The 84600-nt window shown below is 40.6% G+C and carries 74 protein-coding genes and 3 tRNA genes; 32 read left to right on the top strand and 45 right to left on the bottom strand.

Annotated elements, in window-relative coordinates; all coding sequences use genetic code 11:
- Positions 1 to 322: 322 nt before the first annotated feature.
- The 3 genes from LMH66_RS13810 to LMH66_RS13800 are packed head-to-tail and all read right to left on the bottom strand — an operon-like array spanning position 323 to position 4990.
- Positions 323 to 2380, bottom strand: a complete 2058-nt coding sequence (locus LMH66_RS13810) for an EAL domain-containing protein (RefSeq protein WP_229370692.1) — start codon at positions 2378 to 2380, stop codon at positions 323 to 325.
- 4 nt (positions 2381 to 2384) lie between these two features.
- On the bottom strand, positions 2385 to 2924 hold the full coding sequence (locus LMH66_RS13805) for a YfiR family protein (protein ID WP_102528135.1): 540 nt from the start codon (positions 2922 to 2924) through the stop codon (positions 2385 to 2387).
- An 8-nt stretch (positions 2925 to 2932) separates the two neighbouring features.
- The gene (locus LMH66_RS13800) at positions 2933 to 4990 is read right to left on the bottom strand and encodes a TonB-dependent receptor plug domain-containing protein (RefSeq protein WP_371996581.1); all 2058 of its coding nucleotides are present in this window, start codon (positions 4988 to 4990) and stop codon (positions 2933 to 2935) included.
- A gap of 1165 nt (positions 4991 to 6155) precedes the next feature.
- Here LMH66_RS13800 and LMH66_RS13795 point away from each other — a divergent pair.
- Positions 6156 to 7622: a carbon starvation protein A gene (locus LMH66_RS13795; protein ID WP_229370688.1), complete on the top strand. Its 1467-nt coding sequence runs from the start codon at positions 6156 to 6158 to the stop codon at positions 7620 to 7622.
- Positions 7623 to 8000: 378 nt separating this feature from the next.
- Here LMH66_RS13795 and LMH66_RS13790 read toward each other — a convergent pair whose 3' ends face one another.
- A complete protein-coding gene (locus LMH66_RS13790; RefSeq protein WP_229370687.1) occupies positions 8001 to 9917 on the bottom strand; it encodes a putative bifunctional diguanylate cyclase/phosphodiesterase in 1917 nt (638 codons plus the stop codon).
- Positions 9918 to 10375: 458 nt separating this feature from the next.
- Between LMH66_RS13790 and LMH66_RS13785 the strand changes: the two genes are divergently transcribed.
- Both LMH66_RS13785 and LMH66_RS13780 read left to right on the top strand, forming a co-directional pair.
- Positions 10376 to 11635 carry a sensor histidine kinase gene (locus LMH66_RS13785; RefSeq protein ID WP_229370686.1) on the top strand — a complete coding sequence of 420 codons (1260 nt, stop codon included), beginning with the start codon at positions 10376 to 10378 and terminating at the stop codon, positions 11633 to 11635.
- Complete coding sequence (locus tag LMH66_RS13780) at positions 11628 to 12176, top strand: response regulator transcription factor (RefSeq protein WP_229370685.1); 549 nt, start codon at positions 11628 to 11630, stop codon at positions 12174 to 12176. Before LMH66_RS13785 ends, LMH66_RS13780 begins: the two co-directional genes overlap by 8 nt.
- Positions 12177 to 12393: 217 nt before the next feature.
- Here the strand turns inward: LMH66_RS13780 and LMH66_RS13775 are convergent, their stop codons facing one another.
- Together LMH66_RS13775 and LMH66_RS13770 are read right to left on the bottom strand one after the other, a co-directional pair.
- The gene (locus LMH66_RS13775; protein ID WP_229370684.1) at positions 12394 to 14463 is read right to left on the bottom strand and encodes a TonB-dependent receptor; all 2070 of its coding nucleotides are present in this window, start codon (positions 14461 to 14463) and stop codon (positions 12394 to 12396) included.
- Positions 14464 to 14623: 160 nt separating this feature from the next.
- Complete coding sequence (locus tag LMH66_RS13770) at positions 14624 to 15538, bottom strand: LysR family transcriptional regulator (RefSeq protein WP_102528128.1); 915 nt, start codon at positions 15536 to 15538, stop codon at positions 14624 to 14626.
- 155 nt (positions 15539 to 15693) lie between these two features.
- Here LMH66_RS13770 and LMH66_RS13765 point away from each other — a divergent pair, with 155 nt between their 5' ends.
- From LMH66_RS13765 to LMH66_RS13750, 4 genes are all read left to right on the top strand, one after another.
- Complete coding sequence (locus LMH66_RS13765; RefSeq protein ID WP_229370682.1) at positions 15694 to 16131, top strand: PACE efflux transporter; 438 nt, start codon at positions 15694 to 15696, stop codon at positions 16129 to 16131.
- Positions 16132 to 16256: 125 nt separating this feature from the next.
- Positions 16257 to 17276 (top strand): M14 family zinc carboxypeptidase, encoded by a 1020-nt coding sequence (locus LMH66_RS13760; RefSeq protein WP_229370680.1) that lies wholly within the window; start codon positions 16257 to 16259, stop codon positions 17274 to 17276.
- A 50-nt stretch (positions 17277 to 17326) separates the two neighbouring features.
- A complete protein-coding gene (locus tag LMH66_RS13755) occupies positions 17327 to 18091 on the top strand; it encodes an alpha/beta fold hydrolase (protein WP_229370679.1) in 765 nt (254 codons plus the stop codon).
- A gap of 129 nt (positions 18092 to 18220) precedes the next feature.
- Complete coding sequence (locus LMH66_RS13750; protein WP_229370678.1) at positions 18221 to 18595, top strand: hypothetical protein; 375 nt, start codon at positions 18221 to 18223, stop codon at positions 18593 to 18595.
- A gap of 70 nt (positions 18596 to 18665) precedes the next feature.
- On the opposite strand, the gene LMH66_RS13745 is transcribed toward LMH66_RS13750, so the two are convergent.
- A complete protein-coding gene (locus tag LMH66_RS13745; protein ID WP_229370677.1) occupies positions 18666 to 19067 on the bottom strand; it encodes a thiol-disulfide oxidoreductase DCC family protein in 402 nt (133 codons plus the stop codon).
- Between the two features lie 40 nt (positions 19068 to 19107).
- A complete protein-coding gene (locus LMH66_RS13740; RefSeq protein WP_229370676.1) occupies positions 19108 to 20007 on the bottom strand; it encodes a LysR substrate-binding domain-containing protein in 900 nt (299 codons plus the stop codon).
- Between the two features lie 241 nt (positions 20008 to 20248).
- On the opposite strand from LMH66_RS13740, the gene LMH66_RS13735 reads away from it, so the two are divergent.
- Positions 20249 to 21211: a TDT family transporter gene (locus tag LMH66_RS13735; RefSeq protein ID WP_229370675.1), complete on the top strand. Its 963-nt coding sequence runs from the start codon at positions 20249 to 20251 to the stop codon at positions 21209 to 21211.
- A gap of 96 nt (positions 21212 to 21307) precedes the next feature.
- Here LMH66_RS13735 and LMH66_RS13730 read toward each other — a convergent pair whose 3' ends face one another.
- The 4 genes from LMH66_RS13730 to LMH66_RS13715 all read right to left on the bottom strand — a co-directional run bounded on the left by LMH66_RS13730 (position 21308) and on the right by LMH66_RS13715 (position 25706).
- On the bottom strand, positions 21308 to 23548 hold the full coding sequence (locus tag LMH66_RS13730) for a penicillin acylase family protein (RefSeq protein ID WP_324295179.1): 2241 nt from the start codon (positions 23546 to 23548) through the stop codon (positions 21308 to 21310).
- Between the two features lie 283 nt (positions 23549 to 23831).
- On the bottom strand, positions 23832 to 24521 hold the full coding sequence (locus LMH66_RS13725) for a DUF2057 domain-containing protein (RefSeq protein ID WP_229370672.1): 690 nt from the start codon (positions 24519 to 24521) through the stop codon (positions 23832 to 23834).
- 171 nt (positions 24522 to 24692) lie between these two features.
- The gene (locus LMH66_RS13720) at positions 24693 to 25355 is read right to left on the bottom strand and encodes a sulfotransferase family protein (protein ID WP_229370671.1); all 663 of its coding nucleotides are present in this window, start codon (positions 25353 to 25355) and stop codon (positions 24693 to 24695) included.
- Between the two features lie 72 nt (positions 25356 to 25427).
- Positions 25428 to 25706: a peptidylprolyl isomerase gene (locus LMH66_RS13715; RefSeq protein WP_102528118.1), complete on the bottom strand. Its 279-nt coding sequence runs from the start codon at positions 25704 to 25706 to the stop codon at positions 25428 to 25430.
- 232 nt (positions 25707 to 25938) lie between these two features.
- Between LMH66_RS13715 and LMH66_RS13710 the strand changes: the two genes are divergently transcribed.
- On the top strand, positions 25939 to 26565 hold the full coding sequence (locus LMH66_RS13710) for a DsbA family protein (RefSeq protein WP_229370670.1): 627 nt from the start codon (positions 25939 to 25941) through the stop codon (positions 26563 to 26565).
- A gap of 236 nt (positions 26566 to 26801) precedes the next feature.
- Here LMH66_RS13710 and LMH66_RS13705 read toward each other — a convergent pair whose 3' ends face one another.
- Positions 26802 to 27032, bottom strand: coding sequence for a hypothetical protein (locus LMH66_RS13705; RefSeq protein WP_229370669.1), 231 nt, complete (start codon positions 27030 to 27032; stop codon positions 26802 to 26804).
- 561 nt (positions 27033 to 27593) lie between these two features.
- A complete protein-coding gene (locus tag LMH66_RS13700) occupies positions 27594 to 28160 on the bottom strand; it encodes an SOS response-associated peptidase (protein WP_229370668.1) in 567 nt (188 codons plus the stop codon).
- 319 nt (positions 28161 to 28479) lie between these two features.
- On the opposite strand from LMH66_RS13700, the gene LMH66_RS13695 reads away from it, so the two are divergent.
- The gene (locus tag LMH66_RS13695) at positions 28480 to 30717 is read left to right on the top strand and encodes an acyl-CoA dehydrogenase (protein ID WP_229370667.1); all 2238 of its coding nucleotides are present in this window, start codon (positions 28480 to 28482) and stop codon (positions 30715 to 30717) included.
- A 263-nt stretch (positions 30718 to 30980) separates the two neighbouring features.
- A complete protein-coding gene (locus LMH66_RS13690) occupies positions 30981 to 31550 on the top strand; it encodes a hypothetical protein (protein WP_229370666.1) in 570 nt (189 codons plus the stop codon).
- 95 nt (positions 31551 to 31645) lie between these two features.
- On the opposite strand, the gene LMH66_RS13685 is transcribed toward LMH66_RS13690, so the two are convergent.
- Together LMH66_RS13685 and LMH66_RS13680 are read right to left on the bottom strand one after the other, a co-directional pair.
- Entirely contained in the window at positions 31646 to 31891 is a 246-nt protein-coding gene (locus tag LMH66_RS13685; protein ID WP_102528113.1) for a TM2 domain-containing protein, read from the bottom strand.
- Between the two features lie 14 nt (positions 31892 to 31905).
- Positions 31906 to 32208, bottom strand: a complete 303-nt coding sequence (locus tag LMH66_RS13680; protein ID WP_102528112.1) for an NINE protein — start codon at positions 32206 to 32208, stop codon at positions 31906 to 31908.
- 297 nt (positions 32209 to 32505) lie between these two features.
- Here LMH66_RS13680 and LMH66_RS13675 point away from each other — a divergent pair, with 297 nt between their 5' ends.
- Complete coding sequence (locus LMH66_RS13675) at positions 32506 to 33855, top strand: metal-dependent hydrolase family protein (RefSeq protein WP_229370665.1); 1350 nt, start codon at positions 32506 to 32508, stop codon at positions 33853 to 33855.
- A gap of 91 nt (positions 33856 to 33946) precedes the next feature.
- On the opposite strand, the gene LMH66_RS13670 is transcribed toward LMH66_RS13675, so the two are convergent.
- Together LMH66_RS13670 and LMH66_RS13665 are read right to left on the bottom strand one after the other, a co-directional pair.
- Positions 33947 to 35278 carry a sensor histidine kinase gene (locus tag LMH66_RS13670; RefSeq protein ID WP_229370663.1) on the bottom strand — a complete coding sequence of 444 codons (1332 nt, stop codon included), beginning with the start codon at positions 35276 to 35278 and terminating at the stop codon, positions 33947 to 33949.
- Between the two features lie 2 nt (positions 35279 to 35280).
- Entirely contained in the window at positions 35281 to 35955 is a 675-nt protein-coding gene (locus LMH66_RS13665; protein ID WP_229370661.1) for a response regulator transcription factor, read from the bottom strand.
- 169 nt (positions 35956 to 36124) lie between these two features.
- Between LMH66_RS13665 and LMH66_RS13660 the strand changes: the two genes are divergently transcribed.
- The 3 genes from LMH66_RS13660 to LMH66_RS13650 are packed head-to-tail and all read left to right on the top strand — an operon-like array spanning position 36125 to position 39290.
- Positions 36125 to 37342: a glycosyltransferase family 2 protein gene (locus tag LMH66_RS13660; RefSeq protein WP_229370659.1), complete on the top strand. Its 1218-nt coding sequence runs from the start codon at positions 36125 to 36127 to the stop codon at positions 37340 to 37342.
- Positions 37339 to 38811, top strand: a complete 1473-nt coding sequence (locus tag LMH66_RS13655; protein ID WP_229370658.1) for an ArnT family glycosyltransferase — start codon at positions 37339 to 37341, stop codon at positions 38809 to 38811. The genes LMH66_RS13660 and LMH66_RS13655 overlap by 4 nt, the downstream gene beginning before the upstream one ends.
- The gene (locus LMH66_RS13650) at positions 38811 to 39290 is read left to right on the top strand and encodes a GtrA family protein (RefSeq protein ID WP_229370657.1); all 480 of its coding nucleotides are present in this window, start codon (positions 38811 to 38813) and stop codon (positions 39288 to 39290) included. The genes LMH66_RS13655 and LMH66_RS13650 overlap by 1 nt, the downstream gene beginning before the upstream one ends.
- 85 nt (positions 39291 to 39375) lie before the next feature.
- On the opposite strand, the gene LMH66_RS13645 is transcribed toward LMH66_RS13650, so the two are convergent.
- The 6 genes from LMH66_RS13645 to LMH66_RS13620 all read right to left on the bottom strand — a co-directional run bounded on the left by LMH66_RS13645 (position 39376) and on the right by LMH66_RS13620 (position 49569).
- On the bottom strand, positions 39376 to 41631 hold the full coding sequence (locus LMH66_RS13645) for a cation:dicarboxylate symporter family transporter (RefSeq protein ID WP_229370656.1): 2256 nt from the start codon (positions 41629 to 41631) through the stop codon (positions 39376 to 39378).
- A 76-nt stretch (positions 41632 to 41707) separates the two neighbouring features.
- Positions 41708 to 42874 (bottom strand): N-acetyl-alpha-D-glucosaminyl L-malate synthase BshA, encoded by a 1167-nt coding sequence (gene bshA / locus LMH66_RS13640; RefSeq protein WP_229370655.1) that lies wholly within the window; start codon positions 42872 to 42874, stop codon positions 41708 to 41710.
- A gap of 363 nt (positions 42875 to 43237) precedes the next feature.
- On the bottom strand, positions 43238 to 45406 hold the full coding sequence (locus tag LMH66_RS13635) for a cation:dicarboxylate symporter family transporter (protein ID WP_229370654.1): 2169 nt from the start codon (positions 45404 to 45406) through the stop codon (positions 43238 to 43240).
- A gap of 337 nt (positions 45407 to 45743) precedes the next feature.
- Positions 45744 to 46676, bottom strand: coding sequence for a dihydroorotate oxidase (locus LMH66_RS13630; protein ID WP_102528108.1), 933 nt, complete (start codon positions 46674 to 46676; stop codon positions 45744 to 45746).
- Positions 46677 to 46926: 250 nt separating this feature from the next.
- The gene (locus LMH66_RS13625) at positions 46927 to 47658 is read right to left on the bottom strand and encodes an oxidative stress defense protein (protein ID WP_229370653.1); all 732 of its coding nucleotides are present in this window, start codon (positions 47656 to 47658) and stop codon (positions 46927 to 46929) included.
- Positions 47659 to 47913: 255 nt separating this feature from the next.
- Positions 47914 to 49569, bottom strand: coding sequence for an amidohydrolase (locus LMH66_RS13620; protein ID WP_229370651.1), 1656 nt, complete (start codon positions 49567 to 49569; stop codon positions 47914 to 47916).
- Positions 49570 to 49935: 366 nt separating this feature from the next.
- Here LMH66_RS13620 and LMH66_RS13615 point away from each other — a divergent pair, with 366 nt between their 5' ends.
- From LMH66_RS13615 to LMH66_RS13570, 10 genes are all read left to right on the top strand, one after another.
- Positions 49936 to 50793, top strand: coding sequence for a GGDEF domain-containing protein (locus tag LMH66_RS13615; RefSeq protein ID WP_102528105.1), 858 nt, complete (start codon positions 49936 to 49938; stop codon positions 50791 to 50793).
- Positions 50794 to 50917: 124 nt separating this feature from the next.
- The gene (locus LMH66_RS13610; protein WP_229370650.1) at positions 50918 to 51328 is read left to right on the top strand and encodes a TetR/AcrR family transcriptional regulator; all 411 of its coding nucleotides are present in this window, start codon (positions 50918 to 50920) and stop codon (positions 51326 to 51328) included.
- A gap of 337 nt (positions 51329 to 51665) precedes the next feature.
- Entirely contained in the window at positions 51666 to 53429 is a 1764-nt protein-coding gene (locus LMH66_RS13605) for a pepsin-like aspartyl protease (protein WP_229370649.1), read from the top strand.
- A 24-nt stretch (positions 53430 to 53453) separates the two neighbouring features.
- Complete coding sequence (locus tag LMH66_RS13600) at positions 53454 to 53951, top strand: GNAT family N-acetyltransferase (protein ID WP_229370648.1); 498 nt, start codon at positions 53454 to 53456, stop codon at positions 53949 to 53951.
- Between the two features lie 113 nt (positions 53952 to 54064).
- The gene (locus tag LMH66_RS13595; RefSeq protein WP_229370647.1) at positions 54065 to 54853 is read left to right on the top strand and encodes an SAM-dependent methyltransferase; all 789 of its coding nucleotides are present in this window, start codon (positions 54065 to 54067) and stop codon (positions 54851 to 54853) included.
- Between the two features lie 96 nt (positions 54854 to 54949).
- Positions 54950 to 55213, top strand: coding sequence for a hypothetical protein (locus LMH66_RS13590; protein WP_229370645.1), 264 nt, complete (start codon positions 54950 to 54952; stop codon positions 55211 to 55213).
- A 62-nt stretch (positions 55214 to 55275) separates the two neighbouring features.
- Positions 55276 to 57015, top strand: coding sequence for a GGDEF domain-containing protein (locus tag LMH66_RS13585; protein ID WP_229370643.1), 1740 nt, complete (start codon positions 55276 to 55278; stop codon positions 57013 to 57015).
- 174 nt (positions 57016 to 57189) lie between these two features.
- A complete protein-coding gene (locus tag LMH66_RS13580; RefSeq protein WP_229370642.1) occupies positions 57190 to 57534 on the top strand; it encodes a hypothetical protein in 345 nt (114 codons plus the stop codon).
- A gap of 182 nt (positions 57535 to 57716) precedes the next feature.
- Positions 57717 to 58184 (top strand): ribosomal protein S18-alanine N-acetyltransferase, encoded by a 468-nt coding sequence (gene rimI / locus LMH66_RS13575; RefSeq protein ID WP_420709424.1) that lies wholly within the window; start codon positions 57717 to 57719, stop codon positions 58182 to 58184.
- A gap of 143 nt (positions 58185 to 58327) precedes the next feature.
- Complete coding sequence (locus LMH66_RS13570) at positions 58328 to 58546, top strand: DUF6500 family protein (RefSeq protein ID WP_229370641.1); 219 nt, start codon at positions 58328 to 58330, stop codon at positions 58544 to 58546.
- 68 nt (positions 58547 to 58614) lie between these two features.
- Here LMH66_RS13570 and lipA read toward each other — a convergent pair whose 3' ends face one another.
- From lipA to leuS, 14 genes are all read right to left on the bottom strand, one after another.
- The gene (gene lipA / locus LMH66_RS13565; RefSeq protein WP_102528095.1) at positions 58615 to 59580 is read right to left on the bottom strand and encodes a lipoyl synthase; all 966 of its coding nucleotides are present in this window, start codon (positions 59578 to 59580) and stop codon (positions 58615 to 58617) included.
- 1 nt (position 59581) lies between these two features.
- Positions 59582 to 60232 carry a lipoyl(octanoyl) transferase LipB gene (gene lipB / locus LMH66_RS13560; RefSeq protein WP_102528141.1) on the bottom strand — a complete coding sequence of 217 codons (651 nt, stop codon included), beginning with the start codon at positions 60230 to 60232 and terminating at the stop codon, positions 59582 to 59584.
- 93 nt (positions 60233 to 60325) lie between these two features.
- A complete protein-coding gene (gene ybeD / locus LMH66_RS13555) occupies positions 60326 to 60592 on the bottom strand; it encodes a DUF493 family protein YbeD (RefSeq protein ID WP_102528094.1) in 267 nt (88 codons plus the stop codon).
- Positions 60593 to 60754: 162 nt separating this feature from the next.
- A complete protein-coding gene (locus tag LMH66_RS13550) occupies positions 60755 to 61933 on the bottom strand; it encodes a serine hydrolase (protein ID WP_102528093.1) in 1179 nt (392 codons plus the stop codon).
- Positions 61934 to 62186: 253 nt separating this feature from the next.
- Positions 62187 to 63002 carry a septal ring lytic transglycosylase RlpA family protein gene (locus LMH66_RS13545; RefSeq protein WP_229370697.1) on the bottom strand — a complete coding sequence of 272 codons (816 nt, stop codon included), beginning with the start codon at positions 63000 to 63002 and terminating at the stop codon, positions 62187 to 62189.
- A gap of 16 nt (positions 63003 to 63018) precedes the next feature.
- Complete coding sequence (mltB, locus tag LMH66_RS13540; RefSeq protein WP_229370640.1) at positions 63019 to 64029, bottom strand: lytic murein transglycosylase B; 1011 nt, start codon at positions 64027 to 64029, stop codon at positions 63019 to 63021.
- Positions 64030 to 64109: 80 nt separating this feature from the next.
- Entirely contained in the window at positions 64110 to 65222 is a 1113-nt protein-coding gene (rodA, locus tag LMH66_RS13535) for a rod shape-determining protein RodA (protein WP_229370639.1), read from the bottom strand.
- Positions 65219 to 67075 (bottom strand): penicillin-binding protein 2, encoded by a 1857-nt coding sequence (gene mrdA / locus LMH66_RS13530; protein WP_229370638.1) that lies wholly within the window; start codon positions 67073 to 67075, stop codon positions 65219 to 65221. The genes rodA and mrdA overlap by 4 nt, the downstream gene beginning before the upstream one ends.
- A 93-nt stretch (positions 67076 to 67168) precedes the next feature.
- Entirely contained in the window at positions 67169 to 67639 is a 471-nt protein-coding gene (rlmH, locus tag LMH66_RS13525; RefSeq protein WP_055025767.1) for a 23S rRNA (pseudouridine(1915)-N(3))-methyltransferase RlmH, read from the bottom strand.
- Positions 67639 to 67968: a ribosome silencing factor gene (gene rsfS, locus LMH66_RS13520; protein WP_102528089.1), complete on the bottom strand. Its 330-nt coding sequence runs from the start codon at positions 67966 to 67968 to the stop codon at positions 67639 to 67641. The genes rlmH and rsfS overlap by 1 nt, the downstream gene beginning before the upstream one ends.
- A gap of 99 nt (positions 67969 to 68067) precedes the next feature.
- Positions 68068 to 68739 (bottom strand): nicotinate (nicotinamide) nucleotide adenylyltransferase, encoded by a 672-nt coding sequence (nadD, locus tag LMH66_RS13515; RefSeq protein WP_420709425.1) that lies wholly within the window; start codon positions 68737 to 68739, stop codon positions 68068 to 68070.
- A gap of 35 nt (positions 68740 to 68774) precedes the next feature.
- The gene (holA, locus tag LMH66_RS13510; RefSeq protein ID WP_229370636.1) at positions 68775 to 69806 is read right to left on the bottom strand and encodes a DNA polymerase III subunit delta; all 1032 of its coding nucleotides are present in this window, start codon (positions 69804 to 69806) and stop codon (positions 68775 to 68777) included.
- Entirely contained in the window at positions 69806 to 70300 is a 495-nt protein-coding gene (gene lptE / locus LMH66_RS13505; protein ID WP_229370696.1) for an LPS assembly lipoprotein LptE, read from the bottom strand. Before lptE ends, holA begins: the two co-directional genes overlap by 1 nt.
- A 182-nt stretch (positions 70301 to 70482) precedes the next feature.
- Entirely contained in the window at positions 70483 to 73062 is a 2580-nt protein-coding gene (gene leuS / locus LMH66_RS13500) for a leucine--tRNA ligase (RefSeq protein ID WP_102528086.1), read from the bottom strand.
- Between the two features lie 120 nt (positions 73063 to 73182).
- On the opposite strand from leuS, the gene LMH66_RS13495 reads away from it, so the two are divergent.
- Positions 73183 to 73683, top strand: coding sequence for a zinc ribbon-containing protein (locus tag LMH66_RS13495; protein WP_153912813.1), 501 nt, complete (start codon positions 73183 to 73185; stop codon positions 73681 to 73683).
- A 45-nt stretch (positions 73684 to 73728) separates the two neighbouring features.
- Here LMH66_RS13495 and LMH66_RS13490 read toward each other — a convergent pair whose 3' ends face one another.
- The 7 genes from LMH66_RS13490 to LMH66_RS13460 form a co-directional block, all read right to left on the bottom strand.
- Positions 73729 to 74223: a prepilin-type N-terminal cleavage/methylation domain-containing protein gene (locus LMH66_RS13490; RefSeq protein ID WP_229370634.1), complete on the bottom strand. Its 495-nt coding sequence runs from the start codon at positions 74221 to 74223 to the stop codon at positions 73729 to 73731.
- Complete coding sequence (gene lnt, locus LMH66_RS13485) at positions 74220 to 75749, bottom strand: apolipoprotein N-acyltransferase (RefSeq protein WP_229370695.1); 1530 nt, start codon at positions 75747 to 75749, stop codon at positions 74220 to 74222. Before lnt ends, LMH66_RS13490 begins: the two co-directional genes overlap by 4 nt.
- 46 nt (positions 75750 to 75795) lie before the next feature.
- Positions 75796 to 76674 (bottom strand): CNNM family magnesium/cobalt transport protein CorC, encoded by an 879-nt coding sequence (gene corC / locus LMH66_RS13480; RefSeq protein ID WP_229370632.1) that lies wholly within the window; start codon positions 76672 to 76674, stop codon positions 75796 to 75798.
- A 50-nt stretch (positions 76675 to 76724) separates the two neighbouring features.
- On the bottom strand, positions 76725 to 77213 hold the full coding sequence (ybeY, locus tag LMH66_RS13475) for an rRNA maturation RNase YbeY (protein WP_102528081.1): 489 nt from the start codon (positions 77211 to 77213) through the stop codon (positions 76725 to 76727).
- Positions 77203 to 78294 carry a PhoH family protein gene (locus LMH66_RS13470; protein ID WP_229370631.1) on the bottom strand — a complete coding sequence of 364 codons (1092 nt, stop codon included), beginning with the start codon at positions 78292 to 78294 and terminating at the stop codon, positions 77203 to 77205. The genes ybeY and LMH66_RS13470 overlap by 11 nt, the downstream gene beginning before the upstream one ends.
- A 142-nt stretch (positions 78295 to 78436) precedes the next feature.
- Positions 78437 to 79864, bottom strand: a complete 1428-nt coding sequence (miaB, locus tag LMH66_RS13465; protein WP_102528079.1) for a tRNA (N6-isopentenyl adenosine(37)-C2)-methylthiotransferase MiaB — start codon at positions 79862 to 79864, stop codon at positions 78437 to 78439.
- Between the two features lie 93 nt (positions 79865 to 79957).
- Positions 79958 to 80638: a hypothetical protein gene (locus tag LMH66_RS13460; RefSeq protein ID WP_229370630.1), complete on the bottom strand. Its 681-nt coding sequence runs from the start codon at positions 80636 to 80638 to the stop codon at positions 79958 to 79960.
- 97 nt (positions 80639 to 80735) lie between these two features.
- Between LMH66_RS13460 and LMH66_RS13455 the strand changes: the two genes are divergently transcribed.
- The 6 genes from LMH66_RS13455 to LMH66_RS13430 all read left to right on the top strand — a co-directional run bounded on the left by LMH66_RS13455 (position 80736) and on the right by LMH66_RS13430 (position 84520).
- Positions 80736 to 81962 (top strand): FAD-dependent monooxygenase, encoded by a 1227-nt coding sequence (locus LMH66_RS13455; protein ID WP_229370629.1) that lies wholly within the window; start codon positions 80736 to 80738, stop codon positions 81960 to 81962.
- A gap of 148 nt (positions 81963 to 82110) precedes the next feature.
- Positions 82111 to 82698, top strand: a complete 588-nt coding sequence (gene pth / locus LMH66_RS13450; protein ID WP_102528076.1) for an aminoacyl-tRNA hydrolase — start codon at positions 82111 to 82113, stop codon at positions 82696 to 82698.
- A gap of 106 nt (positions 82699 to 82804) precedes the next feature.
- The gene (gene ychF / locus LMH66_RS13445; protein ID WP_102528075.1) at positions 82805 to 83896 is read left to right on the top strand and encodes a redox-regulated ATPase YchF; all 1092 of its coding nucleotides are present in this window, start codon (positions 82805 to 82807) and stop codon (positions 83894 to 83896) included.
- Positions 83897 to 84111: 215 nt separating this feature from the next.
- Positions 84112 to 84188, top strand: a tRNA-Met gene (locus LMH66_RS13440).
- Between the two features lie 120 nt (positions 84189 to 84308).
- A tRNA-Leu gene (locus LMH66_RS13435) sits at positions 84309 to 84393 on the top strand.
- 52 nt (positions 84394 to 84445) lie between these two features.
- Positions 84446 to 84520 (top strand) — tRNA-Gln (locus LMH66_RS13430).
- Positions 84521 to 84600 lie beyond the last annotated feature (80 nt).

Raw genomic sequence — 84600 nt, 5'->3', positions numbered from 1 at the left:
GCGTTAGCATTTTCGAATAAGGCCGAAGCAGTAATCAAACGAAGTCTAAAGCTGGATCAATCCCCGTTGAAAATATGCGCTTTTCAGCATTTTTCGTTGGGGCTGCGGGGTGTTCCAAGAGGGTATTGCAGTTGATACCCTCTTGGTCGGGTGTGGGTGGAAAACCCACGACTTTAATCCAAACGAAGTTTGGAAATATAGAAAGGAAATTTACGGTCTAACTCAGGTGTTAACTAAGCATCACGACTTTGTTTTTAAAGTAGCTAACAAATTTTGAGGCTGGAATGTGTTACACCTAAATCAGCCAAGCGAGCAACACGCCCTAATGACCTTTAGATTGTTTAGGTTCAATATTGCTTTGCAGGTATTGACGACAAAAGTCTGCTTTGGTTAGCGGTGTGGAAAACATAAAGCCTTGTAGGTAATCGCATGATAGCTGTTTAAGCAACAGCTGTTGGGCGTGAGATTCAATTCCTTCCGCAACAACTTGTACGCCGATATTATGGGCCATGGTAATAATTGCTTTTACTAATGCGACACTGCTTTCGTTAGTTGTGATATTGGTTATAAATGAACGATCGATTTTGATGATGTCGATATCAAGCTCTTGCAGATAAGCTAAAGATGAATAACCCACGCCAAAGTCATCAATGGCAACTTTAATTCCGTTGTTATTAAGTAGCTTTAATTGTTGCTTAATAGACGAGTCTGGTGTCATCAAAGTATTTTCTGTTACTTCAATTAAAAAAGCACCATGTGGTAGCTTTGACTTATTACAATCTAATATCCATTGATCGATCCACTTTCCAGAGCGATCTATTTCGGTTGGGGATGTATTTACACTAATTTGTATTACAGTGCCCTGTAATTGATAAAACTCAATTGCATCAGCAATAACTTGCTGACGAACCCAATTACCAATTTCCACTATAAGCCCGCTTTCTTCGGCAACTGGAATAAAGTCGTTAGGTTCAATTAAACCCCATTTAGGATGATTCCAGCGGATTAATGCTTCTACTTTCTTTAATTGGTTGCCGTCAATATTAACAATGGGTTGATAGAATAATTGGAACTGTTCAGACTTAATCGCTTGCCTTAATTCTTCTGTAAGGCGTCTTTTACCCAATGCTTGTTCTTCCATTGAAAAAGAGAAAAACTCGTAACGGTTACGTCCCTTACTTTTGGATAAATACATTGCTTGATCTGCGTGTTTGACCACATCTTCAATGGTCTTGCCTTCGCTAGGGAAGAAGGTTAAACCGATACTACTAGTAATATAAACTTGCTCATTTTTAATGGTAATCGGTTGCACTAAGCTGCTTTTAATGACCTCGGCAATTTCGCTGGCACGACGTTGATCATTAATGCCTTCAACGATTAAGGTAAATTCATCGCCACCTAAACGAGCCACTGTATCATGACCACGAACGCAGTTTTTCAGGCGTTTAGCGACCTGTTGTAACAACAAATCACCGTAATCATGACCAAGGGTGTCATTAATCTCTTTAAACCCGTCTAAATCAATAAATATAAGGGCGAAAATCATTCCTTCCGTATCTATCAATGATTGCAATTTTTCATAGAAATAACGTCTGTTCGGCAGGTCGGTCAAGCCATCTTGATAAGCGAATTGGTGTAATTTCTCATTTGCGCTTTCAAGCTCTTCGGTTCTACTTTTTACCTGGCTTTCTAAGCGCTTATCACGTTGCTCAATGGTTTCAAGCATGTCATTAAAGTGAGCGCTTAACTTGCCAACTTCATCATGAGATAACTCTTTGGCACGCAAACTATAGTCATTGGAGTCAGATACTCGTTCTGCAATAGTCGCTAAATGCAATATTGGGCTTAAAAAACGGCGCCGTAAGATGAGCGACAGTGAAAAACTGATCCCTAGGGCAAATATCAACAATATGATAATGAACTGGCCGTAGAATTTAACGCGAGTAGTGATATAACTTTCATCGGCTAAGATGTGAATTTGACCATACTCTTGTTCATCTAATGTCAGAGGGTTATTAATTTGGGTTACATTTATCGGTGGGTTTAAAATATTGTCTGGCTCACGGGGCGTTTTACTGACAAATGCCAGTACCTTGCCTTGGTTATCAGTAATTGTGACTGACACAATATCGCCGCGAAGTAGAATAGGCTCGATCAGTTCTTGTATTGCGTCTTGATCATCAAATAGAACTGCGGCTGTAATATTAGGAGATAGCATTTTAGCGATGGTTTGTAAGCCATCAACTTGCTCACGTTTTGCTGTGGTAAGTTCGTAGGCGCTGAATACAAAAGTAACGGTGATAATGGATGCAAAAGAGACCCCCATTAAAATCATGAGTAACTTTTTGCTGATGGTGTTCATCGAGAAGAATCTAGTCATGGCATCACCTATCCAGCACGCGACCAAGTCGCAGTACTTTTGAACTCATGGTGATACCAGATTGCTGTAATTGTTGCGGTGATATCTCGAACCTTACTTTACCACTGGCAATGAAAAAACGAATATGACCGCCAGCTTCAATGGTGCCTTTTGATTCGCCGACAATCATAGTGTTGGCTAAAGCTTTGGGGTGAACATTGTGCCAGTTGACCCATTGGATGAATGTTTCAGAGGTAATGAATAACAATTGGCAATGGTTAAATTGTTCTCCCTCAAATTGAATTTGTTTAATCAGAATAGGTTTGTCATCGACACTGCGCTGCTTAAGTGTTGATTGTGCGGTATCGACAAAAGCGGCGTCAGCGCTGCACAAATTAAAATATTCATCCTTGGTGGTATTATCTTGCCAATTTCCGTAGCGGGCGAAGTTATATAGGAAACCTGCTTTGAGTGCGTGTTCTTGCTCAGCCGCATTTGCATTCGGGCTACTGAGTAGCAAGAATGAGAATAGTAAAACCTGTAAAAACGAAGTGATATTGCGCATTAAGTTAATTAGAAGTTCGCCGTTACTTTGAACAATACACTTTCATCAATGTAATTGGGGATAGTGTATGTTTCTTGTCGATTTGCATATTCAAGATGACTACCTGCAAATAAATTTTTTCCAGTGACCGAGACAGCCCAGTCAGGAGTCAGTGCCCAGCTCCATGTTAAATCAAGCAAGGTGTAGTTTTCTGATTGATAAGCATCACTGTTTTCTACTCTTACCGAGGCAAAAATATTATGGTTATCAAATACGTGAATATCTGCTTTGGCAAAAATTTGTCGAGTTGTAGAGTCGCGTCCAATGGCTGGAAAAGTATTCTCAGGAAGATCATAATCGAAGGTGTTATAGCTATAACCTAGCTCAGCGTTAAACATTTCAGCAGGTACCCAAGACAACACAATATCGCCGCCTTGAGTGGTTACATCAGCGGTAGAAACGATATCAAATTGGATGGTTGTTTGAGTTAAGGCTTGTGAAGCCAGTTGTATTTGACCTGCTTGGAAAAGGGCTAGAACAGGTAAAAACTGCTCCATGTTAGGGTCAATATCAATAACAGCAACGTTTTCAGCTTCCGTATGATACACAGATACATCAATATTCCAGGCATCCTGCGATAAACGATAACCTAACTCATAGGATAAAGACGTTTCTGCTTCGACTTGATCATTGCCATTGAGATAGGTTTTTATGTGGTAATCGTCTATTGCCTCAATGCCTGTAGATAATGGCAGGACATCGCTAACTTTCTGACCATTAATGGCATAATTATCATTAAACTCAATAAGTGAGGGGATACGAACACTTTGGGATACTGATGTCCATAGTACTTGATTGTCTTCGGGTTTCCATAGCAACCTTGCTAAAGGCTGATACTCCCAATCAGTTAAGTCATTATGCTCAGCTCTGGTACCAATAACAAAATCAAGCTGTTCTGGAATAAGGGCAAATTGTGCCTGAACAAAGCCGCCGAATTGTTGTAAGTTATCGAAGTCTTTATCACTATGAAGAAATAAACTGTCTTCAAATGAAATCGTGCTATAGCGGTAATTTAATCCCCAATCGAGCTGTAAAGCTTGATAAATAAAGTTCATTTGATAATCAATATCAAAGGATTCAAATTCTTCTTGAAGGTAGGTTTGGGTACCTGATTGATCCAGCCACGATACTTGGATCATTTGATTTGCTGAGTCTGATATTCTATTTTCAAGTCGAGCCATTAATCGTGAGTCAGTGCGCTCTAGCTCACCAGAAAAGGTCACATTTTCATTAGTATCATCCACAACACCGCGATAGTTTTGTCCAAGTGTTGATTCCGTCATATCGCCTTGAATAAAACCAGACCAGTCATCATTGAGAGAAAAATCCAGTCGACCACCTAAGGAGTATTGCTCTGTGGTGTCATTGGGTTCAACAGTTAGGCCTTTTTTAGAAGCATTACCATCTTTCACGTGGCCATAAACACGGTAGCTTCCACTGCTGCCTATATCAGCACCATAGCGAATATTAGCATCAATATTAACTTGGCTACCGCTAGCTGCGTCCACAAACAGGCCGCGAGTATCAATGCTGTTTTTAGTAATAATATTGATCACGCCATTATTGGCATTACTGCTCCATAGTTGTCCACCCTGACCACGGATCACTTCGATGCGCTCAATATCATAAAGAGGCACGTTGAGGGTTTCCCAATATACTGCTGAAAACTGCGGGGTATAAAGACTTTGACCATCAATCATGACCAACATTTTACTGGAGAATCTTGAAGCGACTCCTCTAGCTGATATTGCCCATTGGTTGTTATCAAGTTGGCGAACGACGAGTCCTGGCACCATTTTTAAGGCTTCAGGAACAGAAGATGCACCCGAATGAGTAATGCGTTCTTTAGTGAGAACATAAATGGAACTGGCGGTATCGAAGGCTGATTGAGAACGTTTCATTGCAGAAGTCACTTGGACATCCATTGCCATTAAAGACTCTAAATCTAAATCTTCAAGTGAGTCAACCGCTTGAGCTATAGGAGAAGTAACTAATAGGACCAATAATAAGTTAATGTTTTTTTTCAATGTTTGCTCTCCGACAGTATAAATACGCATTTACTCAATACATCGCGCTTTGCCTTTGTTTTATATACAAGCTCACCATATTGACATTGCTGTTTGCGTTAATTCTTTTTATGCACCCTTGTGACGAAGAAGATAATTGGTTGCTTTATATTACTGTAACGCTATCGACTGTTTATCGAAGGTCTTGAAGTTCGCAAGTTAAGAACAAGAATGATAACCAGTTTTATTTGCTATTAAATGATTGATTAATCTAAAAGTTCTAATCAATAAATAACGTTACACCTGTTACGAGCGGGTTACAAGTAAGTGTATACTAAAGATTGAACTTGTGCGCTTTTTGCTGTTAATCAGCTTTAAAACCCCCTCTTAAATTATTTTTTAATAGTCTGATATTCAGGAAGTGTTGTTCTTTGCTGCTTGAAATATATTCGAGATAAAAACGGGTTAGGTGCAGCGATTGAATTGCTGCCTAGCAATCTAAGCTGCCAACACAGCCCTGAAAGATCAACACGCCCCCCAGTATGTAAGAAATATTTACTTGCTTGATTGGTTACGCCTATCAATCATTTTGAGCTGTGGTGAGGTTACGTGCTTAAATATATTCAAAGAAGTGTCTTATCGTTTTGTTGAGGTAAATGCTGCAGTGCTAGTGCTAGTGCTAGTGCTAGTGCTAGTGCTAGTGCTAGTGCTAGTTTTAGGTGATTTCATATGCATTGCCTTGTGAATTCAAGCTTAAACCCATAGTGGATATATAAATTCATTTAAAGTGATAACAAAGGGCATTCGTGTGAGAGAAATTAGAGCTTGCTCTAACTTTTTAATATTAATTAACAGGATTAAATGTTTGTATCAGCGGGCTAGAATTAACTGTTTTGCAAGAAATTTCTGTTAACAATGGCTGGCTTTTATTTTGTACCAAAACTCACCAAGTGACTCAATTCGCTGGGTAAAACCTGAATACTAGCGTAAGCCGCTCCTTTTTATCCTTTAATTGAAATATCGCATGGCAGAGGTGTTTACACCCCATCAACATCTCGCCTGCAGTAGTGCTTTGAGGCTGGCAACCCCTACTTTGGTATAATAGGCAGTTGCTTGACCAATGACACTAAGTGAATGACACTCAATGCTATTCAAATACCCTACCAAGTATGGATGACTATAAAAAATGTTAATTTTCTTTATTTGTATTGCGTTGTTAATCCTCGCTTACAAGTTCTACAGTCCTTTCGTAGAGCGTCAAGCAGGCATTGACCCAAACGCAAAAACACCACAAAAACGTTTTGAGGACGGTGTCGATTATGTCGAAGTTCATCCAGTTAAAGCGTATCTGATTCAATTCCTTAATGTTGCAGGTGTCGGTCCAATTTTTGGTCCAATTCTTGGTGCGTTATATGGCCCAATCGCATTAGTATGGATTGTGCTTGGTAATATTATTGGCGGTGCTGTTCACGATTACTTCTCTGGTGTGCTAAGTATCAAAGAAGATGGTAAAAGTTTGCCTGAAATCGCAGGTCACTATTTTAATATCTACTTTAAAGGCGTGATGCTGATTTTCACTGCGATGTTACTATTTTTCGTCGGTGTTGTTTTCATTATGAGTCCAGCAGGTCTTCTGAGTAATCTTGAATACTTTGAAGGGACCATTTTTGCTAATAACGTATTTTGGGTTGTATTAATCCTAGCTTACTACTTCTTAGCAACGTTATTGCCTATCGATAAAATCATTACCAAGCTTTATCCTATTTTTGGTTTATTGATGATTGTGATGACAACCTCTATCGCAGTTGCTTTATTAATTAGTGCGCCACAGTTACCAGAAGTTGGCGATATATTTGCTTACTTCGACCACAGCCATTACAACAATGATTTATTAGCGCCAAACCCTGATGGGCTACCTGTTTGGCCATTATTGTTTGTAACTATTACCTGTGGTGCAATTAGTGGTTTTCATTCTACTCAGGCGCCAATTATGGCGCGTTGTTTGACGAACGAGAAATACGTGCGCCCTGTGTACTACGGTGCAATGATGTCTGAAGGTATTGTGGCATGTGTATGGGCACTAGCGGGTATTGCTGCTTTCCCTGGTGGTTATGTTGAGCTGAAAAGTATTCTTGATGCTGGTGGTCCAGGCTTGGTCGTTAACCAAGTTGCCAGTACTTACCTAGGTGTTGCGGGTGGCATTATGGCGATTATCGCCGTAGCTATTTTCCCTATTACGTCAGGTGATACCGCTTTCCGTTCACTGCGTCTAACAATTATCGATGCGTTTAATATTCCTCAAAGCATGCGTAACCGTCTATTAGTTGCGATTCCAATTTTAATCATTGCTTACTTTATGACTAAAATTGATTTCTCTTTGATTTGGCGCTATTTCGCTTTCTCAAACATGCTGCTTTCAACCAGTGTTTTATGGTTAGCCACTAAGTACTTATTTGACCGTGGTACTTTCCATTGGATTGTAAGTTTGCCGGCGATTATTGGTACCTGTGTCACTGTGTCTTACATTATGACAGCAGGTATTGGTTTAGGCTTGCCTCAGTCGTTAAGTCAGCCTGTTGGTATCGCAACCGGTATTGTCTGCTTAATTGGGCTTATCATCGCCCATAACAAGCGAAAAGCTGTGACTCAATAAGCGTTAGCTATAATCAAAAAGGACTGCATTGGCAGTCCTTTTTTGTTGCTGATATTTACAACAAATAAAATCGAGATAAGAATGAACCGTTAGTCGCAATCAGCTGCAGTAAATCAGCTGCAGTTAGTTGTGAATCAATAAAAAGCGATTGAATCACTGATGAGTTAGAGATTAAGCAATACTCTTTAACGAGTGATTGCGCAGTCTGGGAATTGATTCGGCTTTTAGGGAACAACTTGGCGGACAAATGGGCTTGAACGGCAAAGGCCAGCAACTTACTACATTCTTGCCTATAAAGGATAATAATTTAAATTTAAGCATTGAGCATTGAGCATTGAGCATTGATTAAAGAGGCAGGGTGAGGTTGTCACCCATGTATCATGACTTAGACGGTGAGCAGACGCCTGTGCCTGTCAACGCAATATGATTTAAATTGTTCTTAATCACCTTATTGCCGACGTCATAGGAAGATTCAGGGCGGCTAATTAAATAACCTTGGACGCAGTGAATACCAAGGTTTTTGATCAATTCAAACTGCGAGGCAACTTCAACCCCTTCAGCCACGACTTTGAGGTTTAATGTTTTTCCTAAGCCGCTGATTGAATTTAATATCTTTTCGTACTTAGGGTTAATTGTGGCTTGGTCGATAAACAACTTATCAATTTTAATCACATCCACAGGTAAGTTAGCAAGGGTGGATAATGAGCTGAAACCCGTACCAAAATCATCAATGGCAATTAATACCCCTTCTTTACGTAGATTTTCCAAATCTTGAATAATCTTTTCGGAAGCATGGAAAAGGCAAGACTCAGTTATCTCAAGTAATAAGGCACTTGGTGGTAAACCTGTTTTAGTTAAGGTGTCCATAACCCAGTCATAAATAGGTAAGTACTTTAATTGTACGCCAGAGATATTGACTGACATTCTGACTTTGTTCATTCCTGCGTTATGCCAAGCTGACATTTGGCGACAGGCTTCAAATAGTATCCAATTTCCTAGTTCAATGATGAGGTTTGAGTCTTCGGCAATAGGAATAAATTCAGCGGGTGAAATAGGGCCTTCCACCGGGTGGTTCCAGCGTACCAGCGATTCGAAGTAATCAATGCTGCAATCGTCAACATTTACGATAGGTTGAAAAGACAAAGTGAAGTTTTGACTGGCTATTGCTAAGCGAATCTCTTCGAGCAGGTAATGATAACGGCGAATTTTACTGCCCATTTCAGGCGAGTAAACTCTGAAAATACCGCGGCCATCAGTCTTAGCACGGTACATTGCAACGTCGGCCATTTGTAATAATGCATTCGGATTTGAAGCGCTGTCTGGGTAGGTTGCAATACCAATACTGGCACCAATTTTAATCACTTTATTGCCAAGTACGAAATCGCGTTCAATTTCTTGTAAGACGTTTTTAGACACCTCTACGGCTCGCAAGTTATCTTCGATGTTGTCGATAAAAATAGAAAACTCATCACCACCCAAGCGAGATAAATTAAGTTCTAGGGCAAATGATTCGCTCAGTTTACTGAGTCCATTGTTACGCACAACGGTAGTGAGTCGTTCAGCCACCTGAATCAGTATTTCATCACCAAAACTATGTCCGAAAGAGTCATTAACTTGTTTGAAGCCATCTAAATCGATGAAGAGTAAGGCTTGTTTGCAACCTGTCTGTTCAGCTTTTTGCAGTTGCGATTCAAGGTGTTCTAAATAGGCATGACGATCAATCAGACCTGTCAGTTTATCTTGGTAAATGCTTAATTGAGTTTGAATGTTATGTTCTTTTACGTGCTTATTGAGCTCATTAAGGGCGATGCTGATCTGGGAGAGTGTATTAGCTTGCTTACCTTGAGGTAAATCGATATTAAAATTAGCGAGTAACTTATCGGTTTCACTACGAATAAAATCTAATGAAGCGCTATTCTTTTTTTGAGATTTTGATCTTATATAAAAAGGGATTGCGTAGGCGAGTAGCACCATGAGTAAAAGTGGGATATTACTGAACATGATCATTTCACTGAACACATCTTTTATTTTTATCACACTGAGGCTTGATTCAGCCCTATTTAATACAGCGAAATAATATTGCTCAGATTTTACAATATCGTTTTCAAGAAAAAGAAACTTTTCCCAGCTGGCATTGACGTTGACGACATCAGAATTATTTACATCGATTATTTTATGATGAAAGTTATTGCTATGAATAGCCTGTAAGCCCTGATTAAAACTAATTACAACTAACACGTACAACATCAAAAAGAAGCTGACAAAGGTAAAAATTAGTTTTGAAATTTTGGTCATAAAATATCTTAATGCATCGCTGTGATGTTACAACTAGGTTTAAACCTTGTTTCACCTGGTGCGAAATTATAAATCTAAATATCTACGAATACAATAATGGTAATATTAGTCATAAATATAAAGTCTAATAAATATAGATGGTTAAGTTATTTGTGTTACACCGTTGATACAACCTGATACATAACTTCATAACATATGTGCTGTTGTAATAGAGATTATTTGTTTTTACAAACCGAACTTAGTTACGCAAGGAACACTTAGTGAATGTTGAATTAATGTTGTATTTTAAGTTGTTCGCAGTGTAAATAGTTTTAAACTTGAAGTATGTTATTTAAGTTACAGTTTATACTTTTATCATTTTAGTTTTAAATAAGTGTTGGGTGTAGCGTTTTTCTAATAGAGTTCATGATTAAATGTATGACTCAAACTAAGAAAGTTGAAAAGGGCATTTCTCAACCATGTTGTCAAAAACAGGTCATATAGTAGGAAGTTTGAACAGCAATAAAGAGCAATTGGCATTCCTAAGGCTACTCAACCTGCTATTAAAACTCGGGTTGATTTTATTTGGTATAGAGTTATTCGATTTAACTCGTCCGCCCAATGAACTGAGTTATGTCTTGTTCCTTGAAGCTGTGTATGTGGCTTTTTGTTATCGCTATCGGTTTCAATGTATTAATACCCCATCTATTTTATTAATAACACTGATCGTTGATATTCTGTTTTGGTCTACTTGGCTTTTTTACACCGGTGGGGCAACTAACGCCTTTGTATCACTGCTGTTATTACCTGTCGCTATTGGTGCGGTAACACTTCCACGCTGGGCGCCGTGGATACTGACCTTTCTTTCGACCAGTTTATACACATTGATGATGTTGACTATGCCAGAAAATCGGATTCGTCATCATGGCATGGATATGAGTTCACACTACCTTGGTATGTGGTTTAACTTTGTTATTTCGGCCTTGGTACTCACGATTACGGTTGGTTATATTGCAAAGCGGGTGAGACAAAAAAATGCCCAACTAAGCTATTTACGTGAAGCGCAATTACGTCAAGAAAAACTGTTAGCTTTAGGCACCGTCTCTGCGCAAATGGCACACCAAATGGCGACGCCTTTATCCACCTTAAGGTTGCTAGTTGATGAACTTGTTGAAGATGGCACAGCAAAAGACATCGAGCCTGAAATGCAACAAGCTTTAACTCGATGCGAAACCACTTTAGCCGATTTAAGATTGGCCACCGAATCCATTCGTCAGCAAAAAGCTTACCCTCAAAAAGTCGATAAACTAGTGAGTAACTTACATGAGCAAGTGCAATTACTTATGCCTGAAACTGAGCTCACCATTGAAATCGATACTTTAGCTGCTTATCCCGCAGTGAATGCTGATACCAGCTTGTTGCCAGCGTTACTGGCCTTAATTGAAAATGGCGCGAGAGCCAGTTTAGAAAACATCCAAAAAGCGCAGGTGACTTTATCAGTGACTTCAGGTGATTCTGGACAATTATGTTTCAATATTCGTGATTTTGGCAAAGGCATGAATGCAAAAGAGTTGTCTGAACTGGGTAATAATGTGGTTACTAATCCAAAAGGCATGGGCATAGGTGTATTACTTAGTCATGCAAGTTTTGAACGTTTAGGTGGTCAATTAAGTTTGTCACGCCATAACCAAGGAGGCACTATCGCATCTGTGATGTTGCCAGCAAATTATGATGAATAAATTGTTAATCATTGAAGATGACTTAGCGCTGTCAGCAGCGTTAGCAAGGCGATTGACTAAGCAAGGGTTTGAATGCGCGCAGTGTAATGATGCTAGTGAAGGCTTATTAATGGCCAGACAGTTTAATCCTAGTCATATTTTATTGGATATGAAGATTGCTGAGCAAAATGGCCTTACGTTGATTAAGCCATTGAGGGGGTTATTGCCCAAGGTTAAGTTGGTACTGCTGACTGGTTATGCCAGCATCGCAACCGCAGTAGAGGCGATAAGGCTCGGTGCAGATAACTATTTAGCTAAACCTGTGGATACGCAAACCTTACTAAATGCATTGAATGTTGAACTTGAGGATGATGGACAAACTCAAGCTGATTTTACCGAGCAACCTATTAGTCCTAAAAGGTTAGAGTGGGAGCATATACAGCAGGTGCTCGCCAGTAATAATGGCAATGTGTCAGAAACCGCGAGGTTATTAGGTATGCACCGTCGCACGCTGCAACGTAAGTTACTTAAAAAACCGATAGCAGATAATCGTCCAGCCTAACTCGCGCCAAAACTCATATCTACGCTCTCATCCAACATTAAAGCCTCATTCAATGAGGCCTTAATGTTCATGATACCTTGAGTTAGTAGGAGCCTAACCTTAAGCTAATAACCCTAAGCTAATAACCCTAAGCTAATAACCCTAAGTTAATAAAACTGTGCTAATAACCCTAAGTTAATAACACTAAGCTAATTACACAGTGCTAATAACACTGTGCTTAAAAACGATACTCGCCCGTTACCCAAGCTTGTAGCCCGACACCAGGCATACGCTCGCCTGGCATTAAATCGCCTCCCATAACACGGTTATATCCCGCTAAGTGATCCTCATATTCAGTATCAAATAGATTATCTACACCCGCTTGAAGCCCCCAAGTATCAGCGTCATAGCCCACCGAAGCATTGAGCAAGCCATAGCCTGATGTCGTTTGCTCTAACTGGGTGCTTGAGACATTGTTTTGTGCACTGAATCCCACAGCTTCCATGCGTGCACGCCAGCCATTGTGCTGATAATTTATGCCTAGCAATATTTTAGGTGGCGCAATACGGTAGAGATTATCATCAATGTCTTTACGTTCGCCGCTGATGTAGTTCGCTAACATATCAAAAGAAAATTCATCATTGAGTTGATAATTGGCGTTGATATCTATGCCCATTAGGGCTGCATCAACGTTGGCAAATTGCATTGGGTTACTGTCGCCCATCATTGCCGCAGCCATAATCACCGCAGGATCAGTGGAAGGAATGCCTTGAATGTAATCATCAATTTGATGATAGAAAACCCGTGGACTAATCGTGAGTTTATCTGCGTGATAATCAGCACCAAGTTCAAACTGATAAGCGGTTTCTAATGCTAATGACACATCACCGACATAAGTGCGCCCATCAGCTAAACCACCCGTTGACTGCATGGGGACCCACAAATAGCGTTGCTGATAACTGGCAGGTGACTGCTTATGTGCAAAACCCATAATCCAACTAAGCTCAGGACTCACTTTATAACGGCCATTAATTACTGCATCAATGCCGGTTTCTGAATGCGCGCGATCGGCGTTATTAAACCTTTGCATCAACACATTAACTGCAGGCATTATCATCGCCATAGAGTGACTGACTTGCTCTGCATCGGATTGGTAATATTTAACCCGAGCTCCAAGCTCCCAATGCCAAGCATTAAAGGCCTGCTGCCACTGCACAAAGGCGCTATATTTATCATCACTGACGCCAGAAAAATTATCGACTAAAAACATTGGATTTTCAGGATTGGTAATCACAGAGTCATGTTCACTTAACTGGCTGTCTACTCCCCATTGCCATTGCTCGTTACTTATTGAAAAGTGGGCATCATAACTAGTGCTATCAGCGTTGTTGTAACGTGCGCCCATAGATGGCATTAAATTGCGTTCAGAAAAGTTATCCATACCATGACGGGCGTCGCTGTACGCCAGATGCCAGTTAATTTCCCAATCATTGAGTGTGTGTATACCATCGAATTGAACTCTATCAGTACGAATGAAATCAATGTCCATTGGTAATGCGGGTGTGCCTGCATCTGTGGTTTCACTATGCAGATAGTTAATGCCTATGGATTCATTTTGACGGGTATTATCTGCAAGGTTAAATCGATATTGACCGCCAAAAACTTGTTTGTCATAAGTGGTGGGTGAAATTTCATTGCCATTACCGGTTTCGCTATTGTCATTGCCGTGCATATCATCTGCAAAGACGAGAATACCGTGACTATCATTAGCGAGATTAGCTTTACCGCTAATGGCTGTGCGAGCACCATTGGTTTGATATTGGCCTGCTAGTTCCGCTGAGTTTTGCTCAAATTGAACCTGAGTTTGAATCACGTTTACACTGCCACCTAATGTATCAATACCCGATGATACAGGTGCAATACCACGATAAAGCTCAACTCGCTCAGTCATGCTAATACTGGCATAACTTAGCGGTGTATCCATGGCATTAGGCCCTGCGCTAGCAAGACTGGCACCATCAATTTTACTATTAACACGATCGCCAGACAGGCCACGATATTGAACCATACCGGTTAAAGGCCCATTAGCATTCACTGCAGCTCCTGGTAATGCGTTAACCGCTTGCGCAATATCAACAGTTGGCGAGATATCTTTGGGGTTAACAAGCATGATAGGCGTGGCCACTGAACCGCTGATGTTAATCACTTCAATGATCTCATCAGCTTGAGCGTGACAGTGGAAGAGGGTACTTAGCGCGGCAACAGGTAAAGCAGATAACAAAGAGTACACAGATAAATTTAGCTTCATATTATGTTTTTATTGAAGAATCGTATGTTAATGCTCTGTGTTATTTAGTGGTGACACAATTAGAATGTCCTAAACTGCGACAAGATGTCGCAGGGCCATTCAGCTTTATTCCATTTTAATGTAACCAACAGAAGTTTGGGTCAGTGCATTAATTAGCTCATTACTTTTTCATAATAAAAATGTTGTTGTCATTTTGGGTTTGCATATATTGCTCAATAATGGCCCTCGCTCGAAGAAATACAGGCCCAAGATGTAATCTTCGACTCGCTAAACAGTCAATTGTATTAATCCAACCATTGGGCTCGTATTCAACATCTAACTTGACGAGTTTGCCTTCCTCTATGGCTGGTGTAACCATTTCCTCAGGTAGAATCGACCAACCGACTCCTTGTTGAGTCAGTTCATTCATAAGATAATGACTATTGGCATGCCATCGCTGTGAGCTAATCCCATAACTAAACCACAGCTCTTGCCCTGTGTTGGCGCGAAGTACGACCTGCCTGTGCTGACGTAAATCAATGTCTTTAATACGGCGCATTTGGGTTAAAGGGTGACTCGGGGCAGCAAGTGTAATGAATCGAGTGTAACCAATGGTGCTGAAATCAACTTGATCTTGGATTTTCCCGTCTGCATAAACTATTCCCATATGAGCACTACCGTTACTGACGAGCTGGCCAATATCCAGTGTTGATTCTGCGATGATCTCGATATTAGTAATCGGGAACTCATCAGCCAATTTAGCTAATTGGCTCAGTAATGCAGGGCTGATTAAGCTTTCTTCGATAGCAATGATCAATTCGTGTTCATGTTGTAATTCCAAAGAGGCTATCTTTTGATCAAAATGCAGTTGTTGCAGCATGAGGGCTTTCACTGCTGGGAGTAAAGCTTCACCTTCTTTGGTCAGTGATGGCGTATTACCACTACGATCAAATAAGGTTTGATTAATACTCACTTCTAAATTGGAAATTGCTTGGCTAATGCCTGATTGCGCTCGCTGCAGTTTCCTTGCCGCTGCAGAGAAAGAACCGGTATCGCAAACAGTAATGAATATTTTTAGTTGCTCTAAGCTGTACATTCAATTATCGCCTTATTGTGTAGCATCGCTTCGGATCAGTCATATTAAGCTATCACTTTTAGTGATGGCTGTTAATTTTTGTTAGGTGAATATGCAGGTCATAATCCAACTCGATTTAATTCAGAATCCTATGTGTAAAGTAAGATGAGGTTGTTATGTCTACAGTAGAGCGCATATTTCATGCTGTGTTGTTTGAGTTTCTTGCCATTATTGGTTCAGTTATTGGTTTGATGATATTTACTGATTATGCGTTAGCCTCCCTTTCAGGAACTATGATAGCTATTGCGACAATAGCCATGGGATGGAATTTCATCTTTAATATTATTTTCGATAAGTTTTACACCGAACCTCGAGAGCAAAGAACTGTCATTCAGCGAATGATTTATATTGGTTTTTTCGAAGCAGGCTTATTAATGCTCACTATCCCCGTAATGGCTTATATTTTAGGGATTTCATTGATAGAGGCATTCTGGCTAGATATCAGTGTGACAGTTTTCATCACTATTTACGCCTATGTCTATAACTATGCATACGATCATATTCGTGTTCGTGTCATGCTTAATCGCAACAAGGTAGCGCTTGATACTCAATAATATCGAGCGCCTACGTAATATTTAGTCAATCAAAGCTGTGCTTGTTTATGTCATTAATCTGTCTCATTTGTGGGTTAGATTTATATCCTGGCCTAATCATGATTTGTTAGAAATGGACGAGGTGAATGGCAAAGTTTTCCTTCGAGCACAGTTTTGAAATTGATACTCTCAAAAGATTGATTGCTCAGTATCAAGGTCTATTTCGGCACCAGTCATTATTGGATTTACATTATCGCGGTGAACCATTATCTGTCACAGCTATTGAACTTGGTAAGCAAGATGCACCTTGCCCCACGGTGTTGTTTGTCGGTGGTGTACATGGGGTTGAGCGCATTGGTGCTCAAGTCGTATTAGCTTTTTTAGGCAGTTTGTTGAATCGTCTTTCTTGGGACAGCCATTTACAAGCATTACTAAAAGAAGTGCGTTTAGCATTTGTCCCCGTCGCAAATCCTGTGGGCTTTTTACAAGGCTCACGCAGCAATGGTAATTATGTTGACTTAATGCGTAATGCCCCTATTGATGCAGAAGAAAAAGTGACCTTTTTAGTGGGGGGGCATCGGCTCACTAACAAGTTGCCATGGTATCGGGGCAAGAAGGGGATGGAAGCTGAAACACAAGTTCTGGTGGATTATGTTCACCAATTGCAAGACTCAAGTACCAGTGTTATTGCCTTAGATGCTCATTCAGGTTTTGGTTTGTCAGACCATATTTGGTTTCCGTATGCCCATACGCGTAAACCCTTTGAAGCAATGGGCTATATTTATCACTTAAAGCAATTATTTGATCGCGGTTACCCACATCATGGTCATTACAAACTGGCCCCTCAAAGTCATTTTTATCAAACTCATGGTGATATTTGGGACTATCTTGCTCAAACAAACCCCAGTAATAACCCCTTTATTCCATTAACGCTTGAGATGGGCTCTTGGGCATGGGTAAAGAAGAACCCTCGGCAAATTTTTAATTTCTCTGGTTATTTTAATCCGCAAAAAACACATCGACACCATCGAATATTACGCCGACACGTGGTATTAATGCAGTTCTTAATTGAAGCGGCTTACGCTAATGTGCTTGAAAACATTAACCAAGCACAATTTGAGCGTTTACAAAATGACGCTGAGCGATACTGGGCTAAAAAGCCTTAAGCATCTTGATAGCAACAGCTTAATTCACAGGCGTAGAAAGGAGTATTCTGATGGCAACTTGGGTGTTATTACGTGGATTAATGCGAGATAGTCGTCATTGGTATGGTTTTGACGCTCAGCTGCGTGATGAAGGAATAGACGTATTAACCCCTGATGCAACTGGCAATGGGACTTTAGCTTCGAAGCCAAGTCATTTAACGATTGGTAATTACAGCGATGACATTTGGCAGCAAATTGATAAAGGGCTTAACGATAATCCAGAGTTTAGCCGAGAGTTAGTGATCATTGGCGTGTCGATGGGTGGCATGATTGCTCTAGAGATGGCCAGACAACGCCATAAACAAGTACGTCATGTGGTTTTGATTAACTCCAGTGCTGGTAACTTGTCACCTTGGTATCAGCGTTTTCAACTAAGACCACTAATCAGTTCTATTTGGCATCGACATAAAGCAGCAAATCTAAGCTTTATTGAGTCTTGTGTTCTCAATTACACCACTGTAACAAAAGCCCATGACGAAAGTGTTATTAGCGATTGGGGCAAAATGCGCAGTCAACTGCACACCAGTATAATCAATGGTGCGAGACAAATTTACGCCGCCGCACGTTATCAATGCACTTGGTTTGGTCATTGCCGTGTGAGCGTTATTGGAGCTAATCAAGACAAATTGGCGAACCCTAAATGCAGTAAAGCATTAGCGGAGTTTTATCATACCCCGTTACTGCAAGTGGAACAGTGCGGTCATGACGCTACACTTGACCACCCAGATCAAATAAGACAATTGATTCAAGAGACGATTTCTGAATCTGTATCATAGGTTTTGTTATCCAACATAATGCATATTCGCTTATCAACTCAATCATGCACTGGTCATGTGGGCTAGATAACGTTAAATTAATTTAGATTAGTTATAATCGAGTTTAATCAATGACGGGTGGAAGATGTTGTGCTGACACAAATTTTAGTGACGCTTTTAGTAATAGCCGGTGCTTTTGCGTATTTACGCAGTGGAAGAAGCAGTAAAGTGGCTCGCAGTGAGAAATACATTGCAGCTGATGCTTCACCATTTTTTAGCCGTATTGTTATTTACGCCATGATTGCAGTGTCAATGCTAGCGTCTGCAAGTTACTGGGGCTGGACTTGGTATGATGATAATACCGTTGTTGAGGTCACTATATCTTCTCCAATCGAAGCCATGTCGGCAAGCTACCAAGTACGTAAAAAAGACATTGAAGCCCAGCGAATTACCACTGTTGATGGTATTCAAATTCGTTTATCGAATCAGGAGCGAGTAACCGTTAAAGTCGCTGAAACTCAGTAAGCGATTTAACTTGGTTTACTTAGCTGAGATATAGTAGTTGAGATTTAGTCGCTTAGTATTAATAAAGCCACTATTTTAAAAATTTACTTTTCAGCTGAGGAGTAGGAAGCATACAAGTCTCTTTTTTTCCAAAGATACGGTAACGATTGTGAGCTAAAACACGGTAAAAGTAATTCCGAAACCCAGTGGGTAACACCTTAAATACCCTACATAAAAACCAAAGCCCTGACAGATCTTTAGTTATCTCTAACGCGGCATCACTTCTTAGTAAATACTTTCCCTCTTTTATTAAAATAAACGAATCAAATCCAATATTTTCCAATTGATACTCAGTCATTAACGCTCGCGCGGTTTCACTTTGCATTGGCGTAAAAGCAAACACATCTTTGTGGTCACGTTTAATGATGAAGTTGACTGCGCCATTGCATAGGTTACACACGCCATCAAAGATAATTATGTGTTGTGTCTTCATTTTCCCTAAGCACCCTGTTGTATGTGTTTCTCTATTGAATCTACTTTTGAGTATTTCCCCATTTCACACAAAACTCAATAAAATGCTTTAATAGCGGATTTTGGTATTTATCTTTGTGGATCAATATCCAAAACTCTCTTTGCATGTCTACAGGTACATTTATTTTACTTACTCGCAGGCTCTCTAAAGCATATTGCGCTGCAATATTAGATAAGCAACCAAACCCCAAGCCTGCAGCGACTGAATTAATCAGTGCTTCTGTAGTATTTAGCTCAACACTCGTATGCCAATTCCCTATATGAGGCGCCAGATTTTGCATAAAACAGTCCCTTGAGCCAGAACCTTGTTCCCTTAATACCCAGTGACTGTTATCTAATGAGCTTAACTCAATCATGCTTTTTGCTGCTAAAGGATGATTAGGCGAGCTAATCACACACATCTCATCTTGGCTAAAAGGGATGGCGATAATATCTGGGTGATGGTGCTCACCTTCAATCAGGGCAATGTCTAGCTCAAAATCCACCAGTTTTTGGCAGATATGTGCTGAGTTTGATACGAACAAACTTTGTGATTCATGGTGATATTGCTGCCTGAAAGCACTGAGTATTATGGGGGTTAAATGATTACCTACAGTGTCACTACTGCCAATACGCAGCTGCCCAGACATGACTTGCTTATCGTTAAACATCAGACTGATATCGCCAAGTCGGTTGATTAACTCATCGGCAAGCGGCAGCAGTTTATGACCCTCCTGATTGAGTATTAAACGATTATTCACTCGATCAAAGAGCGGATGTCCTAACTGCTTTTCAAGTTCAGCTAACCCCATGCTGACGGCAGCTTTTGAGAGACACAAATGTTCAGCCGCTGCGGTAAGAGTCTTATGTTGGGTGATCGCGCTAAAGACATTCAACTGTTTAAAAGAAATATGCGGGTTCATGGTTGTCTCATTTTAATTGGATCCGGATTGAGGCTTTTATTGAGGTTGGTATTGAGATTCGTATTGAGGGCCGTATTAGGTTAGTAATAACAAATACGTTCAATTTAAATTAACCCATGTTTTAAATTGTTGGATATATATAAACAAATAGCAAGCGTATTATGGCCTTAATTAAACAATTCCTCGCGGTTGATAGCGCAATATCAGGCTAAGCAATCGCAATAATTAGCTTGAGGTTATTATGATTCAGAAAGCAAAACTTAGGTTATTAATGGCGCCTACACCTATGGCAGGGCTGGCGTTAGGTATCGCAAGCCTAGGTTGGAGCTGGGAAAGTTTGGCCAATTTACATGGGGTAGGTCAATGGCTCAGTGCAGCGATAGCTAGCGTATTATTATTGGTACTGACGTTTAAATTTCTGGTCCATTCTCATACCTTAAAGCAAGATTTAGCACACCCTGTAGTGGGGAGTGTCGTGCCCACTTTTGCGATGGCAACCATGGTGGTGTCTAACTCGTTAGGCCAATTTTCAGCTATCGCTGGTGATGCATTATGGCTGTTAGGTTTAGTGCTCCATATTGTGTTTTTAGTCAGCTTCTTATATCACCGCGCTAAGGATTTTGAATTACATCACATGGTACCAAGTTGGTTTGTACCACCTGTTGGGATTATAGTTGCTGACGTTTCATTTTCAGGTAACCCTCAATTAGCTTTTTTAGCGCATCTCGCATTAGTGTTTGGTATGTTTGCTTACGCGATTATGTTACCAATGATGATTTATCGTCTTATGTTTACCCATGAAATTCCAGATGCTGCTAAACCGACACTGGCTATTCTTGCCGCACCAGCCAGTTTATCCTTGGCCGGTTACTTAACGGTTACTGCGGATCCTTCTCCAGTGATTATCGCGTTATTGTTCGGCATTGCAGTGTTAATGACCGCAATAATCTACCTGGCATTTTTTAAATTACTGCAATTACCATTTAGCCCAGGTTATGCCGCTTTCACGTTCCCTATGGTGATTGGCGCCACTGCGTTATTTAAAATGGTGACCTGGATGGAAAGCATTGGCATGGCAGATGAGTATGTTCAACAAGTCAGGTTACTGGCTGGTGTAGAGTTAACTATTGCCACAGTGGTCGTTGCATATGTGGCTTTTCGATATGCTCATTTCTACCAAGGTGAGGCAAAGGTTAGCGTTTAAAAAAACGTTTAAGGCAGGTGTAGCAAAGCCAATCAAAATGAGTCATTGGCTTTGCTGTCATTTACTTTAGCGCTTGTTGGTTTAGCGCCATTTGCTTTAATGACTATCCACGAAAGGGTTTATCACTAATTTATGTTCAATTTCAGTTGGTAATAAAGGCGTATGCTTTTGCTTGGCATATTGCTCATAACCATTGCGGTAATAGGGGGACAAGGGATGACCTGATTGACCGCCAGGTATCGACATAATGGCATCTTGCTCAGCCCCAGGTTGCACAATAAAGCGTTGTGAAGCGCCAAAAGATTTACCTTGTACAGCAGGCATAAAGCTATCACCAAAACCTTCAATTGTAGGCATATCTAGCCAACGACTTAATTGCGGCAATTGTTTCGAAAAGGGATGTTGAATGGTCAGTTGGTTGACCTTGCCCCAGCGTAAATCGGTTAGTTTTTTCTTTGGACTATGTTTTTTAAGTAAAGCTGCAGTGGAATCTTGATAAGCCGAGACAGCAAAGGATTGCCAATTAGTATGATTTTTAGGTAGCCATGTTGCTGGTTGCTGGTTCAATATTTGCCACATAGGTGTTTCTAAATAACGCTTGATAGCCGATAAGCCACTACTACGCTGTTTCAGCTCGGTTTCAATAGGGGCAAAGGTTTGATCGATTAACGCAGTTCTAAATTTTCTAACGAGGGTATAACCCACAGAGTCAGCACAGGCACACTCGCCCCAACTGGAAATGTGTTTTATATCTTCAGCAAATAACACAGGTTGCTCACTGAGCACCGAAAGTAAATATTGCTGCCAAGGCGCTAAAAATCGCGCTTCATTATCCAGTTGTAACTGATAAAAATCATCTTCAGTAAAGTTATTTTTAGCCAGTAATCGGTCGCGGATTTGCGCGGCGCGAGCGCCAAGAGCATAGCCGCCATCGCCATATCTTAATTGCGCTTCAGCAGATAAAACTCTTGAATTAGCAGTCCAGATACGATGATTGTCAGGATTAATCATTTCAGGCATTACCGCTTGTTGTTGCTGCCAATTATCTTGTTGATAACCATTAGTGGATTGGGCGGTATCGGAAGGATTATCACGTGCAGGAACTGCTCCTGCGATTTTCCAGCCGGCGTTCCCTTGAGCATCTGCTAACAGCATATTTTGCGCAGGAATGCCGATTTGTGTAGCCAACTCTGTTCCTTGCTCAACACTTTGTGCATTTTCTAAAGATAACAATGCCATGTTAACGGCATAATCAGTATGTCCGACCCAAGATAAGGCATAGTCGATACCGGCAACAGTTTTGACAGGGCCATATTTGGATACTTGAACGGTATAATTAACCTGGCCTTCGGGTAAATCAATGGGTTCGTACTCAAGTTCTATTTCAGTGTCTGAGCTGATCTCTATCCAATCTGCAGTATCGATATAACTGTTGGTAAAGCCCCAAGCTAACTTTCCGTTAGAGCCAACAACAATGGCGGGGGCGCCAGGCAGAGATACCCCTGTAATTTGCTTCATGTTATTTGATTTATCTGCATCTGAGCGATGAGTGTTAGGGTAGTTGAGTTGAGCGCGATACCAAATAATCGGCACAGCAAAAGATAAGTGCATATCATCAGATAACATGGCGCGGCCAGTACCTGTTAATTGGCTAGTCACTGCCCAGTTATTACTGCCCACTTCTACTGGCTCTTCAATATCTTGATTTATCGCGCTAATGAGAATTTGTTCTTCAAGTTGTGGAATACTGCCTTGGTAAAGCGTTATTTGGCTATTATCTAATGCTGCTTGATGATGACTAGGCTGGATTAAAAATGCGAGCATATCATTGCCAAAAGCTTGCTGTAATTGGGTTAATGCCATATCGCGTTTGATCGTGTTGCCTTGCAAATCTAGGTACATACTGTAAATCACTAACAAACTGTCTGTTTCATGCCACTCACGGGGAGATGAATTTGTTAAAAGATATTCAAATGACAATACAGTTTGGTCGGCAAGCGCTTGGTTAACGCCTTTTGTGTATGCCGTTAAGGAGGCTTTATCTTGCTCAGGAAGTTGTTCAAAAATATGTTGGGCACGTTTTCTAAGCTGATGAAAACGGCGACTCTTATCTAGGTCTAATGCAGCTTTACCGAAGATTTCAGAAAGTTCGCCCGCTGAGTTTCTACGCAGTAAATCCATTTGAAAAAAGCGGTCTTGGCTATGGGCGTAGCCGATGGCGTAAGAGGCATCAATTCGACTATTCGCCGTTATGATTGCTGTACCTAAGGTATCACGCTCAATGGTGACTGGTGCTGAAATATCTTCACTGATAATAGTGTTGGATAGACTTGGCATACTCAGCCTTAACACGCAGTATACGGCTAAAATAATGGCTGAAGAAAACAAAAGCAGCGAGGCAAGTGTGTATTTGGTTATCTTGGATTGTAAAACCTTATTAAGGCTGACTGACATGTTTAATTACCCATTGGAGTGACCTGCCTATCATAACCAAGGTTATTGAAATGTTAAAAGTAGTTTTTGAAGTTTTACAGATAAAAGCAAATAAAAATGAATCAGTTAGCTCTGCATCGCTGAGTTTGAGCTAACTGCACTTGTTTTGAGTTGGCTTAAATTAGGTTTATTGATTGATTTTGGCTTTAAATTTCGCCTTGGTGTCATCATTAGCTTTGTTATACCAGTAATCAAGCATTTCGCCGATTTCGGCTTGATCTTCAGCAATGGTTTTAGGTTTAACGGCAAGGTTTGGTGTGACAGGTTCAGCTGGATGATTGATAGGTGGAGCTGACGCCGCCGTTGCGGCAATAGGTACTACTGCTACCTGAGCGGCAGGTGCGAAACGTGGCACTGAAGCAATGTGGCCAGCTTGGTTGTAGGCAATCATTTCTTCTGGGTAATCACGACCAATTTGTAAGCCAGCTTTAATCAAAGCTTCACTTTGAAAAGAAACAGTACTTCCTTGCTTGTTGGTGAGAGTCATACTGGGGGTTTTATTGAACTTGTTGGCAGCATTTTTATTGCGAATTGTTGGCAACGTTAACTCATATCGGTCATTCTGAGCATTAAACGTTAACACTACAGCATTGGAGTTAAATTGGGTTTGCATGCCATTATCGCGATAGTTGACCACATAATTAAATACAATTTGGTTTTCACCTTCAGAAAGCTTTATATCTCTATCACCGCTATAAACTTGGCCATTGAGCACTTTAACTTCAACACTTGTTGGGAGCTCTAACACGCTGGCAGCATATGCTAATGGAGTAAGGGTTAATAGTAATAGGCTAAAAAATAAGGATTTTGAGTTCATTTTATTCTCATTAGAGCTAAGGGCCGCTTCATAACACTGATTGCTGCGACTTTGATGTTTATGGGATTACCTGCATTCACGAACAGCCAAGTATGCAAGATTAAGTTATAGCAAACCTAACAAGAGTTACATAATGCAGAGGACTTGTTTTTAATTGATCAAGCCTTGTTGCTAACCCATTAAGCCTAACTTTTGATAATCAAAGAACTTACGGTGTTCAACACCTGCTAAATTGGTATTTACTTTGTTCGGGTGTTTATACTCGCCCCAGCTTGCCACATGACTGCCGACATTTAATACAGGGAAATCTGTAGTGTTATTGTCAGCAATGACGTTGTCACTGACACCAATAAAGCGCAATAAAGTGTGTAAGCTATTTGGTTCATTAAGCTTAATCGTCAGTAAATCATCTCTGTCAGCAAAGTAACGGTACACAGCTTGCTGATGAGATAAATAACATTGCTTTAAGCGAGCCTCGTCCAGTAAGTCGTCGGCACTTAAATCGCCGAAAGTCTGCTTAAAACACCGCTTCAAAATGGGGTGAAAGGTACCTGTTTTATCGGCCAGATTAGGCGCCATCTTTGTCAGCAGCATTTGAATTGAATTAATCCAAGGCTGTATAGGACGATTGATATAGATGAATTTGGAACCAGGGAAAATCTTATCTAATTGCGGGTAATCACAAAAACAAGGCACATCAGAAACCACATCAGCCACTTCAAAGGCTTTTTTAGTTAGCCCAATATGTGCAACCTTAAAACCATGCTCTAACAAGGCGACACTGACGCTGGTGGTACCTGTTCTTGGAAGGCCGATAATAAAAACTTTATTCATAGAAGCTAGATACAGCCTTAAATTGGTGTGAGTGCTTAGATTCAACTATTTCTTTTAAATAATTTGTGCAATTTAAGTGCGGTATAAGACTTTAATCACATGCCAACCGAATTTAGTTTTAACAAGGTGTGGGGTGATGAGTTCACCTGTAAAACAAACTTTGTCGAACGGAGGCACCATTTGGCCTTTTTTGAACTCACCGAGGTTACCGCCACTTTTACCAGAAGGGCATGAAGAGTGCTTTTTGGCAAGTACGTCAAACTTAGCGCCTTTTTCTAGTTGCTTGATTAAATCTTCAGCTTGCTGTCTATGTTTAACTAAAATGTGCAATGCAGCCGCAGTTCTGGCCATGTTGATACTCTCCAATAATATAGCCGCTAATTATAACGTGAATCATAACTTGCAAGCCAGAGTGGCAGTTGGGGGCGATGATGATTTTTGTGATTAATCTGAGTTTATATAGCTTACGTATTCGTTATAACAGCGTGATATGGGTTAATATGAAGGATGAATTTTTGCAAACTAGCACGTTAATATGCTCGTTTTAGAGCCCCTAATTAAGCCCGCTGATTGAGAGAACCTGATGATGACAGCCTCCGCAAGATTGATTTATGTTTATGATCCTATGTGCAGTTGGTGTTGGGGCTATAAACCTACCTTACTTGCATTAAAAACCCAGTTAATCGAACTGTTCCCAACCCTTGCAATTGACTATAAAGTGGGTGGTTTAGCGCCTGATTCAGATATGCCGATGCCAGCAGAAATGCAGCAGTTTTTAGCTCAAACATGGCATAAAATTGCCCAGCAACTCGGTACGGAGTTTAATCATGCTTTTTGGCAAGAGTGTCAACCAAGGCGTTCAACTTATCCAGCTTGTCGAGCGTGTATAGTTGCTAGAGAATTTGCTCTTGAGTCAGAAATGATGCTTGCGATTCAACAGGCTTATTACTTACAGGCAAAGAACCCATCAGATCTTGATACGCTTATTGAAGCAGCAGAAAGTGTAGGTATTGATAAAACGGTTTTTGCTGAACGTTTATCGTCAGCAGAAATAGCACAAGCATTTATGAAAGAATTGGATTTTGTGCATCAATTACCGATTAGAGGTTTTCCATCATTGGTATTGCAAGTGAATGGACAAAATATCGGGTTACCCTTGGATTACCATGATCCCCAAACGACGATAGATGCGATAACTAAGGCCTTATAATGAATAAGAAGATTAGCTAACTCAAGAATACCATCTGTGTTGGTCTCTATATGGACTTTAGGGTATTAACAAATTACAGATATAAAAAAACCAGCTGAGCGATCAACTGGTTTTTATTCTCTTTCAGAGAGGTTAACGCTTGATTTAGTGAACTAGCTTGGCCAAATCTGGTAAATGGTCAATCTGCATTAAGCAGTGCTTAAATCAAGGTTAAAGGACTTAAATACCCAAGGGTATTAGTCTACACCGTGACAATCAGCACATTCAGTGATTGTTAAATCTGGTGTATGTAGATCAGCATCTAATTCGTGATGGTCTGTAAAACCATGACAATCATTACATGTTTCGAGAGTTGCATCCATTTCAGCATGTTCTTCAACATTGATTGCTTCGTGACAATCAACACAATCAACAGCAAAAGCAGAACTTGCAAACATAAGTGCAGCAATCATAGCTAAATATTTCATAGTAACTCCATCATCAGTTAAGGGGCGTTATCGCCCATGCTAGGTGTTAAACCTGAGCAATTCGCGCTGACTCAATGACCGCATCTCTTAATGCAAATAAATCCGTTACTTTATAACTAAGGACACTGAATATTGGTTAGCACATTTTAATTTAGTATTCGTAATGCAATGTTAAGCAGAAGAGTGAGCTCTTAAACTTAAATTACTTTACCTACGATACCATCTTATTGATTTATGTTAATTAAAACTTAAAAGAGCGCTTAAAGCCACTTTTTTACATCTTCTATCATAGTTAATTTTCAAGGTTGTGATCTGCTTAATAAAATTCTCAAACTTTAAAATGTGTTTTGAGGCTTGTATCTAAGCATCAATTATCAGTTTATGTGCAGTATATTGTCACTAAGATGAACCCAAGATGAACGAATTGTTATTGTTGAAATTACAAGCTTTGAAATTACAGGCTTTTGAATTTACGGGCTTTTGAATTTACAGGCAAGAAATCACAGACATTGAAACTCTTGGTTGTGAAATCTATTACGACTATATAGTTGACTCATGAGTTCATGCTGCTGACACTTTGATCCACTCGTTTGGTAATGGCTGCATCAAATCGCTGACTTGCTCTGGGGTATTGTTGAGCCAACTGCTAATGGCTGTTGAGGGGATAAATAGCGGCATGCGGTGATGATATTGGGCGCACTTATCATTAGGTTTAATGGTTAAGGTGACTAATTGCTGGAGATCTGGATAAATGACACCAGCCATGAATAAAGGTTTATTAGCCGCATGGGAAAAGCGGTACTTTTGCTTTTTCGCTTGGCCTTCATCGCGCCATTCAAACCAGCCACTACATGGGATCAGGCATCGATGTTGATTAAATGCCTCGGCAAATGTGGGTTTGTCTACGACAGTTTCAGCTTGGGCATTAATGATGAGTTTTTTGGACCATTCAGGTTGTATCCCCCAACTTTGCTGAGTAGCAATAAGCTTACCATTTGTAGAACTCAGCACTGTAACTGGATCTGTCGGCCTTAAATCAAGATTCGTTTGAATACTCAATGGCTGGTCAAATAGTGGATCGAGTAGTCCTTTCATGCCATCAAGTAAGACCTCCAATCTGCCACACATAATTTGTCCTTTCCAATTAAGTTATTGAACAATATTGTCCCGTTAACGTTAGCATTATAAAACTATTTTTTTGAGATTATTTTCATAAAAAAGTCTCGTTAATTGGTCAATTTTTATAAAAATTCAAACGAGCGTATAAATTTTTAAATTATTTTTATCTTCAGCGTACACGTGTAAGTTCATGAATTGGCAATAATTATTTTTAACGATGGCTTTGTTACTGTAAATATTAGCTTTATTTGCCAATTAGAATATTTGATCTAATTTAATTTTTGTGACGTAATGCACACTATTATTCTGGTCTGATGAGTGTAGAACTATGAGCATAAGAACAACATTTAAGAAAGTATTGCCGAGTATTTCAACGACTGAACAAGAAGCATTAGATGCGGGCGATGTTTGGTTAGAAGGCTCAATTTATCAAGGTATTCCTGATTTTGCTGCATTACGTGATATTCCCAATGCAACCTTATCGCTTGATGAGCAAGCTTTCTTAGATGGCCCTGTGCAGACATTGATTGAAATGGTCGATGATTTTGATATTCAAAATGGTAAGCACTTGCCAGACGATGTACTGACTTTTCTAAAAGAGAATAAGTTTTTCTCGCTGATTATTCCAAAGTCTTACGGTGGATTAGAGTTTAGTCCTTATGCTAACTCAACCATCGTTGCGACTATTGCTGCTAAAAGTTCTGCTGTGGCAGTTACTGTAATGGTGCCTAACTCGCTAGGTCCTGGCGAATTGTTAATGCATTACGGTTTAGAGAACCAACGTAACTTCTGGTTACCTCGTTTAGCTAACGGTTTAGAAATTCCATGTTTTGCACTGACTAGCCCAGAAGCTGGTAGTGATGCTGGTGGTATTCCTGATATCGGTACCGTCACTATGGGAGAATACGAAGGTAAAGAAGTGCTTGGCCTTTCAGTGACATGGGACAAACGTTATATCACTCTAGCGCCTATTGCGACGGTGCTAGGGCTTGCATTTAAAGTCGAAGATCCACAAGGCTTGTTGGGCGGAAAAGAGCAACTGGGTATTACTTGTGCGCTTATTCCAAAATCACATCCTGGTGTACAACTTGGTAACCGTCATGATCCTATGGGCTGTCGTTTCTATAACGGTACGACTCGTGGTGAAAACGTGTTTATCCCTATGGACTTCATCATTGGCGGTCAAGAGAAAATTGGCCGCGGCTGGCAGATGCTGGTTAGCTGTTTAGGTGCAGGCCGTGGTATTTCATTACCTGCATTAGGTGTATCAGTCAGTCAGTGCTCATTTAAGTCTTCTGCTGAATACGCTGCAGTACGTGAGCAGTTTGGTTTATCAATTGGTAAGTTTGAAGGTATTCAGGAGAAGCTGGCTGATATCGCAGGTAAAACTTACCTACAAGAAGCCATGCGCGTATTGACTACTGAAGGCTTAGGTCTTGGCTTAAAGCCATCAGTGGTAACGGCGATTGCCAAATACCATATGACAGAATTAGGTCGTGATATTCTTGATTCAGCTATGGATATTCAAGCGGGTAAAGCGATTCAGCGCGGTCCACAAAATACCTTAGCGTCAGGTTATGTAGCTCAGCCAATCGCAATTACAGTTGAAGGTGCCAACATCCTAACCCGTAACCTAATGATATTTGGTCAAGGTGTTATGCGTTGTCATCCACATTTACAAAGCATGGTTGAGTCTATTCATAGTGACGCCAGTGATGCTGATAAAACCTTTAATCGTATCTTCAGACAAACAATTGGTTACAGTGTTGGTAATAGCTTGCGTGCATTTAAATTGGGTCTTTTACCCTTTACCGCACCTGCGCAATCATCATTACCTGAAGTCATAGGTTACGAAAAATCTGTACATAAATTGGCATCAAAATTAGCAGTTTATGCAGACTTCTCGCTACTTGTTTTAGGCGGAAAACTAAAGCAAGCAGAAATGCTGTCAGCTCGCTTAGGTGACGTAATGAGCTACCTGTATGCAGCAATGGCATCGATTCGTTTTTACGAGCAGAAAGTGTCAGCTGAAGAACGTAGCCAAGCTAAGCCATATTTTGAGTACGCGACTCGTTGGTCTTTATGTAAAGCTGAAGAAGCCATATTGGCATTTTTAGAGAACTTCCCGTCTAAGCCTACGCGTCAGTTTATGCGTTTAATCACCATGACTTACTCAGGTAAAATGGTAAAAGTGAATGATGATTTGGTGCGTGAATTAGCAGAGCAAGCTCAGCTTGATACTGCATTTAAAAAGCAATTAACACACTTGATTAAACCGGTTGCTGGTGATGGTAATTACATTAATGAGCAAGCTTATCTCGCTAAAATGGCTTGTTTACCACTGTTGTCAAAAGTGAAAAAATCACTTAAACAGCGTGTATTTAAAGCGGGTGTTCGCTTCTCAATTACGCTTGATAATGCACTTCAAGCTAATGTCATTACAGTGGATGAGCACAAGCAATTACAAGACTATAATCTAAAACGTGAGCGAGCGATTCGAGTTGATGAGTTTGATTTTGATTTGAATCTAATCTCAGACAAAGCAAACTTAAAAATCGCTAACTAAAGATAAATTTAAGTCTCTTACTGTTTAAGTCTCTTACTGTTTAAGTAAACCAATTTAAAAGGCCGCTATTAAGCGGCCTTTTTGTATTTAAAAAGAAATGGAAATAACAAAATATATAATCAGTTCGAATTTTAAGTAGATCACAGATTGAACAAAATTTTACCTTATAGGTATTTCATTAGGTGAAAATTTGAGCTTGGCAGCATTTTTCTTAGCTTAGTTTGGTAAATAATAAAGTACTTATTACTGATCTAGGAGGCAAAATGGCACGATTATCTTTGATGACAAACGTAATTGTGATGTGTTTACTTCCTGGGTTTTCACACGCTGCAGATATCATTATTGGTGGAACTGTGGGTTATCAAACTCACAGTACTTCATCTTATTCAGGTTTATCTAGCAGTGAAGAACGGGGGATTAATTATCAAATAAGAAATAGTGTCGACATTGGTGATGCGAGTCGCTTATACGGAACGTATTCTTTTAACTCTGATGACATGACGTATCATGAAGGTGTGCTTATTTCTTATGATAAATTATTTTTTCTAGAGCCATCGAATCAAGTGAGTTGGTTTATTGGTGCATCAGTAGGGCTAAGCGGTCATGAGTTTCAAATCACAGATATAGATCAAACTTACTATGATTCAAATAGTTGCTATGTATTTGGCGCTCAGACAGGATTAATGTTTGATTTTGGTAATGCATTTACATCTGAATTGGGATTTCGCTATTTAAAGCATAATGATACTTCTTCAGTTCAAAACCTAGGGGCGTTTTCTCTGTCTGTAAATGATGCGGAGCAAGTGTATTGGGGAGTCGATTTGAGCTTTTGAAAAGGATTAAAAGTATCAATGTATCTTAAGAAAAATAAAAGGCTGCCACGAATATGTCGGACAGCCTAATTATAGTAATGTGATTATATTAGCAATTAAGATGCTTTAATCGCGTTACCTTCAGAATCTTTAAAACTACCGACTGCAATCATGATGAAGTCGATTAATGTCCAAATACCTAAACCACCTAAAGTAAGTAGCATTAAGATACCAGTACCGATTTTACCTGTGTAAAAGCGGTGCACACCTAAAGAGCCCAAAAAGAAGCATAAAAGTAGTGTTGGTACGAAACCTTTTTCGCTTAATTGAACAGGTGTTTCTGCTGTTTGAACTTCTGACATAATAAATCCTTTAATTATATTTTTTGTCCTGGATAGGTAATTAATTTACCTTTCCCGTCTCTGTAGCTTCCAACAAGAAGCATAAATGTCACTACAACAGTGTGTATAACATCAATAAGAATAAGACCTGCACCTATGAGGGTGAGCGTAACATCTCCAAACTGTATTAGGATAATGCCAACAATGGCTAACGTTAAATCGAAAAAACCATGTAAAACTCTGCCACAATAAAAATGGTGAATTCCTAAAACGCCAAAAATACCCGATAAAATAACCGCAGTAGCGTATTTTTTATCAGACTTGACTGATTCAGTCACTTTCAACCTCCTTGATGAAAATCTTAAATCTTTTATATAGCAAAGAGTTAGCTTAAGCAATTACAAATGTTAAATTTAACTTAAGAATGTGTCTCAGATCTTATCGTTAAGGTGCTCGAGTGTGGCTTTTTAGCGAGTATTGAAATTGAGATTTGTATATTGAGTATGAAATTTTATCTTATATTCAATGTTTTAATGGTTTGGTAAATGAAAGGGTTATTGTAATTGTTGTTTTAATTAGGCATGTTAAGACTTGGTTAAAAATGACTGCTTTGGCAATGGGCATAAGGGAATCAAATGTTGACAAGAACACAACACGATACGAGACATGACAGTTTAACAAAGCGCCTAGGCTATTCATCAATAGCTATACTAGTTTGCGCAATATCTCCCTTTGTAAACGCAGCTGATTATAAGGTTATTCATGCCGGTGAGCTGTTAACCGTTGCCAGTGAAAAACCATTGCAGCAATACTCATTGATCATTAGAGATGACAAAATTACTGAAGTAAAAAAGGGCTATGTCACTTTATCAAAAGATAAGGTAATAGCGACTGATACCGTTGAATATATAGATTTAAAAGACAGTTTTGTCATGCCAGGTTTGATGGATATGCATGTGCATTTACAAGGTGAAATAGGGCCTAAAAATGACAGTGAAGCGCTTCGGATGTCAGATGCAGATGTGGCAATGAGAAGTGCATATTTTGCAAATAAGACCTTACAGGCAGGCTTTACTACAGTACGTGATTTAGGCGCCAAACCAGAACAAATTTATGCACTGCGTGACGCAATCAATAAGGGCTGGTTGCCTGGTCCAAGAATTGTTGCATCAGGCGGTGTGTCGGTCACAGGTGGTCATGGAGATGTGGACGGTAAAAGCCCAGATTTATTGGATATGCTGACCTCTAAAACCATTTGTGATGGCCCTTTTGATTGTCGCCGCGCGACTCGCCGTGCAATTAAATATGGTGCAGATGTCATTAAAATAACCTCAACAGGTGGGGTGTTGTCTGATACCAATACTGGTACAGGTCAGCAAATGGCCAATGATGAATTAAAAGAAGTGATTGATGCCGCTCACGCATTAGGGCGCAAGGTTGCCAGTCATGCCCATGCTGCTGAAGGTATAAATGCAGCGCTTCGAGCTGGAGTCGACAGTATTGAGCACGGCAGTTATGCCAATAAAGAATCGATTAAGTTGTTTAAAAAGTCTGGAGCTTATTTAGTTCCGACTTTATTGGCTGGTGATACTGTAGTGCAAATGGCGAACTCGAAAGGCAACTTTATGTCTGATGCGATTAAAGCGAAAGCGATTCGTGTGGGTAATGACATGCAAAATAACTTTGGCAATGCGTATAAAAAAGGCGTAAAGATTGCTTTTGGAACTGACAGCGGTGTGTCTCGTCATGGTGATAACGCTAAAGAAGCGGTACTGATGTCTCAAGCAGGTATGTCGAACAAAGATATTTTAATTTCTGCCACCATTAATGGTGCTGATTTAGTGGGGATGTCAGAATCAATCGGCACCTTAGAGCAAGGTAAACAAGCTGATGTTATCGCGATGAAAGTGAGTCCATTAACCCAAATCGATGCATTACTTGATGTGCAGTTTGTGATGAAGTCTGGCGACATCCATAAACAATAAATCAGTGTAGATGACGTAGAGGTAATGCTGACTTAACCCGTAATTCAGCATTACCTCTAACTCTAACTCTCATTCTCAATTACACTCTCACTTACACTGCCAGCTTCGGTAAGACTAACGTTGCGATACAACCCCTAGGTTGGTTTGAAGCAAGTGTAAACTGCCAATTGTAGCGCTGGCATAAAGTATCGATTATTGTCAGCCCTAGTCCGTGGCCTCCAGAATCACTTCTTTGATGACCTTTTTCACTATCCGATAAGCCTTGGCCATTATCTTCAATAATAATTTCTTTATCGAAGACTGCAATGTTAATCCAACTTTTTTCTCCCTCTGGTAACGGCTCGCAACGGGCATTTATCGCATTGTTGACTAAATTGGTTAACAGCATCTTTATTACCGCTGAATTTGGCTGAACAGTAGGCGAACTGTGCCACTCAACAGAGATTTTAATGGCTAATTTTTTTGCCTGATTGACGGTGGTTTCAAGTGTTTGAGTTAACTCTTGTTCAGTAAATAGTCGCGGCGAGTTTTCATGGGAAGACTTTTCCTGTTTAACAATATTCAATAAAGCTTCTACGGTATTCTGCATATCTTGAGCCGCACGGGTAATACGTTCCCGCTGTCGAAGTTGAAAGTCTTCATCAGGTTTTTGAGCAAGTAATTTGGCCGAACCTAGAACAATACTAAGAGGGGTTCGTAGCTCATGACTGGCATACCTTGCAAAAGCTTGTTCTTGTTTTATTAAGGTTTCATTTTGCTGACGGTAACGATTGAGACTGTCAGTCAAAATACCAAACTCTTTGGCAGCACTTTGACTGACATTGAAAGCTTCAGGAGTAGTGCTACTACCTAACTGCAGGCTCAATTGGTTGATGGGCTCAATGAGTCGTTTAAACAATTTTATGATCGCGTAACTAAATAGCAGTATTAACCCAATAGTAAAACCAATAACAAAGGTATTGATACCTGTCCATTGGGCGCTGCTGAGCTCAATGTTTTCAGCAGGCATAGTGATATAAAGCTGGGACATTTGGCCATTTAATACAAACTCAGAACGGTATAAAAATAACTCTGAAAGGTCATCATTAATTTCACCATTAAAGCCCAACGGATAATTTTGCAACTCCCCGTAGTGAGAAGGAATAAAGTCGCTGCTGTAAAAAGCAGTAATATTGGGCGGTAATACTAAAGGCTCTGGGACGCCTTTTTGAAATTGTTTAATAACGAAAGGAGCACTGTCACGTAAATTATTAAGACTGACCTCATCTTCAACCCACTGCAGCATATATATCATCATCAGGTAAATCATCCCAGATGCTAACAGACCGATTAATACAAAATAGACTGACAGACGACCAACAAAAGATTGAGTTGAACTATTACTAGTGGTTGCATGGGCACTTGATATGCTTCTTGAATTCAAGGTCATTCTCCTTGGCTTAACCGTAAACCGACTTTGGGTACGGTCATTAGCATGGGCTGCTCAAATGGTTTATCGAGTTGATTTCTTAATTGATAAACATGACTTCGTAAAATGTCATTTCCCGGTGGGTGCTGTCCCCAGATTTCATCGATAAGCTGCTCGCGAGTCACGACATTAGGAGCATTTTTGATGAGTAATAATAAAATTTGGTACGTCGTTGGCGTTAACGCCAATTTCATGCCTCGGCGCTTAACCTGATGCTGGGCAATGTTGAGTTCAAGCTCACCAAACCTAAGCGTTGCTTGAGCCACTTTACCTCTATGCCTTTTAATCAATGCTTTTATACGTACATCAAGTTCATCTAAATCGAAAGGTTTACCCAAGTAATCATCAGCGCCGCTATCAAAGCCGGTCATGAGGTCAGTTTTATTATCCAGTGCAGTAAGCATCAGTACTGGCGTCGTGCAGCCTTGCTCTCGCAGCGAACGACATAAGGTCAGTCCATCCATTTTAGGGAGCATTAAATCTAAAATGATGGCGTCAAAATCTTCCTCAAGTGCGAGACTGAGCCCAAGTTCACCATTAGTCGCGTAATCAAGGTCAGCATCTTGAGCTTCAAAAAAATCGCCTAAAATACCTGCGACATCGTGGTTGTCTTCAATGATAAGTAGTTTCATTGGCGGCTAAGTTCCTGCTTGAGCTTGTCTATCATGAGGGGCACTGGCAATAAAGAGTGAATAAATCAGCGCTATTGTTACAAATTTTTTGTCGAAAAAATGTCAATGACATTTTTTACACTATCACTACTTCAAGATGTTGGCATATTTTGTTCTGTAGGAATAGCGCATGCATCATTCAAATTATGATAAAAACCCATCTGAAATCTGTGTTTCGATCATCATTCCCATGTTTAACGAGTCAAAAAGTCTTGATGTATTGATGACACGCCTTAATAGCGTGCTATCACAAATAAACGACCGCTGTGAATTAGTCTTTATTGATGATGGCAGCACTGATGAGACATGGGCATTACTTCAACAACTGCGCTTAAGTGATTGTGAACATCAATGTATAAAACTAAGCCGTAACTTTGGCAAGGAAGCTGCGATGTCAGCGGGGCTTGCACAGGCAAGAGGACTCGCTATCATTTTGCTGGATGCAGATTTACAAGACCCACCAGAGCTTATTCCTCAAATGCTGCAAGCATGGCGAGCCGGCTATGAAGTTGTCAATATGCGCCGTAAAAAGCGCTTAGGTGAAACTTGGTTTAAACGCTTTTCAGCAGCTTGTTTTTACCGCTTAATGAATTGGATGTCTGACTCTCCTGTGCCTGAGAATGTAGGCGACTTTAGGTTGCTGAGTAGGCAGGTTATTGATCATATCAATGCCATGCCTGAACGTAACCGATTTATGAAAGGCATTTTAAGTTGGCCAGGGTTTACCCAAACTACCATAGAGTTTGATCGCGACCCTCGTAGTGTCGGTGAAACAAAGTGGAATTACGGCAAATTAGTGGGGTTAGCGATGGATGGGATCACTTCATTTAGCTTTAAGCCGCTTAGATTAGCTACTTGGTTTGGTGTGACTATTGGGCTGAGCTCTTTAGTTTATGGTGCTTGGATCGTACTAAAAACTTTAGTCTATGGTGAAGCCGTTGCAGGGTATGCTTCAATGATGGCAGTTCAGTTATTTTTAGCAGGCATTCAGTTATTAGCACTGGGGTTAATTGGCGAATACTTAGGTCGAGTATTTATGGAAGTGAAGCAGCGCCCAGTGTTTATTGTTGAGGATGTCTATCATCAGCACAGTATTCCCCATACTGTTTTTCCTTTTCAGCATGCTTGCGTAAATAGTAAATTAAACAAACCGGGTAATCAGTTTGCTTTGCAAACGCCTAAAAAAGGGAATTTAGTAAAGTCTAAGTTAGCAGCTACATCTAAATTGGCTGAGAGCAAAAGACAAAACACACAAAGTTTCCAAGATATTGTTCTAAGTAGACAACAGCAATTTGTGCAGCCTAAAAGTTTGAATCAATATCAGTTTAACTTGGAAAATGTCAAATGAAGTCAAAGTTGTTAGCCCTACAATATTATCCCAAGATCGCAGTGGTGCTGGTTGCTGCATTATTGATCCGTTTATTGTCATTGGCATTATATCCGTTGATGGATACCACTGAAGCACGTTATGGGGAAATGGCTAGATTAATGTCTGAAACGGGCAATTGGTTAACCCCACAATTTGACTATGGTGTGCCTTTTTGGGGCAAGCCTCCTTTACAAAATTGGTTGAGTGCCAGCTTTATAGAATTGTTTAGTAACAATGAATTTTTTCTAAGGTTACCGCATTTTTTAGTTGGACTAGTTGTTTTATTGCTGGTGGTAAAGCTGGCAAAAACATTCGCGATTAATGGTTTCAAAGTAGCGACTATGTTAACCACAACTGTTGCATTTTACGTTTGTATGGGAACAGTGATGACCGATATGGGATTATTACTGGGACTAACGCTAGCATTTGTCAGTTTTTACTTGGCTTGGCAAGGTCAGTATTTGTGGGGCTATTTGGGCTTTATTGGATTGGCCATTGGTTTGATGGCCAAAGGGCCGGTTGCTATCGCCATTTTTGGTATCGCGACTTTTTTGTGGCTGTTGTGGACCCTTGGTCCAATTAAGATGTGGGCTCAATTATGGCTGCGAATTCCATTGTTCACAGGGCTATTGTTATTGCTCGCATTGACCATGCCTTGGTATGTGATGGCGGAACAAGCAACTCCAGGATTTATTCAATACTTTATTGTTGGCGAGCATTGGTCTCGATTCGTGGATAGTGGGTGGAAAGGAGACTTATACGGCAGCGCACATGATGAAGTCCGCGGTACCATCTGGATTTACTTTGTAGCTGCTTGTGTGCCTTGGTCGTTATTTATACCTCGCGGTTTATATCGACTCTATCAGAAAGCGAATGTGTTAATTGAACAAAAGGCTAGACAAGAAACTGGGCATGAAGCTAGTCAAGCAACTGAAGAGTATCAGCAAAAAGGTTTTGATGACTTTACTAAGTTTTTACTGTGTTGGATGGCAGCACCACTGATTTTATTTACCTTTGCAGGCAATATTTTACCTGCGTATGTTTTACCTGCTACACCAGCACTGGCTTTGCTTATTGCTTATGCCTGGCGTAATCAACAGATTAGCCAATTTGTGATGATTTCTAGCAGTATTCCATTGTTATTAATTACGGCGCTAGTGGTACTTAATTCTGGTGTGAGCAAAGAGAAAAGTGATAAGTGGCTGTTGAATCAAAGAGTATTTGATTTACCCGTATATTACTGGTTCAAACAACCATTCTCTTCGCGCTATTACAGTGAGGGCAAAGCGGTAGTCGTGAATGATGAAGAGCAACTACAGCAGTTAAATCTACGTCCTTATTACATTGTTGTGAGCAAACAGCAACTAAAAGAACAAGATGTCTTAGAAAGTTGTTTGCTTGAATCTGAAACGCGCAAAAAAGTACTCATATTATGTGGTGAGCATTAATGACTGGCTCATCCATATCAGCGGTAAAAATGAATCCTCTGGTTTCATTTTTACTGGTGGGTGGTGGAAGCTTCATTGTTGATTTATCTATTTATTTAAGCTTGATTGAACTTGCTGCTTGGCAGCCTTTTGTAGCCAGAACTTTAGCATTTATGGTTGGGCTAGGGTTAACTTGGTTTGGGAATCGAAAATTTACATTTAGGGAAAGAAGTCAACTAAGCACTCTTAAGCAATGTCGCTGGGTCATTACGATTGCAGCAATATCAGCGCTGGCAAACCTGGGGGCTTTTCATCTGATGCGTTTGCATTTACTGGCGTCAACTTTAACGTTAGAGGATCTAGATCTTGTAATATTTACATCGAATACTCTAACTGGCATACAAGTTGAAATCATTAGTTTTGCAGTGGGAGTCTTAGTGGGGCTGATAGTGAATTGGCTTGGCTCTAATCACTTTACCTTTAAAAACCAACCAGCCTAACATTGTCATTCATTGAGTCTTAATAACTCTGTTAGGCTTGGTTATCTAAATAAGGGCTCAATTAGCATTAATTGATTCAAGTTGCTTACTCGACCCAATGTAAAACATCTTTGATGACCGACCAACGAGGCTTTTTAGGTTGGGCATTTTCACCTAAAATCCAATAGCCATAAAGTGTGTCGACATAACCTGAGGATTGTTGGATGGATAGCCAACTGTTTAAGAAGGTATGCAGCGAGTGATTACCTTTAGCTACAGCGTATGAAGCTGGGAAGGATTTAATTTCTTCACGGTTATACATGGCAGTATATTCGGGGTATAAAATCGTCCATGTTTTGCCAGCTTCTAAACTAATTAATAAGGCATCATAGTTTTCACCATCATCTTCAAAGAATAACTTGTCTGAGTCGATAGAGCTAAACTCAACATTATCAAACTTTTCTTGAATGTGCGGAATGATGGAGTAGTCACCGACAGAGGCCACTCTCACCTTTTCAGCTTCATGGATTAATTGATCTGTTTTAAATTCATCAGCACGGTAATCCTTCACGACAAAGGCGTAGTGTAAATCGAGTATGGGATTAGTGAAATCGACAAAGCCAATACGGAAGGTGGTCATTTGTAGCCCCGAAATGGTGACATCAAATAAGCCACTGTTGATGCCATCCAGCACATTGGCTGAGCTATAAGGAATGAATGCCACTTTAATTTCAAGTTCAGCGGCAAGTTTTCGCATCATTTCAATATCAAATCCCACAAGATCCTGACCAGCATTGTAGTAGGAAAAAGGCACTTGAACAGGGTTATAGCCAACGCGTAATAGCCCGCTTTGTTTTATTTGCTCTATGGTTCGTGGGCCATTCACTTCAAGTTCTTCTGACCAGTTAAAAGCCGTGATTTCTTCAGGCACTTCTGCAGCAGAGCTCATTTGAGCAACAACTTCATCCATGTTGTATTCAGTATCAACGATACTACTCAATACCCAACTGGTGCCTAGCAGCGTGATTCCGAAAACAACTGGGGTAATGGCACTACAAAGAATGAGTCGCTTCATGCTGATTTTAGCAATACCTGCCAGCATGGCTGTGCCACCGATGGCGAGAATAAATATATTCATTGCGGCTAATAGCGAAGTAAATCGACTGGTGAACAAACTAGACACCATATAAAGCTGGAATAGATCAGATGATAATTCTAATGAGTCAAGAAGCATCGGAATAGTCAGATAGACACTACCAAATAAGCTAATCAGCCCGTTAACAGACATAGGAAAATAACTGAGGAAATCGAGTTCTTTACCTGAAAACCAAGCAGCAAATAACACAAATACAATGGTGAGGAGCTTACCTAAATTAGGAAAGCTAAAGACCACTGGGATAATGATATTGGCGTAATCATCAGTTTGCTCATCACCGATATTGTACTTATGGAATAGCTCTTTAGTGCGTTGAATGAGTAAAGGTAAAATAATGAAAATATTACCTGCCGCAAATGCAGTGATCATCGCGTCTTTAGCAATACCTGTAGTGTCTCGGTAGGAAAATGGGGTGATCACCATAATGATTGCCGGCAACACCCAATAGGTCAAAATCACCGTCATTACCACATGAGCGACAAAGTACACCTGCAATTTTTGAAACTCGTCAAAATCCATGGTGCCAGCGGTGGCCGCTGTCATGGCGAAAATGCCAATGGGCATGAGCATCACAATGCTTTGCGTGACCTTATTAAAAGACTCACCTAATAATTGCAAAGGTCGCATCAAAGACTCTTTGTCTTTAATCGAAATAAGCGCGATGCCTGTGGCGACACAAAATAATACAATGGCTGGGATGTAACTATTCGATAATGAAAAAAATGGGTTAGATGGGATATATAAGTCTAATAAATTGACTGAATTAGGGTCTTGGAGCGCAGTTAAGCTAAAGAACTCTCCCGCTTGCCACTCAGGAAATGTGTATTTGATCAAATACATACTGAGTAAACCCAATAGCCAAATGACTAGCATCAATTTACCCACTTTAACGCCCAGAGATTTTGCTTGCTCTAAGGTTAAACTGCCTAAACTCGAAATAAGCGACACGATAATATAAGGGATGATGGTCATTTGTAGAAGCTTGATAAAAGCATCACCAATTACAGACATCCACGCGAGCATTTCGCCAAAAAATAGCCCTGCAATGATGCCGCCAGCAAAGGAGAGTAACACCCAACTCGACATGCTGAGTTTGTTCTTTTTAGGTTCTTTATTGGCGGGCGAAACCGCCTGTGCTTGCTCTGGGCTTTGTGCAGTATTATTAGTGGGATCTGTTTTATCATTGTCTGGTGTGGCCGTTGCCATATGAATCCTTTTATATGCTCTATTTCGCGAATGGTGATATTGCTATTGCTTGCGACTAATACACTAACTGAATGAGTTAGCTGCAACTAACAAGCTGTTGCGCTTGGCCATGAATCGCGAGTGTTTGGTGGTAGCAATCGACATACTGATTAACTTTAATTTCAGTATTAAAGTGCTGAATCGCTCTTGCACGCCCAGCTTTTCCAAGTTGCTGTTGGTACTGGTTATCAGCAAAAATCTTGCTAATGGTGCTAGCCATACTTTGCGCATCTTCAGGTGGATGCATAAAGCCTGTTACACCTTCTTCGACGACCTCAGGAATGCCATCAACATTGCTACTAACCGTTGGCACCCCACAGGACATTGCCTCTAGAATAACCATACAGAAAGACTCGCGGTAACTTGGCTGAATTAAACAGTCTGCATTAGCAATATAGCGTTCTACCTTGTTCACTGAACCAGTAAAACGGACTCTATCTAAGATGTTGAGTTGACTACATTGCTGTTTAATTTTTTCGATATCCGGACCGCTACCAACCAGCACTAGCCTGACTTTTTCATCGCAGTGTAATTGACTAAAAGCATTAACGACGGTTTGGGTGTTTTTTAGCGGCCTGAAATTTGAAACGTGCATTAAGATTTTTTCGTCATCATTTGCCAATGTTCGTCTTAGGTTTTGGTCAACTAACTCTGGGGTAAAATCGTTGGCATCAATAAAGTTATGCACCACATTAATGGGTTGGTTTATTTCAAATTCTTGTTGAATATATTGGCGCTGGAAATTGGATACTGTCGTTAATAAGGTACTTTGATTCATGCTGAAGGTATTTAAACGTTTTATCGCATTATCTTGACCGACAATCGTGACATCAGTTCCGTGAATAGTGGTAACAATCGGGAATGAATATTGGCAGATATTACTGGCTAGAAATGCACATAAAGAGTGAGGAATAGAATAATGAGCGTGGATCAAATGTAATTGATATTGTTCGACGACTTCGACAATTTTGGCGGTTAACGAATAGGTATGTAGTGGACCTTCAAATAAAGGATAATTTACTTCGTCTACTTCATGAAAGTAAACATTACTATAATTTTGGATAAGCTTAAATGGTCGTTTATGGGCAATAAAATGCACTTCATGACCTAATTTTGCTAAGCCAATACCCAACTGAGTGGCCACTAACCCAGAACCACCAATGCTTGGGTGACAGACAATACCTATGCGTAACTTATTCATCATTTTTCACTCGTATCCTTACTTGCGTGCTCAGCGCAATGAAATGGCAATTATGAATAATAATCGTAATGTTATTTTTAGGTTAACTTTTTGAATATTGCAATATTTTTCTATCTAACTGTATGGGGCATCTGTTCAGCGAGATAATGACAATGCACTATTCACTATTCACTATTCACTATTCACTATTCACTATTCACTATTCACTATGCATAAATAAAAAACCTTCGCTTTATACTGTAATTCGACAATATGACAATTTAAGGTAAGGGAAAATAAGCACTTTTAAGAGACTAAAAAGCCTAATGTATATTGATACATTAGGCTTTAAGGCAAACTATTTGGGTTCAAATGTTGATTGAGAAGTTAATCAACCCAATGTAAAACGTCTCGAATAATAGACCAACGAGGCTGAGGTGTAGTGGCACCTTTACCTAACATCCAATAGTCATAAAACTCTTGTTGATGACCATCGACCTTACGCAGTTTTTGCCAATTATTAATATAGTTCAGTAATGACTGGTTCGATTGAGCCACCGCATAAGCCACAGGGTAACGGTTTTTATCTTCTAAAATGGCAATGCCGTAACCAGGGAAGAATAAGGTCCAGGCCGATCCCGCCTCTGCGCTGATAACCACAGCATCGTACTTGTCTTTTTTCTGCCTGAAGAAATCTTTGTAACCTTCAATTTTGACAAATTTAAGATGGGGCAACTGCTTTTTGGCTTCTTTGATTTTGTCATCATGTTCAACATAAGCCACGGTGACATCTTCCATGGCCATAATCGACTCATTGGTTTTAAAGCTATTGACGCGGTGGTCTTTAGTCGCAATGGCGATATTGAGTTCTAATACTGGATCGCTGTAACTTAAGCGATCCATTTGTTTGATATCCATGGCAAGCCCTGACATAGCCACATCAAAAAAGCCTGCTTGCAATGACACAGCAAGCTTATCTTTATGAAAAGGAATGAATTCGATATCAACATGTAAATCTTCGGCTAGTTTAGTGGCCATCGCAGAATCAAAACCCACCAATTGCCCTGAATTATTGTAATAACTAAAGGGCACATTACTTGGAATATAACCGACTCTTAGCACGCCACGCTTTCTGATCGTTTTTACATCGACTATTGGCTGAGAGGGTGTTTTACCTACTTCAGGAAACTGTCGGGTGACTTTAGTAGGCACTTTGTCTGCTACTTTCATATTGGCAATCACGCCACTAGTGATTTCAGGGCTAGTAATAAATACCCCCATCCCAATTCGACACACTAATATGGTGACTATGGTACTGGCCACTAGGCCACCAGACATTTTAATTAATTGCGGCGCACGAATTTTAAGACAACCTTGGAACAAACAAACTGTCAGTAAGGTTAATGCGAATAAATTCATTACCGCAGCAATAGAGTTAAATTTACCCGTTATAAAGCCTGACATAACAAATAATTGGAATAAATCAGAAGGTAAATGCACTAAGTCGAGCATAAAGGGGATTGCAACATAAACGCTGCCAAATAGTGATAACAGGCCACTAATCGATAAGGAAGGAATAGCACTGATATCAACAGGGGTACCATTAAACCAGCCAGCAAAATAAACAAACAAAATAACCGTGAGTTTACCGATATTTGGGAAGGTAAAGGCAATAGGTACAAGAATTTCAATTAGGGTTAAGCCGTCTTCACTAAGGTTATTATGCTCACGCATGATCTGCTTACATTCTTCAATAATCACGGGAATGACAATAAAGATATTACCAGTAGCAAACGCGGTTACTAAGCTTGCCTTAGTAATGCTGACGGTTTGCATATATGTAATCGGTGTTAGTGAGCAAACAATCCAAGGTAAAATCACAAAGGTGAGCAATAAGCACAAGACAAAGTAGCTGATTAAATACACCTGCATACTGGCAAATTCATCGACCCCCATCGTCCCTGCAGCCGCTGCGGACATAGCGAAAATACCAATCGGTAATACTTTAACTAAGCCTTGAGTAATGCGTGAGAACGTTTCGGTAATGGTGTGCATGAAAGAAAGCACTTGGTTTTTATTATCACCTTCCATGCCGATGAGTGCCAAGCCCATCGCAATACTAAATACCACCATAGCAGGTACATAACCTGCAGCCATGGATTCAAATGGGTTTGATGGTATGTAAAGCTTGAAGTAATTAATCGGTTCTACAGGTTCGATAATGCTGGTACTGAAAAAGGAGGCGGATTCTACAAATGGGAATGACAATGGCATTAATGCAGTAAGCACCAATCCGACCAACCACAACAGCAACATGATAAGTCCCGCGCGACTAAAAATTAAGATAGCAGTACTTTTTTGCAGTTTCCCAATACCGCCAATCAGCGATACAACAATGTAGGGTAAAACCGTCATCTGCATTAATAAGATGACACCATTACCTATGGTACTTAGCCAGCCAACGGATTCGCCAAAGAAAATACCAACAGCAAAACCGACAAACATGGCAATTAGCATTTGTGTTGAACTGGTCATTGAAAGTAATTTTTTAACCACGTGTCGTATCCATTTATTATGTTATGCCTGCGGCGTTTGAGTCTTAAGGCTCATTAAGCGCTTTATTTATTGCATAGTAGGTTACTGAAAGTTTATCAATTGTCAGGTTTTAAGTGGTGAAGCTGTTAATTTAAATCAATATTAACAGTCTTATTAATCAATAGTCAGACTTTAACGAATAAATTTTAGCGATAAAATAGGTTAGTAAATGCTAATAAATTGGCGAGGAATTGGGGGGGGGTGGTGATAGCTATTGGCTCTAACTTTAGTTATGGCCATAAAAATAGCCAGAACAAATGAACTGGCTATTAGATGTAAATGGATTTGCTAAGGGGGTTTATAGTGGCTTTAGTTTGCCTTTTGCATCAGCAATACATTGATAGTTTTTAGATTGCATAAACTCAGCAAGCTCAGACTCAATACGCTCGAAACAAGCTTCGCCTTCTTTTTCAAAACAAGTAGCAATTTGTACCGCGTCCGCGCCTGCTAATAAATATTCAAACGCATCGATACCGGTTTTAATGCCGCCAACCCCGATGATTTGAACATCATCATCTAACAGTTCACGAAATGCGCGCACATTGGCAAGGCCAATAGGCTTAATGTAATCTCCACATAAACCACCAAAGCCGCCTTTAGGTTTAATGATAGGTTGCTCTGTGTGCGGATCAATCACTAAGGTATTGCCGATAGAGTTAATGCAGGTAATGAACTTTACTGGGTATTTCTTGATGATATTGGCCACTGCAATAAAGTGTGACATATCAAAATACGGCGCTAATTTAATCCCAATAGGTTTATTGCCTAAGGCGGTAATAGCGGCAAGTGCTTGGTCTGTTTGTTCAAAGTCATAAGCGACTTGAGCTTTACCAGGGATATTAGGGCAAGAAAAGTTTACTTCAATTAAATCGACGTCACTGTTTTGAAACGCGGTGACCATTTCAATATTATCTTCAACGCTAAAGCCCGAAACACTGACAATGACAGGTTTCCCCAAGGCTTTTAATTGCGGCACCATTTCTAAATACGCTTTGTATCCAAGGTTGGGGAGCCCCATAGACTGGATAGATCCTAATGGCAGGTTTTGATATCTAGGTTCAGGGTTTCCTTCGCGCGATTCAATCGTACAAGACTTGGTTACCACGGCTGCCGAGTTGGATAGTGCAATGGTGTGCAACTCATCCCAAGTGGTACATTTAGGGCCAGAGGCATTCATCAAATAACTGTCTAGCTGTGTTCCAGCAATTTGAGTGGATAAATCGATGTTCATGAAGCGTCCTCTTGACTGAATTAGTATGGATAAAACAATACGACCGCTTTGAGGTGATTAAGGTTTTTGAAAGGTTTTAAATTATTCACCGCCAAATTGCGACATAGTTTATTCAGCAAGACAATATAGACATTGATTAGAAACAAGAAAAAAGCAAAAGAGACAATAAATTTGTAATAGTGTTAACTAGAGCAAACAAACAAGAAACTCAAAGTGACCTGCAGCGGCTAGGTCACCAGTTCATAAGGGTTTATTTTAAGCGATAAATAACTTCTACACGTTCTTCAACGCTCACCTCACCATATTGATAACTTTCTGCCATATCGCTTTGCATTGCGCTCATTCTCATCATTACGGGTTGCACTGGGTGCTGTGTTAAGTAACGTATTTCCCATACGCCATCGAGTTCACGGTCAAAACCTTGCGCTAGAGCGTGCGCTTTTTGCTTTGCATCTTTAATGGCTGCTTGTCTTGCTTGCTCAATAGCTTGGGTTTCATCGGATGATTTTAAAGCAATATTTTGCACTCGGTTGATGCCTTCTTCTAGAGCTGAATCCAGAATGTCGTTTAACTTAACTAACTCTTTAACGCTAACCGTCAACTGTCTGCTAGCACTATAACCGGTTAATTCTTTAGGTTGGTTTGATGGGTAATGATATTGCGGTTGAATGTGCAAGTTTGCACTTTGAATGTCCTGTTTACTGACACCAGCCTGTTTAAGGCGTTTGATAAACTTAACGACCGCTTTATCAACCGCTGTTTTAGCTTCTTTAGCGTTATCTTTGGTTAAGCTTACTTGTACTGAAATCTCTGCCATATCAGGGGCTACTTTAACTTGGCTGGTGCCAACGGTTTCTAAGTGAGGGAAATCATAGCTAGCGGCTATTGCGGTATTGGTTGTTAAACCGAAAACGAGCCCAGATGCGATTAATGTACTTAACAAGGTTTTTCTTAGTGTGTTCACATTGATTAATTGAGTCATAATTGCTCCAGCAATAATAGAAAGTAAATTCGTTGTTATTGCTATAAACGCAGACAATATAGAAAAGGGTTATTTTTTTTTAAAATATTGTTAGAACGTTGAATGGATTGTGGTGGCTAACAGGTTGCTAGCTTTATGAAAGGTTCACTGAATTGACTGAAACAACAGAGGTTGAACACAAGGGCTGATAAAGGTTTATCTGCCCTTAGCATTTCAATTAGATGTAACGACTTGAACAAGTCGAGCATAGTTGTATCAATGTACTCGTTGTCCATTAACCCAGGTTTCGCTGACTTTGGTTTTCCAAATGTCTTCAACAGGGGCTGAGAAAATATCGGTTTCGATTAAGATAAAATCAGCTTTCATTCCTGGTTTTAGCTGACCAATCTCTTTTTCCTGATGACCAGCAAAAGCGGCATTAGTGGTAAAGCTGGCGAGCGCTTCAGTGATTGTCATGCTTTCTCTACGGTACCAACCATCAACCGGCTGATTGTCATGGTCTTGTCTGGTCACAGAGGCATGAAGGCCATAAAAAGGGTTAGGGGACTCAATGGGAAAGTCAGAACCTGCTGCAATAACAGCGCCCGCATTGATTAATTTACGCCAAGCGTAAGCGCCCTTTATTCGCGAGTTGCCCACTCTATCTTCTGCCATATTCTTATCGCTGGTGGCATGTGTTGCCTGCATAGAAGCAATCACATTGAGCTCAGCAAATCGAGAAATATCACTGAGCTGCAATACTTGTGCATGTTCAATACGGTGACGTAAATGGCGACTGTTACTGTTGGCAATTAATGATTGGTAATGATCTAAAACAATTTGATTGGCATTATCACCAATTGCGTGGGTATTAACCTGAAACCCTGCTTTCATGGCTTTTTCAATCTTATCGCCTAAGGCTTGTGGCGAATATAGCAATAACCCCTTGTGGCCTTTTAAGTCACTATAATCTTCAATTAACGCAGCGCCGCGACTGCCTAATGCGCCGTCAGCAGAAATTTTAACACTGCTAACACGGAATTTATCGGTATCAATACGGTATGGTCCTGCAGCCATTAATTGATCAAACTCAGGATCTTCAGCGTCAATCATGCCGTAAACGCGAATAGGCATTTTACTGCGTAAGTCCAAAGCTTGATAAGCCGCAATGGTATCAGACTGAATCCCAGCGTCATGTACACTGGTTAACCCTAATTCTGCTAATGAGGTTAAAGCTGTTTCTAGCACTGCTTGTTGCTCTTCAATCGACAGTTTAGGGATATTGTTGGTAATTAAGCTCATGGCATTATCAATAAATACGCCAGTAGGCTGACCATTTTTATGGCGAAGGATCTCGCCGCCTGCTGGACTGATTGAATTGATATCGACTCCAGCAACTGCCATTGCTGCTGAATTTGCCCAGCCAGCGTGCCCATCAATTCGTACTAACCATACAGGCGTGTCAGGAAATATCTTATCGAGAGAGGCGGCAGTAGGAAATTGCTTACTTGGCCATAATACTTGGTTCCAACCTCTGCCTTGTACCCAGTGTAATGAAGACTGTTGCTGCCTAAATTCATCGACAATATTAACAGCATCGTATTCTGATTCACTGTCGCGTAATTGAGCACGCATCAAGCTCAAACCGTAACTCAATACATGCCCGTGAGCATCAATTAAGCCCGGAAGTAAGGTTCGACCTTTACCATCAATATGATTGATATTAGCTTCGGTTTTATAGGGTAAGTTGTCTTGTTCGGTATATATTTTTTCGATGGTGTCACCATCAAATTGCAAAGCTCTAAACTCGATGAGATTGCCATCTTGAACAGTATATCCATGGATGTTACTGATCAATTGACTCTGGCTAAGTGCGGGGAAACTGACTAAACAGATACAAGTGATAAGCAGCTTTTTGTAGGTATTTATCATGTGTTAATTCGTTCCATGTTCTTATTGTTTTGTCTTTTAGCTATTGAACAATATTTAATTTTTGTTGTTGATTTTATGTTAACTGGTTTTTTGTAGAAAAACGAGAGTGAAATAAACATGTTAATGCGTAATCGACAGATTCATTAAGCTGGTGAATGGCAAGCAACTAACGTGATAACTGCTACACTAGAAATGTCTTAAACGACTTGCTACTAGTGTTACTGGTGTAATATTCAAGCGAGTGACTATTTAAGTACAATAACGGTATTCTGATTTAAATCATGATGTTTAGGCAAAAAGTGTAAACAAAAAAGATTTAGACAAAAAGTTGAGAAGCAGTATTAAGCAAAGGCAAGTGGAGAGGTTATGGGGTTAAGCGCGTCAATATTAGTACTTTTAGGGTTAATTGGACTGAGTTTATCCTTAAAGCCTGCATATCAAATTTGTGCTTACTCTCAATTTAGCAGCAAAGGTTGGCTAACCCTGTTGATGCTAATCGCATTGTTTATTGTGAGTTATTTTAGCTATTTATCATTATTATTGAAGGCTCAGGAAACCGTTAATTTTATTCAATTGGTTGTCGCAGGGATCTTTTTTGCCGGAGGTTGGTTTGTTTATTTGGTGACACGTTTGAGCAAGCAAACAATCGAGAATATGGATAATTTACTGCAAGAAAAAAACCATCAAGCTAATCATGATTTGCTTACAGGGCTACCTAACCGTCAACAGTATTATCGAAGTATTGATCAATTCATTGCAAAAGAACCTGAGACGTTTTATTGCATGATGTTAGACATTAATAATTTCAAAATGATTAATGATACTTTTGGTCATTCAGAAGGTGACAGAGTTTTACAGATTGTGGCTGAACGTATAGACAGCGTGTTACCAGCAGACGCACTTGCTGCAAGAATTGGCGGTGATGAGATTGCCATTATTATTCCTGATGCTCAGGATCGCAATATCTCAATAATAGCCAAACAAATCGAACAAGCTCTACTCGTTGATATTCCATGCTCTGGGCACATGATTGTTATTGGTGCTAGCATTGGGATTGCCCAATTTCCCAAGGATGGACAGGATAGAAAGTCGCTGATGAAAAATGCCGATATTGCGATGTATTCTGCTAAGCGTAATGAAGTTTCACATCAGTATTTTCAGCCACATTTAACCTCATCACAATTTCCCAAGTATGCTTTAGATATTGATAAGTCTAGTTTTTAGTAGGACCTGAATATGATAAAATTCAAGTTCTCTAGAGGACTATTAAAATGACTAGACTAGCGGCTATACAAGTGCAAAGTCAGTTGTTATATACTGTACAAATATAAGTGTTACAGAGACCACTATGACAACAGAGCAACGACTCCTGAATGCAGCAAAAGAATTAATCAAACAGCATGGTGTGATTAACTTTTCAATGTCGGATGTCCCTAGGGCTTGTGGGTTATCTAGAGCCTGTTGTTACCAAAATTTCCGTGATAAAAATGAAATTTTAGCCGCGCTTTGTATCGAAGAAGTTCAAATGAATATCACAGCCATTAATGAGCAACGTTTTGAAGACTTTGCAATGATTTTCAGTATGGTATTAAGACCGCTTATTTTTAATCATTTAAAAGACAAAGACCGATTAGCACTTGAGCATATTTTTGCTGAGTTAACATCATTGATAACACTATTACCTGAAAAAGAAGAGTTCAAATTCTTAAAGCGCGGCTTCGAGTTTCTCGATATGGAAAAAAAACAGAATTCAATTTAATACTGGTCTATGGATACACACCGTTAAATTTTCGCTTGTATATGCCCGCGAATCCCCCCAATAAGCCTTATTGTTAAGGCTTTTTTATGCCTGAATGTTAACTCTTGGCAGTTTTCAGTTTATTTGGTTCAGTTTATTTGGCTCGATACATTTACAGCAGACAGGTAAAAATCACAGATAAAAATCATAGTTTACATAACTATTTCGTGACAACTGTAACAATGTTAATTTAAAGTAAGAGGCATAACTTAATGAATTACATGCCGTAATTTTTAATATGGCTATGAATCTATCGATACTGCAGAAAATGTATCAATAGCAAGGAAGCAAAAGCTTAATGAGTGAGCAAGGCAATAATGGTGCCCCCCTAACTGAAGAAACGGCAATCTTAGAAGAGCAAGCGCTCAATCAACAAGCAGCTATTCAAGCATCTGAAGACGATCACCATCAACACCTATTAGGCCACTGTCATCACCATAATCAAATGCAGCAGCATCTTGAAGAGTCTAAACAGGCTGTAGCTTCTACAGTTAATTCAGCACTTAAAGCTGAAGTAGCTCATGCTCCTGACACAGACACAGACACAGACACAGACACAGATACTGCAATCGATTCCGTTAGCTCTCAAACACGTACAGTAAAATTGCCTCTAGTTAATGTGTTTGCCAAAGGCGGCTACTGTGTGCAAATGCACCTTGGAAGTGAAGGTCGTCCAGCAAATCTAATCGTTGATACTGGTAGTAGTACCTTAGTCGTTAAAAAGCAGGTCTACAGACCGCACGATGATCAGCTACTGCAATCTGGCCCATTTGCTCAGCAGGTGATTTATGGTGCAGGCGGTTGGGATGGGCCATTAGTGCATACCAAGGTGAGTGTCAGCCAAGATGGGCTTAAAGATGATTTGTTAGCGCAAGATTCACTAGATAAAAATACGACAACACATGTGCCGCATCTTAACCTCGCTCATGAACCGCTTGATTTAGAAGGCTGCCCTGTAGCAATTGTACCCTCGTTAGAGCATCAAAAAACCTTTGCCGATGCAGATGGAATACTGGGTCTTGCTTATTATGGCTTGAACAAGAGCTACGATTTAACTGCCTATATTGAACAACATGAAATTAAGCCTGCATCGACATTCCCATGGCCATTTTTAGAACCTAACTCAGTGTGCCCTGCACATAGTGATCATGACGCGAGGAGTTGTGATGAGTCTGACGAGCAAGAACGCTTTAGCGGCGAAGATTTAAAACGCTTTCGAAAGTTTCTTAAAAAGCAGCCACAACAGACCGTTGTCCCGTATTTTACCCGCCTTAACAATAGCGGTTTAACCAACAATCGTTTTGCTTTTCATTCAAAGCGCTCAAGTATTCATATTGCTAAAGATGACTATACCCAAGAGCAAATCGCTGCCGATCCACTTAACAAAGGCTGGTTGATTTTAGGTGGTGGCAAAGAGCATACCGAACTATATCAGGGAAAGTTTAAAACCATTGATGTTATTCATAATCGCTATTACAACGTCAAATTGTACTCCATGAGTGTCGGCGACCAAGCGCCTGTCGAAGCCCCAGCTTTGCAAGAAAAATACATTCCTTCCCATAAAAGTAACGCCATTATTGATACTGGGGTGTCAGGGATTTTGCTAACTAACTTATTGTACGAAGCTATGTTGCAAGGCTTTGGCAATGTGTCAGAAGCGTTTGTGGAGCTAGTCACCCCGTTTAAAGATATCCGCTTGCAAGAAGAGGGGATTGATATGACTGAGCTATTTAAAGGCCGTGATATGACGGGTCATCACCCCAATGATTTGAGCCATTGGCCGACACTGCACTTCACCTTTGATGGTGAAATCACCAACGAATGTCCTGATAAAGAAAATGAAGTGATTGATAAAGCGATAACCGTCACTTGTAAGCCAGAACATTATTGGCAGCTGAACTCGCCAAGTCCTGGTAAAGCGTGTTTTAAAATAATGGGGCAGCTGCCTCGTTGGCCTAACCAGTGTTTATTAGGTTTACCATTACTCAATGATTATTACGTGGTTTTTGATCGTTCGGCCCACGAAACGGGCGTGATTCGGTTTGCAGATCAAAGAGATTGATACTCTATTCTCAAGGAAAGTTATATGCATGAGTTTGAAACCGAACGATTGAAGATGCGCTTGTTGCAAAAAGAAGATAAAGACTTTTTTGTAAGCTTATATACAGATCCTAAGATAATGCGACATATAGCGGAGCCATTTACCACAGAAAAAACTATTTCGTTATTCAATTCAGCTATTAAACTGAACCTTAAGTTTCCACTAAGACAATTACTTTGGGTTATCGTAGAAAAAAAAACTGGTGATATTTGCGGTATTCAGAATTTATCAATGCATTATGAAGATAACTTAGAGGCTGAAGCTGGTCTGATTTTGTCACGAAGTGCACAAGGTAAGTTTTATCCAGAGGAGGCCCTTGTTGGAATGGTTGATTATGCATTTAATATATTAAAGCTAAAAACAACTTTTGCTTATTCGTCAATACAAAATAGAGCAAGTAAAAGAGTAGTACTCAAAGCAGGGTTTAAAGAAATTCACGTTGATGGTAACAAAGTTAGCTACAAAAAAGTTTCACCTTTTTAATAATGTAAGTGTTAATAAGGATAGACTTCATTGTAACAATTCCATTGCAATTGTTTAGCTGTTATCTTGTTTTTTACGAAACTTAAAACTTATTTATTAGAAAGAGTAGGTACATGGTAGGAAGTTTAACGTGTGTTGGCATTGGAATGACATTGGGAGCGCATATTTGCCCCTTAAGTAAAAGTTACATTGAAAATGCAGATGTCATTTTTTCTGGTGTTTCTCACGGTGTAACGGAGCTGTGGTTACAAGAAATGCATTCTGATGTTCGTAGTTTACAAATCTACTACCAAGAAGGTAAGTCTCGGCAGATTACTTACAATGAAATGGTTGATGCGATGATGGCTGAAGTTAGAGCGGGCAAGAATGTAGTAGGAGCTTTTTATGGTCACCCTGGTGTATTTGCTCAAGCGCCGCATAAGTCTATTGCTATGGCGAAAGCTGAAGGTTATCAAGCGCGCATGGTACCAGGGATTTCAGCAGAAGATTGTTTAATTGCTGACTTAGGAATTGATCCCGGTCGTTTTGGGTGTCAGCAGTTTGAGACAAGTCAGTTTATGTTTTATAAACGTCAATATGACCCATCTTGCTATCTGATTTTATGGCAAATTGGTTTAGCTGGAGATAAGTCATTAACTAAATTTTCAACAGGTGCCGCCCACAGGCAAGTGCTAATTGAGTTACTTGGTGAAGTTTACCCACTGGATCACCAAGTTATTTTATATGAAGCAGCGGTGCTTCCAATAGATAAGATTCGCATAGAAACTCTATCGCTTTCAGAGTTGGTCACTGCTGAGATTCATATGCACACCACTTTAGTGATTCCACCGAGCCAAAAAATGCAGCCAAATGAAAAGCTTGTAGCACGTTTAGCTGGAATTGAGCAAGAATTAGCGCAGTAGGATGTCGCGCCACTTATATAGTGTAATAGCATAATCAATTATGCTGCATTATAAAAAAGCCTAATCATCGGCAAATTAATAATAAAAGGAGATATGATGTCAAGTGTAATCGAGTTACTAGAGCGTATGGGGCAAGATTCAAACTTATCAACATTGGAAAATTATAATGAGGCAATCATTCAAGCTGAGCTAAGCCCTGAATTGAAAAAGTCACTTTTGAATAAAGATGTTAGTTCGTTAACAAAAGAGCTAAATGTTTGTGCTGAATTGGTATGTGGATTATTGCCTGCTGATGAAGATGAGGGTGAAGAGGAAAGCGAGACTGAATCGCCTTCAGAAAGTAAAACAAATTGTAATTAAGATACTTAAAAATGAATCTAATGGTTAAATTGCTGTGGACGATTATTATAGTTTGTACATTTATGAACTGTTCGCTCGCTGACGTGGCTAATAATGAATTAGAAGTGCTAGATGTTGATTCTTTATTGAGTGATGCAGATAAAGTTCGCAGCCAGCAATCACAGCAATTTAATCTCATTTTAGAGAAAATAAATTCCAAGCGACATACTTTATCTCTTGAGCAAGCTGAGTATTATGATTATTTATTAGCATATCAATTAGCTTACAAAGGTGATTTTACTCAAGCTCAGGAAGTATGGGAAAAAATAAGTGACACAAGTTCATCCACAGAACTAAAGTTCAGAGCCAATTTATCTTTGATAAATATTTTTGCTTATACTAAACAATGGAGTGAAGGTTTAAGTTATCTGGAATATAATTTAGAGAATTTACATTTAATTGATAACCCAGAAATTAGTCAGCTAGGTATCTCTGCTGCTGCCATATTTTATAATCATTTAGGACAATATGAGCTGGCGTTAAAATACGCAAACCAACTAAATTCATTGAGTATTCAAGGACGAAATAATTGTATCGTTAAACAACAAATTGTTGAGTCAAAATTTCATCTGAAACAATTACATGTAAAATCGGAAGCCATTAAGGCTGCATTGAGCTCTTGCTTAATTAGTGATGAAGTTGTTTGGTATAATTTAACTAATACATTTATTGCTAAACTTTATATTCAGGAAGGTCAGAATAAGAAGGCAATTGGTCTAATTTTAGAAAATATTGATGCCTTAAAAGAATCAAGTTATATACCTATTTTGTCACAATTTTATTCTTTATTGTCTCAAGCTTATTTATCTGAAAAACTGATTGAAAAAGCGAAACTTTATGGTAACGAGAGTATTTCAATTAGTAGCGGTATTTTAAATTCTGAGCCTTCAATGATTGCATATGAAGTATTATATCAAGTTGCAGTACAGGAAAGTGACTTTGAAACTGCTCTATTTTACTACATAAAGTTTGCTGAAGCCGAAAAGTCATACTTTGACGATCTCAAAACCAAATATCTCGCTTTTCAGTTAGCGCAACATAAAGCCGTCGAACAAAAAGTCCAAATCGAATTACTCAACAAACAGAACAAACTATTGCAAGCTAGTCAGCGCTTAGCTGAAAGTGAAACTGAAAATAATCGTTTGTTTATGGCTTTGCTGATCATGGTGATCAGTTTGTTGGCCATTGCGGCTATTCGCTCGAACAGAAACCAAAAGCGTTTGAAACACCTTGCTCAAATAGACTCGTTAACTCAAATTTATAACCGTGGCCATTTTAATACGGCAGCGCAAGATGCGATGTCAGCTTGCCAAGTTAATCAAGACGATATTAGTTGTATTTTATTCGATTTAGATAAGTTTAAAACTATCAACGACAACTATGGCCATGCATGTGGTGATTGGGTGCTTAAAAGTGTTGCCCGTACTTGTAAGAATATAGGCCGTACAAATGATATTTTTGCTCGCTTAGGCGGGGAGGAATTTTGTATTATCTTGTCTCGTTGCGATGCCGTTACGGCATTAAAGATTGCTGAAGATTACCGTAAGGCGATTGCCAATATTGATAGCAGCCCAAGCGGTTACACGTTCCCTATTACTGCAAGTTTTGGAGTCACTGACAGTGTGCAGTCTGGTTATAGTGTTGAAGCACTAACAGGTCATGCGGACAATGCCATGTATCTAGCTAAAAGCACTGGCCGTAATAAAGTATGTAACTATGCCGATGTACTTGCTTCTAAAGAATCTTGCTCGGTGATTATTTAGTTTTACACTGACTTAACGCCATAATGTTAATGCCACAAGAGATAAGCCGTTTACAGATAAAGCGATTGCGCCCAAAGCGTTAATCGCTTTATTTTTGGGTAACAAACCGAGTAGTGAACTGTTATTCTATTTATCAAGAAATTATGCGTTCACTTACTCATTTTGGAGACCAGTTTGGATAAATCAGCTTATTTAGATGCAATGGGTGTATCTCGTTGGCGCAGTGCTGATGCCAAAGGTAAGCCTTATCTTATTATTCAAGATTCTGATACTGATATTTCTCAGCATGCCATTGTCCTAGAGATTTTGGGGTTACTGAGTGTAGACCTGAACGATTGTGAATTTGATACTGAGATGGTCAAAGGAATGCAAGTGGTGTGGGATATGCGCAAATTAAAGGTGCGCCCTAGAGTCGCTTGGCTGGTATCTGCACCATTAGCAGCTCTTGAAACAGGTCATCAAGCTAAGCGCGAATTATGGCAACAGATATACCAATACCTTGCTAAAACCGCAGCCTAATTAAATCCGTATTTTGATAATAAAGCGTTTTGATAAAGAACCGCTTTGGTAAATAGCAGTTCGGATAAAGAGATTTCTAATCTTTATAGCCAGCTTACAGCCATCTTAATCGTGATTTCAACAGTAGTAACAGTTAACTATTTTTCTAAGAACCCTATTTTAAGAAACCTATTTTAAAAACTATGTCAGAAACAAGCTCATTCTCGAATTCTATAGTGATTAAACCTCTTAGCCCTGAAAACGCTGCTGAGATGTCTATTGTTGAAAATCAAGCTCATAGTCATCCTATGAGCTTGTCCAATCTAGAAGACTGTTTTGGGCGCTTGTATCGCGTTTTTGGTGCTTACGAAGGTGAACAACTTATTGGTTTTGCGATAGTGCAGCAAATAGTTGATGAGATGACTTTGTTAGATATTTGCATCAATCCGCAGTTTCAAGGTAAAGGCTTAGGTTTACACTTGCTGAATCATATTATTAGCGACGCAAAACAGCATGAGGCTGTGATTGTCATGCTTGAGGTGCGTCAGTCTAACCAAGCGGCAATAGGCTTATATCAAAAACTGGGCTTTGTAGAGTCAGGTCGTAGAATAGGCTATTACCCTGCAGAGTCGGGTCGTGAAGATGCGATTTTAATGGATTACAGGCTTTAGGTTTTCTTTAGCTCTCTTTGACTGTCTTTGACTCTCTATGACTTTGTTTTAACTTATTGGCTATGCCTTAGCTTGTTAACTATTTCTTGAGCAGTGATTTAATGCATTTACCGATGTAAAGCCACTTTAATATAAGGATAAAAATGAGAGACGCATTAAGAGCAAAGATTATTCAAGTTTGCGATAAGAAAATAGCCGCAAAAGGCGATAACGTTGGTTTATCTTTTTATGCTTTTTTTGCCAACAAAAATGACAATCCTGAGCTATTGATGGAAGCCGCTACTTGGTGGATTGAAACTCATCGGCTTGACCATTTTGTTAAGGCAAAAGAGATTAAAGCCATGGTTGAAAGCGGTTTGTAACTTGAGTCGTTTTATTTAGGCAAATAAAAACGGCGCTTAAAGCGCCGTTTTTTTACGAGGAAGAAAGTTTATTTCACTTCTTTACCTTGAGCTTGTAAATCTGCATGGTAGCTTGAGCGAACTAACGGTCCGCAAGCTGCATGGGTAAAGCCAAGTTCATCAGCCAAGTCTTTTAATGCATCGAACTCAGCTGGCGGCACGTAACGTTCAACCGGTAAATGGAACTTAGACGGCTGTAAGTACTGACCTAGAGTGAGCATTTCAACATCGTGTTTACGTAAGTCACGTAACACATCTGCGATTTCTTCGTTAGTTTCACCTAAACCCATCATTAAGCCAGATTTTGTTGGCACATCAGGGTGACGCTCTTTAAAGCGTTTCAGTAAATCTAATGACCATTGATAGTTCGCCCCAGGACGCGCTTTACGGTAATGCTTAGGCGCAGTTTCAAGGTTATGGTTGAACACATCAGGTGGCTCAGTCGCAATAATATCGAGCGCTGCATCAATACGACCACGGAAATCAGGGACTAAAATCTCAATTTTAATTTCAGGATTAAGTATGCGGATTTCACGAATACAATCTGCAAAATGTTGTGCGCCGCCATCACGTAAATCATCACGATCCACTGAGGTAATAACCACATATTTAAGCTTCATGTCTTTGATGGTTTGGGCAAGCTTTTTAGGTTCAGCTGCGTCAGGTTTAAGCGGACGACCATGGGCAACATCACAGAAAGGGCAACGACGAGTACAGATAGCACCTAAGATCATAAAGGTGGCTGTACCGTGGTTAAAGCATTCAGCGAGGTTAGGGCACGATGCTTCTTCACAAACTGAGTGCAAACCATTTTTACGTAATGCTGATTTAATCTCAGTAATACGCTGGTTTGATGCAGGTAGCTTTACGCGTAACCAGTTTGGTTTGCGTAACATGGTTTCCTTTTCAGAAGGAACCACTTTTACTGGAATACGTGCGACTTTTTCGGCATCACGCAGTTTTACACCAGGTTGTAATCTTTCAGGCCTATTCATATTATTCTGCTAATCCTTGATGATGTACAAGTTCTTGGTAGCCCAATACTTTGCTTAATGTTTGAATCAGTTTGTCGCCAGCATCGTTAACGGTTTGAGGGCCGCCTAATGCTTTGCATTGCACCATTTCAAGACCCGCGTAACCGCAAGGGTTAATGCGTTGGAACGGTGCTAAGTCCATATCGACGTTAAGTGCTAGACCATGAAATGAGCAGCCTTTACGAATGCGAAGCCCTAGTGAGGCAACTTTACGTTCATCGACATAGACACCGGGAGCGTCAGCTTTTGCATATGCGTTAACGTCATACATTGCCAGCATATCAACAATACTTTGTTCAATGTTATTAACTAACTGTCTGACGCCGAGTTTACCGCGTTTTATGTCGATAAGTGGATAGACAACTAACTGGCCCGGCCCGTGATAGGTCACTTGGCCACCACGGTCAACTTGGATCACTGGGATATCACCTGGATTAAGGATGTGCTCGCTTTTGCCTGCTTGGCCTTGGGTGAATACGGGCGAGTGTTCAACAATCCATAATTCATCGTTGCTTTCGCTGTCACGATTATCGGTATAAGCCTGCATTGCATGCCATACGGATTCGTAATCTTGGCGACCAAGATGTCTGATGTGTAACGCTTGAGTTTGCAAGGGCAACCTCTCCCCTCAAAAAAGTTGGCTTATTATACGCACCTAGCAGCAAAATGACATCAAAGTGTTAGCTTGATCACATTTCGCTCATGGTTAAAGTACGCGATTCACGCCTTCGATTGCCGCAAGGTCGGTATAAACCTGCTCGATATGCTCTTTGCTGGTCACAGTAATGCGGATTGAAATCGCATAGTAAGTGCCTTTGCTTGATGCTTTCACAGTCGGTGCATAGTCACCTGGAGCAAGCTGTTGCGCTACTGCAACAATGCGATCCGCTAGGGTATCATCGGCAGTACCAATCACTTTGAATGGGCAAGAATTCGGAAATTCCATTAGTTCGCCAAAGTTTGTTTCTAACATGTGTTTGCTCTCTGCAGTTGTAATATGTGCTATCTGTTCTATATGGGGTAATTATACTGTAATACAAGGCTTATAACACAGAGTCTATGCATTTATCCTAAGCATAAAAAATTAAAGCCACCCGAAGGTAGCTTTAATTATTAGAGTCTCTACTGGTACTGATTAACTAAACCAGCCTTCAAACATTTGCTTGAAGTAATCCATCAGTTTGCTAAACCAGCTACCTTCGTTAACTTCATTAAGTGTAACAAGTGGGAACTCAGCAATATCTTTACCATTAAGCTGGAAGAAGATACGGCCTACAGTTTCGCCTTTAGCTAATGGCGCTGTTAGTGGTTTAGTTAGCTCGAAGTTTGCTTCTAGGTTTTTCGCTTGACCACGGTTAATGGTAATAGGCGTATCAGTTACGACACCTAAATCAACGTTTTCACGATCGCCGTACCAGATTTTCTGGGTGACAAAAGTATCACCCGCTTTATACGGCGTGATTGATTCAAAGAAACGGAAACCATAGTTAAGCAGTTTTTTACTTTCAGCTTTACGCGCTGATTCACTGTTTGTGCCCATCACTACGGTGATTAAGCGCATACCATCATTGGTTGCTGAAGAAACTAAGTTATAACCAGCGCCTGAAGTATGACCGGTTTTAATGCCGTCAACGTTAAGGCTGTTATCCCACAATAAACCGTTACGGTTATATTGTTTGATACCGTTAAACGTAAACGATTTTTCTGAATATACACGGTATTCATCAGGAACGTCGCGGATTAAGGCTGCGCCTAACAAAGCCATGTCATAAGCCGTGGTTTTGTGATTGTCTGAATCTAAACCATGAGAGTTTTCAAAGTAACTTTGGGTCATGCCAAGCTGCTTTGACCATGAATTCATTAAATCAACAAAGCCATCTTCTGTACCAGCAATATGCTCAGCCATTGCAACACAAGCATCGTTACCTGATTGAATGATGATGCCACGGTTAAGGTCTTCTACAGTGACTTTCTTGCCAACTTCGATAAACATTTTAGAAGAGTCTGGGAAGTTTTTAGACCAAGCTTTTTTACTGATGGTCACTTCATCTTCTAGTGAAATATTGCCTACCTTAACTTCGTGACCAATAACATAGCTGGTCATCATTTTAGTTAAGCTGGCAGGGTTTAGCGATTCGTAGGCATTGCTTTCAGCGATAACACGGCCTGAGTTGTAGTCCATTAAAACGTAAGCTTTAGCGGCAACTGTTGGTGCATTTGGCATAACCATGGGTGCATTGGCTGCGTGAGAAGATAAAGATACAGCGGAAAGCAGCAGCAAAGATTTAAGCGGAGTGTTAACAATATTCTTCATTGAGTTTGCACATCTCTGGTCAGTCGTGAAAGAAGTAAGGTCGTTTATCAATTATTATCTATATTACAGCTGGTTAAATAAAAAGTAGCTAACTACTTTAGCTGATTTACATAGTGATACGACATAATTAAAAAGATTATACCATTAGTCGACCTCAATTTGGCATTAAGGTTCCTTAACACAGGTTATTAACTGAAGTCGGATGTCATATTTACAATCTTTAAATTTGATTACAAAGTGGAATTAAGCACGACTACTTTTTTGTTGGCGCTCTTAAATAACTTTGTGGGTAGCCATCTTGTTTGATTTGCAGCAATAATTTATTCGCAAGGTAACTTTGACCAATGGGGCCAAGTAACAAGCGATAAAAACCATTAGCAGACTCAACAGAAGCTGGCACTTTATATTTTGCTTCAAGCTCTTTGGCGAGCACATTGATCCTTACTTGATCTTTAGAGGCTACCACTTGGATGATATGCACACTGTCATCTTTGAGTTCATCCAATGCCATCGACTCGGGTGATTCAATGTGGATGGTTTCAATATTCACCTTAGCGGTGCCACTTCCAAGCATGTCGAGTTTATAAGCGGCGGCATAGGATAAATCTATGATGCGACCTTCATGAAACGGGCCGCGATCATTCACACGTACAATCACTTGCTTATTGTTCGCTTCGTTAGTGACTTTAACGTAGCTAGGCAAGGGTAAAGTTTTGTGCGCCGCAGACATTGAATACATGTCGTAGGTTTCGCCATTGGAAGTTAAATGACCGTGAAACTTAGAGCCGTACCAAGAAGCATAACCACTTTGACTAAAGTCTTTGGCACTCGGCATCACAGTGTAGGATTTACCACGGACAGTATAGGTGCGTTTATTACCTTGGCGGCTATAAGGTTCGTATTTAGGATGCGCATCTTCAACTTTACTCACATCTGGAGCACTTTGCGGCGCGCGATCGTTTTTCATTTGATAACGGTCATCTTGACTAGTAGAAGATGAACTTGAACAAGCACTCAGTAGCCCCAGTAAACTTAATGTGCTGATGCTCAAAATCGTTCTTTTTAGCATTGATGAATTAATCAGATTAATTAGCATGGTAAGCGGCTTCTAACTGTTGGCTAAACTGATAAACCGCCATTGCATATAACGGGCTGCGGTTATAACGGGTGATCACGTAAAAATTATTTAAGCCTAACCAGTATTCTGTCGCTTCTGGTTGATCCAATTTCACGAGTAAAGCACGTTGAGAGGCGTCGATGTCTTTCGCTTTTGCAAGGCTCAAGGTTGGCGTTAAAATGTCGGCAACGGTTTGAGTTGGTTTTCCTTTCACCCACACTTTGGCTTTTGGTGGTGTATCTACAGTGTGGTTAAGCTCTAGCGTAACAGGTGCGCCGCGCTGCCAACCATGTTGGTGGAAGTAGTTAGCGACACTGCCAATGGCATCTTGTTTATTATTCAATAAGTCACGACGACCATCGCCACTGAAATCAACTGCGTAATGGCGATAGCTTGATGGAATGAATTGGCCGTAACCCATAGCACCAGCGTAAGAACCTTTTAGGTTGTCATTATCTAATTGCTCTTCTTTAACCAATGACATTAAGTTGCCAAATTCACTGCGGAAAAAAGTCGCTCTAGGTGGGTAATAAAACCCTAAGGTGTATAACGCATCTTGGACTTTATAGTTGCCCATATAGCCGCCATAAAAAGTTTCGATACCAATAATAGCCACAATGATTTGCGGGTCTACTTGGAATTTATCTGCAGCATTGTTGATGGTTTCAGCATTGTCATGCCAAAATTCCAAGCCTTTTTCTAAGCGTTTGTCAGTCAGAAAAATGGGATAGTATTGATGCCAAGGCTTAGCTTCCCAAGGTTTAGATATTGCATCTAACACAGCTTGATTATGATTTGCTGTTGCGAGGAAATCTTTGACTTCTTGCTCTGAGAACCCTTTATTTACTTGGTCACTAATAAAGGCCTGCTTGAGCGCCGTCACTTCTGAACTGTCCGCGGTGTTTATCTCAGTTGCTTGGAGACTTGAGCAACTCAGTAGTAAGGCTAAACCAGCAGTGAATGTCGTTTTTAAATGCATTAACAATCCTTTTGTCATGTTTGTTTTATCATGTTGGCATTATTTGTAACCTGCCTAAAGCCGAATATACAGCGTAAAGCTTAACGGTCTATGAAACGTCGATGAGTATGAATACTCATTAATATGCCAAAACCAATCATCAAGGTCATCATTGATGTACCACCATAACTGACTAAAGGTAACGGTACACCAACAACAGGTAAAATGCCCGATACCATGCCTATATTCACAAAAATATAAACGAAGAAGGTTAAGGTAATACTGCCTGCAAGTAACCTTGCAAAACTGGTTTGTGCACGAGATGCAATCACTAACCCGCGGCCAATAATATACATGTAAAGTGCAAGTAAGATTAAACTACCAATTAAGCCAAACTCTTCACCAACCACTGCAAAAATAAAGTCGGTGTGCCTTTCAGGTAAAAACTCTAACTGAGATTGCGAACCTTGTAGCCAACCTTTACCCCATAAACCACCAGAGCCAATAGCAATTTTTGATTGGATAATATGGTAACCCGCGCCTAGGGGGTCTCGCTCAGGATCAAATAAAGTCATGACCCGTGTGCGCTGATAATCATGCATTAAGAAAAACCACAATATCGGCAGTAATGCCAAAACCGCGGCGACACAGGAACCGACAATAACCCAGCTCATGCCTGATAAAAACAATACAAAAACACCTGATGCTGCAACCAAGATTGAGGTACCTAAATCAGGTTGTTTGGCGATCAATAAGGTTGGGATTAATAAGATAACTAATCCACCGGCTAAATGACGTTTTTTAGGCGGCAGTGGAAATTTACTGATATACCACGCCATGGTAATAGGGAAGGCAAGCTTAATCAGCTCTGATGGCTGGAACTCCATAAAACCTAAGTTTAGCCAGCGCTGTGCCCCTTTGTTAATGGTGCCAAAAAAGTGTACTCCAAGCAGTAATATGATGCCTGCTATGTAAATAGGCAGTGCCCAACGCCGCAATATTTCAGGATTTATTTGCGCAAAAACAAACATGACAAACAAAGACAAACTGAGTCGTACTAGCTGTCTTTCCATCATGGCAGCGTCTTCACCACTGGCGGAATAGATTACGAATAGCCCAAACACCATTAAGGCTAATAAGCCGAGAAGCAAAGGTAAGTCTATGTGTAACTTTTGCCAAATACTCTTTTTATGGGGGTGGTGTGAGGCATTCATTCTGCCACCTTCCATTCGTCACGTAACATATATTCGTCCAATAAGGCGCGGGCAACAGGGCCTGCGTTAACGCCGCCCCAACCGGCATTTTCTAGCACTACAGCGAGGACTATTTTAGGGTTTTCATAAGGGGCATAAGCAATGATTAATGCATTGTCTCTAAGATGCTCTGCAATCGTGTCTGAATCATATTTTTCATCTTGCGCAACACTGAATACCTGAGCTGTACCTGTTTTCATTGCGGCAGTGTATGTGGCGTCAGTAAAGCGCGATTTGTGCGCTGTGCGGCGCATCGCCTCGTTAATAATCTCCCAATTATTATCATCATTTAGGCTAATGGGTTCTCGTTCATCAATTGGGGTGTCTATCTTAGGGGGTTCATCTTTGAATGATTTCAGCAAATGTGGTGTGAAGCGTTTACCACGATTAGCCAAAATAGTGGCTGCATTGGTTAGTTGTAGTGGCGTTGTGGTCCAATAACCTTGACCAATACCAACTGAAATGGTGTCACCAATATACCAAGGCTGGTTATAGCGCATGCGTTTCCAATCTTTGGACGGCATGATGCCATTGGCTTCTTCATAGATATCGATGCCAGTCGTCTCTCCAAAGCCAAACTTAGCCATAAACTCGGCCATTTTATCGACACCGACTTTGTAGGCAAGGTCATAAAAAAACGTATCGCAAGAGTCCATGATAGAGCTATAAACATCAACCCAGCCATGGCCCCAACGTTTCCAGTCACGATACTTTCGTTCAACGTTAGGAATTTGCCAAAAGCCAGGATCCCAAATGCGGGTTTTCTCTGTAATGGCCTTCTCTTCGAGGCCTAATAAGGCGACATGGGGCTTAATGGTTGAAGCTGGAGAATATTGCCCTTGAGTAGCACGGTTAATAAGCGGTCTAGATTTATCATTTAATAATGCGCTATAGGCTTTTGAACTAATACCATGGACAAATAAGTTAGGGTCATAGGTAGGGCTTGATACCATGGCAAGTACACCACCATCTTGGGGATCGATTGCCACCACTGAACCACGACGTCCATCGAGTAATTCCATGGCTTTTTGTTGCAGTTTTAAATCTAAAGTTAAGTAGATATCTTGCCCAGGTGTTGGCGGCGTGGCTTTTAAAGTGCGGATAACACGGCCACGGTTGTTCACTTCTTCTTCTAAATGCCCTGGTTTTCCAAGCAAGAGGCTTTCATAATATTTTTCAATGCCTTGCTTACCAATGTCATTGGTTGCAGCATAATTTTTCCATTGGCCTGATTTTTCAAGTGAGGTTCTATCTCGGGCATTAATTTTTCCCACATAACCCAGTACATGGGTCATGAGACCTTCATAGGGATAATGGCGTTTAAGACCTGCTTCGACTCTAAAACCTGGGAACTGATGTTGATTAACACTGAAGGTAGCAACTTGCTCTTCAGTCAGGCGAGATTTAATCGTCAATGGTTTGAAGCGGCGATGATAGCGAAGTCTTTCAGTGATAGTTTCACGTTCATCTGCACTTAACTCGATATACTCGTTAAGTTTATCTAGTGATGCGCTTATGTCTTTGGTTTTTTCAGGAATAACTTCAAGAGTATAAAATGGTTGGTTTTCAGCGAGTAACTGACCGTGTCGGTCATAGATAAGTCCACGACTTGGTGCTACAGGTACAACACGGATACGGTTATCGTTTGAGCGAGTTTCATAATCTTGAAATGAGACAACTTGCAACTGATACAAGTTGGAAAGCAATATACTGATTAGGATAAACACGCACAGGAAAGTAAACAAAGCACGACGTTTGAATAGCGACGCCTCGGCAGCGTGGTCGTGCATGGCAATGCGCTTTTTTGGCGACACTTAAGCTTTCTCCGATAGGTTCAGGCTGACAAATTCAGCTTAGCTATATTAGCTGAATTAACTTCACTTTTACCAGAGGTTTACCGATTAGGCTTATTCTCTGTGGTAGGGATGGTTGTTATTTATGCTCCATGCTCGGTAAAGGCTTTCTGCAACCAAAACGCGAACTAATGGATGGGGTAGCGTGAGGGCTGATAAACACCAACTTTGACTAGCGGCAGCTTTGCAATCAGGTGCAAGGCCTTCAGGACCGCCAATCAACAAACTGACATCGCGGCCATCAAGTTGCCATTTACTGAGTTGCTGAGCAAGTTGGGGAGTCTCCCAGTTCTTGCCTGGCAAATCTAGGCTTACAATGTGATTGCCTTTGGGCACAGCTGCTAGCATAAGTTCGCCTTCTTTTTGAAGAATGCGTGCTATATCAGCATTTTTACCGCGCTTCCCAGCAGGGATCTCGATGAGTTCTAACGCCATATCTCGAGGGAAACGACGTTGATACTCTTCAAACCCGCGGGTGACCCAATCTGGCATCTTAGTGCCAACAGCAATCAGTTGTAACTTCATTAGGCGTCGTTTTCAGTCCATAGCTTTTCTAGGTCATAAAATTCGCGTGTTTGCTGCTGCATCACGTGTAAAATTACGCCACCTAAATCAACGAGTACCCATTCACTGCTATCACGGCCTTCAACACCTAATGGTTGGTTACCAGCAGTTTTAGCTTCAACAATCATGTTTTCTGCAATAGCGCGAACATGAGTTTTTGATGTACCAGAACAAATTACCATGTAATCAGTAATGTGTGATTGGTTTGCCACGTCTAGTACCACAACGTCTTTGGCTTTCAGGTCGTCGATCTTATCGACAACAAAATCTTTTAATTCCGTGCTCTGCACGTCACTTACCTCAATATGTAAAAATAACGGAGCATTATACGCAAAATACCCTAGCTAGCGCAATTGAAGCCGTGTTCAATTAAGCATCTAAAATCGCTTTTACTTATTTTGGTACAGATGATGCTCACAAATGTATTGTTGGATCACAAAGGGCAGCATATTAGCGATCTCTGTGTTAACAAATACTTTCGTGTTGTGCGTTGTTTTTTGTTGTTCAAAGGGGACATTTTTGAGGAAACGACGAATTTCTGTTGAGGAAATATCCTGCAAGCTAACATCGACAGGGAATATTTTTCCCGTTTTAGCTAATGCGGGCACTTTTGCATTTTGAATTAACAAATCCGCCATCGGGCTGTTTTTGTCTAATTGCCAACCTGGACGCTGACAGACAACTAAGTGACATAAATTAAAAATGGATTGCCACTGGTACCAAGACGGTAGGTTGATGAACGAGTCAGTACCCATGATGAAATAAAACTGATGCTGAGGATATTGTTGTGTTAGCAGTTCCAGTGTCGTTGAGCTATATGACGGCGTATCGCGATTAATTTCAATATCGCACACTTCAAAATGGTCATATTGCTGGCAAACAAGTCGCGCCATCGCTAAGCGGTGTTGGCTGCTGACTTGGGTAGTCTGTTTGTGCGGTGGAATATGATTGGGCATTAACCAAATTTTATCGAGCCCAAGTTGCTGCTGAACTTCTATAGCGGGTTTAATATGACCGAAGTGAATTGGGTCAAAGGTGCCACCTAATAACCCAATTTTCATTCCTGCTTGATGATGACTATTGCTCAAAATGGGGCTCATGTTTGCAGTTCTATATGCGCTAAACGCCGATGAGCATTAGGATCAAACAGTAAGCATAAGTGGCTCATAGCAGTCCAATCTTCAATACCATGTTGTTTAAGGTTCATTTCCATTTTTGACGCAAAGGCCAGCATGTGTTCAATTTGGCTGAGGGTTAAGCGGGTTAAAGCCGCTTGGTATAATGGCTTACGTTTATCCCAAATACGGTGTTGCTGCCATAAACTATTTAGTTGAGCGCCTTGTTCTACAGCAGTCTTAAGATTGAGTAATACATTAAGCTCTTTAAATAGCGCCCACATCAAAATTGGCATTGCAGTGCCTTCGCCATTGAGCTGCACCACCATATGCTGAGCATGTTTTTGATGATTACCCAGTAAGGCATCTGTCAGTTGAAACACGGTAAAGCGAGATTGATCTTCAAAATAATCAGTTAAATGATCACTATGAATTGGCTCATGAGGGCTAAGTAACTGCAGTAATTGTAATGCTTGTTCTGCTGCGAGCAAATTACCTTCAAACAAGTTAAACAGCATGGCTTTTGCATCCATCTGTACGTGTAACTTGTAATGACTAATACGGTTATCTAACCAACGCTGAAATTGCTTACCTTCTGGCGTGGTACAAGGTAAATAAATACCTGCTGCATCGAGAGTTTTAAACCACTTACTTTTTGTTTCAGCAGAAAGCTTAGGCCCATGAATTAATAAAATGATGTCTGGATTGGGGTTTTGCATCATGGAAATGAATGCAGCAGAACCTTCAGTGCCAGGTTTTGCCTGAGGTAGAGTGAGTTCGATAATGCGGCGACTGGCAAACAAACTCATGGATTGCCACTCTTGAATCAAATCATTCCAACTAAAACCGGTTTCTTGGGTTAGGTGAACACGTTCATCAAATCCGTGTTTTTTAGCCGCAGCTAGAATCTGTGCTTTACAGTTTTCAATCAGCCATGGGTCATCACCGAAGAGTAAGTAACAGCCTTGAGGGCTTTTAAGATGTTGGCTTATTTGATCTGGGTAAACCCGCATTAATTCACCTCAATGGAGGCCAGGGTTTGAATAATATTCTCGGCGGCCTGAATCCGCATTTCTTTGACCAACATTTCCATTTCACGACTTTTTGCTAATGCTGTACGTGGATCGTCTTGATAGTCACGACGAATTTCTGTTTGAAATATTTGTGGTTCAGACTCAGGTAGTGTGAGTGAGTAATTCACTAAATAAATGAGCTCGTATTCAGCGACGTTACCTGTCGGGTATAGAGACAGTGTTGCACGCTCAAGAGAATCATTTACCAGTCTAAGGGTCGGCGTGGTATCTGATGCTGGAACCGTTGAAATAGCATGAATACGTAGGCGATCGCTGACTAAACGTGACAGTTCACTGTATTGATCGTTGGTGCTTAAATGCAATTCTTCAAGTTCGACTGGAATAGAATAACTGCGTTGTAATTTAAAGCCGCAACCTGCAGTGGTTAATATAACCAGTGCCATCATTGCCAAGCTAATGCGTTTTATTAGCATCACTAGTATCGGCATCCTTTTACTTAACTTTTAAATAGAATTTATTGCTTTCGCAACCCTGATAGTAGATTACAGGGAAATAAGAAAGGTTGCTAATCAATAGCAACCTTTCTGTTGGTATAAGCAATGTGTGATGCATTTGGCTGTTACTTTTGAAATAACAGCAAACGCACCATTATCGTTTACTTAGCAACGATATTTAACAGCTTACCCGGGACGTAAATAACTTTACGAACGGTGACGCCTTCAACAAACTTCAGCACATTCTCATCAGCTAAACCAAGGGCTTCAACTTCTTCTTTAGAAGCGTCAGCAGCAACAGTGATTTTAGCGCGAAGCTTACCGTTAACTTGTACGATGATAAGTTTGCTGTCTTCAACTAATGCTGATTCATCAACTGTTGGCCACAAGCTGTCTTCGATATCTGTTGTATTACCTAAAGCAGTCCACAAGCTGAAACTTGTATGTGGAATGATTGGGTAAAGTAAACGAGTGACTGCGGTTAATGCTTCTTGCATTAGGGCACGGTCTTGCTCATTGGCAGACGGTGCTTTTTGCAATTTGTTCATTAATTCCATGATCGCAGCAATCGCAGTGTTGAACATTTGACGACGCTCAATATCATCGCTGACTTTGGCAATGGTCTTATGCAGTTCACGGCGTAGTGCTTTTTGATTGTTGTCTAGGGCTTTAGGGTCTAATGCAACCACTTCGCCTTGGGCAACATGATCGTGTGCCGTTTTCCAGAAACGCTTAATGAAACGGTGCGCACCTTCAACACTTGATTCTTGCCACTCAAGGGTTAATTCAGGCGGCGCTGCAAACATCATGAATAAACGGACGGTGTCAGCACCGTATTTATCAACCATTTCTTGTGGGTCAATACCGTTATTCTTAGACTTCGACATCTTGCTCATGCCGGTGTAAACCAGTTCATGACCTTCGCTGTCGATTGCTTTGACTACACGGCCTTTGTCATCAGTTTCTTGAACTGTTACATCAGCTGGTGAAACCCACACACGTGCGCCTTTCTCGTTGTTATAGTAATAAGCATCTGCCAATACCATACCTTGAGTCAATAAGCGTTTTGCTGGCTCATCAGAGTCAACTAAACCGATATCACGTAATAATTTGTGGAAGAAACGGAAGTACAGAAGATGCATACAAGCATGCTCGATACCACCGATGTATTGATCCACTGGTAACCAGTAGTTAGCTTTAGCAGGATCAAGCATTTGATCTGCATGCGGGCTACAGTAACGTGCGTAGTACCAAGAAGATTCCATGAAGGTATCAAAGGTATCTGTTTCACGCAGTGCTGGTTGACCGTTAACTTCGGTTTTAGCCCACTCTTTGTCGGCTTTAATCGGGCTTTGAATACCGTCCATTACGACATCTTCAGGTAAGATAACCGGAAGTTGTTCAGCTGGCGTTGGCATTACCGTGCCGTCTTCTAAGGTCACCATTGGAATTGGCGCGCCCCAGTAACGCTGACGAGATACACCCCAGTCACGAAGACGGAAGTTAACTTGACGCTTACCTTTGCCTTCAGCAGTCAGTTTGGCATCAATAGCATCAAATGCAGCTTGGAATTCAAGTCCATCAAATTCTGCAGAATTAAACAGTACACCTTTGTCAGTAAATGCAGCTTCACTGATGTCGACTTCGCTATCTGCTGGCTTAATCACAGCTTCAATCGAAAGGCCGTATTTTTTAGCAAACTCAAAGTCTCGTTGATCATGAGCGGGTACAGACATAACCGCGCCAGTACCGTAGTTCATTAATACAAAGTTACCTACCCAGATTGGCACTTCTTTGCCTGTTAATGGGTGAACAGCATTAAGACCAGTAGCAACACCTTTCTTTTCCATCACAGCCATAGCAGCTTCAGTGGTATCAACGTTTTTACATTCTTCGATGAATGCCGCTAATTCAGGGTTGCTCTTTGCCGCTTGCTCTGCCAGTGGGTGACCACTTGCAATTGCAACATACGTCACACCCATTACGGTGTCAGGACGTGTGGTATAGATATCGAATGTCTCATCACTGTTAGCAACATTAAAGGTCATTTCGATACCTTCACTGCGGCCAATCCAGTTACGTTGCATAGACTTAACCTGTTCAGGCCATTCGTCTAGCTGATCGATGTCATTTAATAGTTCTTCAGCGTAATCGGTGATCTTGATGAACCACTGAGGAATTTCTTTTTGAACCACCTCAGTGTCACAGCGCCAGCAACAGCCGTCTTGTACTTGCTCGTTAGCCAGTACCGTTTCATCATTTGGACACCAGTTTACTGAAGCTGTCTTTTTGTAGACTAAGCCTTTTTCATAAAGCTGGGTGAAGAACCATTGTTCCCACTGGTAGTACTCAGGCGTACATGTGGCGATTTCACGGCTCCAATCGTAACCAAAACCTAATAGCTTAAGTTGGTTCTTCATGTAGTCGATATTTTCGTATGTCCACGGTGCTGGGGCAGTCTTATTATTGATTGCCGCATTTTCAGCAGGTAGGCCGAATGAGTCCCAACCAATAGGTTGTAGAACATTTTTACCTTGCAAACGTTGGTAACGAGCAACAACATCACCTATGGTGTAGTTACGGACGTGTCCCATGTGAAGTCGGCCAGACGGATAAGGGAACATAGAGAGACAGTAGAACTTCTCTTTGTTTTCATCTTCTGTTACTTCGAAGGTTTTTTTGTCTTCCCAGTGCTTTTGCACTAAGGCTTCAATTTCTGAGGGATTATATTGCTCTTGCATCAATCTATTCCGGCCTATGCCGCCCATTGTTTGATCTAACGCTAAAAAGCGCGAGTGAGATCTGCATAGAATAAACTAGAAGTGATGCATTAAAAAGGTTCAGATGAAGGAGTATTTTTTATGAGTGGACGAAGTTCAGCGTTATTAGCGCTTTATCACACGCTTTTTGAGCAAGTTAAGCAGCGCTATGATGAAGATAACTCATTGACTGCAAAGAGCCTTTTTGCATCAGTAACCCAGTGTAAAGATTATTTGCAACTCAAATCTGATGCAGGTGAAGATGAGTTAGCTTTAGTAGAAGAATTTTTAAAGCGTGACATTGCAAGTTACCTAAAAGATGAAAATGCCGATAATCTTAGTTATAGCCCAACGGTGATCACCTTAGAAAATACCCTTTGGCACTGGTTAGGTGAAATTACTGACCGCAGCCAAGTTGAGTGGCATGAGATAGCTCAAGACTTCAAACACAAAGGCTTTTATATGTCAGGTGAAGTGATTAATCAGGGCAAAGTGATTTGTACTGAATGTAATCATGAAATGAATATTGAGTTTCCGAGCTTAATTCCTGATTGCCCGCAATGCGACAATGAAATGTTTACCCGAGAATCGTTAGCGCCTTAAATTTTGAGGTTGTACATTTATTGGTTACTAGCTGTGTTTAAACGGCTAGCAACCAGTTGTGACATTATTATATTGCGGCCCAGTGGTTGCGTTATTGGCTTGAACGTAGTGAAAATAACAATTGTCATCTAATACCTTACCGTCATCATTGAGATCATAGCCGATAAAAGTATCGGCAATGCCTTGATACTCAATGACAAAGCCATCATCTAAAATCAACCAATCTTCAATATCGGTATTATCCAAATAACCCCATTTAAGACGTGTATTAAAACTGCCATCACCTTCAAGATCGATATCAAGTAAGTCATCTCTATTGTTGACAGTTTGGGTAGAGAAGCTGCTCATTTGCGAGCGAGCATAGACTAAGTTATTTGCGGATTTTGCACTGGCATTTAGCTGAGATAAACCGCTAATACGGGCTTCAGTGGACATATTGATAAATTTTGGCGCAGCAATAATAGCCATGATGGCCAAAATAATAATCACCACAACAAGCTCTATTAAGGTAAAACCTTGATTAAATCGTTTCAAGCTCAATCAGGTCTGCCTTTTTTCCAAAGCATGATTTGTTGAGTTAACCCTATCAAAAACAACAAACCACAGAGTAATAATAATGGTGTTTGGCCAATACGTTTAAACCACGTTTCACCGTTATATAACGGAACATCTGCAACTAATACGCCTTGTTTAAATTGCGGGATTTGATGGGTGATACGACCGTGAATATCTACCACAGCTGTTACACCATTGTTGGTTGCTCGAACTAATGGACGGCCTAATTCAATTGAGCGCATTTGGGCTATTTCCATGTGTTGCAATGGACCAATTGTATCGCCAAACCAAGCATCATTTGAAACCGTTAACAGTAAATCGGTATCTTCATCGATATTGGCGCGCAGTTGCTCAGGAAACACAATTTCGAAGCAAAGAGCAGGGGCTATTTGATAGCCCATGGCATTTAAGTTTTGCTGTTGGTAAGTTCCGCGCCCAAACGATGACATAGGGAGATTAAAAAACGGCGCTAATGGTCTTAACAGGCTTTCAAACGGGACAAATTCACCGATAGGGAGTAAGTGGTGTTTTTTGTAATCATTAGTGCCATTGCCTTGATAGTCACCTTGGGGCTGCACTGACTCATTGGCGTTACCCAATACAATAAGTGAGTTATAAAATTCTTGCTGCTGTGTGCTGATAATACCGGTAATGATGGCGCTATCATTCATATTCGCCACTTTATCGGTATTATGTAAAAAGTCTCCCACCATTGACTCTGGAGCGGGTACTGCAGCTTCTGGCCAGACGATAATATCGGCATCAAAGTTTGGACGGCTTAAATCCATATATTTAAGCAGTGTCGGCCATAACGCATCAGGCTCCCACTTCATGCTTTGTTCGATATTGCCTTGCACTAACGCCACTTTAACGGTTTCGCCGCGAGGGGTAATGTCAGAGATTAATGGTGTAACGATTGTCGCAATGATAATGACTGCGGTGATGACCGCTGCACTGATAAAACGTTTCTTTAAGACTAAAACAATGCTGCCGCAAAACAGAGCGATGAGATAACTTAATCCTAGTGCGCCAATAACGCTGCCAAGTTCAGAAATCGGTCCCTGGGTTTGACTGTAGCCAGCCCATAACCATGGGAACCCTGTAAGCACCCATCCACGCATCCATTCAGTTAATACCCAAAGTGCAGGGAATAAACCGAGATACTGAAAGGCATGATGCCAATGTTTAAAGTGCGGATATTGACTAAGTCTTGCGGTGAGATACCCCGCTAATGCAGGGTAGAGCGCTAAATAAAATGCCAGTAATGCCATAAGCCCCATTGAAACGAATAACGGTAATCCGCCAAACGTATCAATACTGACATGGACCCAGCTGATCCCAAAAGCAAAACAACCAAAGCCGAAACTTAGCCAATGAAAGAAGTTTTCTTTAGGGGTTAAGTGTCGGCTTTGATAGAGAACAAATATCATTGCCGCGGGGTAGAAAGCCCATATTGCGTAAGGAGCAAAGGCGAGAGTGGTACTTGCGCCCGCAGCAAAAGCCGTCACCATCTTTAATAGTGATGACTTCGAGATATTTAGTTTTTTAAACACAGTGTTAGTCGTCGTTATCTTCTTGAAGTTTAGGATCTGGTAACTTAACGCTAAGTTGAATTAACCGTCTTGTATCAGAGTTAGTGACTTTAAACTCGATATTATCGATAAGTACACTTTCATTGCGCTCTGGTAAATGACCAAAGGCGTGTGACACTAAACCGCCGACAGTATCAAATTCTTCATCGCTGAATTGAGTACCGCAAGCTTCGTTAAATTCATCAATAGGGGTACGTGCTTTAATCATAAACACGGTGTTACTGATTTTTTTGATTTCCGTATCTTCTACTGAACTATGGTCGAATTCATCTTCAATTTCACCGACGATTTCTTCCAAGATATCTTCAATTGTGACAAGACCGGATACCCCACCATATTCATCGACCACAATGGCCATATGATATCGCTGGGAGCGGAATTCTTTGAGTAGCACATCGACACGCTTGCTTTCTGGAACCACTACAGCTGGCCTGATGACTTGATGCAGTGAGAAAGGTTGGTCTGATTGCTTGAAGCCATACTTAAGCAGATCTTTTGCAAGCAAAATGCCTTCGATATGGTCTTTATCTTCGTTGACTACAGGAAAACGAGAGTGAGCTGATTCTATTACTGTTTTCAGTAATTCATCAACTGTGCTATCGATTTGTAGTGTGACTATTTGGCTGCGAGGGATCATGATATCGCGTACGCGTAATCCTGAAACTTCTAATACGCCATTCATCATTTCACGGGTATCTTCAGTAATTAAATCACGCTCTTCAGCGCCCGCAATGACCTCTACGAGATCTTCGCGATTTTGAGGTTCGCCCTGAAACAACTGACCTATTTTGTCAATCCAGTTTTTTTTACGGGCGTTGGTACTCGGTGGGATGTCGTCACTCATAATATTTTACTAAATCATCGGAGGCATTTACATGCAATCCTTTGACTTATTTATGCTTCCTTATACGGATTTGAAAAACCTAAGCCTTCAATGAGTTGAGTCTCTAATGACTCCATTTCTTCAGCTTCGTTGTCGATAATATGGTCATAACCTAGCAAATGCAAGCAGCCGTGAATAACCATGTGGGCCCAATGTGCTATAAGGGGCTTATTCTGTTGTTTTGCTTCGAGTTCTACTACTTCAGCGGCAATGATTAAATCACCTAAAAGTGGTAATTCAATCCCTGGAGGCGCCTCGAAAGGAAAAGATAAAACATTGGTAGGTTTATCTTTCCCGCGGTAAGTATGGTTAAGCTGCTGACTTTCACTGTTTTCGACAATGCGAATCGTTAATTCAGCCGTTTCCATGGTATTACCGAGTGCTGTTTTGACCCATAACTCAAACTCATCTTGAGTTGGTAATTGTTGCGGGTCATCAACGGCAATTTGTAAATCTAGCTCTAAATCAAGCTTTGAAGCAACGTCAGAGTTAAGCGTCATTTTTTACCACTCCAACAGTATTAGCATCTTCATTGCTCATTTGTTCATTAAATGCATTCTGACGTTGTTTATATTGGCGCTCTTTTTCAGCTTTTAGTGCCAGTTCTTTTGAATCAAATGCTTCATAAGCTTCGACGATGCGGGCAACAATCGGGTGACGAACCACATCTTGAGACATAAAGAAGTTAAAGCTAATGTCATTGACTTCGTTGAGCACTTCAATTGCCTGGCGTAGTCCTGACTTTTGACTGCGCGGTAAATCGATTTGAGTAATATCACCAGTGATGACCGCGCGTGAATTAAAGCCGATACGGGTTAAGAACATTTTCATTTGTTCAACAGTGGTGTTCTGGCTTTCATCTAAAATCACAAAGGCATCATTTAAAGTACGGCCGCGCATATAAGCCAGCGGGGCGATTTCAATGATGTTGCGCTCAAGCAGTTTTTCAACTTTCTCAAAACCTAACATTTCAAACAAAGCATCATAAAGTGGGCGTAAATACGGGTCGACTTTCTGGCTTAAATCGCCCGGCAAGAATCCGAGTTTTTCACCGGCTTCAACCGCTGGACGCGTTAATAGAATACGACGAACTTCTTGACGTTCTAATGCATCGACTGCGGCTGCAACAGCTAAAAAGGTTTTACCTGTACCTGCAGGCCCAATACCAAAGGTGATGTCATGTTTAGCAATATTTGCCACATAATTAGCTTGGTTTGGGTTGCGTGGCTTGATGATGCCGCGCTTAGTTTTGATGTGTAGGGTATCGTCTTCAGCAGAAGATTCTGCCTCAAGATTAATCACTTCTTGAATGGCTAGATGAACTCGTTCAGGTTCAAGATCAGGCGTGCTGCCTTTAACCGTTTGGGTTTCAATATAAAGCTGTTTCAATAAATTATTGGCATTAAAGGCATTACGAGGCAGACCAACAATTGTGAAATGGTTGTTTTTATGGACAATCTCAACACCTAGACGGCGCTCAAGTTGCTTAATGTTGTCATCATAAGGACCACATAATGAGGCAATTCTTCGAGTCTCAGCAGGCTCGAGATACAAATTCATGGTTGTAACTTTAGTGGACAAAAATAATGCTCCAAAAACGATATGTTTATTAACAAAGAGTCTACGAGTGTTGTATTTAAAATACCACGGTATTTAGGTAAAAGCACAATAAAGGCGGCTTATAGCCGCCTTTATTAACTAAATATCATCACTCGATTATGACTTAATTAGGGGTAAATTGGGTTACGCCTAAATCATCATCAGTTTTGTGTTTAGCTAAAATGTCAGACGGACGCAAACTACGACGTAAATCCATTTCATCTTCTGCGCGAACAAATACGCCACGTAAAGAGTTGGTGTATACGTCAACGATTTCTACGTCAACAAACCCGCCAATGCTCTTAGGGTTACCTTCGAAATTCACTACGCGGTTATTTTCAGTACGACCGCGAAGCTCCATTGGATTCTTTACTGAAGGACCTTCAACTAAAATACGTTGCACAGTACCTAACATTTGACGGCTGTAACGCATCGCTTGCTGGGTGATTCGGTCTTGTAAAATAGCCAGGCGCTGTTTCTTTTCAGTCATAGTGACATCATCTGGTAAGTCTGCAGCTGGGGTACCTGGGCGCGCACTGTAAATAAAGCTGAAGCTGTGATCGAAGCTTACATCTTCAATTAACTTCATTGTGTCTTCAAAGTCAGCTTGGCTTTCACCAGGGAAGCCAATAATAAAGTCAGAACTGATATGAATATCAGGACGGGCTTTACGTAAACGACGAATAATTGATTTGTATTCAATCGCCATGTGGCCACGTTTCATGTTAGTCAAAATACGATCTGATCCTGATTGAACAGGAAGGTGTAAGAAGCTAACAAGTTCAGGAGTGTCTTCATATACATCAATGATGTCTTGAGAGAACTCAATCGGATGACTAGTTGTAAAGCGGATACGGTCGATGCCATCTATTGATGCCACTAAGCGCAATAACTCTGCAAAGGTACAAATTTCATCGTCGTGAGTCGGACCACGGAAGGCATTCACGTTTTGGCCTAACAGGTTAACTTCACGTACACCTTGTTCAGCTAGCTGAGCGACTTCTAGAATCACGTCATCGACTGGGCGGCTAACTTCTTCACCGCGTGTATAAGGTACAACACAGAATGAACAGTATTTGCTACAACCTTCCATAATTGAAACGAATGCCGATGGACCATCAGCTTTTGGCTCTGGTAAACGGTCAAACTTTTCGATTTCTGGGAAGCTCACATCAATAACGGCTTTGTCGCCATTATTAATTTGAGTGATCATTTCAGGTAAACGATGCAAGGTTTGTGGGCCGAAAATGATATCAACGCATTGAGCACGTTCTTTAATTGCTTTACCTTCTTGTGAAGCAACACAACCACCGACACCGATAACTAAATTAGGATTTTTATCTTTTAAGGTTTTCCAGCGACCAAGCTGATGAAACACTTTTTCCTGTGCTTTTTCACGAATTGAGCATGTGTTAAGCAGGAGTACGTCTGCTTCTTCAGCATTCTCAGTCAAGGTGTAACCTTGATAATCGTCCAGCAAGTCAGCCATTTTAGATGAATCGTATTCATTCATCTGACAGCCCCAGGTTTTTATGTGTAGTTTTTTACTCATCAGATACGCCGTTCTATATACCACAGAAAAATAGCCGAGTATTTTAACTGCACAAAGGCTCGCTGGCTAGCCTTTGTGCACATCTAGTGAGCATTATTCTGAAAAGCTTAATACCCCTATTTTTTGCGAGTATTTATCTTGGTCGGCTAACTCGTTTGATTGATTGGTAAAAAAGCCTAATTGCTTAGCTATACGCTGATTATCAAGGCGCGCTTGAGCGATTAAGTTTTGCTGTAGTTGATTTGCATGATAGTCAAACGAGACTAATTCATTGGCTTCTTGGACTGAAAAACCGAATTCTTTTGCCATTGCCACGTTATCTTGACGAGCTCTGGCAATAATTTGTTGTGGTAGCTCCCGATTAAAGCGTGTGAGTATTTCCGTGGTTTGTTGATATAAGGCATAATCAAACGAAGAACGGTAAATCACGGTGACGGTTTCCATTGGTTGCATTTGCGCTTGGGAAGCAACAGAAAATAATGCTGTGATAGCCAGTAAACTATGGGTAAACATTCGAGTGATGCTTGCTGATTTTCTGCCCTTTGGCATACGCTTTGATATAGCCTCAGGAATAGAAAGTAGGCCCGAATGGTTGCTGCTAATATTGTTAGAATGTACGTACGTGCTTTGACTAGACATAGTATCCTCTCTTACCTTGGCATGACGGATGTGGTGCAAGGTGTATTCATTAGACAGTTTCAGTATATGAAGAGGTTTACTGGTTAATGTGTCACCATTGTAAGCAGGTGTTGCTCTAAGATTAGATAGCAACATATCGACACGATTAAGCGATTTTAGACACGTTTGTACATATTTTAATCGTTACGGTTAATGCTAATAAGTACGAAAGTGCGATGAGAAGGGTTTAGCAATGCAAGATGCAGTTCAAGATAAGGCAAAACAAGATCTACAAGTTCAACATGATGTGGTGATTGTGGGCGGCGGCATGGTTGGCGCAGCTGTCGCGGTAGGGTTAGGGCAGCTTGGCCTGAATGTCGCAATGATAGAAGCCTATCAACCAAAGGCCTATGAGCCTGAACAGCCGCTAGATCTTCGAGTGTCTGCTATTAGTGTTGCTTCAGAGCAATTGCTTGAGCGACTTGGGGTAATGGATGAATTGTTATCTTTGCGTCATGTGGCTTATAAAGGCCTAGAAACTTGGGAGGTGGAAGATTGCATCACTCAATTTCATGCTGATCAAATTGATGAGCCACATTTAGGCTACTTTTTTGAAAATCGATTAATTCAACTTTGTTTATGGCAAAAAATAGAGGCTATGGACAATATCATACTCTATTGCCCTGAAAGTGTCAGTCGTTTTGAGCGTGTAACCCATGATGTTCAACAACAGATAAAAGTCACTTTAGATTCTGGGACAGAAATCCGTGCTGCATTATTAGTTGGCGCTGATGGTGCGAACTCGCAAGTGCGTCAATGGGCTGGTATTGGTATTACTGGTTGGGATTATGCCCAATCAGCGATGCTTATTAATGTCGCCACATCCACTGAGCAGCAAGATGTCACCTGGCAGCAATTTACTCCAGCAGGGCCGCGTTCGTTACTACCGCTTCCTGGCAACAATGCTTCATTAGTTTGGTATGACAGTCGTAGCCGTATTAAACAGTTAATGCAGCTTAATCATCTGCAACTTGCTGAGCAAATTAGACAACACTTCCCGCAGCGATTAGACAGTGATTTTACTGTTATCGACCGGGGTAGCTTTCCGTTAACTCGTCGTCATGCGCAATCATATTGCCAAGATAATGTGGTTATTTTAGGCGATGCAGCTCACACGATTAACCCACTTGCAGGTCAAGGGGTGAATATTGGTTTTAAAGATGTCGACGTATTGATTGCGACTATCGCCGATGCGGTTGGTAATAACCGTCCATGGTGGACTGAAACCACTTTAAAGCAATATCAATGTAAGCGTTATAGCGACAACTTATTAATGATGTCGGCAATGGATGCATTTTATGCCGGTTTCAGTAATGACTTAATGCCGCTTAAGCTATTACGTAATGGTATGCTAAAACTCGCAAACCATGATAACCCTATCAAAAAGAAAGTCCTCAAATATGCATTAGGTTTAGCCTAAATCTAGGTTAAATAACACGCGGTAATTGTTGAGTTCAGTTTTGAGTGTTAAAATGCCGCGCTTTAGCGCCTTCAAATCACATTTCGGCAATTTTATTAGGATGATTTGAAGTCAGCGCGGTCATATTATTCGCTAAAAATGAGTGCTAATGAGTCAAATAAAACTAATTGTTGGTCTTGCCAATCCTGGTGCTGAATACGCACAAACTCGTCATAATGCCGGTGCATGGTATGTGCAAGAGCTAGCGCGCCTATGCGGCGCAACGCTTGTACCTGACAGTAAATACTTTGGTTTAACTGCCAGAGTGACGATTGATGGTAAAGACGTACGATTATTGATCCCGACCACTTTTATGAACCTTAGCGGAAAATCAGTAGGTGCATTAGCCAATTTTTTCCGAATTACTCCAGAAGAAATATTAGTCGCTCATGATGAGCTTGATATGGAACCGGGCGTTGCAAAGTTTAAATTAGGCGGCGGTCATGGTGGCCATAATGGTTTAAAAGACATTATTGCTAAAATGGCCAATGACAAAGGGTTTCACCGCCTACGGATAGGTATTGGTCATCCTGGAGACAAAAATCGTGTTAGCGGTTATGTACTGGGTAAAGCGCCAGCAAGCGAACAAGAAAAGATGGATGCAGTGATTGATGAAGCAGTGCGTTCAACTGAGATTTTATTTAAGCAAGATATGGCGAAAGCCATGAACAGATTACATACTTTTAAAGCAGTTTAAATTTTATAGCCTATATAAAGGTAGTAAGGTTTCTCTGTTTCAAAGCAACTATTGATATTCACTGTATCAGTTTCGATGCAGTTCAACATATATAAAGGTAACAAATATGGGTTTTAAATGCGGCATTGTGGGTTTGCCAAACGTAGGTAAGTCGACACTATTTAATGCATTAACAGAAGCAGGAATTGAAGCAGCTAACTTCCCGTTTTGTACCATTGAGCCTAACACAGGTGTTGTACCTGTACCGGATTCACGTCTAGATAAATTAGCTGCGATTGTTAGCCCTGAGCGTATTTTACCAACCACAATGGAATTTGTTGATATTGCTGGTTTGGTAGCTGGCGCATCAAAAGGTGAAGGTTTAGGAAATAAGTTCCTTGCTAACATCCGTGAAACTGATGCAATTGGTCATGTTGTTCGTTGTTTTGAAGATCCAAACATCGTTCACGTTGCTAATAAAGTTGATCCAGCTGGTGACATCGAAGTGATTAACACTGAACTTGCACTTGCTGACTTAGATAGCTTAGAGCGTGCTATTTTCCGTCAACAGAAGCGTGCTAAAGGTGGCGATCAAGAAGCTAAGTTTGAAGTTGAAGTGCTTGAAAAAATGCGCCCAACATTAGATGAAGGCCAAATGTTGCGTTCACTAGAGTTAAGCAAAGAAGAGATTGCCGCTGTTGCTTACCTTAACTTCCTTACATTAAAGCCTACGATGTACATTGCTAACGTAGCTGAAGATGGTTTTGAAGATAATCCACATTTAGATGCTGTTAAAGCGATTGCTGAGACTGAAAATGCAGTAGTTGTTGCCGTTTGTGCTGCAATTGAATCAGAGCTTGCAGAAATGGATGCTGAAGACCGTGTTGAGTTTATGGCTGATCTTGGCCTTGAAGAGTCAGGTCTTGATCGCGTGATCCGTGCGGGTTACCAATTATTAGACTTACAAACTTACTTTACTGCAGGTGTAAAAGAAGTAAGAGCATGGACAGTACCAGTCGGTGCGAGTGCGCCACAAGCAGCGGGCGTGATCCATACTGACTTCGAACGTGGTTTCATTCGTGCTCAAGTAATGAGCTATGATGACTTTATCGAACATAAAGGTGAAGCTGGCGCTAAAGATGCGGGTAAATTACGTGTCGAAGGTAAAGGTTATATCGTTAAAGATGGCGATGTTATGCATTTCCTATTTAACGTGTAATCGGTATTTTCAAACTATAATAGTCTGAAGATCACCGTTAAAGAGTATTGAGGTTAACTTTATTAGGATATTTTGTCGATTTGGCGCTCAGTTTGGTGAACTTATAGCCGAACAACAACAATTGATGAAAATAGCTAAAAAAAGCAGTTGACCTCGATACCCTGAATAAGCATAATACGCCCCGTCCTCACGACGAGGGCAAGTAAGAATAAAGTGGCAATGTAGCTCAGCTGGTTAGAGCACAGCACTCATAATGCTGGGGTCGCAGGTTCAAGTCCCGCCATTGCTACCATCTTCTCTAGATGTAAAATAAGAGATTGCTGGTTAGTTAAAGTGATAACTTTAGAAATATGACCGGCAACCTTCTCAAGGTTAAATGAGCATCGTGTTCTGGATGAAAAACAGAGTCAGTGCGGGAGTGGTGGAATTGGTAGACACGCCAGATTTAGGTTCTGGTGCCGTAAGGTGTGAGAGTTCAAGTCTCTCTTCCCGTACCATTATTAAAAAAATTGGCTATGTAAATAGCGGGTTTTTTAAAAAGCTTTAGATTGGGATATCGCCAAGTGGTAAGGCACCGGGTTTTGATCTCGGCATCCCCAGGTTCGAATCCTGGTATCCCAGCCATTTTAAAGTAAGTAGTAAAAGATTATTGGGATATCGCCAAGTGGTAAGGCACCGGGTTTTGATCTCGGCATCCCCAGGTT

The organism is Shewanella sp. 10N.7, assembly GCF_020806285.1.
Taxonomy (GTDB): Bacteria; Pseudomonadota; Gammaproteobacteria; order Enterobacterales; family Shewanellaceae; genus Shewanella; species Shewanella electrodiphila.
Note: the sequence above shows the minus strand (reverse complement) of the source record. Positions and strands in the feature narration are given on the sequence as shown.

Bases quoted from the DNA above. Each gene is read 5' to 3' on its own strand.
- LMH66_RS13655 (WP_229370658.1), top strand. From the start codon at position 37,339: ATGAAGTCAAAGTTGTTAGCCCTACAATATTATCCCAAGATCGCAGTG.
- LMH66_RS13685 (WP_102528113.1), bottom strand. From the start codon at position 31,891: ATGTCAGAAGTTCAAACAGCAGAAACACCTGTTCAATTAAGCGAAAAA.
- ychF (WP_102528075.1), top strand. From the start codon at position 82,805: ATGGGTTTTAAATGCGGCATTGTGGGTTTGCCAAACGTAGGTAAGTCG.
- LMH66_RS13715 (WP_102528118.1), bottom strand. From the start codon at position 25,706: ATGGCCAGAACTGCGGCTGCATTGCACATTTTAGTTAAACATAGACAG.
- LMH66_RS13615 (WP_102528105.1), top strand. From the start codon at position 49,936: ATGGGGTTAAGCGCGTCAATATTAGTACTTTTAGGGTTAATTGGACTG.
- LMH66_RS13735 (WP_229370675.1), top strand. From the start codon at position 20,249: ATGATTCAGAAAGCAAAACTTAGGTTATTAATGGCGCCTACACCTATG.
- rlmH (WP_055025767.1), bottom strand. From the start codon at position 67,639: ATGAAGTTACAACTGATTGCTGTTGGCACTAAGATGCCAGATTGGGTC.
- LMH66_RS13495 (WP_153912813.1), top strand. From the start codon at position 73,183: ATGAGTGGACGAAGTTCAGCGTTATTAGCGCTTTATCACACGCTTTTT.
- LMH66_RS13660 (WP_229370659.1), top strand. From the start codon at position 36,125: ATGCATCATTCAAATTATGATAAAAACCCATCTGAAATCTGTGTTTCG.
- LMH66_RS13570 (WP_229370641.1), top strand. From the start codon at position 58,328: ATGAGAGACGCATTAAGAGCAAAGATTATTCAAGTTTGCGATAAGAAA.
- LMH66_RS13545 (WP_229370697.1), bottom strand. From the start codon at position 63,002: ATGCTAAAAAGAACGATTTTGAGCATCAGCACATTAAGTTTACTGGGG.
- LMH66_RS13665 (WP_229370661.1), bottom strand. From the start codon at position 35,955: ATGAAACTACTTATCATTGAAGACAACCACGATGTCGCAGGTATTTTA.
- LMH66_RS13630 (WP_102528108.1), bottom strand. From the start codon at position 46,676: ATGAACATCGATTTATCCACTCAAATTGCTGGAACACAGCTAGACAGT.
- LMH66_RS13695 (WP_229370667.1), top strand. From the start codon at position 28,480: ATGAGCATAAGAACAACATTTAAGAAAGTATTGCCGAGTATTTCAACG.
- LMH66_RS13810 (WP_229370692.1), bottom strand. From the start codon at position 2,380: ATGACTAGATTCTTCTCGATGAACACCATCAGCAAAAAGTTACTCATG.
- LMH66_RS13645 (WP_229370656.1), bottom strand. From the start codon at position 41,631: ATGGCAACGGCCACACCAGACAATGATAAAACAGATCCCACTAATAAT.
- LMH66_RS13765 (WP_229370682.1), top strand. From the start codon at position 15,694: ATGTCTACAGTAGAGCGCATATTTCATGCTGTGTTGTTTGAGTTTCTT.
- LMH66_RS13780 (WP_229370685.1), top strand. From the start codon at position 11,628: ATGAATAAATTGTTAATCATTGAAGATGACTTAGCGCTGTCAGCAGCG.
- bshA (WP_229370655.1), bottom strand. From the start codon at position 42,874: ATGATGAATAAGTTACGCATAGGTATTGTCTGTCACCCAAGCATTGGT.
- lipA (WP_102528095.1), bottom strand. From the start codon at position 59,580: ATGAATAGGCCTGAAAGATTACAACCTGGTGTAAAACTGCGTGATGCC.
- lptE (WP_229370696.1), bottom strand. From the start codon at position 70,300: ATGCTAATAAAACGCATTAGCTTGGCAATGATGGCACTGGTTATATTA.
- holA (WP_229370636.1), bottom strand. From the start codon at position 69,806: ATGCGGGTTTACCCAGATCAAATAAGCCAACATCTTAAAAGCCCTCAA.
- LMH66_RS13720 (WP_229370671.1), bottom strand. From the start codon at position 25,355: ATGAATAAAGTTTTTATTATCGGCCTTCCAAGAACAGGTACCACCAGC.
- LMH66_RS13620 (WP_229370651.1), bottom strand. From the start codon at position 49,569: ATGATAAATACCTACAAAAAGCTGCTTATCACTTGTATCTGTTTAGTC.
- LMH66_RS13775 (WP_229370684.1), bottom strand. From the start codon at position 14,463: ATGAAGCTAAATTTATCTGTGTACTCTTTGTTATCTGCTTTACCTGTT.
- LMH66_RS13805 (WP_102528135.1), bottom strand. From the start codon at position 2,924: ATGCGCAATATCACTTCGTTTTTACAGGTTTTACTATTCTCATTCTTG.
- LMH66_RS13705 (WP_229370669.1), bottom strand. From the start codon at position 27,032: ATGAAATATTTAGCTATGATTGCTGCACTTATGTTTGCAAGTTCTGCT.
- LMH66_RS13455 (WP_229370629.1), top strand. From the start codon at position 80,736: ATGCAAGATGCAGTTCAAGATAAGGCAAAACAAGATCTACAAGTTCAA.
- ybeY (WP_102528081.1), bottom strand. From the start codon at position 77,213: ATGACGCTTAACTCTGACGTTGCTTCAAAGCTTGATTTAGAGCTAGAT.
- LMH66_RS13600 (WP_229370648.1), top strand. From the start codon at position 53,454: ATGCATGAGTTTGAAACCGAACGATTGAAGATGCGCTTGTTGCAAAAA.
- LMH66_RS13625 (WP_229370653.1), bottom strand. From the start codon at position 47,658: ATGACTCAATTAATCAATGTGAACACACTAAGAAAAACCTTGTTAAGT.
- miaB (WP_102528079.1), bottom strand. From the start codon at position 79,864: ATGAGTAAAAAACTACACATAAAAACCTGGGGCTGTCAGATGAATGAA.
- LMH66_RS13755 (WP_229370679.1), top strand. From the start codon at position 17,327: ATGGCAACTTGGGTGTTATTACGTGGATTAATGCGAGATAGTCGTCAT.
- rodA (WP_229370639.1), bottom strand. From the start codon at position 65,222: ATGAATGCCTCACACCACCCCCATAAAAAGAGTATTTGGCAAAAGTTA.
- LMH66_RS13590 (WP_229370645.1), top strand. From the start codon at position 54,950: ATGTCAAGTGTAATCGAGTTACTAGAGCGTATGGGGCAAGATTCAAAC.
- LMH66_RS13740 (WP_229370676.1), bottom strand. From the start codon at position 20,007: ATGAACCCGCATATTTCTTTTAAACAGTTGAATGTCTTTAGCGCGATC.
- LMH66_RS13770 (WP_102528128.1), bottom strand. From the start codon at position 15,538: ATGTACAGCTTAGAGCAACTAAAAATATTCATTACTGTTTGCGATACC.
- LMH66_RS13700 (WP_229370668.1), bottom strand. From the start codon at position 28,160: ATGTGTGGCAGATTGGAGGTCTTACTTGATGGCATGAAAGGACTACTC.
- LMH66_RS13795 (WP_229370688.1), top strand. From the start codon at position 6,156: ATGTTAATTTTCTTTATTTGTATTGCGTTGTTAATCCTCGCTTACAAG.
- pth (WP_102528076.1), top strand. From the start codon at position 82,111: ATGAGTCAAATAAAACTAATTGTTGGTCTTGCCAATCCTGGTGCTGAA.
- mltB (WP_229370640.1), bottom strand. From the start codon at position 64,029: ATGCATTTAAAAACGACATTCACTGCTGGTTTAGCCTTACTACTGAGT.
- nadD (WP_420709425.1), bottom strand. From the start codon at position 68,739: ATGAAAATTGGGTTATTAGGTGGCACCTTTGACCCAATTCACTTCGGT.
- rimI (WP_420709424.1), top strand. From the start codon at position 57,717: ATGTCAGAAACAAGCTCATTCTCGAATTCTATAGTGATTAAACCTCTT.
- lnt (WP_229370695.1), bottom strand. From the start codon at position 75,749: ATGGTGACGGCTTTTGCTGCGGGCGCAAGTACCACTCTCGCCTTTGCT.
- LMH66_RS13710 (WP_229370670.1), top strand. From the start codon at position 25,939: ATGATGACAGCCTCCGCAAGATTGATTTATGTTTATGATCCTATGTGC.
- LMH66_RS13745 (WP_229370677.1), bottom strand. From the start codon at position 19,067: ATGAAGACACAACACATAATTATCTTTGATGGCGTGTGTAACCTATGC.
- LMH66_RS13785 (WP_229370686.1), top strand. From the start codon at position 10,376: ATGTTGTCAAAAACAGGTCATATAGTAGGAAGTTTGAACAGCAATAAA.
- LMH66_RS13605 (WP_229370649.1), top strand. From the start codon at position 51,666: ATGAGTGAGCAAGGCAATAATGGTGCCCCCCTAACTGAAGAAACGGCA.
- LMH66_RS13550 (WP_102528093.1), bottom strand. From the start codon at position 61,933: ATGAAGAATATTGTTAACACTCCGCTTAAATCTTTGCTGCTGCTTTCC.
- LMH66_RS13760 (WP_229370680.1), top strand. From the start codon at position 16,257: ATGGCAAAGTTTTCCTTCGAGCACAGTTTTGAAATTGATACTCTCAAA.
- corC (WP_229370632.1), bottom strand. From the start codon at position 76,674: ATGAGTGACGACATCCCACCGAGTACCAACGCCCGTAAAAAAAACTGG.
- LMH66_RS13585 (WP_229370643.1), top strand. From the start codon at position 55,276: ATGAACTGTTCGCTCGCTGACGTGGCTAATAATGAATTAGAAGTGCTA.
- LMH66_RS13730 (WP_324295179.1), bottom strand. From the start codon at position 23,548: ATGCCAAGTCTATCCAACACTATTATCAGTGAAGATATTTCAGCACCA.
- LMH66_RS13610 (WP_229370650.1), top strand. From the start codon at position 50,918: ATGACAACAGAGCAACGACTCCTGAATGCAGCAAAAGAATTAATCAAA.
- LMH66_RS13725 (WP_229370672.1), bottom strand. From the start codon at position 24,521: ATGAACTCAAAATCCTTATTTTTTAGCCTATTACTATTAACCCTTACT.
- LMH66_RS13595 (WP_229370647.1), top strand. From the start codon at position 54,065: ATGGTAGGAAGTTTAACGTGTGTTGGCATTGGAATGACATTGGGAGCG.
- LMH66_RS13460 (WP_229370630.1), bottom strand. From the start codon at position 80,638: ATGTTGCTATCTAATCTTAGAGCAACACCTGCTTACAATGGTGACACA.
- LMH66_RS13650 (WP_229370657.1), top strand. From the start codon at position 38,811: ATGACTGGCTCATCCATATCAGCGGTAAAAATGAATCCTCTGGTTTCA.
- ybeD (WP_102528094.1), bottom strand. From the start codon at position 60,592: ATGTTAGAAACAAACTTTGGCGAACTAATGGAATTTCCGAATTCTTGC.
- leuS (WP_102528086.1), bottom strand. From the start codon at position 73,062: ATGCAAGAGCAATATAATCCCTCAGAAATTGAAGCCTTAGTGCAAAAG.
- LMH66_RS13790 (WP_229370687.1), bottom strand. From the start codon at position 9,917: ATGACCAAAATTTCAAAACTAATTTTTACCTTTGTCAGCTTCTTTTTG.
- LMH66_RS13675 (WP_229370665.1), top strand. From the start codon at position 32,506: ATGTTGACAAGAACACAACACGATACGAGACATGACAGTTTAACAAAG.
- LMH66_RS13690 (WP_229370666.1), top strand. From the start codon at position 30,981: ATGGCACGATTATCTTTGATGACAAACGTAATTGTGATGTGTTTACTT.